General features: G+C 60.4%; 97 protein-coding genes, 2 tRNA genes and 5 pseudogenes (1 of these 104 cut by a window edge). 71 read left to right on the top strand and 33 right to left on the bottom strand.

The window, feature by feature from the left end; translation table 11 throughout:
• The first annotated feature begins 288 nt into the window (after window positions 1-288).
• From J3489_RS14245 to J3489_RS14175, 15 genes are all read left to right on the top strand, one after another.
• On the top strand, window positions 289-1,203 hold the full coding sequence (locus J3489_RS14245; protein ID WP_206999013.1) for an alpha/beta fold hydrolase: 915 nt from the start codon (window positions 289-291) through the stop codon (window positions 1,201-1,203).
• Between the two features lie 88 nt (window positions 1,204-1,291).
• The gene (locus tag J3489_RS14240) at window positions 1,292-1,645 is read left to right on the top strand and encodes a RidA family protein (RefSeq protein ID WP_206999011.1); all 354 of its coding nucleotides are present in this window, start codon (window positions 1,292-1,294) and stop codon (window positions 1,643-1,645) included.
• 41 nt (window positions 1,646-1,686) lie between these two features.
• Window positions 1,687-3,921 (top strand): RelA/SpoT family protein, encoded by a 2,235-nt coding sequence (locus J3489_RS14235; RefSeq protein ID WP_206999043.1) that lies wholly within the window; start codon window positions 1,687-1,689, stop codon window positions 3,919-3,921.
• A gap of 136 nt (window positions 3,922-4,057) precedes the next feature.
• A tRNA-Val gene (locus J3489_RS14230) sits at window positions 4,058-4,134 on the top strand.
• Between the two features lie 311 nt (window positions 4,135-4,445).
• Complete coding sequence (thrS, locus tag J3489_RS14225; RefSeq protein ID WP_206999009.1) at window positions 4,446-6,353, top strand: threonine--tRNA ligase; 1,908 nt, start codon at window positions 4,446-4,448, stop codon at window positions 6,351-6,353.
• A 49-nt stretch (window positions 6,354-6,402) separates the two neighbouring features.
• A complete protein-coding gene (infC, locus tag J3489_RS14220) occupies window positions 6,403-6,927 on the top strand; it encodes a translation initiation factor IF-3 (RefSeq protein WP_136898272.1) in 525 nt (174 codons plus the stop codon).
• Window positions 6,928-7,148: 221 nt separating this feature from the next.
• Window positions 7,149-7,346, top strand: a complete 198-nt coding sequence (gene rpmI / locus J3489_RS14215) for a 50S ribosomal protein L35 (protein WP_004191477.1) — start codon at window positions 7,149-7,151, stop codon at window positions 7,344-7,346.
• 29 nt (window positions 7,347-7,375) lie between these two features.
• Complete coding sequence (gene rplT / locus J3489_RS14210; RefSeq protein WP_206999007.1) at window positions 7,376-7,735, top strand: 50S ribosomal protein L20; 360 nt, start codon at window positions 7,376-7,378, stop codon at window positions 7,733-7,735.
• A 188-nt stretch (window positions 7,736-7,923) separates the two neighbouring features.
• The gene (pheS, locus tag J3489_RS14205) at window positions 7,924-8,937 is read left to right on the top strand and encodes a phenylalanine--tRNA ligase subunit alpha (RefSeq protein ID WP_206999041.1); all 1,014 of its coding nucleotides are present in this window, start codon (window positions 7,924-7,926) and stop codon (window positions 8,935-8,937) included.
• Between the two features lie 116 nt (window positions 8,938-9,053).
• A complete protein-coding gene (pheT, locus tag J3489_RS14200) occupies window positions 9,054-11,486 on the top strand; it encodes a phenylalanine--tRNA ligase subunit beta (RefSeq protein ID WP_206999005.1) in 2,433 nt (810 codons plus the stop codon).
• 66 nt (window positions 11,487-11,552) lie between these two features.
• Window positions 11,553-11,963, top strand: a complete 411-nt coding sequence (locus J3489_RS14195; RefSeq protein WP_206999003.1) for an integration host factor subunit alpha — start codon at window positions 11,553-11,555, stop codon at window positions 11,961-11,963.
• 48 nt (window positions 11,964-12,011) lie between these two features.
• Window positions 12,012-12,434: a MerR family transcriptional regulator gene (locus J3489_RS14190; RefSeq protein ID WP_206999001.1), complete on the top strand. Its 423-nt coding sequence runs from the start codon at window positions 12,012-12,014 to the stop codon at window positions 12,432-12,434.
• A 53-nt stretch (window positions 12,435-12,487) separates the two neighbouring features.
• Window positions 12,488-12,564 (top strand) — tRNA-Pro (locus J3489_RS14185).
• Window positions 12,565-12,877: 313 nt separating this feature from the next.
• On the top strand, window positions 12,878-13,078 hold the full coding sequence (locus J3489_RS14180) for a hypothetical protein (RefSeq protein ID WP_206999000.1): 201 nt from the start codon (window positions 12,878-12,880) through the stop codon (window positions 13,076-13,078).
• The gene (locus J3489_RS14175) at window positions 13,062-13,574 is read left to right on the top strand and encodes a DUF2335 domain-containing protein (RefSeq protein ID WP_242540009.1); all 513 of its coding nucleotides are present in this window, start codon (window positions 13,062-13,064) and stop codon (window positions 13,572-13,574) included. The genes J3489_RS14180 and J3489_RS14175 overlap by 17 nt, the downstream gene beginning before the upstream one ends.
• A gap of 56 nt (window positions 13,575-13,630) precedes the next feature.
• Here J3489_RS14175 and J3489_RS38825 read toward each other — a convergent pair whose 3' ends face one another.
• Window positions 13,631-13,810, bottom strand: a complete 180-nt coding sequence (locus tag J3489_RS38825) for a DUF2158 domain-containing protein (RefSeq protein ID WP_206998999.1) — start codon at window positions 13,808-13,810, stop codon at window positions 13,631-13,633.
• Between the two features lie 227 nt (window positions 13,811-14,037).
• Here J3489_RS38825 and J3489_RS14165 point away from each other — a divergent pair, with 227 nt between their 5' ends.
• Window positions 14,038-14,343: a hypothetical protein gene (locus J3489_RS14165; protein WP_206998998.1), complete on the top strand. Its 306-nt coding sequence runs from the start codon at window positions 14,038-14,040 to the stop codon at window positions 14,341-14,343.
• A 34-nt stretch (window positions 14,344-14,377) separates the two neighbouring features.
• On the opposite strand, the gene J3489_RS14160 is transcribed toward J3489_RS14165, so the two are convergent.
• Window positions 14,378-14,593 (bottom strand): hypothetical protein, encoded by a 216-nt coding sequence (locus J3489_RS14160; protein ID WP_206998997.1) that lies wholly within the window; start codon window positions 14,591-14,593, stop codon window positions 14,378-14,380.
• Window positions 14,594-14,731: 138 nt separating this feature from the next.
• On the opposite strand from J3489_RS14160, the gene J3489_RS14155 reads away from it, so the two are divergent.
• From J3489_RS14155 to J3489_RS14065, 19 genes are all read left to right on the top strand, one after another.
• A complete protein-coding gene (locus J3489_RS14155; RefSeq protein WP_206998996.1) occupies window positions 14,732-15,451 on the top strand; it encodes a hypothetical protein in 720 nt (239 codons plus the stop codon).
• Window positions 15,452-15,517: 66 nt separating this feature from the next.
• Window positions 15,518-16,774 (top strand): HEPN domain-containing protein, encoded by a 1,257-nt coding sequence (locus J3489_RS14150; protein WP_206998995.1) that lies wholly within the window; start codon window positions 15,518-15,520, stop codon window positions 16,772-16,774.
• Window positions 16,775-17,685: 911 nt separating this feature from the next.
• Entirely contained in the window at window positions 17,686-18,723 is a 1,038-nt protein-coding gene (locus J3489_RS14145) for a hypothetical protein (protein ID WP_206998994.1), read from the top strand.
• A gap of 649 nt (window positions 18,724-19,372) precedes the next feature.
• Window positions 19,373-19,525: a hypothetical protein gene (locus J3489_RS14140; protein ID WP_206998993.1), complete on the top strand. Its 153-nt coding sequence runs from the start codon at window positions 19,373-19,375 to the stop codon at window positions 19,523-19,525.
• Complete coding sequence (locus J3489_RS14135; RefSeq protein ID WP_206998992.1) at window positions 19,522-19,884, top strand: hypothetical protein; 363 nt, start codon at window positions 19,522-19,524, stop codon at window positions 19,882-19,884. The genes J3489_RS14140 and J3489_RS14135 overlap by 4 nt, the downstream gene beginning before the upstream one ends.
• Complete coding sequence (locus J3489_RS14130; protein ID WP_206998990.1) at window positions 19,881-20,345, top strand: hypothetical protein; 465 nt, start codon at window positions 19,881-19,883, stop codon at window positions 20,343-20,345. The genes J3489_RS14135 and J3489_RS14130 overlap by 4 nt, the downstream gene beginning before the upstream one ends.
• A 3-nt stretch (window positions 20,346-20,348) precedes the next feature.
• A complete protein-coding gene (locus tag J3489_RS14125) occupies window positions 20,349-20,570 on the top strand; it encodes a hypothetical protein (protein WP_206998988.1) in 222 nt (73 codons plus the stop codon).
• 3 nt (window positions 20,571-20,573) lie between these two features.
• The gene (locus J3489_RS14120) at window positions 20,574-20,996 is read left to right on the top strand and encodes a hypothetical protein (protein WP_206998986.1); all 423 of its coding nucleotides are present in this window, start codon (window positions 20,574-20,576) and stop codon (window positions 20,994-20,996) included.
• Window positions 20,986-21,381, top strand: a complete 396-nt coding sequence (locus J3489_RS14115; RefSeq protein WP_206998984.1) for a hypothetical protein — start codon at window positions 20,986-20,988, stop codon at window positions 21,379-21,381. Before J3489_RS14120 ends, J3489_RS14115 begins: the two co-directional genes overlap by 11 nt.
• A complete protein-coding gene (locus J3489_RS14110) occupies window positions 21,378-21,656 on the top strand; it encodes a hypothetical protein (RefSeq protein ID WP_206998982.1) in 279 nt (92 codons plus the stop codon). Before J3489_RS14115 ends, J3489_RS14110 begins: the two co-directional genes overlap by 4 nt.
• Window positions 21,646-21,921, top strand: a complete 276-nt coding sequence (locus tag J3489_RS14105; RefSeq protein ID WP_206998981.1) for a hypothetical protein — start codon at window positions 21,646-21,648, stop codon at window positions 21,919-21,921. The genes J3489_RS14110 and J3489_RS14105 overlap by 11 nt, the downstream gene beginning before the upstream one ends.
• 250 nt (window positions 21,922-22,171) lie before the next feature.
• On the top strand, window positions 22,172-22,618 hold the full coding sequence (locus J3489_RS14100) for a DUF2280 domain-containing protein (protein WP_206998979.1): 447 nt from the start codon (window positions 22,172-22,174) through the stop codon (window positions 22,616-22,618).
• Window positions 22,619-22,620: 2 nt separating this feature from the next.
• Entirely contained in the window at window positions 22,621-23,004 is a 384-nt protein-coding gene (locus tag J3489_RS14095) for a hypothetical protein (RefSeq protein ID WP_206998977.1), read from the top strand.
• 141 nt (window positions 23,005-23,145) lie between these two features.
• A complete protein-coding gene (locus J3489_RS14090) occupies window positions 23,146-23,442 on the top strand; it encodes a hypothetical protein (RefSeq protein WP_206998975.1) in 297 nt (98 codons plus the stop codon).
• Between the two features lie 3 nt (window positions 23,443-23,445).
• Window positions 23,446-24,048: a hypothetical protein gene (locus J3489_RS14085; protein WP_206998973.1), complete on the top strand. Its 603-nt coding sequence runs from the start codon at window positions 23,446-23,448 to the stop codon at window positions 24,046-24,048.
• Between the two features lie 227 nt (window positions 24,049-24,275).
• Window positions 24,276-24,578, top strand: coding sequence for a hypothetical protein (locus tag J3489_RS14080; protein WP_206998971.1), 303 nt, complete (start codon window positions 24,276-24,278; stop codon window positions 24,576-24,578).
• Between the two features lie 8 nt (window positions 24,579-24,586).
• Window positions 24,587-25,219, top strand: a complete 633-nt coding sequence (locus J3489_RS14075; RefSeq protein WP_206998969.1) for a recombinase family protein — start codon at window positions 24,587-24,589, stop codon at window positions 25,217-25,219.
• Window positions 25,220-25,654: 435 nt separating this feature from the next.
• Entirely contained in the window at window positions 25,655-26,161 is a 507-nt protein-coding gene (locus tag J3489_RS14070) for a zinc ribbon domain-containing protein (protein WP_206998967.1), read from the top strand.
• A 524-nt stretch (window positions 26,162-26,685) separates the two neighbouring features.
• Entirely contained in the window at window positions 26,686-26,985 is a 300-nt protein-coding gene (locus J3489_RS14065) for a hypothetical protein (RefSeq protein WP_206998965.1), read from the top strand.
• A gap of 94 nt (window positions 26,986-27,079) precedes the next feature.
• Here J3489_RS14065 and J3489_RS14060 read toward each other — a convergent pair whose 3' ends face one another.
• The 6 genes from J3489_RS14060 to bcsZ form a co-directional block, all read right to left on the bottom strand.
• The gene (locus J3489_RS14060; RefSeq protein WP_206998963.1) at window positions 27,080-27,370 is read right to left on the bottom strand and encodes a hypothetical protein; all 291 of its coding nucleotides are present in this window, start codon (window positions 27,368-27,370) and stop codon (window positions 27,080-27,082) included.
• Window positions 27,371-27,415: 45 nt separating this feature from the next.
• Window positions 27,416-27,622 carry a hypothetical protein gene (locus J3489_RS14055; RefSeq protein WP_206998961.1) on the bottom strand — a complete coding sequence of 69 codons (207 nt, stop codon included), beginning with the start codon at window positions 27,620-27,622 and terminating at the stop codon, window positions 27,416-27,418.
• Window positions 27,623-27,852: 230 nt separating this feature from the next.
• The gene (locus J3489_RS14050; protein WP_206998959.1) at window positions 27,853-29,199 is read right to left on the bottom strand and encodes a tyrosine-type recombinase/integrase; all 1,347 of its coding nucleotides are present in this window, start codon (window positions 29,197-29,199) and stop codon (window positions 27,853-27,855) included.
• Between the two features lie 349 nt (window positions 29,200-29,548).
• Entirely contained in the window at window positions 29,549-29,764 is a 216-nt protein-coding gene (locus J3489_RS14045; protein WP_206998957.1) for a site-specific integrase, read from the bottom strand.
• The gene (locus J3489_RS14040; RefSeq protein ID WP_206998955.1) at window positions 29,749-30,003 is read right to left on the bottom strand and encodes a hypothetical protein; all 255 of its coding nucleotides are present in this window, start codon (window positions 30,001-30,003) and stop codon (window positions 29,749-29,751) included. The genes J3489_RS14045 and J3489_RS14040 overlap by 16 nt, the downstream gene beginning before the upstream one ends.
• Before the next feature lie 152 nt (window positions 30,004-30,155).
• Window positions 30,156-31,376 (bottom strand): cellulose synthase complex periplasmic endoglucanase BcsZ, encoded by a 1,221-nt coding sequence (gene bcsZ / locus J3489_RS14035; RefSeq protein ID WP_206998952.1) that lies wholly within the window; start codon window positions 31,374-31,376, stop codon window positions 30,156-30,158.
• Between the two features lie 35 nt (window positions 31,377-31,411).
• On the opposite strand from bcsZ, the gene J3489_RS14030 reads away from it, so the two are divergent.
• From J3489_RS14030 to J3489_RS14000, 7 genes are all read left to right on the top strand, one after another.
• The gene (locus tag J3489_RS14030; protein ID WP_206998951.1) at window positions 31,412-31,594 is read left to right on the top strand and encodes a hypothetical protein; all 183 of its coding nucleotides are present in this window, start codon (window positions 31,412-31,414) and stop codon (window positions 31,592-31,594) included.
• A 105-nt stretch (window positions 31,595-31,699) separates the two neighbouring features.
• Complete coding sequence (gene bcsA, locus J3489_RS14025; RefSeq protein ID WP_206998949.1) at window positions 31,700-33,811, top strand: UDP-forming cellulose synthase catalytic subunit; 2,112 nt, start codon at window positions 31,700-31,702, stop codon at window positions 33,809-33,811.
• The gene (locus J3489_RS14020) at window positions 33,804-35,342 is read left to right on the top strand and encodes a hypothetical protein (RefSeq protein ID WP_206998947.1); all 1,539 of its coding nucleotides are present in this window, start codon (window positions 33,804-33,806) and stop codon (window positions 35,340-35,342) included. Before bcsA ends, J3489_RS14020 begins: the two co-directional genes overlap by 8 nt.
• A 2-nt stretch (window positions 35,343-35,344) precedes the next feature.
• A complete protein-coding gene (locus tag J3489_RS14015) occupies window positions 35,345-37,561 on the top strand; it encodes a tetratricopeptide repeat protein (RefSeq protein ID WP_206998945.1) in 2,217 nt (738 codons plus the stop codon).
• Between the two features lie 440 nt (window positions 37,562-38,001).
• Window positions 38,002-39,579 carry a sodium:solute symporter family transporter gene (locus J3489_RS14010; protein ID WP_206998943.1) on the top strand — a complete coding sequence of 526 codons (1,578 nt, stop codon included), beginning with the start codon at window positions 38,002-38,004 and terminating at the stop codon, window positions 39,577-39,579.
• Between the two features lie 46 nt (window positions 39,580-39,625).
• Window positions 39,626-39,937 carry a hypothetical protein gene (locus tag J3489_RS14005; protein ID WP_206998941.1) on the top strand — a complete coding sequence of 104 codons (312 nt, stop codon included), beginning with the start codon at window positions 39,626-39,628 and terminating at the stop codon, window positions 39,935-39,937.
• A 54-nt stretch (window positions 39,938-39,991) separates the two neighbouring features.
• Window positions 39,992-41,338, top strand: coding sequence for an LLM class flavin-dependent oxidoreductase (locus tag J3489_RS14000; RefSeq protein WP_206998939.1), 1,347 nt, complete (start codon window positions 39,992-39,994; stop codon window positions 41,336-41,338).
• A gap of 206 nt (window positions 41,339-41,544) precedes the next feature.
• Here the strand turns inward: J3489_RS14000 and J3489_RS13995 are convergent, their stop codons facing one another.
• Entirely contained in the window at window positions 41,545-41,988 is a 444-nt protein-coding gene (locus tag J3489_RS13995; RefSeq protein WP_206998937.1) for a cupin domain-containing protein, read from the bottom strand.
• A gap of 245 nt (window positions 41,989-42,233) precedes the next feature.
• Here J3489_RS13995 and J3489_RS13990 point away from each other — a divergent pair, with 245 nt between their 5' ends.
• From J3489_RS13990 to J3489_RS13975, 4 genes and pseudogenes are all read left to right on the top strand, one after another.
• Complete coding sequence (locus J3489_RS13990) at window positions 42,234-42,551, top strand: hypothetical protein (protein ID WP_206998936.1); 318 nt, start codon at window positions 42,234-42,236, stop codon at window positions 42,549-42,551.
• 355 nt (window positions 42,552-42,906) lie between these two features.
• Window positions 42,907-43,227: pseudogene (locus J3489_RS13985) on the top strand (carboxymuconolactone decarboxylase family protein); the annotation flags it as partial.
• A 22-nt stretch (window positions 43,228-43,249) separates the two neighbouring features.
• Window positions 43,250-43,936: a hydrolase gene (locus J3489_RS13980; protein WP_206998934.1), complete on the top strand. Its 687-nt coding sequence runs from the start codon at window positions 43,250-43,252 to the stop codon at window positions 43,934-43,936.
• 58 nt (window positions 43,937-43,994) lie between these two features.
• Window positions 43,995-44,252 (top strand): annotated as a pseudogene (locus J3489_RS13975) (alginate export family protein); the annotation flags it as partial.
• 145 nt (window positions 44,253-44,397) lie between these two features.
• On the opposite strand, the gene J3489_RS13970 reads toward J3489_RS13975, so the two are convergent.
• The 6 genes from J3489_RS13970 to J3489_RS13940 all read right to left on the bottom strand — a co-directional run bounded on the left by J3489_RS13970 (window position 44,398) and on the right by J3489_RS13940 (window position 52,584).
• Complete coding sequence (locus J3489_RS13970; protein WP_206998932.1) at window positions 44,398-46,161, bottom strand: FAD-dependent oxidoreductase; 1,764 nt, start codon at window positions 46,159-46,161, stop codon at window positions 44,398-44,400.
• 262 nt (window positions 46,162-46,423) lie between these two features.
• Window positions 46,424-48,067: a sialidase family protein gene (locus tag J3489_RS13965; RefSeq protein ID WP_206998930.1), complete on the bottom strand. Its 1,644-nt coding sequence runs from the start codon at window positions 48,065-48,067 to the stop codon at window positions 46,424-46,426.
• A gap of 675 nt (window positions 48,068-48,742) precedes the next feature.
• Window positions 48,743-49,933, bottom strand: coding sequence for an ammonium transporter (locus tag J3489_RS13955; RefSeq protein ID WP_255555069.1), 1,191 nt, complete (start codon window positions 49,931-49,933; stop codon window positions 48,743-48,745).
• A gap of 72 nt (window positions 49,934-50,005) precedes the next feature.
• Window positions 50,006-51,304, bottom strand: coding sequence for an MFS transporter (locus J3489_RS13950; protein ID WP_206998924.1), 1,299 nt, complete (start codon window positions 51,302-51,304; stop codon window positions 50,006-50,008).
• A gap of 116 nt (window positions 51,305-51,420) precedes the next feature.
• On the bottom strand, window positions 51,421-51,891 hold the full coding sequence (gene cynS, locus J3489_RS13945; RefSeq protein ID WP_206998922.1) for a cyanase: 471 nt from the start codon (window positions 51,889-51,891) through the stop codon (window positions 51,421-51,423).
• A 33-nt stretch (window positions 51,892-51,924) separates the two neighbouring features.
• Window positions 51,925-52,584, bottom strand: coding sequence for a carbonic anhydrase (locus tag J3489_RS13940; protein WP_206998920.1), 660 nt, complete (start codon window positions 52,582-52,584; stop codon window positions 51,925-51,927).
• A gap of 122 nt (window positions 52,585-52,706) precedes the next feature.
• Between J3489_RS13940 and cynR the strand changes: the two genes are divergently transcribed.
• The gene (gene cynR / locus J3489_RS13935; protein ID WP_206998918.1) at window positions 52,707-53,621 is read left to right on the top strand and encodes a transcriptional regulator CynR; all 915 of its coding nucleotides are present in this window, start codon (window positions 52,707-52,709) and stop codon (window positions 53,619-53,621) included.
• A gap of 212 nt (window positions 53,622-53,833) precedes the next feature.
• Window positions 53,834-54,574, top strand: coding sequence for a DUF3313 domain-containing protein (locus tag J3489_RS13930; protein WP_206998916.1), 741 nt, complete (start codon window positions 53,834-53,836; stop codon window positions 54,572-54,574).
• A 55-nt stretch (window positions 54,575-54,629) separates the two neighbouring features.
• Here the strand turns inward: J3489_RS13930 and J3489_RS13925 are convergent.
• A pseudogene (locus J3489_RS13925) lies at window positions 54,630-54,756 on the bottom strand (IS30 family transposase); the annotation flags it as partial.
• Window positions 54,757-55,096: 340 nt separating this feature from the next.
• Between J3489_RS13925 and J3489_RS13920 the strand changes: the two are divergent.
• The 5 genes from J3489_RS13920 to J3489_RS13900 all read left to right on the top strand — a co-directional run bounded on the left by J3489_RS13920 (window position 55,097) and on the right by J3489_RS13900 (window position 63,504).
• Entirely contained in the window at window positions 55,097-55,369 is a 273-nt protein-coding gene (locus J3489_RS13920; RefSeq protein ID WP_206998914.1) for a hypothetical protein, read from the top strand.
• 317 nt (window positions 55,370-55,686) lie between these two features.
• Window positions 55,687-56,823 (top strand): porin, encoded by a 1,137-nt coding sequence (locus tag J3489_RS13915; RefSeq protein ID WP_206998912.1) that lies wholly within the window; start codon window positions 55,687-55,689, stop codon window positions 56,821-56,823.
• A 595-nt stretch (window positions 56,824-57,418) separates the two neighbouring features.
• Window positions 57,419-61,003 carry a PAS domain S-box protein gene (locus J3489_RS13910; protein ID WP_206998911.1) on the top strand — a complete coding sequence of 1,195 codons (3,585 nt, stop codon included), beginning with the start codon at window positions 57,419-57,421 and terminating at the stop codon, window positions 61,001-61,003.
• A 3-nt stretch (window positions 61,004-61,006) separates the two neighbouring features.
• Window positions 61,007-62,275, top strand: a complete 1,269-nt coding sequence (locus J3489_RS13905) for a response regulator (RefSeq protein WP_206998910.1) — start codon at window positions 61,007-61,009, stop codon at window positions 62,273-62,275.
• The gene (locus J3489_RS13900; RefSeq protein ID WP_206998909.1) at window positions 62,272-63,504 is read left to right on the top strand and encodes an EAL domain-containing response regulator; all 1,233 of its coding nucleotides are present in this window, start codon (window positions 62,272-62,274) and stop codon (window positions 63,502-63,504) included. Before J3489_RS13905 ends, J3489_RS13900 begins: the two co-directional genes overlap by 4 nt.
• 242 nt (window positions 63,505-63,746) lie before the next feature.
• Here the strand turns inward: J3489_RS13900 and J3489_RS13895 are convergent, their stop codons facing one another.
• Window positions 63,747-64,694, bottom strand: a complete 948-nt coding sequence (locus J3489_RS13895) for a cupin domain-containing protein (protein ID WP_206998908.1) — start codon at window positions 64,692-64,694, stop codon at window positions 63,747-63,749.
• Between the two features lie 216 nt (window positions 64,695-64,910).
• Here J3489_RS13895 and J3489_RS13890 point away from each other — a divergent pair, with 216 nt between their 5' ends.
• The 6 genes from J3489_RS13890 to J3489_RS13865 all read left to right on the top strand — a co-directional run bounded on the left by J3489_RS13890 (window position 64,911) and on the right by J3489_RS13865 (window position 76,112).
• The gene (locus J3489_RS13890; protein ID WP_206999038.1) at window positions 64,911-65,849 is read left to right on the top strand and encodes a LysR family transcriptional regulator; all 939 of its coding nucleotides are present in this window, start codon (window positions 64,911-64,913) and stop codon (window positions 65,847-65,849) included.
• A 518-nt stretch (window positions 65,850-66,367) separates the two neighbouring features.
• Window positions 66,368-68,395, top strand: a complete 2,028-nt coding sequence (locus J3489_RS13885) for a sigma-54-dependent Fis family transcriptional regulator (RefSeq protein WP_242540007.1) — start codon at window positions 66,368-66,370, stop codon at window positions 68,393-68,395.
• A 301-nt stretch (window positions 68,396-68,696) separates the two neighbouring features.
• Window positions 68,697-70,844, top strand: coding sequence for a hydantoinase/oxoprolinase family protein (locus tag J3489_RS13880; protein ID WP_206998907.1), 2,148 nt, complete (start codon window positions 68,697-68,699; stop codon window positions 70,842-70,844).
• Between the two features lie 10 nt (window positions 70,845-70,854).
• Complete coding sequence (locus tag J3489_RS13875; protein ID WP_206998906.1) at window positions 70,855-73,179, top strand: hydantoinase B/oxoprolinase family protein; 2,325 nt, start codon at window positions 70,855-70,857, stop codon at window positions 73,177-73,179.
• A 43-nt stretch (window positions 73,180-73,222) separates the two neighbouring features.
• Entirely contained in the window at window positions 73,223-73,729 is a 507-nt protein-coding gene (locus J3489_RS13870) for an acetone carboxylase subunit gamma (RefSeq protein WP_206998905.1), read from the top strand.
• A 352-nt stretch (window positions 73,730-74,081) separates the two neighbouring features.
• Window positions 74,082-76,112 (top strand): sigma-54-dependent Fis family transcriptional regulator, encoded by a 2,031-nt coding sequence (locus J3489_RS13865; RefSeq protein ID WP_242540006.1) that lies wholly within the window; start codon window positions 74,082-74,084, stop codon window positions 76,110-76,112.
• A 13-nt stretch (window positions 76,113-76,125) separates the two neighbouring features.
• Here the strand turns inward: J3489_RS13865 and J3489_RS13860 are convergent, their stop codons facing one another.
• The gene (locus J3489_RS13860; protein WP_206998904.1) at window positions 76,126-76,749 is read right to left on the bottom strand and encodes an ATP-binding cassette domain-containing protein; all 624 of its coding nucleotides are present in this window, start codon (window positions 76,747-76,749) and stop codon (window positions 76,126-76,128) included.
• 327 nt (window positions 76,750-77,076) lie between these two features.
• Here J3489_RS13860 and J3489_RS13855 point away from each other — a divergent pair, with 327 nt between their 5' ends.
• On the top strand, window positions 77,077-78,297 hold the full coding sequence (locus J3489_RS13855) for an RtcB family protein (protein WP_206998902.1): 1,221 nt from the start codon (window positions 77,077-77,079) through the stop codon (window positions 78,295-78,297).
• Between the two features lie 30 nt (window positions 78,298-78,327).
• Here J3489_RS13855 and J3489_RS13850 read toward each other — a convergent pair whose 3' ends face one another.
• A complete protein-coding gene (locus J3489_RS13850) occupies window positions 78,328-79,059 on the bottom strand; it encodes a dienelactone hydrolase family protein (protein WP_206998900.1) in 732 nt (243 codons plus the stop codon).
• A gap of 38 nt (window positions 79,060-79,097) precedes the next feature.
• Window positions 79,098-79,652 carry a GNAT family N-acetyltransferase gene (locus J3489_RS13845; RefSeq protein WP_206998898.1) on the bottom strand — a complete coding sequence of 185 codons (555 nt, stop codon included), beginning with the start codon at window positions 79,650-79,652 and terminating at the stop codon, window positions 79,098-79,100.
• Window positions 79,653-80,253: 601 nt separating this feature from the next.
• Between J3489_RS13845 and J3489_RS13840 the strand changes: the two genes are divergently transcribed.
• On the top strand, window positions 80,254-81,633 hold the full coding sequence (locus J3489_RS13840; RefSeq protein WP_242540005.1) for an undecaprenyl-phosphate glucose phosphotransferase: 1,380 nt from the start codon (window positions 80,254-80,256) through the stop codon (window positions 81,631-81,633).
• A gap of 440 nt (window positions 81,634-82,073) precedes the next feature.
• Window positions 82,074-83,351, top strand: coding sequence for a lipopolysaccharide biosynthesis protein (locus tag J3489_RS13835; protein WP_206998896.1), 1,278 nt, complete (start codon window positions 82,074-82,076; stop codon window positions 83,349-83,351).
• A gap of 49 nt (window positions 83,352-83,400) precedes the next feature.
• Here J3489_RS13835 and J3489_RS13830 read toward each other — a convergent pair whose 3' ends face one another.
• The 4 genes and pseudogenes from J3489_RS13830 to J3489_RS13815 form a co-directional block, all read right to left on the bottom strand.
• Entirely contained in the window at window positions 83,401-84,144 is a 744-nt protein-coding gene (locus J3489_RS13830) for a hypothetical protein (protein WP_206998895.1), read from the bottom strand.
• A 115-nt stretch (window positions 84,145-84,259) separates the two neighbouring features.
• The gene (locus J3489_RS13825) at window positions 84,260-85,411 is read right to left on the bottom strand and encodes a DUF1972 domain-containing protein (RefSeq protein ID WP_206998893.1); all 1,152 of its coding nucleotides are present in this window, start codon (window positions 85,409-85,411) and stop codon (window positions 84,260-84,262) included.
• Between the two features lie 400 nt (window positions 85,412-85,811).
• Window positions 85,812-86,951, bottom strand: coding sequence for a polysaccharide biosynthesis/export family protein (locus J3489_RS13820; RefSeq protein WP_206998890.1), 1,140 nt, complete (start codon window positions 86,949-86,951; stop codon window positions 85,812-85,814).
• A gap of 431 nt (window positions 86,952-87,382) precedes the next feature.
• Window positions 87,383-87,610 (bottom strand): annotated as a pseudogene (locus J3489_RS13815) (transposase); the annotation flags it as partial.
• Window positions 87,611-87,670: 60 nt separating this feature from the next.
• Between J3489_RS13815 and J3489_RS13810 the strand changes: the two are divergent.
• The 5 genes from J3489_RS13810 to J3489_RS13790 all read left to right on the top strand — a co-directional run bounded on the left by J3489_RS13810 (window position 87,671) and on the right by J3489_RS13790 (window position 94,335).
• Window positions 87,671-88,897, top strand: a complete 1,227-nt coding sequence (locus J3489_RS13810) for a carboxylate--amine ligase (protein WP_206998889.1) — start codon at window positions 87,671-87,673, stop codon at window positions 88,895-88,897.
• A gap of 283 nt (window positions 88,898-89,180) precedes the next feature.
• Window positions 89,181-91,451: a polysaccharide biosynthesis tyrosine autokinase gene (locus J3489_RS13805; protein ID WP_206998887.1), complete on the top strand. Its 2,271-nt coding sequence runs from the start codon at window positions 89,181-89,183 to the stop codon at window positions 91,449-91,451.
• 16 nt (window positions 91,452-91,467) lie between these two features.
• Window positions 91,468-91,851, top strand: a complete 384-nt coding sequence (locus J3489_RS13800) for a glycosyltransferase (protein WP_206998885.1) — start codon at window positions 91,468-91,470, stop codon at window positions 91,849-91,851.
• Complete coding sequence (locus J3489_RS13795) at window positions 91,842-93,092, top strand: hypothetical protein (protein ID WP_206998884.1); 1,251 nt, start codon at window positions 91,842-91,844, stop codon at window positions 93,090-93,092. Before J3489_RS13800 ends, J3489_RS13795 begins: the two co-directional genes overlap by 10 nt.
• Entirely contained in the window at window positions 93,067-94,335 is a 1,269-nt protein-coding gene (locus J3489_RS13790; RefSeq protein WP_206998882.1) for a glycosyltransferase family 4 protein, read from the top strand. The genes J3489_RS13795 and J3489_RS13790 overlap by 26 nt, the downstream gene beginning before the upstream one ends.
• Window positions 94,336-94,344: 9 nt before the next feature.
• Here the strand turns inward: J3489_RS13790 and J3489_RS13785 are convergent.
• The 7 genes and pseudogenes from J3489_RS13785 to J3489_RS13755 all read right to left on the bottom strand — a co-directional run.
• A pseudogene (locus J3489_RS13785) lies at window positions 94,345-94,521 on the bottom strand (IS630 family transposase); the annotation flags it as partial.
• 15 nt (window positions 94,522-94,536) lie between these two features.
• Entirely contained in the window at window positions 94,537-95,421 is an 885-nt protein-coding gene (locus J3489_RS13780) for a polysaccharide deacetylase family protein (RefSeq protein ID WP_206998880.1), read from the bottom strand.
• Window positions 95,422-95,485: 64 nt separating this feature from the next.
• Window positions 95,486-96,754 (bottom strand): NAD(P)-binding domain-containing protein, encoded by a 1,269-nt coding sequence (locus J3489_RS13775; RefSeq protein ID WP_206998878.1) that lies wholly within the window; start codon window positions 96,752-96,754, stop codon window positions 95,486-95,488.
• A gap of 197 nt (window positions 96,755-96,951) precedes the next feature.
• Window positions 96,952-99,003, bottom strand: a complete 2,052-nt coding sequence (gene fusA / locus J3489_RS13770; RefSeq protein WP_206998876.1) for an elongation factor G — start codon at window positions 99,001-99,003, stop codon at window positions 96,952-96,954.
• A 115-nt stretch (window positions 99,004-99,118) separates the two neighbouring features.
• Window positions 99,119-99,604 carry a universal stress protein gene (locus J3489_RS13765; protein WP_206998874.1) on the bottom strand — a complete coding sequence of 162 codons (486 nt, stop codon included), beginning with the start codon at window positions 99,602-99,604 and terminating at the stop codon, window positions 99,119-99,121.
• A 93-nt stretch (window positions 99,605-99,697) separates the two neighbouring features.
• Window positions 99,698-100,990, bottom strand: coding sequence for a D-amino acid dehydrogenase (locus J3489_RS13760; RefSeq protein WP_206998872.1), 1,293 nt, complete (start codon window positions 100,988-100,990; stop codon window positions 99,698-99,700).
• Window positions 100,991-101,174: 184 nt separating this feature from the next.
• Window positions 101,175-101,858 carry a class I SAM-dependent methyltransferase gene (locus J3489_RS13755; RefSeq protein WP_206998870.1) on the bottom strand — a complete coding sequence of 228 codons (684 nt, stop codon included), beginning with the start codon at window positions 101,856-101,858 and terminating at the stop codon, window positions 101,175-101,177.
• A 260-nt stretch (window positions 101,859-102,118) separates the two neighbouring features.
• Between J3489_RS13755 and J3489_RS13750 the strand changes: the two genes are divergently transcribed.
• A complete protein-coding gene (locus J3489_RS13750; protein ID WP_206998868.1) occupies window positions 102,119-102,499 on the top strand; it encodes a phage protein NinX family protein in 381 nt (126 codons plus the stop codon).
• A gap of 315 nt (window positions 102,500-102,814) precedes the next feature.
• Here J3489_RS13750 and J3489_RS13745 read toward each other — a convergent pair whose 3' ends face one another.
• Window positions 102,815-103,054, bottom strand: a complete 240-nt coding sequence (locus J3489_RS13745) for a hypothetical protein (protein ID WP_206998867.1) — start codon at window positions 103,052-103,054, stop codon at window positions 102,815-102,817.
• Between the two features lie 215 nt (window positions 103,055-103,269).
• Window positions 103,270-103,695, bottom strand: coding sequence for a TIGR01841 family phasin (phaP, locus tag J3489_RS13740; protein ID WP_206998864.1), 426 nt, complete (start codon window positions 103,693-103,695; stop codon window positions 103,270-103,272).
• Window positions 103,696-103,837: 142 nt separating this feature from the next.
• Here phaP and J3489_RS13735 point away from each other — a divergent pair, with 142 nt between their 5' ends.
• The 3 genes from J3489_RS13735 to J3489_RS13725 form a co-directional block, all read left to right on the top strand.
• Window positions 103,838-104,803 carry a LysR family transcriptional regulator gene (locus J3489_RS13735; protein WP_206999033.1) on the top strand — a complete coding sequence of 322 codons (966 nt, stop codon included), beginning with the start codon at window positions 103,838-103,840 and terminating at the stop codon, window positions 104,801-104,803.
• Between the two features lie 157 nt (window positions 104,804-104,960).
• Complete coding sequence (locus J3489_RS13730; protein WP_206998863.1) at window positions 104,961-105,452, top strand: cupin domain-containing protein; 492 nt, start codon at window positions 104,961-104,963, stop codon at window positions 105,450-105,452.
• Between the two features lie 34 nt (window positions 105,453-105,486).
• Window positions 105,487-105,685, top strand: the beginning of a protein-coding gene (locus J3489_RS13725) for a hydroxyquinol 1,2-dioxygenase (protein WP_206998861.1). It continues 797 nt past the right edge of the window; only the first 199 of its 996 coding nucleotides appear in the window; it begins with the start codon at window positions 105,487-105,489; its stop codon lies off the right edge, out of view.

The raw sequence follows: 105,685 nt of genomic DNA, 5'->3' as shown, positions 1-105,685 counted from the left end.
AACCGCCCGGTGCGGACCCGCACGCCGGGTGGTATGGCAGGGGCGCAGTCATATATGACTGCCCCCTATGCCGATTGTCGACCCGAGTTAGTGCTTCAGCAGTTACTCCGGCCCCATGCAGAGCGGCCGAGCTCGTGTGGCGGGAGTTGAGCGTTAGCCGTTCGGCCAGGCGTTCCGTTATCGCAAAGCGTTTACAATTGACGCCATGTTCAACGTGCTGCCCCAAGCCCTGTGTGACGATGCCGCGCATCGCGTCGTTCGTCGGCTCTTCAAGCAAGGAAGGCCCAGATGACCATTACACCCGCCGCATCTCCTGCCGCTGCTCTTTCGTCTGTGCCGCGTCGACGTTACGTGCAATGTGTCAGCCCGAGCGGGCTGCATCGCGTTGCGTACGCCGAGTGGGGCGATCCGGCGAATCCGCGCGTGCTCGTGTGCGTCCACGGGCTGACGCGTTCGGGCCGCGACTTCGACCGGGTGGCCGCGGCGCTTTCCGACGTCTATCGGGTCGTGTGTCCCGACGTGGCCGGCCGCGGCTTGTCCGATTGGCTCGGCAACCCGAATCAATACGTGGTGCCGCAATATGTCGCCGACATGGTGACCCTCATCGGGCGGCTCGACGTCGAGTCGGTCGACTGGTTCGGCACGTCGATGGGCGGACTGATCGGCCTCGGTCTCGCCGGCTTGCCCAATTCGCCGATCAGGAAGCTGCTGCTCAACGACATCGGTCCGCATATCGAGCCGGCGTCGCTCGAGCGCATCGGCGAATACCTCGGCAAGCCGGCGCGTTTCGCCACGAAACAGGAGGGGATCGACCACGCAGCAGCGCTTGCCGAGTCGTTCGGGCCGCTGACGCCGCAGGAATGGAGCGAGATCAACACGCCGCTCCTGCGCGAACGGGAGGACGGCGCGTGGGAGTTTCGCTACGACCCGCGCATCGCGGTGCCGTTCGCCGCGACGACGCCCGAACTGAGCGCGGCCGGCGAAGCTGCCTTATGGGGTTCGCTCGCGGCGGTCGCCGGGCCGGTGCTCGTCGTGCGCGGGGCGGAGTCGGACTTGCTGTCGCGTGAGACGGTCGCGCAAATGGTCGAGCGCGGGCAGGCGGTATCGAGCATCGAAATCGACGGCGTCGGTCACGCGCCGGCGTTCCTCGACGACGCGCAAATCGCGATTGCGCGCCGCTTCTTCGTCGGCAGCGCGTCATAATCTGGGGTTGGGCCGGACGACATGGCGATGTCCCCGCAGCCACTTTCGGCAAACGCTCACTCACTCACTCATTCATTCAGGACACTCCATGGCAGTCATTCGTCATCACGTCGGCGCGCGTCTTTCGGAAATCGCGATTCACAATGGCACGGTCTATCTCGCCGGCCAGATCGCGGACGATACGGAGCAGGACATCAACGGCCAGACGCGCGAAGTGCTCGGCCATATCGACCGCCTGCTCGCCGAGGCGCACAGCGACAAGTCGCTTCTGCTGTCGGTGCAGATCTATCTTTCGGACATGGCGCACTTCATCGGCATGAACGCCGAGTGGGACGCCTGGGTCGCGGCCGGCGCGACGCCGCCGCGTGCGACCGTCGAGGCGAAGCTCGCGAATCCGAATTGCCTCGTCGAAATCGTGGTCGTGGCCGCGCAGCGGGATTGATGCACGTTGAGTCCGAGTTTTTGCCTGCGTAGTCCTGCATGATGATTGCCGACACCGTTACTACCGAACCGAACCCGACGCCGTCGTTCGACGACGCGTTGGCGTTCGTGCGCGAGCACGCAGGCGACGTGCGGCTCTCGACCGGCGAGTTGCTTGCCGATCATGCAGCAGGAACGGCGGCGATCATGCGCACGCTGAACGTCGATCCGCCAGCCGTGCTCGCGGCCGCGCTGTTCGTGCTTACGCCGCATCTCGGCGATCCCGAGCATGTCATCGCCGAGCGTTTCGGCGAGGAGGTGGCGCAGCTCGTCGGCGATGTGCGCAAGCTGCTGCGTCTCGGCACGGTCAGCCTGCGTGCAGCGCAAAGCGCAGTGCCGGAAGCTGGGCGCGATGCGCAGGCCGCGCGCCGTGCGCAGATCGAGGCGCTGCGCAAGATGCTGCTCGCGTTCGCGCAGGACATCCGCGTCGTGCTGATCCGCCTCGCGTCGCGCTTGCAAACGCTGCGCTATTACGCGGCGGCGAAGCTGTCGCCGGGCCCCGACGTTGCCCGCGAAACGCTCGAAATCTACGCGCCGCTCGCGAACCGGCTCGGCATCTGGCAGTTGAAGTGGGAACTCGAGGACCTCGCGTTTCGCTTTGAAGATCCGGATACGTACAAGCGCATCGCGAAGCTGCTCGACGAAAAGCGCGTGGAGCGCCAGACCTATGTCGAGAGCGCGATCGAGCGCCTGCAGCAGGAACTTGCGGCCGCGAACATTCGCGCCGAGGTGAGCGGACGGCCCAAGCACATCTACAGCATCTGGCGCAAGATGCGCGGCAAGAAGCTCGATTTCGCCGAGCTCTACGATGTGCGCGCATTCCGGGTGATCGTGCCGGACATCAAGGATTGCTACACCGTGCTCGGCATCGTCCACAACTTGTGGCAGCCGATCCCGAAGGAATTCGACGACTACATCTCGCGGCCGAAGCCGAACGGCTATAAGTCGCTGCATACGGTGGTGATCGGCGACGACGGCCGCGCGTTCGAAGTGCAGATCCGCACGCAGGAGATGCATCAGTTCGCCGAATACGGTGTCGCCGCGCACTGGCGCTATAAGGAAGCCGGTGCGCGCGGCTATGCCGGCCAGGTCACCGCAAGCGAAAAATACGACGAGAAGATCGCGTGGCTGCGTCAGTTGCTCGCGTGGAAGGACGACGTTGCAGAGGGCGAGCCGGGCGCGAGCAAGCCGTGGGAGCAATTGCGCCAGGCGACGCTCGACGACGATCACATCTACGTGCTGACGCCGCAGGCGCGCGTGATCGCGTTGCCGCAAGGCGCTACGCCGGTCGATTTCGCGTATCACCTGCATAGCGAACTGGGGCACCGATGCCGCGGCGCGCGCGTCGACGGTGCGATGGTGCCGCTCAACACGCCGCTGCAAAATGGTCAGACGGTCGAGATCGTCGCCGTGAAGGAAGGCGGACCGTCGCGCGACTGGCTCAATCCGCAGCTCGGCTATCTGCAAAGCCACCGGGCGCGGCAGAAGGTGCGTGCGTGGTTCAACGCGATCGAATTGCAGGAGAACATCGCTGCCGGACGCGCATTGGTCGAAAAGACGCTGCAGCGCGAAGGCAGGACGTCGGTCAATCTCGATCAGCTTGCCGCGAAGCTCGGCTTCAAGGCGCCGGACGACCTATTCAACGTCGTCGGCAAGGAAGAGTTCAGTCTGCGCAATATCGAGCAGGCGCTCTCCGATGCGCCGCCGCCCGAGCCCGAAGTGGAGGTGCCCGAGCAGTTCGAGAAGCGCAGCAGCGGGGCGAGCGTCGCGCATGGGGCATCGGCGGGGGTGCTCGTCGTCGGCGTCGACGCGCTCCTGACTCAGCTCGCGCGCTGCTGCCGGCCGGCGCCGCCCGATGCGATCAGCGGCTTCGTCACGCGTGGCAAAGGCATGTCGATACACCGCAGCGATTGTGCGACGTTCCAGCGGATGGCCGCACGCGCACCCGAGCGCGTATTGGAGACGGCCTGGTCCGCCGAAGTGCTCGGCGGTCGTGGCTCTACGGTCTACCCGATCGATCTTGCGATCGAAGCGGTTGATCGCCAAGGCCTCTTGCGCGACATCTCCGAAGTCTTTGCTCGCGAGAAGATGAATGTGATCGGCGTGAAGACGATGAGCCGACGCAACGCGGCGTTCATGCAGTTCACGGTTGAAGTGTCGAATGCGGCGCAAGTGCAGCGCGCATGCACGCTGCTGGGCGAAGTGAGCGGGGTCGTGCGCGCGTCGCGCAAGTCGTGAGTGATCGTGATGTGCGGCGACGCTGCCATAACGCTCATCGAAGCAAGCCGCGGACAGCACGCAATAACATTTTTAATGTCGATGCATAAAAGTGCTTGCCAAGTGTTGATGGGGTCCATATAATTTCAGCTTCTTCAGGCTCGTAGCTCAGCTGGTTAGAGCACCACCTTGACATGGTGGGGGTCGTTGGTTCGAGTCCAATCGAGCCTACCAACGAAATCGAAGCTTTGGTTTGCCAGGGTTTCAAAGAAACGCAGAAAGCGCCTCGGCGCAAAAGGCGAATACGGTTATGACACCGCGAACGTTTACCGAAGTGACTTCGGAGCGACGCTAGTCGAGGACCTCTTTTGCCCTGTAGTTTGCTGAAAAGTGAATGCGGCCCCTCGAAAGCGGGGCCGCATTTTTTTTCGCCGTCATTGGGTCGCCTATTCGCTGTGAGTCGGCTGTTTGCTTGCTGATAGCGATTTGCTGTTATCAACACGCTGTTTCATGTGCCGCCTTGTGCGGGCATTTCGGAGAACGCAATGGTTTCGATACGTCTGCCTGACGGTTCGGTTCGACAGTACGATCATCCGGTGACGGTTGCCGAAGTCGCGGCTTCCATTGGCCCCGGGCTCGCGAAGGTCGCGCTCGGCGGCAAGCTCGATGGTGAACTGGTCGACACGTCGGCGCTGATCGATCGCGATGCAGCGCTCGCGATCGTCACTGAAAAGGATGCAGACGGGCTCGATATCATTCGCCATTCGACCGCGCACTTGCTTGCGTATGCGGTGAAAGATCTCTACCCGGAAGCGCAAGTGACGATCGGGCCGGTGATCGACAACGGCTTCTACTACGATTTCTCCTATCAGCGTCCCTTCACGCCGGAAGATCTCGAAAAGATCGAAAAGCGCATGCAGGAGCTCGCGAAGAAGGACGAGCCGGTGTCGCGCCGCGTCGTGTCGCGCGACGAAGCCGTCGACTATTTCAAGAGCATCGGCGAGAAGTACAAGGCCGAGATCATCGAATCGATTCCGGCCAGCGACGAAATCAAGCTCTACTCGCATGGCGGCTTCACCGATTTGTGCCGCGGCCCGCACGTGCCGTCCACCGGCAAGCTGAAGGTCTTCAAGCTGATGAAGGTCGCGGGCGCCTACTGGCGCGGCGATTCGAAGAACGAGCAGTTACAGCGTATCTACGGCACGGCCTGGACGAAGAAGGAAGACCAGGACGCCTATCTTCACATGCTCGAAGAGGCGGAAAAACGCGATCACCGCAAGCTAGGCAAGCAACTCGACCTGTTCCACATGCAGGACGAGTCGCCGGGCATGGTGTTCTGGCATCCGAAAGGCTGGTCGCTGTGGCAGCAGGTCGAGCAATACATGCGTCGCCGCGTCAATCACGACGGTTACCTCGAGATCAAGACGCCGATGATCATGGACCGCTCTCTGTGGGAGGCGTCAGGCCACTGGCAGAACTATCGTGAAAACATGTTCACGACCGAATCGGAAAAGCGTGATTACGCAATCAAGCCGATGAACTGTCCGGGGCACGTGCAGGTGTTCAAGCACGGCCTGCGCTCGTATCGCGATCTGCCGCTGCGCTACGCCGAGTTCGGCTCGTGCCATCGCAACGAAGCGTCGGGCGCGCTGCATGGATTAATGCGTGTGCGCGGCTTCGTGCAGGATGACGCGCACATCTTCTGTACCGAAGAGCAATTCATCGCTGAGTCGATCAAGTTCAATACGCTCGCGATGAGCGTCTACAAGGACTTCGGCTTCGACAATATCGACATCAAGCTGTCGCTGCGTCCCGAGCAGCGCGCGGGTACCGACGAGATCTGGGACCGTGCGGAACAAGGCCTGCGCGACGCGCTGACCGCCTGCGGCCTCCAATGGGAAGAGCTCGAGGGCGAGGGTGCGTTCTACGGTCCGAAAATTGAGTACCACATCAAGGATGCGCTCGGCCGTTCGTGGCAGTGCGGCACATTGCAGCTCGACATGGTGTTGCCGGAGCGGCTTGGCGCCGAATATGTCGCGGAGGACAACAGCCGTCGCCGGCCTGTGATGCTGCACCGGGCAATCGTCGGATCGATGGAGCGCTTCCTCGGGATTCTGATCGAGCACCATGCCGGTGCAATGCCGGCTTGGCTCGCGCCCGTGCAGGCCGTCGTGATGAATATCGCCGAAAGTCAGGCCGAATATGCTCAAATGCTGACCCAATCGTTGCAAAAACAAGGGGTTAGAGTCGAGGTTGATTTGCGCAACGAGAAAATTAGCTATAAAATACGCGAGCACACGCTGGAAAAAGTGCCGTATCTGCTTGTGGTCGGCGACAAGGAGCGTGATGCACAGACGGTAGCCGTGCGTGCCCGTGGCGGTGTGGATCTGGGCGTCATGCCGATCAACACCTTCGTTGAGCGCCTCCGTGAAGACGTAGAGGCGTTCAAGTAAGCCATCCGGCAGCGCGGCTAGTTTTTTTAATTTTTAGAGGAAACGTAACATCGCTACTGATAAGTCGTCGCATCGCATCAACGGTGAAATCACTGCACCTGAGGTGCGTCTGGTCGGAGTCGAGAACGAACCGCTCGGCATCGTGAAATTGGCCGAAGCTTTCCGTTTGTCGGAACAGCAGGACGTGGATCTGGTTGAAATCGCCCCGCAGGCGGTGCCGCCCGTTTGCCGTTTGATGGACTACGGCAAGTTCAAGTACCAGGAAGCGAAAAAGCAGCACGAGGCGAAGCTCAAGCAGAAGGTCATCCAGGTCAAGGAAGTGAAATTCCGCCCCGGCACGGATGACGGCGACTACAACGTCAAGCTGCGTAACCTCGTTCGCTTCCTCGAAGACGGCGACAAGACGAAAATCACGTTGCGTTTCCGTGGTCGCGAAATGGCTCACCAGGAAATCGGCATGCGCATGCTCGAGCGCTTGCGCACGGACCTTGACGAAGTCGGTCAGGTCGAGCAAATGCCGAAGATGGAAGGGCGTCAGATGATCATGGTGCTGGCCCCGAAAAAGAAGAAGTGATATGGCAGCGCGCCGGGCGGTGTGCGCCATGAGTTGCACAGAAGTGAACAGTAACTGGCAGGTTTCGGTAAAGAGCCCGAATTTCGGGCTCTTTACCTGAAAGGGCGGCGGCCGGCACGATCGGCTTGCCGTACACAAGTGGACTGGGTTTCGAAGGGCGGGTCAGGGGCTTTTAGCCGACCGCACACCCATCGCCATCTAATAAACTGGAGTTGTTCGTCATGCCTAAGATGAAGACCAAGAAGAGCGCTGCAAAGCGCTTCGTGGTGCGTCCGGGCGGTACCGTCAAGCGCGGTCAAGCCTTCAAGCGCCACATTCTTACCAAGAAAACCACCAAGAACAAGCGTCACCTGCGCGGCGCCACGGCAGTTCACGATTCCGATCTGAATTCCGTACGCGCGATGCTGCCGTTCGCCTAACCCTTAACCGATACTCATAGGAGCGAATCATGCCTCGAGTTAAACGTGGGGTTACCGCACGGGCCCGCCACAAGAAGATCATCAACCTTGCGAAGGGCTATCGCGGCCGTCGCAATAACGTCTACCGTATCGCCAAGCAGGCGGTCATGCGCGCTGGCCAATACGCCTACCGCGATCGCCGCAACAAGAAGCGTGTGTTCCGCGCACTGTGGATCACGCGCATCAACGCGGCGGTGCGTCAGCACGACATGACCTACAGCGTGTTCATCAACGGCCTGAAGAAGGCGTCGATTGAACTTGACCGCAAGGTGCTGGCTGATATGGCGGTGTTCGACAAGGTTGCTTTTGCTGCGATCGTGAAGCAGGTGAAAGCCGCCGTTGCAGCCTAATTGCGAAATTAGCACTGCGTGGTTCGTTGCAGCGAAGATCCGGTAGTCTCGGTGCCGCTGCAACAAAAACGGGGCTCCTCACCGAGCCCCTTTTTTGTTGGTAGAAACGAATTCGCATGTATTCGCTGCTCGGGTTTGCTGCTCGAGCGCAAGTGTCACTTTTCAATGACGTTGAAATGATGGGATCAATGGATCTGGACCAGATTGTCGCCGACGCGCAAAAAGCTTTCGAACACGCCTCCGATGTCACTGCGCTCGAAAACGAGAAGGCACGGTTTCTCGGCAAGTCGGGTGTATTGACCGAGCTGTTGAAGGGCCTTGGCAAGCTCGATCCCGACACGCGCAAGACCGAAGGCGCACGCATCAACGTCGCGAAGCAGCAGGTCGAGGCAGCGCTGACCGCGCGCCGTCGAGCGCTCGCGGATGCGCTCTTGAATCAGCGTCTCGCCGCGGAGGCGATCGACGTCACGCTGCCCGGCCGCGGCGCCGGTGCAGGCAGCCTGCATCCGGTGATGCGCACGTGGGAGCGCGTCGAGCAGATCTTCCGCTCGATCGGCTTCGACGTGGCCGATGGCCCCGAGATCGAAACCGACTGGTACAACTTCACCGCATTGAACAGCCCGGAAAACCACCCGGCGCGCTCGATGCAGGACACCTTCTACGTCGACGGCAAAGATGCCGACGGCCGACAATTGCTGTTGCGCACGCATACGAGCCCGATGCAGGTCCGCTATGCGCGCATGAACCGGCCGCCCATCAAGGTGATCGTGCCGGGACGGACCTACCGCGTCGATAGCGACGCAACGCATTCGCCGATGTTCAACCAGGTGGAAGGGCTCTGGATCGAAGAGAACATCAGCTTCGCAGACCTGAAGGGCGTCTATACCGACTTCCTCAAGAAATTCTTTGAGCGTGACGACATTCTCGTGCGCTTCCGTCCGTCGTACTTTCCGTTCACGGAGCCGTCCGCCGAAATCGACATGATGTTCGAAGAGGGCAAGAACGCCGGCAAGTGGCTCGAAATTTCGGGCTCCGGACAAGTGCATCCGAACGTGATTCGCAACATGGGCTTGGACCCGGAACGCTATATCGGCTTCGCGTTTGGCAGCGGCCTGGAGCGGCTCGCGATGTTGCGTTACGGCGTGCAGGACCTGCGGCTCTTCTTCGAAAACGATCTGCGCTTTCTGCGGCAGTTCGCCTAGTACGCGAATCGAGCGTGGCGCGAAGCGGGAGCTTTCGAGTGCGCCGCGAGCTGTGTTCCGGCATGTCCCGGCATCGAGCCGGACGTGGACATCACCCATTTCGAACGTAGACATCCATGCAATTCCCTGAATCCTGGCTGAGAACCTTTGTCGACCCGCAACTGACGACGGACGAACTGTCGCATGCGCTGACGATGGCGGGCCTCGAAGTCGAAGGTCTGCGGCCGGCTGCGCCGCCAACGTCGAAGATCGTCGTGGGCCGCGTGCTGGAAGTGGTCAAGCACCCCGATGCGGACAAGCTCAACGTGTGTCAGGTCGATGCGGGCACCGGCGCAACGCTGAACATCGTGTGCGGCGCGCCCAATGTGACGCCCGGCATCAAAGTGCCGGTCGCGCTGGTCGGTGCGCAACTGCCGCCGGCCGAAGAGGGGGGGGCGCCGTTCGCGATCAAGCTGTCGAAGCTGCGCGGCGTGGAGAGCCAGGGCATGCTGTGCTCGGCGCGGGAACTGAAGCTGTCCGAAGATCATAGCGGCCTCCTGATCCTGCCGGAAGATACGCCGATCGGCCAGGATATCCGCGAGACGCTGAACCTCGACGACACGATTTTCGAAATCAAGCTGACGCCGAACAAGGCCGATTGCCTGTCCGTGTTTGGCGTCGCGCGCGAGACGTCGGCGATTACCGGTACGCCGCTCAAGACGCCTGAATTCAAGCCAGCTGAAGTCACGCTCGACGAAACCTTGCCGGTCACGATCGCCGCGCCCGATCTGTGCGGCCGCTTTTCGGGCCGCGTGATCCGCGGCGTCAATGCGCGCGCGAAGACCCCGCAATGGATGGTCGAGCGCCTCGAGCGTTCGGGCCAGCGCAGCATTTCGGCGCTCGTCGATATTTCGAACTACGTGATGCTCGAGCTTGGCCGTCCGTCGCACGTGTTCGATCTCGACAAGATTCATGGCGCGATCGAAGTGCGCTGGGGCCGTCGTGGTGAGTCGCTGAAGCTCCTGAACGGCAACACGGTCGAGCTCGACGAAACCGTCGGCGTGGTCGCCGACGACCGCCATGTCGAAAGCCTCGCCGGCATCATGGGCGGCGACAGCACGGCCGTCTCGCTCGACACGACGAACATCTATCTGGAAGCCGCATTCTGGTGGCCGGACAGCATCCGCGGCCGCGCGCGCAAGTACAACTTCTCGACCGATGCCGCGCATCGCTTCGAGCGTGGCGTCGACTACGCGACGACCGTCGAGCACATCGAGCGCATCACGCAGCTGATTCTCGGCATCTGCGGCGGCAAGGCCGGCCCGGTCGACGATCAGACCGTCAACGTGCCGCAGCGCACGCCGGTGAAGATGCGCGTCGCGCGTGCGAACCGCATCATCGGCGTGCAGATCGGCGCTGACGAGATCGCGCAGATTTTCACGCGCCTCGGTCTCCAATTCGAACGCGACGGCGATACGTTCGCCGTGACGCCGCCGCCGTATCGCTTCGATATCGAAATCGAGGAAGACCTGATCGAAGAAGTCGCTCGCATCTACGGCTTCGAGAAGATTCCGGCGCGTCCTCCGGTCGCCGCGAGCGAGATGCGCGCAACCAACGAAACCCAGCGCTCGATCCACACGATCCGTCATGAGCTTGCCGCACGCGATTACGCCGAGACGGTGAACTTCAGCTTCGTCGACGCCGAGTGGGAGCAGGACTTCGCGGGTAACGACAACCCGGTGCGTCTGTTGAACCCGATTGCGAGCCAGCTTTCGGTGATGCGCACGACGTTGTTCGGCAGTCTCATCAACGTGCTGCGCCACAACCTGAATCGGCGCGCGGAACGTATTCGCGTGTTCGAAGCGGGGCGTGTGTTCTTGCACGATCCGTCGCTGAAGGCGGGTGAGCTTGCTGTCGAAGGCTATGCGCAGCCGAAGCGCGTCGGTGCGCTCGCGTATGGTCCGCTGGTCGAAGAGCAGTGGGGCACGTCGTCGCGCGTAGCCGATTTCTTCGACGTTAAGGGCGATCTCGAAGCGTTGATCGCACCGCGCGTCGCGCGCTTCGTCAAAGCCGAACATCCGGCGTTGCACCCGGGACGCAGCGCGAGCATCGAGCTCGATGGCCGCGCGGTGGGCTGGCTCGGCGAAATGCATCCGCGCTGGATGCAGAAGTACGATTTGCCGAATGCGCCGATCCTGTTCGAGATCGACGCCGACGCGCTGATCGAGCGCTCGCTGCCGACGCCGTCTGAGGTGTCGAAATTCCCGCCGGTGCGGCGCGATATCGCGGTTGTCGTGGACCAAAAAATCGAGGTTCAGGCGCTGCTCGACGAGATGCAAAAGGCGCTTTCCGAGGAAGCTTGCAAGTCTGTTCAGAGGGTTGCGCTTTTCGATGAATTTCGTGCAAAATCAAATACTTCTGGTGGGCCAGGAGCTCATGAGAAAAGCCTTGCGTTCCGCGTAACCTTGCAAGATACTGCAGGAACCCTACAGGATGAAACGGTGGATCTGGCCGTCAAAACCCTCGTGGATCGCTTGGCTCGAGTCTATGGCGCACGGTTGCGTGGATAAGCGCGGACGACATCTTACGGTTGCTCCTGCATTGTCTGGTATTCGTGTGACGCGCCATCAATTGATATGAACGAAATGAACTCGAGTGATTTCGAAGCCCTTCTTACGGCGCAGCGTAGCGCCATGATTCGCGACATTCCGACATCACCCGCCGGCGCTTCGACGGAAACGCCGACGCTGACCAAAGCCGAGCTGGCCGAGTTGCTGTTCGACAATGTCGGGCTCAACAAACGTGAAGCGAAGGACATGGTCGAGGCGTTCTTCGAGGTGATTCGCGACGCGCTGGAAAGCGGCGACAGCGTGAAGCTGTCCGGCTTCGGCAACTTTCAGTTGCGCGACAAGCCGCAGCGTCCCGGCCGCAACCCGAAGACCGGCGAGGCGATTCCGATCGCCGCGCGTCGTGTCGTGACGTTCCATGCAAGTCAAAAGTTGAAGGCGCTAGTCGAAAACGGCGCTGAAGAAGACTTCGCGCGCTGATACACGTGGCGCGTTTCCCGCGCAATTCACCACGACGGTTAACTGACGATGACAACGACGGTCGAAAAAGTCGTCTTGCCTCCGATTCCGGCGAAGCGCTACTTCACGATCGGTGAAGTCAGTGAACTGTGTGGCGTCAAGCCACATGTGTTGAGGTACTGGGAGCAGGAATTTACGCAGTTGCGTCCGGTGAAGCGCCGGGGGAACCGGCGCTACTATCAGCATCACGAAGTGCTGCTGATTCGGCGGATTCGTGAGTTGCTCTACGAGCAGGGATTCACGATCAACGGCGCGCGCAACCGTCTCGATTCGCATGGGTCGGTGGTCGACGAGCCTGCTGCGGCGGCTGCGCCGAGCGAGGCGCAGGTTGCGGAGGCGAGTGCGGCCGCTTCGCCGCCTGCGGCTGGGCCGGTCAACGTCGAGCAGTTGCGCAAGGATCTGCTGAGTGTGATCGATCTGTTGCGTCGCTAGTTTCGAGGCAATGGTTCTAATCTGCGGAAGTGTCTGTTATACTTTTGTGCTTTCGGGGCGTAGCGCAGCCTGGTAGCGTACCTGCATGGGGTGCAGGTGGTCGGAGGTTCAAATCCTCTCGCCCCGACCAGACGTAGTAAGGGTTAGCCGGTTAGTAGCCGCTAACCCTTTTTCTTTTTCTGAGCCGCGACCCCCACAACGACCCCCACAGACGCCCGACCCCCACACGGGCAGGCCCGTTGCAATCAATTGCAATGGCAGTAGGCCAATCGCACCGTATCGTCGGGCATTGCGGGCGCAGACGCACGTAGGCGAGGCTTTACAGGGGTTTATTAGCCTTTACTAACATATGCAACTAATGCGTATAATTGGCTAAACACGTATCGCACGAACGGCATCTACTGCCGTAACGCCTACGTCACAGATACCACACCGAGGAAGACATGAAAACTCGACAAAGCGGCATCGCGGTGTTTGCCGACGCCTTGGCGACGACGTTTTCGTTGTTCCCGCACGGGGACTACCGTACGGCCTACCCGCATAAGTCCGCCGCCAAGCGGATGGATGAGGCGTGGTCTCGCACGGGAAAGGACATGCGCTCAGCCCTGAACGGAGTCGTCCGCAAGCATGGCAGTGCCCGCTGAAAACAACGATAAAGGCGCAGATAGCGCTCGGAGCGCCAACAAGGCACCCGACGACATAGTTGAGGTCATTGAACCTAAGCTCGATCAAATCGTTGAGCGTAAAGTCCAGATTGCGATGCGTATGGAGTCGTATCGCGGCCCAATGCCCTCCCCCGAGTACATGGCAGAGTATGACAAGATCGTGCCCGGCTGCGCGCGCATGATCGTGGACGAATTCCAGGCGAACAGCAGGCATTCACGAGCCATGGACCTGCTTGGCATAAACGGCATGATACGGCGCGACACCCGCGCCCAGTGGATGGCATTCGTGCTGGTGCTGTTTGGGTTTGGCCTTATCTGGGAGTTGGCCTCCATCGGGAAGGAAAAATCAGCCATTGCCGTTGCGGGCGCGTTGCTGGTAGGTATAGCGACCGCATTCCTGACTGGTCACGGACCTTGGGGCGGTAGCAAAAAAGACGAACCCGAAGAGGACGAAAACCCGAAGCCTTCGGAGTAAATCGTCCCAGCGGGCCGCCATCCTCCACACGGCGCGTGCCAGCATGCGGCGTGCAATCAATTGCACGGTACTAGCATGGCCTCACGGTAGGTTTGCTGTTGCGCCAACCCTCGCGCGTCTACCCACTGGCAGTGGTAGACATACCCAACGTCTGTCTCTATCACGTCTGCCACTGTCATGTTGGCTGACCCCGACATCAGGCCGACAACATCTCCGATCCTAAATTTCGCTTCCATGCCGTTCTCCGTTGGTGAAGCGGCCGCACAATCACGGGCCGCGATGGAGATGATCTAGACATGAGCGCCGCACAGCGAGCGGGGTTCCGCCCGAAAACCTACAAGTTTCACTCCGATACGCGACTTGCTGCTTGTAATTGATAAGCACAACTACTGCCATCCGTTCGAACGGAGAATCCCCGCTTGGGACTTATGATGACGTACTCCGCCCGCCACGGAATCGAGAAATGAAACTTCTTTTTATCGTTGGGACCATTGCGTTGTTCCCCGCCTTTACAGGCGTGTACGCGGCCCGCCTATGGCACCAAGCCAGCAAGATAGACGTGATTCCAACATATGCGCTGTACGGCCAGATAGAACCGGTGGGCGACGCCAGCAGCAGCGCAGCAGATTGGATAGACGGGCTTTTGCGCGCCAGCCAGGAGAGTTCGAACTTAAATCGGAAAGCTGCTCTGTGGACTGCGATTTCTGTAGGGTTGGGCGCGATAACAACCGTCATTAGCGCAGCGCTTCCCTTGTTCCTACACCTGTGAGCCCGATTCGCTGTGCCGTCAATTTCAGCGACCGTCAAAGCCAGCCCAGTTCAAGCATGGCGCTGTCGATCACTTGCTCATACTGGGGCGGGCAGGGCTTCTGCCGCTCGCCAACGCGGCGCGAATTCACGCGCAGGCCGTTTTTTTCCTTTCTGTCGGCTATCCAGCAAGACTGCATGACCCGCCCGGCCTTTGCCCGCACGTACTCCTGTAGCGCCTTGTAGGTCTTCTTGGTGGTTCTTGTCTTCATGGTGGTTCTCCTTGGGAAGTGAGGCAATCGTACCCAAGCGCATCGTGCAAACGCCAGCGGAAAGTAGTTGCTCGTAGTTGCTCGCCCGCTTGGCGGCCCGCGCCTGCTATGATCATCGCGGATTGCGCGAGCGACCACATGGCGACGAGAAAAGCAGAGCCAGCGGAATTCCAGTCCGTTGATATGGGGGCAAACATGCATAGCGCCGAAGAAGCAAAACGCATGATCTATTCCGAGATTACTGGCTCCGATCAGGACGCTGCCTCTGCTTTCTTGGCGCGGTACGGCAAGCAGTCTGAGCGGTTCGCCGAACTGATGGCGCAAGCAATGATCGACTGGGAAGCCCTTATCGCCAAGGCGGAGCACAACGAGAAAATCGGATTGGTTGCGAACCTCGTGTACTGCGCAATCACGCTTCATATCCAGTCAATGAAGCTGTTTCTGTCCGGGCATATCATCGCGGCTGGCAACCTTTCGAGGCAAGTAACCGAAGCCATAGCAACCGCACTACTCAGTTCCGGCAAAACGCTACCTGTTCTAGACAGATTTGTAGAAGATAAATATTCGACGCAGAAGGCCGTGGCGGAAGTTCAAAAACAGCGGAAGATACTTGGCCTTAAAAAAGACGGTGTAAATGCGCTTGCCCATTCAGAGAAGTTTTATCATCGCTATAGTCACCTCACTTTAATGACCATAGGCGCGATGACTTCCTTCAAAGAACCAGGATTCTACATTGGCGCATCATTCGATGAAGGAAAGACTGAACAGTACGATAAGGAAATAGCGAGCCGCATTGGCCTTGCCGAAGTGTTCCCGAACTTCGTTGCCGCTGTAGAGGCGAACATTGCGAAATGGTAGAGCGTATCCGCACAGAAGATGCGCGGAGAGCGGACAAATCCTCGTATAAATGCCACCGAGTCGGAAATGCACCCAAACGCCATCGACAGTGTCAGACGCCACGTAGCTGGCATCCTCCAAAACTGTGTCATCGAAGCCGGATGGCCCGAATTCCGGTCGTACTACGCGCACCTCGAATCGCTAGGCACTGAGCTAATAAAACACAAAAAAGAATGGATCGACATCGATGACGTTTACAACATTTTCTTTACGCTGACTTACGATAAGTTAGCGACCCAATTCAAATCCCCTAACGATCAAAGCGGGCTGCTAAAGGTTCTACTCGGTGAAGCTGGCATTGAGGCCCTCACGGAATATCTGACAGACTTCTACTGTCGGATTCCCTTCGCCTACGACATATACCTTAAGACCCCCGAGGGCAACATCATCTTCCCATCGCTACAACTGTCGCAAAGCTTCGCGCTCGCATCGTTCTCGAAAGACGACGATATCCCATGGGGTCCAGATCTTTACGGTGGCGGATTATTATTATCTGCAATGAGCGATCCCTCTCGCTTCCACAAGCCGAAGGCTTACTTCAAATCCTCGATATCAGGGTATTGTAGGAACAGCCATAGGAACCAAACCGTCCGTCGTGCCCTAACGAACTTCAAAATTGCAATCTTCCAGGCGTTGTACGCAGAAATAATTCATATATCTAATCGCCGACCTGCCACCCTCGGATTGCTAGGTGGTCTAACACATCATTCTGTCGAAAAGCACTATCTAGAGTGCATTGAAAAGCATCCGACCGCCCCCCGAATTATTCGCGTCGAACTTCCTTTTGACCTAAGTCTGTTTCTTGGCAGCCTTGAGCTCAACGAAACCAACAATTCCCCGCTTAATCAAATTAGCGCCGACCAGCACGCGCATGTCATCGGAGGAATTTTCAAAGCCGCATCCGCATTAATAGATAGCCGTAACGAAAACGCAGGCCGCATAAAATCCGCAATCGAGTGGTGTGTTGATTCCTACACAACAGAAAACAGTACGATATCATTCCTGCAAATCTGCATCGCATTGGAAGCGATTTTTGGTGATGAAAATGGTCGTGAGGGTTTAACAAAAACACTCGCCGATCGATGCGCCTACCTGATCGGTACGTCAATAGTAGATAGAAAGATGATACGGGAGAACTTTGAGGAACTGTACCGGGTACGATCAAAGCTCGTCCACGGAAGTGTCGCATCGCTCAGTCTCGATGAGCGAAAGTACCTGGAATGGGGACGAGGAATCGCAAAACAATCAATTCAAAAGGAGATTATGAACCTCAGGCTGATTTAGCGAGATATAAGCGGGTTTGCGCGAAAAAAGCTGTAGTTTTGAAAACTCAGTGAGATTCGCCTAGGCATCTCGCAAGTCTGAATGAGCATGACCTGACTGACAACGTCTAGCAGTAACCCGCGCCCGCCTCGGACGCGGTTTTTAGCCCGCCTTAGTTGCGGGCTTTTTTGTGCCCTCTGCAATTAATCGTACTGTGTCACAGTCCTGGCTAGTAACATCCAAGTTGCTTTCAATGCCGCTGCTAGATTGGCAATTGCACTCAATTGCAATTCAGGGTCAGATTTGACAATAAACGCGATTGCGCTATATCGCCCGTTTCTCTCGTCGGACTATTTGACGTTAATACGGTTGCGTTATAAAGATGTTGATCTTAATGGGCGGTAATCTATAATTGAATTGTCGGGGCGGCACCCCGTGACATGCGAATCAATGGCGACGACCCCGGGAGTAATCTGATAGGGGCTTGTCCAGGGTAAATCGGTTTGGGTCCACCATTCCCACGCAAAACCGGTTTATCTGGCCAGCCAGCCCGAGCCCCTATCCGATCACTCCCGGGGTTTTTTGTTGGGCAAAAAAAACCCCGGACCAAGGAGCCGGGGCTATATCACCGTTGGACCTACAACGGTTGGGGTTTCGCAAATCAATTATATGCGGACTCCCTCATAAGTTCAATTGAAATAATGCTTGGGGTTTTCGCATGAGCGATTTATCCACTGCTGCTGGCGCCACGACACAGGCGCACGCCGACCTGTTTACTTCTCCCGCGATTCCGAATTGGACGGCGGCAGAAAATCAAGCCGCAATAGCGCGGAAACCTAAAAAGCGGCCCATTCCCTTGCCTGTGCGCGATACGCGCCGGTTTTTGCGATGTTGATGACTTGGCGGCCTGTAATTTCAACGGTATAGCCGCCATGATGGTGAATACCATCCGTTTCCTGACGCTGGAAGCCGAGCACCCATCGAGGCAAAAGGACTACCACGGGAATCAGGTGACTTTCTTCAGCCGCGCCATGTGGGCGGCGCACTTCGGCATGCCGCCTGAAAAAATCCAGATTATCCGCACTGCCGTGCGTGACATGCTGGCAAGCGGCCTAGTCATCGAAAGCAGAGGATGGTTCAACGGTAACGAGTGCTGCGCCTACCGCATGGTCGCTACGTTGGTTAAATCTAACCAACCCCTGGTTAGTTCTAACCAACCGCTGGTTAAAACTAACCAGCCCATTACAGAGAGTTCTCTTAAGAGTTCAAGAGATGAGGATAGAACCTGCTCGCATGAACCAAGCGAGCAACACCTGACGGCTAACCCTAAGTCAAAACCCGCAGGGGAAGGGATAGTGAAGAAAACTAGAAACAGTAGAAGGGGTGTTAGAAAAGAATCCGAGAATGAGAATGCGTCGCATTCCTCACTATCCGAAGTCGTGTGCATCTTCGAATCCCTGACCGGCCAAGTCATCGAGGACGAGAAGCACCGCGAGAACCTCACCCGCGCCAATGGCCCGGTATTCGAGGAGTACGGTTTCAAATGGGCGCACGTGGAGCGCTGGATACTCGATGACCATTGGTCGGAGTTCGTGCTTTCCGTTGATCCTCTCGACTATGGATCGGACAGCCTAAAGCACCCCAACGCCGCCTATCTGGCGTCTCACGCGCTGGAGGCCGCGCGCCTGTATCAGAAGAAGCACGCGGCGCCCCCAGCACCCGCCAAGCCGACCAATCCTCAGACTACAGCCTGCAATCAATTGCAAACGGCACCCGCGCCGATCCTGGCCCCCGCCACCGCGCCCGAACCGAAGGCGCCCGCCGCCCCTGCGCTACCGGCCCATGAGGACAAGGAAGATCTACACGCATGGGCGTTGTCATTAGCGGGGGCCAACAAAGCCAAGCAACCGCCCGTGGCACCCGCACAGCAACCAGCGGGCGCGTGGCCTGAATACCAACCGAAGTTTTAGCCGAAGGAGCATTAGCGAGACCCGGAATCGCACCCCATTTATATGGTAGTCCTACGTAGTGATCCATCAAGGAGCTAAGCAAATGACCGTCTGTTTTCTGATCACTGGACGAACGAGCCACCGCCGCACCCAATGCAGGCCAACACAAGGAGTGAGACATGCGGACCATAGAAAGCCCGAAGGACGGCCCGGCTACAGCCGCCGATACGAACACCTTACCCGGCGCCCTCGAAGCCACCAGCGGGCCGCCTCGCTTGCCACCGGGGGTAATCTGCCGACTCGTTAGCGCAGCGGGAAGCCACGGCGGCTACTTGTATGCGGGAGACCCGGCCCCGCGCTTCGCCCCGATGGACCTTGATCGAATCCGCGAAGGCGCGCACCAATGGACGCGAGAGCAACGAGAACGACAAGAAAAGGCACGAAACGAGGCGAAAAAATAATAAATCGAAAATACGTGTATGGACCGGATCGAAATCGCACTCCTACCATTAACTAGGGGTGCGAATTTTTTTCGATATTTTGTGCGTTAGGTATTCCACAATCAAAAAGTTTTTGCGATGCTGTCTCTAACGTAAGCGCAAGGCGAGAGCAAGCCGTGTCATCAAATACTCCGCTCAATTCGATTGGCCGTGTAGTCCACAGCATTGCCGTGGAAATTGGCACGCTGCGCCAGAACGCAGACCCGCAGGCTCGCGCTGTGCTGTTGGAATTGATCGACGCTGAGCAACGGCTTATCGGCTCGCTCTCGATGCTCCAACGCGCGCAAACGAATCGCCAACTTCTCGATGAGGATGACGCATGACCAGCGATGAATTTAGGGCAATCCAGCGCCGCGCTGGCGTGTGGGTGGGCCACGAAGATAAGCCAGTTGTTATGGCGCGGGCGGATGGCATGAAGGTGATTGAGCGCGGCGCGGGATTCGATAAGTACGGCTTGCGCAAGGTCACGATGGAAGATATCAGCGGGCGCCGGTTTGTCGAATTCGAGGCAGCACCGAGCGCGGGTATGCGTTGGCTCAGCGAGTGGAAGGCGCCCGGCAAACGGATGTTGGCTATTGGCTCCGACCCTGAGCAAGTCCGCAAGAACGCAGCTTGGAAACTGCAAGCCGAAGCCGACATTGCCGAGGCACTGATCGAAGCGCACCGCAAGGGGCAGATATGAGCAAGCCGGATTATTCAGACCTCAATCGCAGAATGAACGAAGGGCTTCGGCTGTTGCAATACTCTAAGCCCGAGCATGCGGCTATCGCCAGCGAGTACCGGGACGCCTATGAGGCTATGAGCGGACGACTGCCGCGCGGCCCGTTCGATGAGGAAAGCCCGGCGCAGTATCGGCTATCGCTGATTGATGCCTTGAAACCGTTGACCCCCTACGCGCGGATGGACTTTAGCCCAGTCGCCTATGCCCCGAAGGAATTGGCAAAGTTCGGCCAGAGGGTCATTAGCGAGGCAATGAAGGAGATGGGTAAGGGGCCGTTGCGCCAGATCACGCGATACGACCAGGTAGGCCGCGAGAGTCATGAATTTGTTGGCTCGATGAATTCATGGCTGGGTCAATTCAAGGCGCAACCCATGGGGTATGGCCTTCTTGATCCTACGACGGGGCGCCCGCACCGGATTTAAGACATGGACGCTACCGACGATCTTTCAGGTGTAGTTGTCGTCACCGTGGACGTGCCCGCGTTGCGCCGCGCCGTGGGGGACGGATTGGTATCGGTAGACGATGCCGAAAAGTTTCTCGCAACGCACGCCGCGAAGATCACGAAGGTCCTTAGCGATGGCCGGGTTCCGTTCAAAATCGTCACTGTTTGCTTGCGCGGTGACGTGCCAGAGCCCGACTTGGGGTAAGCCATGGGCACCGAGCACGTTACCGAAGGGTGTAAGCGCTGCGCGCGATGCGGGGAAGTGTTGCCATTCGCTGCATTCGCGAAGCTTTCGGCAGCGCTCGATGGCCGCCAAGGTTGGTGCAAGCAGTGTTTCGTCGCTTATCGAAGCGAGCACCGGGCCGAACTGACGGCAAAAGCGAAGCGCCATAGCCAAACCCCGGAACGAGTCGAGTATCGGCGGGCCTATTGCCGCGCCCGCGCCGCTATCGACCGTGCAAAAGCGGAAGCCGATCCGCAGTTTGCCGAGCAACGGCGCGCAAAGTGGCGCGAGCATGCGCGGCGCCGGGCAGAGCGCATCCGGCTCAGGCGAGCCGCCGAGAAGGCAGCAGCAGCGCTGCAATCAATTGCAATTCCTAATCATTTGACGAGCGCCGAAAATGAGTCCTGAAGCCTTCGATGGCCTGCCGAATAGCCTCTCGATGAATTTGAATTGCCCCGCGCCAAAACTGCCGTTGAAGCAGGCGGGCCGTGATTGGGCTTCGAGCTTGCGGGACCAGCATATTAGCGACGTAAGCGAAGGTCTCGCGCACCTTAGCTCCATGTTTTCTGCTATCGCTGAAGTGCGGGCGAGCGGCGAAGGGTTGGACCAGTTGAACGCCGAGCATGCCTTGTGGACGCGGGCCGAGAAGATGATTGCTCGCGTGATCGAGCTTGCGCCCCGCAATCCAGAGTTCATACATATGCAACGGCAGATTGCGGCAGCACGTGATGAAGTCATGGCCCGCGTGACCCTCATCGTTGGTGCGGTGCTGAAACAGATGGGGAAGCTATGAACCATCAAATTGGCGAGATGGCCGAGGCTCGCGCCCTGCTTGCGGAGATCTTCAAACTGAGGGAAGGCCCCCGCGACCTGGATCAACTTCGCGCCGAGCTTGCTAAGTGCGAAAAACTCGATGATTTGTTTCGGTCCATGCATCGACTCTATGGGCACCCCGAGATTTTGCAGCACTCAGTTTCTTTGTTTCAGCACATGGAAGACCTACGCGGGAAGATCGAGCACGCCGAATACGTCGAATCGCTTAAAGAGGAGGAGGGGAATGCAGATTAACCGAGATGAAGGTATGCGCGACGTTACCGCCTTGCTCAAGGGCCTTCGGGTTGATCTTCCGATCACACTTGAAAAGCTGGCCTTTGTGGCAGGGCGCATGCACGAAGCAGGTTTGATCTTGGAAGGGTTGGCGGAAGCCTTCCCCGATGACCGCGAGATTATGCAGTGGCTTGATGACGTGGCATCGTGCCAAGTCGGAACATTTGAAGCCGCGAAAGTAGTCGCAGCACAGGAACTAGCCGCCGCTGGCGGGGTTTTGCACTGAAGATCGGGGCGGGGGCGGGAGCCAGCAAGGGAGCAGAGAAGGGTAGACACCGTCCGAAAAATACACCTCGAAACTAGGCCCAAACTAGCCCGAATCGAGCCAAAAATTGCGGGCCGCGAAGCGGTGCAAAGAGAATTTGAGCGCAAAGCTAGATAGAAGCAGGACCAAGAAAGTAGGATTGTGGATCGAATAACAGGATAGACACCCCACACCAAGGAACCCTTGTTGAACATCATTGAAAGGTGGGGAGATGGAAACGCAGGAAAAGCCTAAGAAGAAGCGCCTGAACATAGAGGCGAAGATTTACGTGACGAAGGCACTAGCCCGGTTTGAAAAACCGACCGCCCTTTCGCGCGCCGTCCAAAAAATTTTCGGCATCGAGGTGAGCCCTTCGGCCATCGCTGGGTATGACCCAACGGTATCGAACGGCAACGCCAAGTTGGGTCATCGCCTGCGCGATATGTTCTTTGCCGAGCGCAAGCGCTTTCTCAACGAGATTGAAGCCTTGCCGATGGCACACAAGGCCGTGCGCTTGCAACGCCTCGATGACCAGTACACAGCAGCGGTAGAAGCCAACCGCATCAAGGATGCTATCAACGCCGTCAACGTGGCGAGCAACGAAATGCAGCACGTGGAAGTGGTGGAGTTGATGAAGCGTCAGCAGATGCCCGGCCCCGGAAACGGCGGGAGCAAGTAACCATGGCGATACGCTCGATGCCTGTCAGGGAGTTTCTACGGCTTCAGCAGGAATACATGGACACCTTTGGTCCGATGGTGATCGAGGTTGTAGGAGGATGGCCGCCCGAAAATCAGCCCGACCCCCCGCCCACGCATACCTACAAGCTTCCGAGTGGACGGGAATGGACTGTGATCGGTGGTCTACCCGATTGGCCGCTCGCCGAACCCGTACCCGATGGCTATGACGTGAATGCAGGCGGGTTGATTCATGCGCGTGGCGCCCCTGACGATGGCCCCGCCTACGATCTCGATAACCCTTTCGCGCCCGCATCGGTGGCCGCGATTCTACAAAATGTTCAGGGGTCTCCCGATGACCCTTTACAGGATGTTGAGTCCGAGGACTGACGCACCCGCCGAGGCACCCCCAAATCTCCCACAGGGATAGTGTTCTCCAGAGCAAAGTCGCCTTTACGTAGGTTTTGCTCCGAGCAAATTGGAAAAAATCCGCTTTTAGATAGGTTTCACCTCTATACATAGGAGTCCTTTATGAGCACCGCATTTATCACCGGCAACCCGCCGACCCTGCAACAGATCAAGACCGGCGCCGGAACCCTGCAAGGCATCACGGTTCCCCAACCCGTTGGATCGGTGGGCGGCGCCGCCGCACTCGATGTTTCGTTCTATGACTCGGCGACTAATGCACCTTTGGTGTTGACCGGCAACCCGATAGCATCGGTGAAGACAGCCAACGGCTTCGCCAACTTTCCGTTGAACGCCAGCTTTACCAATGGCTTGGTGGCCGTGCTGCGCTCTACCAGTACCGTTCAAGTCACCTACGCGTGACCCATGGCCGAGCGCATGCACTACCTGCAACAGCGTCCCTTTCTGTTTGAGGGGGCGCCCGTCGCGCCTTGGGTTCAAGGGTTCGGCCAATCCCTTCCACCGAAGGACGCACCCGCCGAGGACGCGCCCCAACGCCTGAAGACCTGCAACACGTGCGGGCAGTTGCTACCGCTCGATAGCTTCCAAAAGACTCCATATAGCGGCGGGGACGGCCATCTAAATCAGTGCAAGGCGTGCCTCAAGATGGGAAAGCGTGTGCGCGGGGCCACGAAACGAGCCCTCAAGCGCGACAGCAAGGCGCCACAGCAAACCCCGCCCCCCGCCGTGCGGCCTATCGTTGCCGCTACGCTGGCCGCCGTCCAAACCATTGCCACCACGTGGCGCGCCTCGCTTGAACCTGTCAGGGAATCCCATGTGCTCGATTGGGCGGCCCGCATGGGTAAGTGGGAATTCTCGCCCATGCCGGATAGCTGCAAGCCGAAGAAGAAGCGGCGGGGCCACGCCAAGGGCTTGTTGGGTAGCCAATGGAACAACCGCATACACCTGTTCGGCCAGCTTAACCGCGCGTCAGTCATCAACCCCAAGCGGGACACTCCCGCCGCCTGATTGCAATCAATTGCAATCCTTGTCTGATGAATGAGGGCGCCCGCCCCGATGTCCTGTCTTTACGTAGGTGCGAAATCGTTCGATTGCGTACGCATGCACAAACAGCCCCAAAATACGTACAAAAATAGGCCTTGCGCTTTTTTGAACGTGTACTAAACTACAGATACCGTATTCGTACGTACGGCCAGCCGCCCAGCGGCCAGCACCTAACCTCAACGGAGTGAGTCATGAGCAAGAACAGCAAGGTATCAGCCCTACACGGCCACAAACCCGCCAGCGTTTCGGTCCGCCAGCTTGCGCAGGAATACGCGGCGATGCCGACTGCGGATTTAATGGCCGAGTTGGTCGAGTTGGTCGAACGCGAAAAGGCGCGAGAGATCGAACAGGGGCGGATTCTCACTCAAATCCGTGACGAACGGATATACGAAAGAAAAGGTTACAAGTCCGTCTATGCGCTTGCATCGGCTGAACTGGGCGTGTCCACTGCCGAAGTAAAGCGCCTCATGACGCGCTACGCCAACAGCCTGTGAGGTCTGCCATGAGCCGTGTATTCGTGTACAGCCGCGTATCCACTGCCGACCAGCACACGGCTAACCAATTGCGTGAGATTGAGGGCGCGGGCTTTGCCGTGGACAAGCGCCGCGTGGTGGAGGAACACATTAGCGGCAGCACCGCCGCCAGCCAGAGACCGGGCTTTGCCAAGCTGTTGGAGCGCATCGAGAGCGGAGACACGCTGGTGGTGACCAAGCTCGACCGGCTGGGCCGCGATGCAATCGACGTGCAGCAAACCGTACAGACGCTGGCAGAGCAGGGCGTACGCGTCCACTGCTTGGCGCTTGGGGGCGTGGACCTCACCAGCCCAGCGGGCCGGATGACCATGGGCGTGATTACCGCCGTGGCACAGTTTGAACGGGATTTGATTATCGAACGTACACAGGCCGGTCTCCAACGCGCCAAGGCCGAGGGTAAGAAGCTGGGCAGGCCGCGCGCACTAACCGAACCCCAGCAACGCCGGGTGCTGCAACGCCTTGCCAAGGGCGAAACCATCTACGCGATTGCGAAGGACATGGGCGTGGCGCGTCAGGTGATCATGCGCGTACGTGACTGGTACAACGAACTACCGAACGATGCTCAGTCAGTCAGGCGCCTCCTTGAGGATGAGCAGCAGTAAAAGCAATTGCAATCAATTGCAAAGTATCCGCCGTGTGCGTGACAACGCCGAAGGCACGACCGAGGGCGCGCAGGCCGCCGAGTGAAGGCGCGCAGGCCAGCCCGGGGAAGGGGCCGAGGGAGGGCGCGCCGGGTATCCTTTTAGGGGTTTTCCCTAGCGGCCAAAAAACCGGCCCTGCCAAAAACGTGAAGGGGCGGGGGCCTATTTTGGTGGAGTAGTGAAAATCAACTCCGTGATTGTCAAACACTCCTGCCGATTGCAATCAATTGCAACGTGGCCGGGGGGCGTCGCTCACACCTCGCTCGCGCGGCTCACAGCCCTCGCCACCGATCAGCCTGACACGCCGTCCGACAAACCGTTTACACCGCTTGGCAATCCTTAGACTAACGTTCCCCGCCTGCTATGATCAATCGTGCAAACTAACGGGGGTTAGATATGCAATGCTCAAGCTGTCAAGCCGACTTGCCGATTACGGCGCGGTTTTGCCCTTCATGCGCCGCGCCGGTCCTGAACGAGATCGATATCAAGGCGCCGCATCAGGTGTCAATCGAATGGGTGACCACGACGCTCAAGGCGCAGCGTTACGAGATCGAACCGCTAAACAGTAATCCGAACGCCATCATTACCCGGCGTGATGGCGGCACACTCGTGCTGACACTGATGAAAGACGCCCAGATTATCGCCGTGCAGTCACTTTGGAATATGAAGCCACCAAGCTGGGGGCAGAAAGCCGACCTATTGGCGGCTGTCAACAAGGCCAATGCGCTCAACTGGCTTTGTACGTGCTATGTATCCGAAGCCTTCGACAATCTCACGGTCTCAAGCTTCGTTTACCTTACCGAACGACTATCGAGTCGTGATTTGTGCGTGTTTCTGGAAAACTTTCAGGCAGGGGTTGCCGGGGTCATACAGAACAGTGGGATTCTTAAGTTCGCTAAATAAAGTACCAGTTGATATTTACACGAGTTGGCGGAACCGCACTGATAATTGAGCGCCCGCCACTGGCGATGAAGTCGGAAAAGGTAGAAGAAAATTTAAATTCATGGGGTAGAAAAAATGCGACTTACTCACACTGGTTTTGCCGCATGCCTCTATATTTCGGCTTTGCTCATTAGTGGGTGTACTACTGATCGCTTGAAACCCAATTCGGAACAGGCATCGAGCGCTAGTCTGGACCAAACCTCCTGCCTGCAAAACGATAATGCGAGTTGTTCAAATACCGCGAATTCCGCCGCTCAACCTCGCCCATCCAAGAACTGTACCCTGCTCCCGGAGGGATACGATCCTTTACAAAAGGACGGTAGACTTTGTCCTGAAGAAAAGACATGGGCCGTATCTGCACCAGGACCGCTGAGATTCATGTGTTGTGTGCGTCCGCCTCAGTAATAAAAAAAATACGGACCCGGAGCAAATTGAATTGATGCTGCTATCGTTAAAACCCCGCCCCACAAAAGGAGATTTACCGCATGCGCCGCGATAAGAAATTAGCAGAAGAAATTCTGCGGACCTTAGTGCTTGATGATGAGCATTGGAATATGGAATTGAGACTGCTTGTCCAAAAGTTGAAGGACATAGCCCCGGAGAACGTCGTTCGTTATCACGTTCGCCTGCTTGAAGACATCGGCTTAGTGATCGTGTCGGATGTCTCAATTAGTTCATCGGGCGTGCCGAACCTGTCGGTGCGGGTCACGTCAGCAGGGCAGGACCGTGCCGAAAACTCGGATAAGCCCGATGCTATGGAGACGTGGGCCATATTGGGCAGTTGATAACCACTCGTTGCAATCAATTGCAATTGGGGGCCGCATCGCGCGGCCCTCTCTTATTTCAGTCAGTACAACCGGCCCCGTTACTGCCTCGCCTTCATGCTGCGTCATCTTCGTCTTCATTGCACCATTCGATAACGTCTTGTGCATCCAACTCATAGTAATAGCCGTAGACAGGAAATCCAGTCAGTCCATCTAGAACGGTGAATCCGCCGTGATTGTTCAGTCCGTCGATGCCAGAACGGGATTTATGTGCAATAAACCCTAGTTTTTTAGCCGCACGACGTGCGCGAGAATCGAGCGCCTTTTGGGCAAGGTGCATCTGCTGGTAGGGCAGCTTATGATCCGATGCTTGTTTAACTAGATCTTCAACGGTTACGGTACTCATGATCGACTCCAACGGATAGGTTAAGGACGAACAATATCGGCAGACTTACTGCCCGCTTTGTAGGAATTCACTTATAGTCTGGGTACGCCAGAAAGGGCGCTTCAAGTCATGCCCGTCTGGTTTGGGATAGCGTCCGCTCGCTAGACCCTTGTATAAGGTTGGGCGAGCAATACGCAAGATCATCAGCAAATCGCCGACATACAGCCGTCCTGGCTGATCCAGATTGATCGGTGGACGTTTTACCGTCGCCATACAGCACTCCTGGTCTCATGACGCACTCCATTGCGATTAAAGGATGGATCGCGATCAGGTGAGCTTTTGCGGGAGCGGCAGACAAAACAAAATGGAGTGCCGTCCAAGCCCATAAAGGCCCGACTGATCGCACTCCATTGCGGTTCAAACGAATAAGGTTGTTTGCCTTATCTGTCTATAAGTGTATATGTCTATTTATAGTTGTCAAGCGATTAAAGGAAGAAATAAATTTAGCCTGACTTCTTGAAATCGCCGACGATGACATTAGATGAGAAAATTGCTTGTAAATGCAGACCTAGTGCCTGCCATGCCTCTTGTTTTTCTTTGGCGTAGTCGTATCTCTGATAGGTGCGCCGGATGCGGTTTTCGTCGCGGTGGTTGAGACACTTATCGACTACGACCGGGAGCACGCCGAGGGACTGCATTAACGTGGCGCTGGTTCGCCTGAGATCGTGAGGCGTCCATTTATCGTCGCCCAATACTAAAGCGTTCTCCTGCTTGCTGCGCTTGGCATGCGCGGGTCGATCATAAAACTTAACCTGCCTGTCCGAGACCTGCTTAGTAATGGACTTCGTATCGATATAGGTCTCGCTACCGTCTTTCGACCGTCCCGGCATCAGGAACATTTCGGAGTTGGAAATCTCCATGAGCTTGTGCATGTGAAATGCCGCGAAGTCCGAGAGGTAGATAACGTGAGGGTCGGTGTTTTTGCTGTCACTCGGCGGAATGCGCCAGATACGGTTTTCCAGATCGATGTTAGCTTTACGGGCCTGGATCAATTCGCCGATACGCACAGACGTTGCCAGCACGACATACACCGCGTGGATTGAGCTATCCAACAAGTCAGCGGATTCAAGCGCGGCGGGCAGGGCCTTTAACTCTGCATCGCTCAACGTGCGTTCGCGTTCGTTCTCTTTGCCGCCCACATCCTTCTTCGTGATACCGGCTGTGCAATCAATTGCAACGAGTTCGCGGACCAGACCGTAGCCCCACATTTGGCGTAGCTCCGCCAACAAGCGGTTGGCGAGCCGGTTAGCGCCGCGTGCAACCACGGCATCCAGAATCGCCATAACATCGGCCTTGCGTATTTCGTCGGCGAACCGGTTGCCTATCGCCGGTAGCACGTCTTTATTGAATCCCCTGGCAGTTTCCGCCCCCTTGTCTTTCCGCTTGGCTAACTCGGATTGCGACCAGCGATCAAACAGGCCACGCACCAATAGACGACTAGCCGCCGCTTCTGCATCAGCCTTGGCTTTGTCGTTGGCAGTTTTTTTATCGGCTTTCTCGGCTTTGGCCTTGTCGATAGGGTCTATCCCATCGGCAACCAACTTGCGGGCCGCGTTACGTGCCGTGCGTATGTCCTTGAGGGAGAGGGCGGGCCACGTGCCGCAGGTGAGGTCTCGCGACTTCTGACCCATGCGGTAGCGGTAATAGAAGGTGACGCTAACCGCGTCATCCGTCGCACCCTTGCGGACCATGCCCCACAGGTTGCCGCCGTCCTGTCGCTTCTGCCCGATATCGGCGGGAGTCAGTGCCTTTAGCTCGATAGCCGTCAGTCTGTTTTCAACGCTTGCCATTTCCCCGACCCCCACACACGACCCCCACAAAAACGGGAGATAGTTAGAGACAGATGGAGACGGATAGAGACATAGTAAACCCGCCCGAGCCTTTATTTTAAAGGGTTTGCGGGCGATTGTGGAAACAACCTTAGACAAGCGGAAACAGGCCAAAACCTAGATGGGGTGCAGGTGGTCGGAGGTTCAAATCCTCTCGCCCCGACCAGTTCAAAACCCGCACGGCGTAAGGCTGTGCGGGTTTTTCATTGGAGCCTTGAAACTGAGCGCGCCGGGCCGAATATTAGAACTTTCTAATATTCAATCGGACTTCTCGGTCGGCGGATGCAACACGACCGTTGAGACCGGTACCTCACGCGGCTTGATGTAGTCCTCTGTCGTCGAGCAGTCGGTATGCGCGCCCGCCACCTGCAGCGCGAATCGCAACGAAGTGCTCGTCCGGAATGTAGACGTTTCGCTTCTTTGGCTTTTTGACCTTCATCTCGCGTGTCGGGTTGACCGTCACATATTTCTTGCGTACGGCCCAACTGAAGAACGTCGACAGCCACGCCTTCATTGCCTTTTGCATCGGCGGTTGGTCGGCCAGTTATTGAGCAGGAAATCCTCCACCACCGACGCGTCGATGCGTTCGATGTTCCAGTCGCCAAAATACCCTTCATACGCCTTCTCCGCGCCGGAGCCATTCGGGCCGGTACGTATTGCATCCACCGGTTGAATCCTCCAGGTACAGCGGCCATTCATGCGGTCATCTGTACGGGCGGGGACCTCAGCCATACCAGCCGTCCATACGTTTGAAGTAGTGGCCATTGGACAATGTCCTTGTCCAGGCACCGCTCTTCCACCTGTCGCATTCGACCGACGCCTGCTACAGCCCTACCAACTTCCCGATATAGCTCCAAAAGTGGCCCCGGCCTTCCCGGACCTCCCCACAAGACCTGACCGGCGCGTTCAGGAGCAGCTCAATACGTCGACCAGCGAGGAACGAGCCGGCCGTCTTCGTCGAAACGGTACCGACCGTCTGCCCAGCCCTCGCCGAAGAGCAGCAGGACCCGGTCGTAATACGGCTCGGTTTTCTTATCCGCCTGAGCTGCATCGAGCATCGAAGCAATTCGCTGGCGCTGTCCGTCCGCAACCACCGTGTCGCCTGTTGCCGCCAGGTAGGGCAGGAGCGCGCCCGAGAAACCCACCGACCCGACGCCTTCAGTTACACCCGTTGCCGTCGCAATGCGCTCCGGCGGAACCTGACCGGACAGCGCGCTGCGCATGCCGCCGAGTGCCGCCAGCAGCGATGCGGCCAGCGGATCATGCGGCGACGTCATGCCTGCCCATAGATACACACGGATCGCGTCGTAGCTGCCGACATCGCCCTTTACTGGATCAACGATAGTGCCATGTTCGTTGTGCCACGCGAGCCAGTCAGGGGCGAAGCCGTGTGGCGATGCGCTGGCGACGATCTGCGCCGCGTTTTCGGCAATACACGCCCACGGACCCTGCGGATCCTCGAGCGCGAAACGTCGCAATACCGGCAGCGGCAGGTAGCTGGGGTTCAGGCGCCAGGTTCCGCTGCCTGATGCAAAGCCGTATTCGCCCGGTAGCAGCATGGGCCCGAGGCCCGGCAGATTGGCCACTTCCCGGCGTTTGATCTGATCCAGTAGCGCATGGCCGCCTTGCGTGTATCGGGTGGCCTTCCACAAACGGCCTGCCTCGAGCAGGGCATACGCGATCCACGCGTCGGCGTCCGACGCGGAGTTCGGGTCCAGCACGCCATAGCTGCCATCGGTTTTGCGGCCCCATTGCCACGCGGGCAACTGCGTATCGAGATGGCCAGCGGCGAGGTTCGCGTCAGTCCAGCCGAACACCCTGTCGAACGTGGCGCGATCGTTCCCGACGAGCGCGAAGAACAGCGCGTACGATTGCCCTTCGGACGTGCTCTGCTGCGTGGGCGTCGTGAAATCGATCACGCGTCCGTCGGCCTGCATCTGCGAATCGACGAATGCGTTCCAGGCCGGCCACTCGCTGTCAGGGGATCCAGCCCCGAACGCAGTGGACGGCAGCGTGCCGCTCAGGCAGAGCAGCGCGCCGGCGCCAAGAAAGAAGCGCCGCCGCTTTCGCACAGGCACCGGTGCGGCCCCCGCACCAATGCCTGCGATCACGTCAACGATACGAGCAAGTGTCGGCATCCTGGTTATGCTTATCGTCGAGCTGCAGGTAGAAATTGCGCGATTTGCGCTGCACGTCGCGGCTGGATACCGCAGCGCGCAACCGGAAGAAGAAACGCACGAACGCGAGCGCGGTGATCTGTCTGCCGCGGCCCGGCGACACGTTCGTGCCCGCAAGCGCGCCCGGCTACCATCGCGACGAGAGTTTTACCACAGCCCGCCGGCTGTGCGTGCTGTAGCCCGTTTGGGATGTCATCGGTGAAAACTATTCGAATGGCGCAATCCGCAATTAGGCACTAATCTCATACAAAATACCGCAGTGCCAACCGCACGGATATCCGGGCATGCAGCAGAAAATCCATGGGATTATCGCTCTCGTACTGCTGGCGGGGCTCGCCGTACTGGCTGTTCTATCAGTCGGCTTGCCTCACTCCGTAGCCAATGCATTACTCTTCATTGCGCTGTTCGGGTTGCTCGCCCTTGTGCAGACGCCCGCCACGCGACCGTTACTGCTTGCCGTCAGTGGCTTCGTCATCATCCGGTACATCGCGTGGCGCTTCGAATCGTTCCCGGTCCATGGTGGCCTGCCCACGAAGATCGCCGCCACAGCACTGCTGGCGGCCGAACTCTATTGCATGGGTGTGGTGCTGCTCGGCTATTTCGTCAGTGTCCGGCCGATTGAGCGTCAGCCCCTGCCGCTGCCCACCAATCCCGACGTGCTTCCATTGGTCGATGTCTACATTCCGACCTACTCGGAGCCGCTTTCGGTCGTTGCCCCAACGGTGTGCGGCGCAGTCGAAATCGACTATCCGAAAGACCGCTTCCGCGTCCACGTGCTCGACGATGGCTTCCCTCGATCCAAAACCGCGAAAAGCCTCGCGCAGCGGCAGGCACTCGCCGAACGTGCCACACAGTTGAAGGCATTATGCGAAAGGCATGGCGCCATCTATCTGACTCGTGAATCGAACGAGCACGCAAAGAGCGGCAATCTGAACGCGGCATTGCAAAACACGTCGGGAGAGCTAATTGTCATTCTCGATGCGGATCACGTGCCGACGCGCGATTTTTTGCGCTCGACCGTCGGCTTTTTCATGCAGGATCCGAAAGCCGCATTAGTACAGACGCCGCATTTCTTTACCAACCCGGACCCCCTCGAGAAGAACCTCGGTCTGTTCAACCAGATGCCGGCTGAGAACGACTTGTTCTACCGTGTCGTTCAGCCGGGCCTGGATACCTGGAACGCGTCGTTTTTCTGCGGCTCCGGCGCTGTCGTCCGGCGTGCCGCCATCATGGAAGTCGGCGGATTCTCGACGGACTCCATTACCGAAGACGCATCGACTTCCGTCAAGTTGCATCAGCGAGGCTGGCGTTCGGTGTATTTCGGCCGGCCGATGGTTGCAGGTCTGCAGCCTGAAACGATTTCGGGCTTCCTCGTTCAGCGCATCCGCTGGGGCGTCGGCATGATGCAGATTCTCATGAAACAGAATCCCTGGCTCGTTCGGGGGCTGACGCCGGTTCAGCGGTTCTGCTATTTTTCGGTCGGTCTTTTTTGGTTCTTTCCGTTCGCCCGCCTCGTCACTTTCCTCGTGCCGATCATCGGCATCGTGTTCAAGCTGCAGATGTACCCGGGCGGGACGGACAACCTCCTCAGCTACACGCTTCCGTTTCTCACCGTCGCGCTTTTAACGGCCGAGCGGCTGAACGGACGCTTCCGGCGCATCTTTTCCTCCGAGCTCTACGAAACGCTCCAGGCGTTTTACATGCTGCCGGCCCTCGCATCGGCTCTCGCGCGCCCGAACGCCCCGACGTTCAGCGTCACGCCAAAGGGAGAGCAGAGCGAAGCAGACTTCATCAGCGAGTTTCGTCTGCCGTTCTATGGAATGTTTGTCTGCTGTGCGATCGGCCTCGTTTGGGGCATTGTCCGGATGGTCCACGAACCGGAGTCGCGCCCGATCCTCGCGGCGGCCGTGCTTTGGATCGCCTTCAATCTTTTTCTGAGCTTCGGCGCGCTCGGCGCGCTATTCGAGAAAGCACAGCGCCGCGCGCGGCCCCGCATCGACATCAACGAACCGATCACCGTCTCCGGTGAATTCGGCGAACAGGAAGTGCTGCTCCTCGATGCCAATGAACTGGGCTTGCGGGTACGCGTTCCCGACGGCTTGGTACTGGATCGATTCGAAGTCAGGTTCCAGCATCACCTGCTGGCCGCGTATGTCATTCCCCCCTTCAATGCGGCGGGTAACGATTATGTCGCGCTTTACGCACCCCGGTCGCCGGAAGAAGAACGGGCCGCTGTCATTCTCGCTTACGGCAATAGCGACCGTTGGGTGCGACAGTGGAAGCGGCGAGAGGCGTCGGTAAACTTCATCAAGTCCCTGTTGGGCATGCTCGCCATCTCGCTCAGAGGCGCCCATGCCCATGCGCGCCACGTCGTCCGCAAAGGTTTTCATGGCTAAGTGGCTCGTTCGCGCCCTTGCCGCGTGCCTGCTCAGCCTAGCCACACTGTCCGCAACTGCGCAGACGGTGACACGGCCGTTTTCCTCGCTCCGCGCAACAGGCGGCGCAGCCGCTGCCGCGCATGCGCTCATCGTCGAACTCTCGCCACGCGAAGCACTGAGCGGGGTGCATCTCCGTGTTGCATCAACTGCTGCGCCACCGGCCGGAGCCCGGTACGTGGTCTGGGTGAACGGCGTACAGGCGGCCGAGGTCGACGCGAACGAAGCTGAGCAGACCCTCGCGCTTTCGCCGGGCGCTTTTATGCCCGGCACCAACAGCATCCAGTTGGCGCTCGTACCGCGCTCGGCCGCAATCGGCGCCGCGACCGCGCTCGCCAACGTTGCGCCCGTGGACGACGCGCGCTCCTCGGTGTCGCTGGACTTCGCCGGGCTGCGTCCCAATAAGGCCCCGACATTGGCACAGCTTCCCGTGGCATTTGACGGGAGGGCATGGATGCCGCGCACCGTGACGATCGAGTTGGGACGGGATCCAGCATCGCCGGAGCAACTGCGGGCGGCGACGCTCGCAGTGCAAGGTATCGCTTCGCGTATGCGGCAGGTAGAGGTGAATGCCGCCTATGAGAATGAAAGCTCGATCGTCGCGGGGGATCATGATCTGGCTTCGTGGGCTATCGCGCCGGGAGCCGCGCGCGTCGGCGACGTCCTGCTTGTCGGCACACGTGCAGCGCTCGCGGACGCATTGCCAGTTGCGGTGGCGAGCGCGATTACCGGCCCGTTTCTCGGCGTCTATTCCGCCTACGAGGGCAAGTCCGTCATTGTCGTGCTCTCGGGCGTCACCGATGCCGATTGCGTGCATGCTGCGCAGGCGTTCGCAGACACGGCCATGGTGTTCCCGGCTCGCAGCGCGATCACGCTCGGTGACGCGACGGCCGTTCACGCACCGCAAACGCATCTCGCCGTTGCGCTGGGACAGGAGCACTCCGCGCTCGTGCGCGCCGCGCTGAATTTCGCTGCGATCCGGGTTCGGGCGACGGGCGCGCTCGCCGACTTTACGTTCACGTTCTCCGGCGACAGCGCACATACCGATCTCTTCTTTGGTCGAGATGCCGCGCTTGCCACGCAGTTGCGTCGGCAACTGCCGGTCTATCCGCCCTTGCAACCGGGACAAGCAGTGTCCCTGCCGGGCAGTGTCGGCGCGCAACGGGTCATCGCCGTGCTCGGCAGCGGCGATGCGTCGGTGGCCCGTGCCGTCGACATGTTGCGCCAGCCGGCCACGTGGTCGCTCTTTACCCGGGGGGCGACGCTGTTCGACACCGCGGCGGAGTCGGCCGTACCGCTTGCGGTCGCGAGGCGCTCGCCCGTCGCCGAACTCCGGCTGCTGCTGGCCGACCCCAAGGTGTTCTGGTCCGTTCTTGTCGCATTGCTGATCCTTTTATTCATCTTCCTGAACGTCGCCTTGAAGGCGCAGGTGGCGAAACGGCTTGACGCCGGCAACCATGCGTCCTCGTCGCGCACGCCTCTAAAACGATAATCATGAATCGCACGCTCATTGCAGCAGCCGTCGGCGTTCTTTTCTCGTGGCAGGGCCTCGCATTTGCGGCAGAGCTTGCCCCTTTACCGGGCGCAAGCCCGGTTTCCGCAACGCCGGCCTCTGCACCGGGCGGCTGGGGCGATTCGCCCGCCGCGCAAGGCTCCGTCAAGCTGGCCGAGCCGCCCGCTCCGCAAGGCCCCGCCAAGCTCGGGCAGCCGGCCGTACCCAAGGCCGTCGCCCGCCGACGCGCGCAGCAAGCGCCGAAGGCATTCGACACTGCGCATCCGGCAAGCGCACTGCGAGACAAGGCGTCCGCCTGCACGAGCCTTCCGGCGAAATGGGACCACGCGCAAGCGCTCGCCGACGCGGGCCGCACGACGCAAGCCTATACGCTCTATCTCGAACTGCTTCGCGCGTGTTCGGATTCCGGCGAACTCTCAGGTACGGCCTGGAAGGCCGCGAAAGCGCTGCCCCCAGCAGAGATCGACCGCCTCCTCGCGGATCCTGTGTTCGACGAGCTGTCGTTACGCAAGGTCCGCGCCGACCTGCGGCTGCAGCGCATGTACGCGGAGAATACGGCAGGCGACTACAGCGGTGCGCTCGCCTACTCGCGCGAACTGCGCGCGGATTCGTCCGTCCAGCTCGATGCATCGGCGCTGGAAGTATCGGGCTGGCTCGAAGACCGCGCCCATGACGACAAGGCCGCAGAGCGTCTGTTTCGCGAAGCCTTGACGAGCGCGAAAGATCCGGCGTCGGCTCGGCTTGGGCTGACGCTGTCGCTCATGCATCAGCAGCGGCTCGCGGAAGCGGAAGTCGAATCGCGCGATTTGGCGACACCAGACGGCAAGCGTCTACACGCTGCCATCGAGCTTGCCCTTGCCAAAGAGTCGGGCGACCCGGCTCAGGTCGACGCCGCGCTCAAGCTCGTCGGTGAGACGGGCGACGCGACCGCTCCGGCGACGCGTGCCCTCGCGGGATGGGCATGGCTCAACAGCCGGCGCCCGCAGCGAGCTGAACAGATCTTTGCGAAGCTCCATCAGGAAGCGCCCGACAACGAAGAATATCTGCAGGGCCTGGCGTTTTCTTCCGCCGCCAACCGCGACTACCAGACGCTCAGTACGCTCGTGGGCAACAATGCCCCGGGCACTCCGCCACTCGCCCGCCAGATGCTGGCGGAGCACGATGAACGTCTTGGCCTGTACGATCATGCGCGAGCCTTGACGGGACATCCGTCCGAGGGACAGGAGCCGGCGTTGCAATCGCTGTTTACCGTAGACAGGAAATCCGGTACAGCCGGGCAGGACAAGCTGACGGTCTGGACCATCCCGCAGCTGTCGGTCACATTGCTGCCGACTCCGTCGTTGTCCTTGCGTATCGACGGGACGGTGCTACGCCTCGACAATGGCCAGCAACATGCCTGGGGCAAGCTGCTGGGCGGCACAGTCAGGACCGATCTCGGACAAGGGGTGCTGATCGCGGGCGCGGCAGTCGAAGCGCCGGGTGAAGGTTCGACGCAGGCGTTCGGCAAAATCCAATACCAGCAAATCGCCGAAAACGAGGACGAGTTCGTACGGATCGCCGCCAGCCGCGACGGCATCTACGATTCGCTTCGTTCCTACGAGGGCGTGCCTTCGGAAACGGGGCCGGCCGTATCGTCCTCGCTCGAGATCGCTGCGCGTCAGGCAATCGGGCGCAGCGCATTTCATGTCGGTGAAACGCTATCCGGCGGCGCGGTCACGGCGAGCGGAACGGCCGTCAACCCGTTCTATGCCGCGAGCCTCTCGCTCACGCGAGACTTCCACGTCAAGGGCTGGAGCTGGCTCAATGCCGGACCGGAGGTACGCATCAGTTCATACCGCTACGACGCGAATCGGTATACCGGCCCCTACGCGGGCTACTGGAGCCCCAAATCGAACCGTGAGGCGGGACTCGTCTTCTACGCCCAGTCGAACGAGGGCGGCCGGTTCCTCTTCAAGACCGGCGGCCGCGTCGGGTATGCGACACGCGAACTCTATACCGGCCGCGCATCAGGGGCGTTCGGAGAGGACACCTCGACCATCGCCGCACTCGTTTCGCGAAATGTGATCGTCGGCGGGGGCGTTGGCTACCGCGCTTCGCCCGGCTATCAGGACATGAGCATCTTTGCCTGGGTGAAAATTCCGTTCGAACCACGCGGCCACCTTCGCGCCGCCGATCTTGTAACCCCGCGCGGCTTCTAGCGTGCCGGGCGGGCAGCAAGCGAGATGCCAGGTTACGACAAGGGCCTTGGCATCCTACAGACCTCAACAGTTTACGCAGACAATGAATTTCTGAAATCCTTTCCAGAATTGATTGGTTTGCACGGTGCTTGAGTCGTGTAAAGCTTGCGATTGACGACATCGGCTAGACGCAACGCATCAACCATCATCGCGGCGCCCGAATAATACTTGGATCGCCATCACGCACTGGCTCGGCTTTCTCTTCGAGTATCTCGCGTTATCGCGGCTCACACCGATCGCGCAAACCCGAAACATTCACGCTATTCCCCTTCATCGATAGCGGATCGATCGAGCACATCGGATCATGAGTGAACGTGACGTCCAACCTGCGTCTTTGCTCAAGTTCGTCACAAAGAGCATCACCTCGCTCATCAGTCTCTGAGGACAAAATGGATCGATCAATGCTTTCTTCCACCGCGGCATACCTCACGCCGGTGATGGGCTTTGCCTTGATGGCCGGCTTAGGCATTTTCATGCTCGTAATCGCGCTGATCGTCAAGAGAAGCTTGGTCAGCAATACGCGCGACTTCGTAGCATCCGGCCAGCGGATCGGACTCGCCTTCGGCACCGGCAGCCTCATCTCCGTATGGACTTGGGCGATGGCGGTCATGATGAGCTCCGCTATGACATATCGATGGGGCCTGTCAGGGCTATTCTGGTTCGTCGTTCCGAATGGGCTCGCGATCATGATCGTTATTCCATTCGCGCGTTATTTGCGGAAGAACATGCCGCAGGGATACACGATCTCCAAGTTCATCGATCACAGATTCAAGTCGAACGTATCGTCCACTATCGTGACGGTGACTATGGTGTTCGGAATTCTGCTGGAGATCATGATCAATCTGAAGGGAACGTCGGTGGTGATGAGCACGGTCTTCAACATCGACTGGCGCACCGCCACTTTATTCGCGATTGTCATCATCCTGGTCTATTCGTTCTTCGGCGGCTTGTGGACGAGCGTTATGACGGGGACGTTCAACACGCTGATGATTACCGCGGTCGCCGCGGCCATAGTCAGTATTGTTTATGCCAAGGTCGGCGGCGCGCAAGCAGTATTCGACGCAGTCGCGCAGGTGGCTGCCACCCCGGGAACACAGTTAGCGCCAGGCATGGAATGGGCCGGTCATGAGCTGCTCGGCGTGACCCGTTGGGACACCGCTGCGGGATTCGGCATCACACTCGCGTTCGGCTTGTTCGCCGCTACGGTCGCGGACCAGATCTTCTGGCAGAAGGTCTGGTCGATCAAGAGCCAGTACGTCGGAAGATCTTTCTTCCTTGCAGGCCTTCTCTTCTATCCGATTCCCATCACATTGGGACTGCTCGGCCTGATCGGCATCGGCTATCAGATTCCACTCGCTGCATTGGGCGGCGACCTTGCGGCAGTGGGGCCCTATATCGTGTCTCACATTGGGCTTCCCACGGCAATCGTTGTTTTATACGTCCTGGTCATTCTGGCTGCCTGCTATTCCACCATCGACGGCGGCGCAGCAGCGATGGCTTCAGTCGTCACGGTCGACATCGTCAAGAAAATCTGGCCGGCCATCGGCGACCAAGTCCTGTTCGTATATGCCAAGCTGGCGATGCTCGTTGGCGGCGTCGTTGCCGCCGCTATCATCCTGTCCGGTGTCGACTTCACGTCGTTGGTGCTGACGACGTATGCGCTCAAGACCGCGATCCTGCTTCCCTTGACGCTCGCTATCATGTGGCCGCGTACCAATTCTCTCGGCTTTGTCGGCGGAATCGTTCTATCCATCCTGATCGGGATGCCGGTTCGTCACGTATATGGAGAGCTCACTGGCACGCTCACCATCCTCGCGATTAGCGGTCTGACTGTCTGGATCGGGGCGAAGCTCAAGCCCCAGCGCTTTGACATCTCGAATTTGAGGTCGGTGCAGGACACGCTCGCCGGCAACGATTCGACTGCGGATTCCGCATCGCCGGCGCGCAGTGAGCCGACAAGGGCGAAAGCTTCGATCTAAGCGGGCGCTGCCCATCCAATCACAAGACATTCAGGAAGGTTCAATCATGTCTTCGGCAATCCCAGCCGTCACGATCGTGACGACGGTGGCCGCGATCATCGCTATCGCGCTATTTCTTGCGGGTTATATCAAGGGATTTACAGCTTCGGTCGACGAGCACGCGCTGCCGCAATCGGAGGTGCAGGACCGTACGTCGCAGCATCTTATCTGGCCAATCTGTCTCGCAGTCGTCGCGGCGGGCGTCGTGATTGCACTGCTCGGTGTGAGTCCGCTGTTCATTGTGCTCGCGCCATTTCTGTCTATAGCGTCAGCCGCGGTCATTGGCTTTCTGTTCTTCATAGAACCGCACCTCGGCTAGTGAAGTCAGCGGCCTCTGACGATCGCGCAACAATTACCAAGTAGGGAACTCATCATGACCGAATTAAAGGAGGCGCATTTGCTCGGCTTCGTCCAGCATGGCGTCAACAGCCACGCAACAGGCATGTGGCGCAACAAAACGGACAAGGTCGGCTATCATTTTTCTCGACCGGACTATTGGCAGCATATGGCGAGAACAATGGAGCGCGGGCTGTTCGACGCAATGTTCATCGCGGACGAACTGGCACCCTATACCACTCATGAGGGCAGTTCCGACGCAACGGTCAAATACGCCGTCCAGTGTCCGACGCATGAACCGTCGACTATCGTGCCCATCATCGCGGCCGCGACCAAGCATCTCGGTATCGGTGTGACGCTCTCTACCATGTTCGTGCATCCATACCCCATGTCTCGCTTGTTGTCGAGCCTCGATCATTTGTCCGAGGGGCGGCTCGCCTGGAATATTGTGAGTTCGTACTCCAAGAGCGAGTGGGAAGCGTACGGCTATGAGGACATGATGCCCAGGGAGGAGCGCTACGACCGGATGGAAGAGTACGTCGACGTGTGTTACCAGCTTTGGGATTCCTGGGATCCCGATGCGGTCATCGCTAATAAAGAAAGTGGCGTCTACGCCGACCCGTCGAAGGTCAAGCTCGTCGATCACAATGGCAAATACTTCAAGTGCAGAGGGCGCCACTTCTGCGAGCCGTCCCCGCAAGGCCGCCCGGTGTTGTGGCAGGCGGGTTCGTCAGGGCGCGGCCGCGACTTTGCGGCGAAACATGCTGAGGCGATCTTTGCTGTTCACCCGAGTGTCGAACGGATGCGAGAGTACACGACCGATCTCAACGAGCGGATCGTTCACGAGTTCCGCCGACCTTCGGGAAGCGTCAAGTTTATCTATGGCATTCAAACCGTCGTCGCGGAGACACGGAGCGAAGCGCAGGACAAGTACGAGCGCATCAAGGCATGTATTCCGCTTGAAGGCGCGCTTGCGTGGATGTCCGGTCACTTCGGTCTCGACTTCTCGAAGATGGACCTTGACGCACACGTACAGAACCTCGAAGTGCCGGGAATTCAGGGTTTATTTGATTCGGTCATTTACGCGAAGGACCCGCTCGGAAAAATTCCTGTGACGGTAAAAGAAGCTGCACTCATCTACGCACAGGGAATGGGTATGCCGGTACTGGTGGGGACGGCTGAAGATATCGCCGATCAGATGGAGCTGTTCATGGATGAGGGCGGAGCAGACGGGTTTATGCTGGCCGCCACGTACACCCCTGGATGCTTCGAGGAGTTCGTCGATCTGGTCGTGCCCGAACTGCAGCGTCGCAAACGCTATCGAACTGCGTACAAAGGCAAAACCCTGAGGGAGAACCTGCTTTCCGGGACGGTCAGTCGCTAGAGTTTGCGATTCACAGGCATTGCTTCACTTTTCTGGACAGCGATTTGCCCGCGTGTTGGTGCTCGTGGCTGCGGGGCCCGCGAGCACCAACACGCGCTTGTGAAGATCAGCGCGAGTCTTGTCGATCTTCCGGTCGCGATGCCGGGTCTACTCCTTCAGTTCATCGTAGACGTCGGCTATTTCGTCCGACGTTGGGTGACTGCTGTTCATTGTGGCGGCAACGGCACCAGCCCGTACCTGGACATGACACCGATAAGCTTCTCGCGGTCCGGCGGCCCACCTGCATTTACGATCGTTCCGACATCACGAAAATATTGAGCACCGATATCGGGCGTAAGGACGATAAGTGCGCGGGCCGTGGCATTGTGCGGGTTGCTAAAGTGATGGACCGACCCTCGTGGGGTAAACATCCATTCTCCTGGTGTTAGGTCTCGGACTAGCCCATCGACCGAGTACCGAAGTACGCCCTCCAGCACATAGACGCACTCTTCGTTACGCGTGTGGCTGTGTGGCGGCGGAACTTGCGAGCTGGGGGGCACAGTCAACTCAAAAACACCCATCCCACCTGTGGCGGTTCCGTCTATCAAGTACTGAATGCTCAGTTGACCGACGTTGATTGGTTTGCTTGGCACCGCGCCGCTGGGAATCATTCTCAAACTCCTTCAGATTAAGGATTCTCGTCAGTCCGCCAACGTTATAGGTAAGGGGGGCGCAACTCAATCAAGATTATGCGCGTCTCAGGGACGTATTTTGTCCGAGAGCGGCGACAGGCCGCCAGTTGCCTGTCGTTGCCGCAGCATCCGGTCCCTTTCAATAGCGGACGCAAGAGCCCTGCATTACGGCTCTCGTGGTTGCAATGGGGCTACACTGAAAGCATTCGAAGCAGGAGAAAGCCATGACAAACTCTGACCCTAAAAGCACCTTCCGAGGGCTTCCGCTTACCGCGGAGCAGGACGCGGAAGTGAGGCACTACATAAAGGTCCGAACACAGCGTGGCCTGCCGTGGGATACGTCGGAACTGAGGGCGATGCTCAAAGACATGCTGCAGCCCCCAGGTGACGGCAACGACGAATTCGATGCCCTAGCAGACGAAACGAAAGCGGCCGCCGAGCGCGCAACGGCGTCGGTTGACGAAGCGATGGAAGCCATAGAGGCGAGCGAGGAACGGAATGCGGCCATGGAGTCAGAAAATATGAAAGGGCCCAAGAGATAGAACCGCGAGCAATCATGCTTGCTTCCTGATAGCCCCGCATACGAAGCACGCCGGTGTTCATGCGGGTTCTCCGTCGAGCCAGAACTCCGTGAAACCGTAACTCGTGAGAGACATGCGCCCTCATTCGTCAAATTGCTATTGCGCCAGTACGGCCGCCAAGAGCGGCTGCACCGCCATTTGGAGGCATCGGACACACTGGTACGCGGGCGCCGGACGTCCGAATAGCATTCGTCTCAGTCAATTCGTTGACGCGCGGAGTCGATGAACCACATTGACCCGAAGCTGGCGAGCAGCGGACCGGCTGAGCGGCCGGTTCGCGCGCGTACATCCTACGTATTCCTATTGGAGTTATCTCATGATTGATTGGAAAGAGACGATTCAGGACATCAATTCTCGCCTCAAAGACCTGTCCACTCGCACGCCGGACACCCTTCGCGGTTTTGCCCTCGTCGCTGGAGCGGGCGCCAATACCAACCATCTCGGTGCGAAGACGCGTGAACTCATCGCGCTGGCCGTCGCAGTCACCACGCGCTGCGACGGCTGCATCGCCTTTCATGCAGCCGAGGCCGTCAAGCTCGGCGTGTCAGACGAAGAGATCGCAGAAGCGCTGGGCGTTGCCATCAATCTGAACGCCGGCGCTGCCATCACGTACAGCACGCACGTGCTCGACGCCATCGAAACGCTGAAGCAAGCCTGTCATGACCAACCCCAAGCTCGAAGTACTGACCCCGCAAAACTCCCAGCTGCTTTTCATTGACCATCAGCCGCAGATGGCATTCGGTGTCCAATCCATTGACCGGCAGGTGCTGAAGAACAATGTGATGGGTCTGGCGAAGGCAGGGAAGATCTTCGACATTCCGACCACCATCACGACGGTCGAAACGCAAAGCTTCTCGGGCTTCACTTACCCCGAACTGCTCGACGTATTTCCCGGTCAGCCGGTGCTCGAACGCACATCGATGAACTCCTGGGATGACCAGAAGGTTCGTGACGCGCTGGCTGCGAACGGACGCAAGAAGATCGTGGTTTCCGGCCTGTGGACGGAGGTTTGCAACAACTCCTTTGCACTCAGCGCGATGCTGGAAGGCGGCTACCAGATCTACATGGTCGAAGACGCCTCAGGCGGCACGTCGAAGGACGCGCATGACTACGCCATGCAACGCATGATCCAGGCTGGCGTCGTGCCTGTGACGTGGCAACAGGTGATGCTCGAATGGCAGCGCGACTGGGCGCGTCGAGAGTCCTACGACGCTGTCATGAAGGTAGTCCGGGAACATTCCGGTGCGTACGGGATGGGCGTGGACTACGCCTACACCATGGTGCACAAAGCGCCACAGCGCGCGGTTGGTCACCACGAGATCGTGCTCGCAGTTCCGGCCAGGTAATCGGCCGCCCTCCATCTCATTTGATGTCCCGACGCTGGCCGTGCGGCGTGACGCCGCCCTCGCGCTGCTCGGCGCGCTCGGGTTCTAGTGGCGTCAGACGACAGCGGACGCCTTGTATCAGCAGGGCAATGCCGTGGTGCCCGGAACAGCCGGACACGGCAGCCGGTGGACGGGCATGTATGTGCAAGTGCGTGCCGATTGGACCATTGCCGCGAACCTCGTCGGTTCCGTCGAAGCCGTGCACTTCCAGCTGGGCGACTCGATTCGCAACGCAGGCGGCAGTAACGCGGACTACCTCGGTGTCCAACTGAAATAGGGTTGGTAGCCACATCGGAAGCGCGCCGCGGCCAAGTTCCTGGTTTGAGCGGTCCGTGCCTTTTCCAATACGGGTGTAACGCCATCAAAATTTAAAAGAGGTCCGCGCAGCATATCCAGCCTTGCAACCCATCGCGACAGGCGGCTTACCCATGCATGGAAGGCGCGGGTGTTTCGGCGCGCTTCATGGCTAAAAAGCGGTGAATCTGCGCGACCACGGCTGCCCCTTCGCCCACGGCCCCTGCAACGCGCTTGGTGGAACCCGATCGAACATCGCCGATTGCAAACACGCCGTTGATACTTGTATGCAGCGGGAGAGTGGGCCCGCTGGCTCGTGTACCCAGGTCGGTATCGGTCAACACAAATCCTTTCGGATCCAGCGACACTCCGCACGTGCGCAGCCAGTTCGTGTTTGGGTCGGCACCGATAAAAAGGAACAAGTGATGCGTCTTCAGACTTTCTATACCCCCATCGCGTCGCCGATAGTGGACGGACTCCAGCCGTTCGTCACCTTCGAGGGCCGTTATTTCGGAACCCATATGGATCGTCACGTTCGGCAACGAGGCAATTCGCTCGATCAGATAGCGCGACATGCTGTGTTCGAGATCCTGGCCCCTGACGAGGACATGAACATGGGCAGCATGCGAAGCAAGAAACACAATGGCCTGTCCTGCTGAATTTCCGCCGCCGACCAGCAGCACGGTTTCGCTGCGGCAAAGCCGGGCCTCGATCGACGTCGCCCAGTAATAGACGCCGTGACCTTCGAAGCGCGCAAGCTCGCTCACTGCCGGACGCCGATATTCCGCGCCGCTCGCGACGACTACCGTCCGTGCCGCAATGCGCCGGGAACCGGCAAGCTCCACCTCGAGCGGGTATACGCTGCAATGCAAGCCCTTCACCTCGACGGGAATCGCGATGTGGGCGCCGAATTTCTGCGCCTGGTTGAATGCCCTGCCGGCTAGCGCTTGCCCCGAAATGCCGGTCGGAAAGCCCAGATAATTTTCGATGCGGGCACTCGTGCCTGCCTGGCCGCCCGGCGCGCGGCAATCGAAGACTGCCACTGACAGACCTTCGGATGCCGCATAGACGGCTGCCGCCAGGCCAGCAGGCCCGGCGCCGACGATCGCGGCGTCGTAAACATGCCTGGGATCGAATTCCGGCACGAGTCCCAGGCACGAGGCGAGCTGCCCGTCGTCCGGATTGCGCAGCACGGTGCCATCCGGGCAGACAACGAGCGGCATGTCATCGCGCCGAGGCGTCATGCGCTCGAGCAACGCGATGGCATCGGCACCGCTTTCGTCAAGCGTCATATGCGGGTAAGCATTGCGTTGCAGGAAATGTTGCAGCGCGAGGAGCCGCTCGTTGTCGGGCGGGCCGACGAGCACCGCCCCTTGTCCGCGCTCGATCGCGGCGACGCGCCTCAGGATCAGCGCGCGCATGATCCTTTCACCGAGCTCCGCCTCGCCGATCATCAGGGCACGCAGCCTTTCCGGCGAAATCACGAGCGCCACGACATCCTCGATAACCTCAGCATCGACAAGGCCGGGCTTGCCTGAAAGCATGCCGACGTCGGAGGTGAATTCGCCCCGTTTCGCCTGAGAGCGCAGCAAACGTCGATGGCCCAGTCCGTCGCGTGCCGTGTATCGAATCGTGCCCGACAACAGGACGAACATGCCTGGACTCATGCCACCCGCGCGATATAGGAATTCGCCGGCGGCGTAGCTGCGTATCGCACCAAAGCGATTGACCCGATCAATCTCGGCGTCAGTCAGTACCGGAAATATCTGATGCCAGCGCGGGGTGCTATCTGGAGTCTGCGCATCCGCCACGGCAGAACGATCGGCGCCGTTCGTGCCGACTTCCGTCTGGTTTTCCGGCCCGCCCGGTGGCGAAGCTGCCTCGCTGTTCATCGTGAACCTCTCACTGCGCGCGTTGGAACCGGCCGGCGGGGAGTCGCGCCCCTGGCCTTTTGGATCACCCACGGGGTCAATGCCGTCCAGTGATTCAAGATAGGTTAGCCGTCAACATGCCGCAATTAGGTAACACCAATCTTGCTCGTGTCCGAGCCCTCGTGGTACTCGCGACCGGCACAAGCGGACTTCTTGGCGCGCTCAGTTGCCTTTGCGCGTTCCGGAAGACTTGGCGGCGACCTCCAGTCGCCGCCGATTGTCCTCACGGCAATGAGATTTGGCGGGTCAACTCGGCCGTCACGTTGGGACCCGTGGCTATGCCGAATACCGGGTACACGGTCGTGGACCCGCTAGCAGCCAAGCCCATGTAATCGCCGAGGAAGTGGCCACGTACCACCGGAGCGTCAAGTATGTTGAACGAAGCTGTGGTCAGTTGCTGCTCATGGCCCCAGTTAACGGCGTTCGTGCACGCAGTGGAGGTAGAGCAGAAGAGCGCGAAATAGTCCGTGCCCTCGAACCCGGCAGGTGTGTTCGTGTCGTTACGAAAATCGTAGTAGGTCACCACGATAGTCTTGCCGTCGCCCGACGCCACCACCGCGGGGATGAACGCCTGCTGTCGGCACGGGTTCGCGGCATTCGCCGGCGTCTTGTTGATCATCACCGGCGTCGACCAGGTGGCCCCGCCGTCGTCAGACTGGCTGAACGCGATCCCGTCGATCTTTGACTCAGGGGCCGTGTTGCACTTGGCCGTCAAAAAGCGATCGTCCTGCCAGGCGAGATAGATTGCCCCCGTGACTGGGTTGACAGCGACACTGTAGAGGATGGAGGCATCGCGTATCGGCTGGCCGGTGTCCGGCGTGACCACTCCGACCACCGCTATATCGCTGGCGAACGCCGGCCCGCTCCAGCTCACTCCCTTATCCGTGGACTTGATATAGCCGATGCTGAGACCGGATGGCGTGACATTGATCGCGGTGAAGAGATCGAGCAGGGTCCCGTCAGGCAACACCCGCACGATGTTGTCGATCGTCTGCGCGTTCGTGCCCGGCTGGTAGATCGGGGCGGCCGTGCTCCAGGTCACGCCGTTGTCGGTAGATCGTGAGAAGAAGCTCGGGCCGGTGAAATTGAACTTGAAGACCGGGGCACCGCCCGCCGTAGCGTTGCGCAATTCGCGCGCGATCGCGACGCCATCGTTTTCTGCGAGCAACTGGGCGCCGTCCTTGGTTGGCGGGAAAACGCTCAGTTGATCCCACACCGCATACACGTAGCCGTTCGCGGTCGGATCGGCAGTGAGCGAGTCCTTGTCGTTCAGCACGTGTGGCGAGTTACTGCGGATCAGCGTAACCGGAGGTTGCCACGTCGCGCCGTGGTCGGCGGAGCGGCTGACCAGCATTCCGCTGTTTCGTGCACCAAATGGAGTCGTCGGCTTCATGGGGTCCACGACCAGCGACAGGAAGAAGGCCGTTCCGTTTTGCGCAAAGTCGACCCAGGGATCGGAGGCGCGAGCAAATTTGCCCCCCGTGCAGTCTGTAACGCCGCTCGGGATCGAATTGGTCCAGGTGGTGCCCGCGTCGTTGGAGACGACGCCGACGTTTCCGCGTGAGCCACCGTCGTCCCAGCGGTCCTGCTGGTGACCAACGAGGAGGCGAGAGGGGCTGGTCGGATCGGCCGCCACCCATGGCTCGATCGACGTGGCTGGAAAGAGGATGCTCCCGAATGCGGTCTCCTGCGCGTGCACCTGGTCGGCGGTGCATCCGCTGAATGGATCGCCCGCGGCCACCTGGGCGAGCGGGCCGAGCGTCTGCGCCTGCGCGCCTGGGCAGAACGCGCACGTGAGCGCGATGACGCCGCCGCCAGCGAGACCCCGGGAGACAAAACGGGATAGGCGTCTGAAAGTTGATTTCATGCTGTGCCTCGCGAAAAAGGGTAAAACGCCTTTTCACTGCCGGCTCTACGTCACCGGCACCATGACTCTCGCACTGTGATCGGCCGATCCACGTGCGAAAACGACTTGCCCAACCGCAAAACCACCGCTTGCTGCCACCCACCGAGACAATCGACTGAAGAAATGCACCTGCAGAAACACACTAGGTCGCGGCGGCACCATTTGTGTGAAAAATTCATTACGGATGCCGGTCAGGCACGTGGCGTCCCCATCTAGATTGACGTGGCATGAGGCATGCGGAAGAGCGGTCAAAGCATGTATGCGCTTGCAGAAGCACAGTGCGCCGGAATTGCGGCCTCAGCGATGTCAAGTCGCCGTGCATCGATGTGTGCGCCTTGGACGGCAGAACCGGGCTCCGCCTCGGCGGCTTTCGTACCCGCGACAAGGTTGAGAGCCAACGGCCGTACTAAAGCACCCGTCCCGCAGTGTCCGATCGACTCCTCATTGGGGGCATTGGCGAGGCGAACTTGGGAGTGGCAGCAACGAAGAGCGAGTGCACCGAAGAGCAGATTGCGTTCGCGCTAAAGCAGGCAGAGCCGGACACGCCGTTCCGGCGGTGTCCAGCTAAGCAGTCAGCGACATTCCGCGTCCATCTTCGATTCCTCAAGACGCGCGCAGCTTCGTAATGCGTCAACGCTAGAGATACGCTTGCTCACCGTGCAACTCGGCATCGAGTCCATGCCGTTCAGCCAAGGCATCGACCTTCACTGGCGTCACATGGTCGATGAGCCACAACATCGCGCCTGTAAAGATGAATGCCCAGGCACCGGACGCGATCACCGCAATGCACTCTTTGACAAAGAACGCGCTGCCGCCGAGCAACAGTCCGTCGGCACCCGCCGGATTCCAGGCTTTCGACGCAAATGCACCAAGCAGGATCGTGCCAGTCAACCCACCCACCCCGTGCACGCCCCACACATCGAGTGCGTCGTCGAGTTCGAGCTTGTTTTTTAGCGCGACTGCACCATAGCAGACTACCGCAGCGACAATCCCGATGATGGCGGCCATGCGCAGCGATACGTAACCGGCTGCGGGTGTGATTGTTGCGAGGCCCGCCACCGATCCAGTCAGCAAGCCAAGGAACTTCGGACACCCCACATCGAGCCATTCCATCAGCAACCAGCTGACCGCGGCGAATGAGGCTGCGACGTCGGTATTGAGGAACGCCGATGCGGTCACCGCATCGATGCGCAGTTCGGAGCCGGCATTGAAGCCATACCAGCCAAACCAGAGCAGCCCCGTCCCGAGCGCGATCGACGGCACGTTATGAGGCTTGTGCGTCATCTCCTGGCGGCGGCCTACGTAGAGCACCGACGCGAGCGCCGCAAACCCGGCCGTGTTATGCACCACGATGCCGCCGGCAAAGTCAAGAACACCCCATTTCGCCAAAATTCCATTCGGATTCCACACCATGTGAACGAACGGGAAGTACACGAAGATGAGCCAGCCGGTGAGGAATAGAAAATAGGCCTTAAAGGTTACGCGATTGGCGAATGCACCCGTGATCAGCGCCGGCGTGATGATCGCGAACATCATCTGATACGCGATATGCACAAAGAGAGGAAGACCGGCATTGTTGCCCGTATACATCGTATGCAGGTTGACGCCGCGCAGGAACGCGTAGTATGCCGGGTTGCCGATGACGCCGTGCCAAGTCGGGCCAAAGCACATCGAATAGCCAAACGCAAACCAAAGCACTGTCGTCCACGCGAGAGAGACGAAGCTTTGCATCATGATAGAAAGCACGTTCTTGCGCTCAACCAGACCGCCGTAGAAGAATGCAAGTCCAGGCGTCATCAGCATGACGAGACTCGCGCAGAGCAGCATAAATGCCGTATTACCTGTGTCAATGGCCATCAGCGGGATTGGCATAGCAGCACCCGTAATCAGTCAACTCAATTAATTGGAAAATTGTTTAGGTGCGAGGAACGGCGTCAACACGAGCATTCCGAGCGCAACGATAAACAGAAGCCAAACTGGAGCCTGAAAGGCGCCGGTGGCATCTCGCAGTGCCCCGACAAGCCAAGGCCCGGCGGCGGCAAGCAGGTAACCCACGGTCATGACGAATGCATTCCACGTGTTGGCTTCGTCCGCGCTATGTACGCTGTCGAGTGGCAAGGTCATCCCGAGTGTGAAGCCGCCGCCCAAACCAAACGCAGCAATGCCAATCCAAACGTGGGGCATGAGTAGCGGCGCCAATGCCAGCCCCAGAGTCCCCGCTCCCGCGAGCAACGCACTAGCCGCGAGCCACCCGCGACGGTCATGCGCCCGGCTCAACAACCCGAACACCGGAATCGCAATCGTGAACGCCACCGTGTACGTTGCAAGCACGAGGCCTGCCGATGCTGCGGATAGGCCATGCTCCCGATACATCGGTGAAGTCCAGGCCAACAACGCAAAGAACAAGAGATTGTCGCAAGCGAAAAACAATGCGGCCAGCCACGCTGTCCGGTTCGTCAGCGGTAATCGTGCAGCCCTTAGGGTCTTGGCTGTAGCGGTTGCGAGCTCCCGCCTTTCCCACACGAGGATTGCAAGCGCCGCGAAAATCGCAATCAGCGCCACGGGACTCCAAATACCTGTTCCAACGCGCCATCCGTTTGATCCGTTTGCGCGCGCAAGCGCGGCAATCGGGCCAGTCGCCGCAGCGGAGACCGTGGTGCTGCCCGCGAGCGAGGTCGCATAGATGCTCATCATCATCGCGACCTTCGTTGGGAACCTGGCCTTGATAATTCCGGCGAACAGCGTTCCTGATATCGCGATTCCGGCTCCCACGCCTGCTGTAGTCACCAGCAGCATCGCGACGTTCGATACGAATGAGCGCGCCACCATGGAAACAAACAGCAGCACGAGAGACGCAAGCAACACCCCATTTCTTCCGAATCGCCGCGCCAGCCACGGGGTCGGCAGCGCCAACAGACCCATCAGCAGAGTCGGGATGGTCGTCAGCAACGACGCCGTTGCATGCGAAAGTGAAAACGCTTGGCTGATGCGCGGCAGGACCGGGCCAATCGACGCGATGCCGGGTCGAAGCGCCATCGCGATGACGACCATCGCCACGACGAGCCATGCTGCTTTTCTCGCATCAGCCGATTTTTCGTGAGTCGTTTTGACATCGCGAATCTCTGCCACAGAACCATTCGTCACGATGGCGTCGTAGCCGTCGCCGCGACGGTCTGGCATCGCTCCGGTATCTTTCATTGGAATTCTCGTTCGAAGCCGTTAAATCTCGGGGAACACGGCTCTCCGCATCACAATGTGCGATCCGAAGAAATACCGCGGGAGTCATTCACCCAAGAATGACTCCCGCAGTTTCTTCAGAACGGCTTGGTCGGCAGATATTTACCGTTCAGCGTGATGACGGCACGCTTGCCGCCTTCCGGATCGTCGATGGCCTGGATGTCCATCTTGAAGTTGATCGCGCTGATGACACCGTCGCCGAGCTTTTCGTGAATCAGCGCTTTCAGCGTCGAACCGTAGACCTGCACCATTTCGTAGAAACGGTACATCGTCGGATCGGTCGGCACGCCGTTCGGAATGCTGCCGCGCAGCGGGATGGCCTGCAGCAGACGGATCGCGTCCTCGCCGAGATCGAGCTTCTTGGCGACCACCTTCGCGGCATCGGCCGGCAGCGGGTGCTGGCCGAGCAGCGCGGCGGTGACGAACGCGACGTTGAGGCCGGTGCCTTCGTTGATCTGTTCGAACGTCAGGTTCTTGCGGATCTTCGCCTCCATGATCACGTCGGTCAGCGCTTGACGGGGCGCCTGGCTATGTAGGGATTGCGGCATAACGATGCTCCTTGAGTTGAAAAGCAGTTGAGATCAGGCAACGAGGTTGAGTCGAGCCGGGGTTGCACACGCAAGCGGATGTTCCGCGAGCGAAACGAAATGGCCCGTCGTGCCATCGAGCGTGTCGATCGAGCCGGTTTCGATGTCGTAGACCCAGCCGTGCAGCGCGAGACTGTCGCGGTCGAGCGCGAGCCGCACGGAAGGATGGGTCTTGATGTTGGCGAGCTGGGCGATCACGTTTTCGCGGACCATCGAGTCGACCCGGTCGCGTTCGCTCTTGTGCTCCCGCACCTCGCTGACGACCTTCGCGGAATCCGCGTAATGCAGCCAGTTGCGCACGGCCGGCATATGGTCCATGCACTTGCAGGTGGCGATCGCCGTCATTGCGCCACAATCGGAGTGACCGCAGATCACGACGTCGGTGACGCCGAGCCCGGCGACCGCGTATTCGACCGTGGCGGTCACGCCGCCCGGTTCCGGGCCGTACGACGGCACGATGTTGCCGGCGTTGCGGATCACGAACAGGTCGCCCGGCTCGCGCTGCGTGACGAGTTCCGGTACGAGCCGGCTGTCCGAGCATGAAATGAACAAGGTGCGCGGGTGCTGGCTCGTGGCCAGCTGCTTGAAAAGCTCGGAGCGCTGCGGAAACGCGTCGCGCTGGAACTTCAGGAAGCCATCGATGATGTCTTGCATGTTTCGCTCCATCTGGGTCTTGGTCGAGAACCGATGGACGAAGAATGCGTCGCTCAAACTATAGTGTCCAAGACCGGTTTATTATTCTGTCTATAGGCAATGCCAATAGTTTGGAGGGTTTCATGCTGCTCCGGCACATTCGGTACTTTCTGGCAGTCGCGGAACACCGTAATTTCACGCGTGCGGCCGAGGCGCTGCACGTGTCGCAGCCAACGCTGTCGCAGCAGATCAGGCAGCTCGAGGACGCGCTGCGCGTGCAATTGCTCGACCGGTCCGGCCGTACGATCCAGCTGACCGACGCCGGCACGGCGTATGCGCGCTATGCGCAGCGCGCGTTGCAAGACCTCAAGGCGGGCGAGCGGGCGATCCACGACGTGCAGGAATTGAGCCGCGGCTCGCTGCGCCTCGCGATGACCCCGACGTTCACCGCTTACCTGATCGGTCCGCTGCTGGAGAAGTACAACCGCCGCTATCCGAACATCACGCTGAACATCGCCGAAATGCCGCAGGACCGGATGGAAGCGTTGTTGAACGAAGATGTGCTCGATGTCGGCATCGCATTCGACAATACGCGTTCTCTAGACATCGAGACCGAGGTGCTGTTCGTCGAAGCTCTGGCGATGGTCGTCGGCAAGTCGCATCCCTACGCGAAGAAGCGCGCGGCGTTGACGCTTCGCGAGTTCGAGAGCGAAACGCTGGTGCTGCTTAACGAAGAGTTTGCAACCCGCCACTACATCGATCGATATTGCAGGCAGCACGGCGTCGCGCCGCACATTGCCATGGAAGTCAATTCGATCAGCGCGGTGATCGAGATCGTGCTCCGGAGCACGATTGCAACGCTGCTGCCAGCCGCGATTGCACGCGCGCACAGCGAACTGCGTCTGGTGGCCCTGGAGCCGGCGCTGCCGCAGCGAACCGCCGCGTTGCTGCTGCGCAAAGGTGCGTATCGAAGCGCGGCAACACGGGCATTCATTGCGCTTGCGCTTGAGGAAAGCGCAACTGAACTGGGCGTCCGACGGGCAAACGCGGCGTCGTAAAGCGAAAACGTGTGTCTTGCCGCGGGGCGATCCATGCTGCCGACGTACGAACTCGTGCTGAACGCCGGTCACACATTCAACGTACTCGATGCGCGCGAACTCCGCGAAAGAGTAAAGGACCGGTATAAGACCAAAGTCCAATGGCCTTCGACTGACGTGACTGCCAATATTGACATGAGTAAAAGAGGGGCTGCTGCCGCGTGCCAAGGCGCATGCGGATCGGCGAATATGTGCTCGCGCGGGCGGGCGGAACGGAGAGTGAGGCGATGATGAAGAGCATATGTCCTCTGCTGGCCATGATCGCATTGGCCGCCTGCGCTGTCACAACCCAACAACCGCTTTCAGACATCGAAAAGGCGCCGAAATCAGGGTTTCTGAGCGATTATTCCCTGCTGCAGCCGGGCAAGGAAGGCCAGGTGCGGCTTCGCTACGTCAATCCGAATACAAATTGGAATTCCTACACCGGAATCTTCATCGAACCGGTGGCGTTCATCACGGATGCCGACGCACATGTCGACCCGAAGGATGAGCAGGTATTGTCGACGTATTACTACAACACGTTGAAGACGCACCTATCGGAAGTGCTGCCGATCGTCGAACAGCCAGGCCCGCAAGTCCTGGTCGTCCGCGCCGCCCTGACTAAAGTGACAACCGCGACGCCGGGACTGCGCACCTTCTCCGTGGTCATCCCGCAGGCCCGGTTGCTAAATGCGGCGCAGAGCGTCGCGACGGACAGCTATGCCTTCGTCGGGTCGGCGCAGAGCGAAGGCGAGATCAAGGACGGTGGAACCGGGCAGATTCTCGCCGAAGCGGTGGACGGCCGCGCCGGCGGAATGAGCATCAAGAATGCAGGTGTCTGGAAATGGGGCGACGCAGAGAATGTGATGGACTATTGGGCGGAACTGACGGCCAAACGCCTGAAGGAATTCAGGTCAGGCACCCCGGCCTCGTAATGCGTCGTTAGTTTGCCGACTGACATCCGCGAACGTCTGCTCCACGCCTGCGGATTCAACCGGTGGATGCAATGGTTTGCTGAAATCGTTCGGCTGGCGCTTCGTAGTTCAGGGTCTTCCTCGGACGCTCATTCAATCGCCTGGCAACAGCATTGTGTTGCCTGTGAATACACGGACAGATCAGCGACACTTGAACGCCGGTTCGGGACGAGCTTCAGGCAACCATGTACGTTCTTGAGAGCGGCCTCCCGATAGCCCACTTCGGCTCTGGAGCGCTGTGAATGGATCGGTAAATCTACACGCTACGCGCGGCTGTAAGTGATCCTAAGGAATAAAGTCAGTCACGGCCCGTTTCGAAATGCGGGCTGTAGGATGTTGGCCTGCGACTGAAGCGCTTGCAGAATAAGCAGGGGTGAGGCCATCGGCAGGGCGCGGGCGCAAATTCATTTTGGTGGCAGAGCCTGACACTCGCGCTGGACGGGTCCGCGCCGCGCGGGTGGCGCCGTCCTGACCGAGCAGGACATGGTCCTGAGAGATCAGCTGGGCAAGGGTGTCCCCCTCAGCGGCCGTTTCTGTGTGCCGGCCGGATCTATCGGCACGTGGCGACGCCTCGGCATGCATCGAGCCGCGCCAGGCTTCGGTGGGGGCGTGGGGACTTTCGATGTCGTCGGGGAAAGACTACCGGTGCTCGTGGGCGCCGGTGGCCCGGACACGCGCGAAGTGCTGCGCAAGATCGAGTATTACGGCCGCTGGAATTGCGCCGGGTACCTGGTCTCTCCGCCGTCATATGCTTGAGCGCCGGCGGAGCGGGGCGGGATCCTGGCGAGCACTCACGTTTGCGCGGACGTGCTCGCAGAGGTCCTCATCCCTGATGAACGCGGACCGTGAAGCGGACGCTCGGACGCAGTTCTCGCGCATGAGCGCGATCTCGCGGCTGTTGTTTTCCGCGCCGAACCCTGTCCTCTCGAACCTATTTTTTACGCGAATTTTGCGGGAAGAGTGAAACTTTTTCGGTGAATCTCGGTGGGACTCTCCATAAAATTGTCGAGTTCCATGGAGGGGCGAAGCGCGCCCCTATTCAATCGTTTAGGGCAATTCGGGAGTAACAGTAAGTGAAAAATAAGATTATCGTCGGCGTGGCAGCTTTGTCCGTGTTTGCTACGACGGCTCATGCGCAGAGCAGCGTCACCCTTTATGGCTTGATCGACTCGGGTATCGTCTATACGAATAACCAAGGTGGCAGCAGCACCTGGCAGGAACAAAGCAGCATGCTGTCGAACGAGGTATGGGGCCTGAAGGGCAGCGAAGACCTCGGCGGCAGTCTGCATGCGATCTTCCGACTCGAAAACGGCTTTAACATCCAAAACGGCCGGACCACCTACTCGGGCACAATGTTCGGCCGCCAGGCTTACGTCGGTCTGCAGAGCGACAAATATGGAACGCTGACGCTCGGTCGGCAGTACGACGCGGTGGTCGATGATCTTGGGGCGATCGCACTAGCGAACTACGGGGATGGAAACAACTTGGCCGCGCATCCGTTCGATAACGACAACGTCGACGATTCGTTCTATATCAACAACTCCGCCAAGTACGTGAGCCCGACGTACAACGGACTGCAGGGTGAGGCGCAGTACGGCTTCAGCAATGCAGCCGGCGCGTTTTCGAACAATCGGGCCTATAGCGCTGGTGTGACTTACAGCAACGGTCCGATCAATTTAGCGGCCGCCTACCTCCAGCTCAATAACGGGGGCTTGACCGCGAGCGGGGCGCTGACGAGCAACGACTTCGTAAGCTTCCCCGCCGCGCGGCAGCGGGTAATGGGAGTAGGTGGCAACTACGCGTTCGGTCCGACAATTGTCGGCCTGCTCTGGACGCATACGTTGCTCGACAATACGCAGCCCGGTGCGAACTCCGTGATCCTGCAGCCGTTCAACACCCTGCACTTCGATAACTATGAAGTCAACGTACGCTATACGATGACCCCTTCGATCTCGTTCGCTGGCGCATACACCTTCACCCAAGGTGCCTTCGACAGTGACACCGGTTCGGCAAACCCGAAGTGGCATCAGGTGACGCTGATGGCGGACTATTCGTTCAGCAAGCGCACGGATGTCTATCTCGAGGGTGTCTATCAACATGCGTACGGTGCTGGCGGTACCGCGTTCGAGGGTGCGTATATCAACGGCTTATCGCAGTCCTCGACAGGCAATCAAGTTGCAGCGACTGTGGGCATTCGGACGCGCTTCTAGAGGTCGCTGATTTCTTTGAGGCTAGACACTCGAGAAGACGCTGAAGAAAGTCGGGGCACTCCAGCATTCGCTGCCCCGACATTCGGCGAGCTGATGGCGCACCTGCTTCAGGGCGACCGGACCATTGAGCCGTCGGAGTGCTTGCCTTCCATAGACGGCGGCAAGGGTCATCACTCCATACGCGACCATCCCGCTGCGTGAGTGACGGCAGCAGCCGACAAGCTGCGTTGCCCGCGACGTCGCTGCCGCTGTCCCCGGAGGCATTGAGATCACAGCAACGGGCGTTCCACGCCGCCTGCTTATCCAGGGTTCTGCTTTCGGCTCCTCAAGCGTAGGGCCGCCATCAAGCAACAAATCGGCCACCGACAGCTTCGCGCCAGTCGGGATAAATACGTACGAAGAACTGGCGGGCGGCGCCGTTAATCCAGCCACGGCACCCACTCCTGCGTGATGTGCCGGCCGTTCGTTTCACGGCCTGTCGGCTGGGAGCATGCCTATGGACGTAACGCCAATACCGTTGGCGCCCGCTCGGCGCCCGGGCGGGTCGCTTGCGATTTTGTGGTGCCGCTTCGCCCCTATGCAGCTGGCAAGCCTGATGGTAATCGCGGCCCTGTGGATAGCGTTGGGCGCGCTGACGGTTTGGGATGCCCGCTCCGAACTCCGAACCGCGCGTGCCGGCACAACCGCCCTGGCCGATGTGCTGTCCGCCCATACCGCCCGAGTGCTGCGCGAGGCCGAGCAGGTGGCTGCGTTCGTCGCGCTGCAGGTGCGCAACGATGGGGCGGCGGTCCCGCTCGCTCAATATGCCGACAAGGGCATCCTGAAGCTCGACGTGTTCGCGCAAGTCGCGGTGATCGACGCGCATGGCATCCTTCGGGCCTCGACGTTTCCCGGGTTCAAGGCGATCGACCTCTCCGACCGGGAGCACTTCCGAATCCACGTGCACGACCCGAGCACCGCGCTGATGGTCGGCAAGCCGCTGATCGGCCGCAGTACCGGGAAAGCCTCGATCCATCTGTCGCAGCGCATCGACGGCCGCGATGGCAGCTTTCTCGGCGTGGTCGTCGTTTCGGTCGAACCGGCCTACTTCACCGAGCTTTATAACGAACTGCGCCTCGGCAGCAACGGGATCGTGTTCGTGGTCGGCACAAACGATTACGGGGTCCGCGCACTGCACGCCGGCCGGGACAACTCGTTCGGCGGGACGCTCGCACCGGACGACGCCCTGCGCCGTGCGCTTCAGCATTCGCGGTCGGGCACGCTGCGCATGCCGTCATGCGTCGACGGCACCGACACGGTCATCAGCTATCAAACGCTCAAAGACTACCCCCTCGCGGTGGCGGTGGGCTATTCGACCGCTGAGTACCTGTCGGCGTGGCGCACGCGAAGCGCTTCCCTGCTGGCCGCGGCCGTTCTTCTGACTGCGCTGATCCTGGTAACCGACCGCCGGACCACACGGCGAGCCGCAGCGCTCAGGGACAGCGAGCGACGCTATCGCCAGTTGATCGAGCGCGCGCCATACGCCGTGCTCGTGCAGCGCGCCGAAACCATTGCGTTTGCCAATCCGAAGGCCCTGTCCACGTTGGGCGCGAGGTCCGAAGCCGAATTGCTCGGCCGGCCGATCACCCATTTCGTGCATGTCGATCAGCGCCCGGGCGTCGGCGACCGGACCAAGGGCCGGATTCACGACGGCGTCGTGGCCGAACCGGCCGAGCAAACGTGGGTTCGCCTGGACGGGTCGAAGATCTTCGTGGAAGTGACGGCGGTCCCCTACGAAGAGGACGGCGAGGACGGCGAGCCCGGCGCGATCGTGCTGCTGCACGACATGACCGGGCGCAAGGAGGCGGAAGCTCAGCGCGACCGGCTCTTCGAGCTTTCCCTGGATCTCATCTGCATTGCCTCGTCGGACGGTTACTTCAGGCGCGTCAATCCGGCGTTCTCGGAGGTGCTGGGGTGGGCCGAGGACGAGCTGTTGTCGCGCCCGTTCATCGAGTTCGTCGTGCCGGTCGATCGGCAAGCCACGAGCCAGGCGATTCAGGAGCACCGCTCGGGAGCGCCGATCGAGCACCTGGAAGTCCGCTTCGTATGCAAGGACGGCTCCGTCCGATGGCTGGCCTGGAATGCCGTGGTCTTGCCCGACGGCACCGCGTATGCGACCGCGCGCGACGTGACGGAAAGCCGCAACGCCCAACGGCTGCTCGAGCAAGCGCGCTCGGACGCCGAAGCCGCTTCGCGCGCCAAGAGCGCGTTCCTCGCCATGATGAGCCACGAGATCCGCACGCCGATGAACGGCGTGATCGGCATGATCGAAGTGCTGACCCGCTCCGAGCTGTCGGGCGATCAGAAAGACATGGTCCGCACGATTCGCGATTCCGCTACGGCGCTGCTCAAGCTCATCGACGACATTCTCGACTTCTCCAAGATCGAGGCAGGCAAGCTGCAGGTCGAGTCCGCACCGGTGTGCGTGGAAGACCTGATCGATGGCGTATGCATGTCGCTTGCCACGGTCGCCGAGCAGCGCGCCGTCGCGCTGCGCACGTTCGTCTCGCCGGACCTGCCGGCTCTCGTGCTTTCGGACGACACGCGGCTCCGGCAGATCCTGTTCAACCTCGTCGGCAACGCGATCAAGTTTTGCGGCGACCGCGCGAGCGACCGCGGCCAAGTCTGGGTTCAGGCCCGGCTCGCCGCCGCCGCGCCGCTCGAAGTGCATTTCGAAGTGCGCGACAACGGCATCGGCATGTCGCCTGAAACGCTCGCGAAATTGTTCCGCCCTTTCAGCCAGGCCGAAGCGTCGACCACGCGCCGCTTCGGCGGCACTGGCCTGGGCCTGGCAATCTGCCACCGGCTCGTGGATTTGATGAACGGCGACATTTCGGTGACGAGCGAACCCGGTGCGGGTTCGACCTTCAGGGTGCGCTTGCCGTTGAAGCCGGCGCCGGGGCAGCCGGAGCGCAATGTGCCTGACCTGAGCGAGGTCACGTGCTGGGTGGCCGCGTCGCCGGACTACGAAAGCGCCGAAATCGTGAGCTATCTGCACAGCGCGGGCGCAACGGCCGGCGTGCTGCGCGATCTCGACCTCGCGAGGCGCGCGCTGCCGGCCACGCGCGGGCCAGCGGTGCTCCTGCACGATGGCCGCAGCGGCAGCGTCGAGCCGGATTCGAGCGGGGCCGGCATCGCGCCCCGGCAGTTCAGCCAGGTTCTGATCACGGCTGGGTACACGCTCGCGCCTGCCGCTCATGCCGAGAACGTCATTGCCATCGGCAGGCAGGCATTGCGCCGCCGCACGCTGCTCGATGCCGTGGCGATGGCGAGCGGCGCGATGCTCTGGCACGCGGCCGGCAGCATGCCGGCCGAGCGTGGGCGCAGCGCCATGCCGGAGCCTGCGCAACGGTCTGCGCATGCCGCCGGCTCGATCATCCTCGTCGCGGAAGATGACGCGATCAACCGGAAGGTGATCTCGAGACAACTGGCGCTGCTCGGCTATGCCGCCGAGATCGCGTCCCACGGCAAGGAAGCGCTGCGCATGTGGCAGCCGGGGCGCCACGCGCTGTTGCTGACCGACCTTCATATGCCGCATATGGACGGCTACCAGCTTGCCCAGGCCATCCGCGGCGAGGAGCAGCAGCACCAGCATCGGCGCATGCCGATCGTCGCGCTCACCGCCAACGCCATTCAGGGAGAAGCCAACCGGGCCAGGCAACTGGGCTTCGACGATTACCTGACGAAGCCGCTGAAGCTGAATCTGCTGCAGCAGGCGCTCGAACGCTGGATCGCACCGCCCGACACGTTGCCGTCGCCGAGCGCCGCATCGCCCTTGGCGCCGCCCGCCGCCTCGACGGTGGACATCGGCGTTCTGAAGGGCATCGTGGGCGACGACGCCGAGATCGTCAGCGAGCTCCTGACGGAGTATCTGGACTCCGCCGGCGGCCTCGCGGACGATCTCCGCCGGCACGCGCAGGAAGCCCTGCCTCGTGAAGTCGCCGCGGTCGCGCACAAGCTGAAATCGTCGTCGCGCTCGATCGGCGCGCTCGGTCTCGGGGACCTTTGTGCCCGGCTCGAGAACGTCGCGCGACAAGGCGATGCCGAACCCCTTTCCGAGCTGGTCGCTCAGTTCGATACCGCCTTCAGCGGCGTGAGCGACGAAGTGCATCGGCTATTGCAAACCATGACAGGAGCGTGACGAATGAAACGCAGTCCCTCGATCCTGGTAGCCACCCATGCGAGCGCGGACGCCGAGCTGGTCGCGCGTCTGCTCGCCGACGAATTCGACAACGTCCGCTTGTCGACGAAACCGGAATTCGCGGTGTCGGACTTCGAGAAGCATCTGCCGTCGATCCTGATTCTCAGCTTCGATACGCTCGAAGAAGCCGAGCGCTATTACCTCGGCCTGTACCGGCTCAGCAAAGTCATCCATACCGTCCCGCACAAGACGATCATCTTGTGCAACAAGGACGATCTCTGGCGCGTCTACGACCTTTGCAAGAAGCAGCAATTCGACGACTACGTGCTGTTCTGGCCGGTGACGAACGACGCGCCGCGGCTGAGAATGGCCGTGCATCACGCCGTGCGCTTGCTGGAGCCTCTGTCGCCCGATGCCGTGATGCCCGGACAACTCGCTGCCCATGCACGGCGCATGGCGACGCTCGAGCCGAAATTGGCCGAATTCACGCGGCAGTTCGCGCAGGAAATCGACAACACCACGGCCGCGGCCATTGCCGCCGAGCGCGCGGTGGACTTCGCGTTCGGTCTGGCGCCGGATGCCAAGGCCGGACCGGCCCGCGGGGCCGGGACGTCCGATGCGAACAGCGAGCCCGCCCCGGCCTCGGCCGACTTGCGGCAGCAGCTCCGATCGGTGGGGGCTTCGGTCGAAGCGCTGCGCCGGGTGATCGGGAACCTGACCGGCGCCATCGCCCCGCAACTCGAGGCGGCGCGAACGATGCGCGGCCTCGCCGAGCGCATGCGCCCCGTGGTCCTCGCCGTGGACGACGACGATTTCCAGCGCAAGCTGCTGCACAAGCTGCTTTCCGGCGCAGAGGTCGATCTGGCTTTTGCGGCCAGCGGCGCGGAAGCGCTCGCCATGATGTGGAAGCGGCGCCCCGATCTCGTGTTCATGGACGTGGAGCTGCCCGATCTCAACGGCGTCGAAGTCACGCGCCGGCTCAAGGCGGTCGAACAATTCGCCGAGATCCCCGTGATCATTACGACGGGACACAGCCAGAAGGCGATCGTGATGGAAAGCTTGACGGCCGGCGCAGCGGATTTTCTCGTCAAACCCTTCGATCGGGCGATCCTGCTCGATAAGCTCAAGACGTTCCTGCCGGGCAGCGTCGATGGATCGACTCAGCCCGAGGGCGGCATTGCCGCGTCTCCGAGCGTATCGGCGATGCCGTTGCCGAGCCACGCCGATGCGAAGCCGGCCGACCACAGGAACGCCGGCCGGCCGACATCATGAACACTCCCGCGCGCGCCACCAAGGTCCTCATCGTCGACGACGAGCCGTTCGCATTGAAGCTGCTGTCGCGGCAACTGAATCAGCTGGGCTTCGAAGAGGTGTTTTCATGCCAGCGCGCGCAGGAAGCGCTCGCGATGCTCGAAGATGGCGGCGAATCGATCGACCTGGTCTGCAGCGACCTGCAAATGCCGGAAATGGACGGCGTCGAATTCGTACGGCTGCTTGCGAGAGCGCGCTATGAAGGCAATCTCATGCTGGTGAGCGGCGAGAACCCACAGCTCTTGAAAAGCGCCGAGCGGCTCGCATCGGCCCAAGGGCTGCGCGTGCTGGGTTCGCTGACGAAGCCGCTGACCCAGGAACAGTTGCGGGAGTGCCTGAGCGGCGTGCCTCAGAGCGCGGGCAAGCCCGCGGAACATAGCGGTGCGTTTGACTTCGCGCCGGAAGACCTGAAGGCGGCCATTTCAAACGGCGAGATCGTCAACTACTACCAGCCCAAGGTCGCAACGGCGACGGGTGCCATCGTCGGGGCCGAGGCGCTCGTCCGGTGGCGGCACCCCCGGCTGGGCCTGATCGCACCGGCTTGCTTCATCGGCGTTGCCGAGGAGCATCGGTTCATCGACGAGCTGACGCACGGACTTCTCAAAGCGGCGCTAGCCTGCGCGCAGGAGTGGAAGAAGCTGTTCTCGCCGCACTTCAAGATCGCCATCAATTGCTCGATGGACAGCCTGAAGACACTGCAATTTCCGGAGGCGGTCGCGCGAATCGCGGAGGACGCCGGCGCCGAGCTGTCCGACCTGGTGGTCGAAGTGACCGAAACGCGGCTCACGGGCGACCGCGTGGCGTCGCTCGACGTCTTGACGAGACTGCGCCTGAAGGGTGCGAGCGTTTCGATGGACGAGTTCGGCACTCGCCAGTCCTCACTGTCGCAGCTTCGCGACGTGCCGTTCGACGAATTGAAGATCGACAGGAGTTTCGTGCAAGGCGCGCTGCGCGATGCGTCGCAGCGAGCGATCGTCGAGGCGAGCGTCACGCTCGCCAATCGGCTCGGCATCCGAACCGTCGCAACGGGCGTTGAGAATGTCGAGGATTGGACGTTCGTTCGGACCACCCGATGCGAAGTAGCGCAGGGATTCTTCATCGCCCGGCCGATGCCTGCGGACGACCTGCCGCGCTGGGCCGCGGACTGGCGGACTCGATTGCCGGATCTCTTGGCGGAAGCTTCTATTTGAATTCATCACAGCCGCATAACTTCCTATTGGAGTTCGACTGTTTGAAGGCGAAGCGCGAGCGATCGACTGGCTCGTCAAAGCGTTCTCGGCATGCGCGAGCGCGCCGCACGGCTCGGGGGCGAGATCCGCATCGGCACGGCGCCCGGGCAGGGATTTGGATTGACGGTCACATCGCCGCTCGCGGCGGTCGAAGCGAAGGAAATAGGGTGATACGTCGCGCGTCGCCTGCCTTGGGTTGGCGACTAGCGCGCGAACCGGATGTCGAGCGCGCGCAGGTAGGTTTGCAGGCCTGCGTCCTGCAACGGAATGACGTAGGCCACGTCGTCCGACTCGTTAAAGTGAGCGTGCCAGTAGCCCGGCGGCGTCACGAATGCCATGCCCGGCGTCCAGTCCACACGTACCGGATCGACGATGTTGCCTTCGGCGTCCAGCTCGGTGCCGACCAGCGTGTAAACACCGGGCTTGCAGGCAGGGATGAAGTCGAGTGCGATCGACTGGTGGCGGTGCGGCTTCTGCGTGCTGTTCGGGGCGACCATTCCGAACATCGCCCACATCGAGTGGGTCACGGTACGGGTCTGCGGAAAGTGCGTGTTGCCGAGCAATACGCTTACCCGGTTACGCCGCTGGGCGCCCGGTGCGCTCGCGACCTTGTCGAGCTCGGCCTTCGCCCTTGCGCCAGGATAGAGCGTTGGCGCGAAGCGGGCGCGCGCGACCTCGGCGCCCAGATAATTCAGCAGCGGACCATCGTTCACGTAGTAGATTCGTGCGGTCGTATCGGCAGCCAGCACCGTCTCGCCGCCGCCGGGCAGCGAGAAGAAGTCTCCCTTGCCGAACTGGAAGGCCACGTCCTGCTGCGTGACCGTGCCGGTGCCTTCCAGCACGTAGAACACTTGCGAGGTCGCATTCGGATTGACCGAGAACTTTTCGCCCGCGACGATGCGCAGGAAATTGGCCATCAGGCCAGGACCCGTTGCCGGGTAGCCGCAACCCAGCTCGGCGGACAGGTCCAACGGCACGATGCGCGTCGGACCGTCGTTATACAGCGACGCATGGAAGGACCGATACGGCACACGTGAGATCAGCTTCGCGCCAATGGGGTTTGCCGACGAGGTGTATTCAAAATATTCCGCATCTCGCGTGACCGCTTCGCCATTCGGCTGAAGGGTCGACGGTATCGTTTTGTCTAACATGATTGGGCTCCTGGAAATGATTCCTGCTCTGCACAGCAAACTGCGCCGGTGCAAACGACCGCATGTCGATGCATACCGGCGTTGGCTGGACTTTAGGAGCAATCCCGGCGCGCCAGAATCGCGCTACCCGGAAATCAGCTTTGCAGAAAGGGGATAACTGAAGCTGCCGTGTTGCTCTACACTGCGCAGGTCGCCGCCACGCCAGACTTTCTGCACATGGATTACTTCGCTGCAATACGCGCATTCCTTAGCGCCGCAGAGCTGGGGAGCTTCAGCAAGGCGGCGGTGAGGATCGAGGTGAAGACGTCGACAGTCTCCCGGCACATCAGCGAGCTCGAAAGCGACCTGGGCATTGCGCTGTTCAACCGATCCACCCGGGGGCTCGTCCTCACCGAAGGTGGACGCGTGTTTCGCGAGCAGGCGCTCGTGGTCGTCAAGAGCCTCGATGAGGCGCGCGAAGTCACCTCGTCACTCAATCGCTCGCCGCGCGGACTCTTGCGCGTGACGATGCCTTGTTCGTTTGGCCGCCGGCACGTGATCCGGCACCTGCCCGACTTCATGGACCGCTATCCGAAGATCGACGTCGATGTCGTCATGACTGACGAGGTGCTCAACATCATCGAGTCGCGCATCGATCTCGCGATCCGCATCGGCACTTTGCCCGACTCGCAACTGATGGCGCGGCAACTGGCGGCGCATCGACGCATCGTCTGCGCAAGTCCCGCCTATGTCGCGCATCGCGACGCGCCTGCCTCGCCCGCGGAACTGGAGGCGCATGACGTGCTGCGTTTTCCGCTCACGACGGACGACCGCTGGCTGCTCGTCAATCGCGTGCGCGGGACGAAGCCGGAAGAAGCGTCGGTGGTTCTGCATGGGCGGCTGCGCGTCGATGATACGGAGGCTGTGCTGGAGCTCGCGATGGCAGGGCGCGGCATTGCGTTGCTTCCGACATGGGCGGCCGGCGACGCATTGCGCGACGGCAAGCTGGTTCGGCTGTTGCCCGAATGGGAGGCGCAGCCGACGAAGGCGGTACCTGCCATATGGGCGGTTTATCCGCCGAAGAAGACGGTGTCGTCGAAAGTGCGGGCTTTCATCGATTTCTATGCGGAAGTCTTCAACCGCAAAGGTTACTGGGGCACGACACTCAGTGATTAAAGCGGATCACACTCTCAAGGTCGGCCTTTCAGTGCCGGGGGGGAATACACACCACGACCCGTCATCGTGCCTGAAGAAAAAAAACGCAAGCAAGCCGGTCGGATGCAACACTTCGACGCGCACATAGCGTCCTTGATTCGCACCAGTGCGACTAAACCGCGTGACGTGAGCCGGGATCGCCGGCGTGGGCGCCAGCCACTTTTCGACCAGCAAACGCAGAGACCTCTGACCGGCGTTCATCGTCTTCTCCTTCGACTTCTTTCCCCTCGCGCAATGGCGAGCGCATTTCTGCTACGAAACCGAGCGCGGAAACTCGCTCGCGGCTCGCTTTCGCCCAGCTAAACGCAGGGGTCATGCCAGTCTCGCGGCTGTGATATCAAGGCATTGATTTCATGGATATTTCTGTCAGTTGGCCGGCGCTTGAACGGGTGCCGGCTGCGCAAAGCGTTCGATTTTCGGACGGTGCTGTATTTCGCGCATAGAATCTAGACGCAGGTCCGCGCTCACACGGAGACAGCATGAAAGAGACAGGCACGCCAATGGACTGGTTTTCAAGTCCGGATCGGGACGCCAGCGTCATGCAGGCGTGGGAGCGTTTGATTCAAGGTGACAACCCGCCCTCCGGCGTCATACGTGGGGTCGTTGACGATTCCTGGCATCGCTGCCTCGACGGCCGGGTGGCTCCCGATTCGGCAGGCGCCCCGGCGCCGCTGGAGGAAGGGGCGCTGTTCGACTTGCGCGTGAGGAACGACCGCCTGATGCATGCCAGCGTGCCGCTTATCCAGCAGACACGCGAGTTCCTTTCGCAGACGGGGACCATTCTGCTGCTCGCGGATCCGGACGGCATGATCCTCGAACTGGCCGGCGACACGCGCATCGTCGAACCCGCAGGCGAGGTCCGGTTGATACCGGGTTGCAACTGGACCGAGCTCAGTTGCGGCACCAACGCGATCGGTACCGCCCTCGCTTTGCAGCAGCCGGTGCAGATCCATGGTTCCGAGCATTTCTGCGCGGGCATCAAGCAGTGGACGTGCTCTGCTACGGTGATCCGCGATCCGCTCGACGGCACCGTGCTCGGCGTACTCGATGCTTCTGGGCTTGCGCAAGCCTACAGCCAGCATAGCCTGGCGTTCATCGTCTCGATGGCCGGACGCATCGAGGGCCGGCTCGGCAAGTTCGCAATGGAGCGCCGCCTGCGTCTGATGGAGCGTTGCATGGCTTATTGCTCCGGTCGTACGGACGGCGTCGTCGTGGTGGACGAGTGCGGACGTCTCGTCAGAGCCAACCCGCAGGCGTCAGCCGCCTTTGCGCGGCTTGGCGCATCAGGCGCACTGGACAACGCTTTTCCGATCCCGGACATCGCCAGGATTGCCGGTGGCGCCATGTCGCCGCAATCACCGGCGTGGCTGCGCCTTGCAAGCATCGAACGAGTCACTGAAGGCGCGGATACGCTCGGCTTCATGTTGATTGCGCCGGCTGCCAGCCGGCGCCCCGCTGCGTTGTCCGACGCGATGCCGGCCGCCGACTCCACGTCTCGCGCGGCGTTCTCTCGCATTGTCGGCACGAGCCCTGCACTGCGGGCGGCTGTCCAGAAGGCGCAGCAACTGGCCAAAGCCTCGGTCCCGGTACTGCTGCTGGGCGAAACCGGCGTTGGCAAGGAGTTGTTCGCGCAAGGCATTCATCAAGCCAGCTCGAGGGCGGACGGCCCGTTCGTCGCGCTGAACTGCGGCGGCCTGTCCCGCGATTTGTTGAGCAGCGAGTTGTTTGGTTATGCAGAAGGCGCATTCACTGGCGCACGCAGGTCAGGCATGACAGGGAAGATCGAAGCGGCGAATCACGGCACGCTGTTCCTCGACGAGATCGGCGAAATGCCGCTAGACATCCAGCCGCATTTGCTGCGTGTGCTGGAAGAAGGGGAGATATACCGGTTGGGCGAAAACACGGCTCGCAAGGTCAGCTTCCGTCTGATCGCCGCAACGCATCGCGACCTGCGTGCAGACGTCGCCGACGGGAAATTCCGCATGGATCTGTATTACCGGCTGGCGGTCACGAACATCTCGATACCGCCGTTGCGCGAACGCAAGACGGATTTGCCCGAGATCATCGAGCACTGGTTGAGTGTCTCGCGCGAACGGTACGGCGTAACCCATGCCGTCTTCGACGACGCGGCGTATGAATGCCTGCTGAACTACGCCTGGCCCGGCAACGTCCGCGAAATGCGAAATGCGATCGAAGGCGCGGTGCTCATGGCCCGCGACGGAATCATGACAGTCGCCGAGCTGCCGCCGGAAATCGGCGCTTCGGCCATTTCTCCTGGAGGCGTTCGAGATGCGGCGTCCTCCGGGCTGGCTGCGCTTGCGCGCCAAAAGGTCCGCTCGCTGGAAACGGCAGAAGCAGAGTCGATTCGCCTTGCGATCCAGCAAAGTCAGGGCAACCTGACTCTGGCGGCCGCGCAGCTCGGCATAGCAAAAAGCACGCTGTATCAGAAGATCCGGAAGTACGCCTTGGCGCGCGACCTTAGCGTCACCCGGCGCGTCAGCCGATGACGTTGAATACGGTCTACGGCTTCTCGCGCGTCACACTCACCGTCATGCCGGCGTTCGAATTCCGCTCTCGAGACGGCCGACCGTTCAGGAACCGGCCGTTGCGCGAACGTCCCGTCCGCCGCGAGCGCGCCGGCTGCCCTCCGAAAAGCTAATCCATTCAGTCGTTTGCCGATCGGACGCCGATTCGGCAGTCTGTGGCATAGCCCTTGCCTTTAGCTCCCCCGAAGCGAATCGCAACACGCGCTTCGAATCGCGCCTCCGCGTTGAGGCGATGTTCAATCAAGGAGAGCTGGAGACACTAATGGAACAGCAACTTTCACACGTCCAGGTACTGGGCATCGATGCCGGCGGCACGATGACCGATACCTTCTTCGTGCGTTCGGATGGCCGCTTCGTCGTTGGAAAAGCTCAAAGCAATCCCGCTGACGAGTCGTTGGCGATCCTGGAGTCGTCCAAAGACGCACTGACCCAGTGGGCGCGCGAAGTGGACGAGGTTTATCCCGAACTGGTGACCTGCGTCTATTCCGGTACGGCGATGCTCAATCGCGTAGTTCAGCGCAAGGGGCTGGACGTCGGGCTCATTTGCAATCGAGGCTTCGAGCAGATTCATTCCATGGGGCGGGCCATCCAGAGTTATCTCGGATACGCGCTGGAAGAACGGATCCACCTCAACACGCACCGCTACGACGAACCGCTGGTCCCGCTTTCGCGTACCCGGGGCGTCACGGAGCGCACCGATGTTCAGGGCGAAATTGTGATTCCCCTGCGCGAAGAGGAAGTGCGCAAGGCGACACGGGAACTCGTGACCGCCGGATCGAAGGCGATCGCCATTTGTCTCCTGCAGTCCCACAAGAACGAGTCGAGCGAAAAACGCGCTCGCGATATCTGTCGTGACGAACTGACGAAGATCGGCTCGGACATCCCGGTCTTTGCATCAGTCGACTACTACCCGTCGCGCAAGGAAAGCCATCGCACGAATACGACCATTCTCGAAGCGTACGCGGCTGAACCGTCACGGCAGACGCTGCAGAAGGTCAGCGACCGCTTCAGGAAGCACGGTGCCAAGTTCGATCTGCGGGTGATGGCCACGCACGGGGGGACGATCAGCTGGAAGGCCAAGGAACTCGCACGCACGATCGTCTCCGGTCCGATCGGGGGGGTCATCGGCTCGCGGCTGCTCGGCGAAAGACTGGGCTACGAGAACATCGCATGCAGCGATATCGGCGGCACCAGTTTCGACATGGCGCTGATCACCAAGGGCAACTTTGCGATCGCATCCGATCCGGACATGGCCCGCCTCGTGCTGTCGCTGCCACTGGTGGCGATGGATTCGGTGGGCGCGGGTGCCGGCAGCTTCGTGCGGCTCGATCCCTATAGCGGCTCCATCAAGCTCGGGCCGGACAGTGCGGGCTATCGCGTCGGCACGTGCTGGCCGGAAAGCGGGCTGGATACGGTGTCGGTATCCGACTGCCATGTGGTGCTCGGTTATCTCAACCCTCACAACTTCCTCGGCGGCGCCATCAAGCTCGACGTCGAACGCGCACGGCAACACATCAAAGCCCAGATCGCCGATCCGCTTGGCCTCTCCGTGGAAGATGCCGCGGCGGGCGTGATCGAACTGCTCGATCTCAGCCTGCACGAGTACCTGCGCGCCAACATCAGCGCGAAGGGCTACAACCCGACGGATTTTGTGTGCTTCTCGTACGGCGGCGCGGGGCCGGTGCATACCTACGGATATACGGAAGGCCTGGGCTTCAAGGACGTGATCGTCCCCGCATGGGCAGCCGGATTTTCTGCGTTCGGTTGCGCTTGCGCCGACTTCGAGTACCGCTACGACAAGAGCGTGGATATCGCGGTCGCGCCGGACGCGCCCGACGAACAGAAAGCGGCGGCCTGCTCGGTCATCCAGGAAGCGTGGAAGGAATTGGCCGACAAGGTCGTCGAGGAGTTCGTCATCAACGGCTTCAAGCTGGAAGACATCACCCTGTTGCCCGGCTACCGGATGCAGTACATGGGACAACTGAACGATCTGGAGATCACTTCGCCCATCAGCGGCGCTGCCACTGCCGCGGACTGGAAGAAGATCACCGACGCGTTCGAGGAAACCTACTCAAGGGTGTACGCGAGTTCTGCACGGTCGCCGGAACTGGGCTTCAGCGCCACCGGCGCGATCATGCGCGGCCTTGTCGCCACACAGAAGCCCGTGCTGCCGGAGGACCCCGAGGCGGGCGTCGTACCGCCCAAGTCGGCGTATCTGGGCAAGCGCCCGTTCTATCGCCACAAGAAGTGGGTCGAAGCCGAACTCTGGCAGATGGAGTCGCTCCTGGCGGGTAACCACATCGTGGGGCCGGCCATCATCGAGTCCGCATCCACCACCTTCGTCGTGCCCGACGGTTTCGAAACCACGCTCGACAAGCATCGTCTGTTCCATCTGCAAGAAGCGAAGTAAGGAGACCGCAATGAACCTCATGTCACCCAAGGAAGTCGGCCAGGCCGATCTGCTGGCCAACGGCAAGACGCTGAAAGCGTTCCGCGCCGAGATCATGGAGCGCACCGCCAAAACGGGCCATTACAACGGGCTCGCCCGGCTCGAGTTGCGCGAGAAGGACCCGATCGGCTACGAGAAGCTGTTCTCCAAGATACGCGGCGGTCTCGTGCACGCTCGCGAAACCGCAAAGAAGATCGCGGCGTCGCCGATCGTGGAGCAGGAAGGGGAACTGTGCTTCACGCTGTATAACGCGGTCGGCGACTGCGTGCTGACCTCCACCGGCATCATCATTCACGTCGGCACGATGGGCGCCGCGATCAAATACATGATCGAGAACAATTGGGAGGACAACCCGGGCATCAATCCGGGGGATATGTTCACCAACAACGACTGCTCGATCGGCAACGTGCACCCTTGCGACATTGCGACGATCGTGCCGATCTTCTGGGCCGGCAAGCTCATCGGCTGGGTGGGCGGGGTGACGCACGTGATCGACACCGGTGCCGTGACGCCGGGCTCCATGTCGACGGGCCAGGTCCAACGCTTCGGCGACGGCTACCAGATCACTTGCCGGAAGACGGGCGTGAACGACAAGCCGCTGCGCGACTGGCTTCACGAAAGCCAGCGCTCGGTGCGCACGCCGAAGTACTGGATCCTCGACGAGCGCACCCGGATCGCGGGTTGCCACATGATCCGCGACATGGTGGAAGAGATCATCGCCACCGAAGGATTTGAAGCCTACGAGAAGTTCAGCTACGAGGTCATCGAAGAGGGCCGTCGCGGGTTGCAAAGCCGCATCAAGGCGATGACGCTGCCCGGCAAATATCGCAAGGTCTCCTTTGTGGATGTGCCGTACGCCCACGACGATATCCAGACGCCGTCGGCCTTCGCCAAGATCGACACCATCATGCACTCGCCGGTGGAAATGACGATCCGGCCCGATGCCACGTGGCGGCTCGATTTCGAAGGGGCGAGCCGCTGGGGGTGGCACACGTATAACGCCCACCATGTGGCGTTCACGAGCGGCATCTGGGTGATGATGACGCAGACCCTGGTGCCGACCCAGCGGATCAACGACGGCGCCTACTTCGGCACCGAGTTCCGCTTGCCCAAGGGCACCTGGATGAATCCCGACGATCGCCGCACCGGCCACGCCTATGCATGGCACTTCCTGGTATCGGGGTGGAGCGCCCTGTGGCGGGGGCTCGGCCAGGCGTACTTCAGCCGCGGCTATCTGGAAGAAGTCAATGCCGGCAACGCCAATACGTCGAACTGGCTGCAAGGCGGCGGCATCAACCAGGACGGCGAGGTGCACGCGGTCAACAGCTTCGAGGCCTCGTCGTGCGGCACGGGCGCCGGCGCGATCAAGGACGGCCTCAATCACGCCGCGGCGATCTGGAACCCGGAAGGCGACATGGGCGACATCGAGATCTGGGAGATGGCCGAGCCGTTGCTCTATCTCGGGCGCAACGTCAAAGCCAATTCCGGCGGCTATGGCAAATACCGCGGCGGGTGTGGTTTCGAAACGCTGCGCATGGTCTGGAAGGCCCAGGACTGGACCATGTTCTTCATGGGCAATGGCTACATGAACAGCGACTGGGGGTTCATGGGCGGCTATCCGTCTGCCACCGGCTACCGCTTCGAAGCGCACCAGACCGGCCTGAAAGAGCGCATCGCGCAGGGACTTTCGCTGCCGCTCGGCGGCGACACGAATCCCGACGCACCGGATTACGAGCGGCACATCGATGCGACTTCCAGGGTCAAGCGCGACAAGCAATGCATGACGACGGAGGATTGCTACGAAAACCACGACCTGTACCTCAATTACCTGCGCGGAGGTCCGGGCTTCGGCGATCCGCTCGACCGCGAAATAGAGGCCATCGCGAAGGATCTCAACAACGGTTTCCTGCTCCCCGAATTTGCCGAGAAGGTGTACGGCGCAGCGCTATCGCAGGACGCAACGGGAATCTGGACAGTCGATGCGAAAAAGACCGTGAAGCGCCGCGGCGAACTCCGCAAGGAGCGGCTTGCCCGCTCGTTGCCGACGCGGGAATGGATGAAGGAAGAGCGCGAGCGCGTCCTCACCAAACATGCGTCGCGCCCGGTGCGTCACATGTTCGCGACCAGCTTCGGGTTGTCGCAAAAATTCCTCAACGACTTCAGGAAGTTCTGGGACCTGCCTGCCGACTGGAACATGACCGAGGCGGAACTGGACGTGCCGTCCTACGGCTCGAAGTACCGTATGGATCTCTCGTTGCTGCCCGACGTGACCACGGTCGTTCAGGTTGAAGAGTAATCCGCCCAGGTATCGATATCGAAGGCAATCAAGGAGTAGCGAAATGTCTGCTTACACGAAAGAACAGGTCGGCAATCTGGTCGATGGACGACTCGACTGGGATACGACCGTACGCATGTTGTCCATGCCGAAGGATCATGAGCGATTTAGTCAGTATCTCGAAGTGTTGCAGGGGAAAGTCGCGTGGCCCGACAAGATCGTCTTGCCGCTCGGACCGCACCTGCATATCGTGCAGGCCGCGAAAAGCAAACACTGGCTCGTCAAGTGCGACTGCGGCCACGAGTTCTGCGACTACCGCGAAAACTGGAAACTGCACGCCAACGTGTATGTGCGCGACACCGAGGAGGCGATGCTCGAGGTCTATCCGAAGCTCATGGCGCCGGACACCCAGTGGCAGGTCTACCGCGAGTATTACTGCCCGAGTTGCGGGACCATGCACGATGTCGAAGCACCGACGCCGTGGTATCCGGTGATTCACGATTTCGAGCCTGACATCGAAGCGTTCTACAAGAATTGGCTGCAGTTGCCGGTTCCCGAGCACGCTGACTAGTGCACGGCGCAGGGCGCGATCGTCTCACGCCCGCGTCTCCCCGCAGGCGACGCCAATCGATCGATCGGCGTCGCCGCAGTGCGGCTCTGTCGCGGCGTGCACTTCGTTTGATGCGCCGCAGCGGGCGGACTGTCCGCACCGTTGAACGGCTCATCAGGGCCGTTCGGAAATCGAACGGAACCCGTGCGGCCATCGTCCGGAAATCAAACGTTCGGCCGTGTTCCGAGCGCGCGCCCACGGCATTCTCGCGGTGGCATCGATCTTGCCCTTTTCCTTGCCCTAGCCGAGTGCGTCCGCCATGTTGCGAAGCGGCGAGACTGCGTCTCAGGCGGCATAGAGAAGGAGACAAGTAATGGATATGCCGGATGCCTCTCAGATGTTCTCGAACCCTGGCGACGAAGCGGTCGTCATGGCTGCATGGGAACGCTTCCTGAGCGGCGGAGAAGCGCCTCACAGTGTGGTGCGGCACCTCGTTGACACCTCATGGCAGCGCTGCCTCGATTGGCGGGTGGATCCCACGCTGGGCCATGCGCCGCCGCCGCTGGACGAGCATCTTCTGTATTCCTTGAAACGCGGTCACCGCGATCTGGTCGAGGCGAGTGCTCCGGTGATGGCGCACGCACGCGACTTTCTTGCGCAAACCGAAACTGTCATGGCGCTTGCCGAGCCGGCCGGCACCATCCTGAACCTCGAGGGCGACCCCGCCGCCATTGCTTCGGCGCACGGGATTCAGCTCCTGCCCGGCGCGTCCTGGAACGAGATGATCTGCGGCACCAACGCGATCGGCACGGCGATCGAGGTCGGCCAGCCCGTGCAGATCCATTCCGCCGAACACTTCTGCGCCGGCATCAAGCGCTGGACCTGCTCGGCCAATGCGATCCGCGACCCGCGCGACGGTACGATTATCGGCGTCATCGATGTGTCCGGCCTGTCCGAATCCTACAATCGCCACAGCCTGGCGCTGGTCGTCACGGCTGCCAGCCGGATCGAGAGCCGTCTTGCTGCGCGGACCATGGAGCTTCGCTATCGGCTCCTGGATCGCTGCATGAGGCGCCTCGCGATGCTTGCGTCCGACGGCGCCGTGGTGTTCGACCACGGCGGCTATCCGATCAAGGTGAATGAGCACGCCGAAGCAGCGATTGCGGCAGCCGGCGGCGACTTTTCGCTCGCACGGCCTGGACGGATCCTGGCGCTCGCCGCGGACGCTGCCGTCACCCGTGTCACATCCACGGATCTCCCCCACTGGATCCAGCCCGACTGGATCGAGCCGGTGATCGAAGATGGCAGGCGCATCGGCAGCTTGCTGATCGTGCCGTTCGCGCCACGCTGCAGCGCTACGCGCAAGGTCGGCCGCGCATCCGGTTGCGGCACCCAAGGCCAAGGGGGATCGACGGCCGGCTTCGAGCGCATCCAGGGCGAAGCGCCGGCATTGCTCGAGGCCGTGGACAGGGCCCGGCAGATCGCGCGTTCACATGCGCCGGTTGTGCTGCTCGGCGAGACTGGCGTGGGTAAGGAATTGTTCGCCATGGGAATCCACCACGCGAGCCAAGCGAAGGAGGGGCCTTTTATCGCGCTTAACTGCGGCGGCCTTTCACGCGAACTGCTTGCCAGCGAACTATTCGGGTATGGCGATGGCGCCTTCACGGGTGCACGCCGAGGGGGCGCGCTCGGCAAGATTGAAGCCGCCAATGGCGGGACCTTGTTTCTCGACGAGATCGGCGAAATGCCGGTCGATCTACAGCCGCATTTCCTGCGCGTGCTGGAACAGGGGGAGATCTATCGGCTTGGCGAGAACGTCCCAAGGACGGTGACCTTTCGTCTCATCGCCGCGACCAATCGCGACTTGAGAAAGGAGGTCTCGGAAGGGCGGTTTCGAATGGACTTTTTCTATCGCGTCGCGGTGACCAGCATCCGCATTCCGCCGCTGCGCGACCGGCCGGGGGACGTTCGCCGCCTCACGGAATACCTGGTCCGGAAATTTGCGGCGGAGCTTGGCAGGGCAAGCCCGGCGGTGGACGACGAAGTGGTTGCGGCGCTCTGCGCGTATTCATGGCCGGGGAACGTCCGGGAGCTTCGTAACGTAGTGGAAAGCATGCTTCTCACGGCAGGCCCGGAGGTCCTTACGCTCGCGGATCTGCCACCGGATGTGCGTGCGAGCGACGAGCCGATCCACGCCGGATGCGAAGAGCCTTTTCCCCGCGACGGCCGGGGCACGATGGAAGCGTCGGAGCAGGGGGCGATTCGCAGCGCGATCGCCATCTCTCGCGGAAACCTGACCTCCGCGGCAAGGCATTTGGGTATTGCGAAGAGCACGCTGTACCAGAAGCTCAGGAAATATGGCTTGGATCGAACGCTAGTTGAAATCCGGGACCAGGGCCGTTAGGAGGCGGTGTGTGTCATGCACGGGGCGCCAGATCGGCAAAGCTGATCGTCTTTGCGCTGCAGGCTTGCACGAACGCGGCATCGTGACTGCAGAAAAACACCGTGCGATCCCGCGCGAGGGTGGTGAACAGCTCGACCAGCACCGAGCGTGCAGCAGCGTCGAGCCCGCCGGTCGGCTCGTCCGCGATGACCGCCGCCGGCTTGCCCAGGAGGGTTGCGCTCAGGAAGATCTTCTTGCGCGTGCCGAACGACATCTGCTCGAAGCGCTTCTCCAAATGCGCGGCAAGTCCGAAGCGGCTCGCAAGTTCGAGTACGCCGCTATCGAGCGCGGTCTGCCGCGCGGACGCGATCTCTTCCAGAAACGCGCGCCCGCTCAACAGCGGATACGCGATGCAATCGTCCGGCACGTACGCGAGCATCGACTTCGCCTTGAGCGGCTCGGTGCGCAGCGAATGGCCGGCAAGCCACACGTCGCCCGCATCGGGCTCGATTTCGCCGGCCAGCACACCGAGCAAGGTCGTTTTGCCGCTGCCCATTTCGTCGTTCAACGCGACGCATCCCGTGCCGTTGTCATAACGCAGTCCCTGAAAAACGATGTGATCGCCGTAGCGTTTGCTGAGATTTTCGAATCGAAGCATGAATGGAAACGGTAGTCTGAGGAATTGATGCCTCGTCACGGCGACTTGAATCGCGGCCAGCTGAACCGTACAACCGCCGGCCTTCGAAGTGTGTGAGGCGTCAGTGATGTGGGCATGCGCGCATTTTACGTTGAGGCCGACACTTCTGATATTTTCCATCGGTCAGTCTTCGTGAACTGTTTAGCGGTAACCGAACCGCCGTGGAGGCTCGACTAAGACGCTCATGGCGTCCCGGTTGTCGAACCGGAAAAAACGGCTCACGCTAGTGCCATACGCCGCGCACCGGTATCGGCGCCGATTGGCGAAGCATGACGACCGGACCGAGACATGACTCTGCTCGATTACCAACTGATGAACGTGGCAAGCGGCAAGCCCGTGAAGATGTGGACGCAGGGCGTCGCGATCGAGGATGAGGCTCGTCGGCAGCTGAGAAACACGGCCAGCATGCCGTTCGTGTTCCGCCACGTTGCCGTCATGCCGGACGCGCACGTGGGCAAAGGGTCGACGATCGGCAGCGTGATTCCGACGCAAGGCGCCATCATTCCGGCAGCGGTGGGCGTGGATATCGGCTGCGGAATGATGGCGGTCCGCACGACGCTGACGGCCGCGGACCTGCCGGACTCCCTTGCACGCGTGCGCGGCGCGATCGAGCGCGCGGTGCCGCATGGCAGCTCGCGCGGGCGACGCGATCCGGGCGCATGGTCGCGTCCGCCGCCGGCCGTCGACGACGCGTGGAAACGGCTCGCCCCCGGTTTTCAGTGCATCGTCGACAAGTATCCTTCCCTCGCGCGCACGAATCACTACGTGCACGTCGGCACGCTCGGCAGCGGCAATCACTTCATCGAGGTATGCGTCGACGAACGTGACCGCGTCTGGCTCATGCTGCACAGCGGATCGCGGGGCGTGGGCAGTGCGATCGGGAGTCTCTTCATCGAACTGGCTCAGGCCGACATGCGTCGGCACCTCGCGAATCTGCCCGACAAGGACCTCGCGTACTTCAAGGAAGGCAGCCGGCACTTCGACGACTATATGGAGGCGGTCGGCTGGGCGCAGGACTACGCGCGCTGCAACCGCGAGGTCATGATGAGCGCCGTGATCGGCGCGGTGCGCGCGACGATCGGCACGCCCTTTGGCATCGACGCGCAGGCGGTGAACTGTCACCACAATTACGTGCAGAAGGAACGGCATTTCGGCGCCGACGTGTTCGTGACGCGCAAAGGGGCGGTGTCGGCGAGGGCAGGCGAGCTCGGCATCATTCCGGGCTCGATGGGCGCAAAAAGCTTCATCGTGCGCGGTCTCGGCAACGAAGAAAGCTTCTGCTCATGCAGTCACGGCGCCGGGCGCGCGATGAGCCGAACGGAGGCAAAACGGCGCTTTACGGTCGAAGATCAAATCAGGGCGACGGCGCACGTCGAGTGCCGAAAGGATGCAGGGGTCGTCGATGAAATACCGATGGCCTACAAGGACATCGACGCCGTGATGGCCGCGCAGCGGAGCCTGGTCGAGGTGCTGCATACGCTGCGGCAGGTGGTTTGCGTGAAGGGTTAGGCCCTGTGTGGCTTGCGGTCGCCATGGTGCTTAGTTGCCCCCGGCATTCGCACGCTGCGGCCACATCGTGCGGCCCAAAAAGGTCAGCGTGCGGTCCCAGGCCAACTGCGACCAGACCGGATCGAATTGGGTCCTCGGGATGCGGCCGGGCCCAACCGCGGTCTCGTTGGCAAACGCGTGATGCGCGAGGTAGCGATGAAATTCGAAGTCGACTTTCGCGTCGGATAACTTTGCTTCCAGCACATCGACCGTCTCGGCTGCAAAGAACGCGTCCTGCGTCGCCCAATGACCGAGTATCGGCGCCTTGATTCGGGACGCGTCGAGGTACTCGAGCGGAGGGAAGCCGTACCACACCACGCCGGCCGATACCTCAGGCACCTGGCATAGCGACAGCAGCGTGAGCGCGCCGCCCATGCAATAGCCCAGCACGGCGACGCGCTCGCAGCGCTCCTTCAAATACTGCACGGCACCGGGAATGTCCTGGCTCGCCGCTTCGCCGAAGTTGAGCCCGTTCATCAAGTGATGCGCCTCTTCCTCTTCGACGGTCGATTTGCCGCGGAAGAGATCGGGTACCAATGCGAGGTAGCCGGACTGCGCAAGCCGGTCTGCCACGCCGCGAATCTGGTCGTTCAAGCCCCACCACTCTTGAATCACGACGATCGCGGGCGCACCCTCCGGCGTCCGCGGGGGGGCCAAATAACCCTGGAGTTCTTGGCCGTCAGGTCGGCGAAAGGAAATTATGGATCCTGGCGTCGCTTTCATCGGATGCTCCTCGATTGAACGGAATCGTGCTGTCGTCCCTAGCCGATCGTGGTCGCGATCGATCTCGGTAATCGTCCCGGCGGCGAAATCCACTGCACCGCAGGTAAGCTCAGAGCAGGGAGATGATGCCCGACCAAGGACATACGATATGCCATGTTGATGTACGGCATGCCGTGCTCCAGAAACGGGCCCACGGCTTTTCTGAACCCGAAGCGCTCGTAGACGGCTGCCTGGTCGGCGGGAACGTTGGTGTGGATCGGCCGTCCAGGCCAGGCGGTGCGGGCAGCGATAAGCGCATGTGCGACGAGCTGATCATGGGTCTCGTCGTCGCGCCGGTTCGTATAGGTGACGATCCTGTCGATCGTGATCTCCGGGTCGTACTCGTCACCAGGCAACAGGCGTGCATAAGCGGCGACCAACTGCAATCCCTGCTCCCGCTCGAGTGCGAAGACGTGGAGTGCGCGGTCGTCCTTGCAGTCGAGGTCGAGGTGAGGGTGCGCGTATTCGACGACGAACACGGTGCTGCGAATGCGCAGGATTGAGTAAAGCTCTCGCGTAGACAATTGTTCGAATTCGGTGCATTTCCAGTCCATGGCCGTTCTCTCTTCCTTCGTTCATCGTCGCGCCGTGCCGCCGATCGCGACCTGTGTCTGCTCGCAGCGCACCGCCTCCAAAAGTCACGGTATGCCTTCGGCATTCGGTGCTCTGTTCGCAACCGTACGGCTGATTGAAATCCGACGGCCGCCCGCGTCTCACGTCTCTTCGATCGCGCTCTTTTCGTTGCAGTGGAATCGGAAATGAAACATCTTTGATGCAGTCGAGGCCGGCGAATGGCGATCGGCTTCAAATGGAAGCCGCGCCGCACCGGCCCCGTCATCGACCATTACGATTCGCCGGCGCAAATTGCGGTTCTATGAGGTGCCCTTACCTTGCACCGCGATTCAAATCTGCAACATCTCGTTGAACGTGCCGCGGGAAGAAACGGCCACGACCCGGGGAGATCGCGTTGTATCAAGCCATCGTATGCGGTGGTGCGATTCTCGCTTTGGTCACCGATGGGGAGCAGGATGGCGCTCGCTTCGCCGGGAGCGCGGACAACGACACTTCGTTTGCGCCAATGGCGTAGGCAGCGCAACGCTTTCCATCCGACCACGGGACTTGTGGCTAACGCGGGCAATGACAGGGAGATGAGCGATGTCTGTCTGGGCTACCGCGATGGAGGTGGTCGATATTTTTCTGGTCGTGTCGGGAGCCATCCTCGCGCACATGCTGACGCACCAGGGCTCCCTCGATCTTGCCGACATCGAACGATTCATCATCGCGTTCAACTGCATCCTCGTCCTTCTACTGTTTCCGGGATTTGGCCTGTACCGCTCCTGGCGCGGACAACCCCTTTCTCGATTGGCATGGAGAGTGCTCGCCGCGTGGTGCACGGTGACACTGATGGAGGTTGTCCTGATATTCGTCGCGCACCGGGCGGACGTGGTGTCACGCCTCTGGCTCGGCTTGTCCACCATTCTCACGGGCGGCGCGCTCACGTCAGAAAAAATTCTCGCGCACCTGATGCTTCGGCGGCTGCGCAGCCGGGGCATGAATCAGAAAACCGTTGCGATCGTGGGGCCGGAAAGTCACAGTCGCGAAATCGTCGCACAGATTCTCCGCGCCACGTATGCCGGATTTAAACCGGTATTGCTCTTCGACGAGCGCGCAAGCGAAGCCAGTCCGGTATGCGGTGTCGAGGTCATGACGCGCTTTGGCGAATTCGCCGATCGCGTGAGATGCGAAAGCGTCGACGAAATATGGTTGGCGCTGCCTTTGTCGGAAGAGCACGTCATTCATCGCTTCGTGCGGGAATTCCGCCACGACTTCATCAATCTTCGTTTCTTGCCGGATGTGAGAAGCGTATCGCTTTTCAGCCATTCTGTTTCCGAAGTCATCGGCATGACGTCGATCAACGTCACCGTATGCGCGACCCAGCAGTTCCAGCTGTTGCCGAAGTACGTCTTCGACCGGCTATTCTCCGCGATTGTGCTCATTGTGTTACTGCCGCTACTTGTCTTTCTGGCGATGCTCGTCATGCTGTCCTCGCCGGGGCCGGCATTGTTCAGGCAAAAACGCATGGGCGTCGACGGCCGCCCGTTCGAAATTTTGAAATTCCGGACCATGAGAATCCACGCCGGTGAGTCCGGCCGCGTCGTCCAGGCAACGCGCAACGATTCAAGGCTCACGTCGATCGGCGCGTTCTTGCGGCGTACGAGTCTCGACGAACTGCCGCAATTCATCAACGTTTTGATGGGCCACATGTCCGTGGTAGGGCCACGGCCTCATGCAATAGAGCATGACGACTTGTACAAGGACCTGGTCGATGGCTATATGTACCGCTATCGGATCAAACCGGGTATCACGGGCTGGGCGCAAGTGAACGGATATCGCGGCGAGACGCGAAAGCTCGAAAAGATGGAGACGCGCGTCAAGTTCGATCTGTTCTACATGCAGCATTGGAGCTTCTGGTTCGACATGAAAATCCTCCTCCTCACTGTGGCAAAAGGATTCGTAGGGCGAAACGCGTTTTGAGCGCCTGCGCGGCATGACGGCTCGCCTATCCGGGCGCATTTCACGTAGCGACATAGCGCCTCCTCCCTGGCTCGATGCAATCTTCACGAACGCCCGAAAGGGCGGGCGCACCGCGCAAACCGCAGCGTGAAAAACCGGGTATGCGTGCGATCCCGCACGGATCAACGATCATCCAATCGTGTACGTTGGCGTGCAAGAGTCTAAAAACATGCCGCATAGCCTGAACCTGCACCGCCCACCTATTAGGTAGGCGACGCGAGAATTGCGCAGCTCGGAAATGAAGTGAATTCCGACCGTTGCGAACGCGTAAGTCGCATTCGATCTTGTGCATCCGAAGCGCCGAGTTTTTGCTTGAACACGCGCACATTCACCGGGCCCCGATTGAAACAAGAAATGCGCGCGCCATACATCTTCGCCCCCCGACAACTGAAGAGACGATTTTGAAATCATTCGGTCGACTTTTGCTTTCTTCGGTTGCCGGGCTTGTCTGCGAAAAGCTAGTGGGTGCGATCGCATCCGTCGCCAGCAACCACCTCTTTACGAGCGTCTACGGGGCACGACTGTTCGGCGAGCTGCAATTTGCGCTGTCGCTCGCGTACGTAGTCGGAGGCGTCGCGATGGTGTTTAGCTCGGACGCGGTCGCCCCCATTCTCGGAAAGCATCCGCGTCTGCGTCATCTCGTGCTTTACAGGGCCTTCCGCCTGCGGCTCGTTTCGACGCTTGTGGTGATGCTCGTTTTCGTTTCCCTAGCATGGGCCTTGATGACGCAAGCGAGCGCGGATTTTACGCTCGTTGCGGCAATGCTGCTTATCGCAGAACCTTTATCGCTCGGCGGCCTGATGGCTTATTCGGAGAAACGGCCATGGGTCGTGACTCGCGCAAAAACGTTGGCGAGCAGCGCCAGAGTGCTCTGGCTTCTGGCGACGGCGCATCTGTCGGCCGGAGCCGTCATCGCTTCATTTGCATGGCCGATCGAAGGCTTCATTGCGACAGCCGGCCCGCTCAGTCGCTATTTCAAACTCGCTTTTCGTGCACCGAAATCGTTCCTCGGCGACGAAACGTTGACGCGAGCAATTGTCACGCGCGGAGTCAAGTTTTGGCCGGCGATGGCCGTAAGCATGCTGACCGTAAAGCTGGACCGCATTCTGCTCGCCGCGCTGATGTCGAAGACCGATCTGGGAATATATTCAGCGGCGGCGGCGTTGGTTGAGCAATGGAACTGGGTTGGCGTGGCCCTGGCGTTGGCGCTCGCCCCCAGCATGGTATTCGGTGCGAGAAACGAGACAGAGTTGCGCGCGAAGGCGCTTAAGCTTAGCTTCTCTTTGGGGTTACTCGCGACTTTCGGGTTCATCGGCAGCGTCGCAATAGGTCGCGAGGCATTCTTGAAGATCTACGGAGCGAGCTTCGAGGCTGGAGCGCCCGTCATGATCTTCGCGACGGGCTGCTCCATCGTCACGTTCGCGGATGCCGGGCTTTCCACCTGGCTCATTGCGGGTCGCCGGTATCTGCTGATCCTCATTAAACAGGGCCTGACTGTAGCCGCGATCGCTGCTTCGCCGTTCCTCGTGCCGCAAGAGGCAATCATGTTCGCGCCACCTGCCGCGACGGCGTTGGCGATAGTGCTTTTCTGGTGTGGCGTTTATGGCTGGCCATTGACTCGAGCGAGCAAGCTTCCCAGCTTGCCCACGCCGAATTCGCGTCCCGAGTCGAACGGCTGAAACGTGAAGCGAGGCAAGCCGTAGGGCCCGTTATCAGCGTGATCAGGCCTTAGCACAAAAGCTGAGTGGAGAGAATCGACGCCTCGTGATCGGTGATCGTCGTCATCGTGAAGCATTTCCATTCGGTTCCGAGGTACTCGAAGCGCCCCATGGCCACGCCGATGTTGGTGGTGTAGTTGTCCCACCGCGAATCCGGTGCAACCCAATAGTCCGCGCCTACCGACAGAATCAGCCTGTGATTCACGTCCGCAACCGGTTGTCCGCTCTTCGTATTGATCTTCGCTTCTACTGCCACGACGACTCCACGCACCGTTCCTGGTTCGAACGTCGCCCTGCCGGAAGAGGGCCAAAAGTGAAAAACGGCGAACGGATTCGTCGAAACCGATGTATCCCCGTCCGCGTCGCTGCGGATGTCGGCCGGGGTGTTGGCGTTATTCCGATAGTCGGGATTGAATTGGGCGCCGTCCAGCGAACTCGAGGACTGAATGAGCTCGAGTTTCCCGGAGGGCAGAAGAATGTATGTTCTGAGGTTTCTGATCGATACGTCGAGGCTGACCGGGTCTGTGCCGCTCGCCCGGAAAATTTGCCCCCATCCGGTAATCGCCCGAAAGCCGGCGGGCGGGTGGCTTCCCGCCTCAACGAACGGCCGTGCCTGCCAACGATACGAAGTCGGCACTCCGTAGGGCTTGGCCTCGTGCGGGCCCTTCATTGCCAGTGCTGCTTCTCCGATGGAGAACCGCAATGGCGCTTGCTCGCCGTTAGCCGATGCGGCGCTGCCGACTACGAGCATCAAGCCTGCTGCTCCTGCAATGACGAAGCCGCCGCGGATTTTTCCAATGTTCTTCGTCTGAATGTGCCAAGAAAACATGCGCGGTCACCACGTTACGTTGCGCCAGGGAACTTGCCGCTCAGAACCGCCCTTGCAGCACGGATTTTCTATCGCGCTCAGCTTCACAGTACTTCTCCAGCAAAACCTCATACCGATCCAGTATGCTTCCCCACTGAAAGGCGCTCGCAAACCGCTGGACGCTGCTCGCACGCATCTTCAAGACGGTGTCATCGTCGCCCAGGACGTGGGTAATATGACTTTCGCATTCCGACTGCGACGAAAAGTAGCGTCCGCCGATGCCGGCCACCCATCTATTAAAGACGTTGTCGTGCGCGATGATCGCATTGCCTGCGCCCAGTGCTTCTACGAGCGACGGATTCGTCCCGCCGACCTTGTGTCCGTGAAGATAGAACCGCGCATGATATCTCAACGATCGCACGGTTCCGGCATCGTAGATTGCTCCCGGAAAGATGACTTCTTCGCTTGCCGAGTCCATCACGTCGCGATGATAGGTGCGCTTCGGGTCGAAGTTTCCAAGCACGACGAGTTTGGCATGGCGCGTTCGTTGTGAGAACGCTTGCACGACCTCCAATATCGAATTCTCCGGCTCGGGTCGGCCGATGACAATTCCGTAGTGGTCCGGAGCCAATCCGAAATGGGTCAATGGTTCATCTTGAGCGTTTGAAACGGCCTCTGCCCCGTACGCGATCATCGAGATTTTCTCGCGTGACACGCGCGTTGCAAGATGGTCGGCGATTGCCGGATGATCCGCTATGAGATGCTCGCCGATCCAGCAGCCAATTCGTTCATTAAGCCATAACCAGGCTCGCTCGTGTGTGCGCCACTTATCGCGCCGCCATTCGAGGCCATCCATGTTGATCAGGTTCGGCACGCCGAGCAGTCTCACCCAAACGCAAAAGATTGCCGTGTTGTAGCCGAGCGTCAACGCAACCCCTGGGCGCATCTTGACGACATCCCTTACGCAGGCCCAGTCGAACTCGAGCGTGGCAGGTGCGCCCTCCCGTTTCACCGGCAAGATGATTCGATCGACACCATGCCACGTATCATCGATTCGATGTCGCACTGTCTTGTCGCCTTGGCAATATACGACGACTTTCCAGCCCCGCTGCGTGAGATGAATGGCTAGCCGCTCGGCAAACGTCTCGAAGCCGCCGTGTCGAGCAGGGATCCCACGTGTACCAAGAATCGCGAGAAACTTCTTCTTGTTCATCCCGTTCCCCTCTCGTCTTTAAATATTATGTTTATTTGGATACCTAACTATTATTATGATTAAGATCGAACCCGCGAATCGATATCTCATGCGATAGATCTAACCAATCAAAATGCCAACGACGTGATTGGATGCAGCACTTTTCCGCAGACAATTCCGCGGAACTTCTCAAGACGGGACCCCGTTAGATGCGCTTGCGTTTTATATTCCGCCTAGACGCTGAATGAAATCGGTGTTCGTGGAAAACGCCATCGTGTCATCGTAAGAGCGTCAAAGTACTTTTTGTGTTCGCTATAGAACATTCGTAGCGACTCGCGCGATATCGTCTGTTTTTATAGCCCATCGTAGGATTCGTTGCATAAATCGGGTTGAAGACAAAGGGGCTCGACAATGCGCTTGATCATTTCGTCACTATGGCCGCAGTAAGTCCCGCATTGATGGCGGGCAGGAACAGGTTCAGCACGCGATTGAACTTGACCAGAGCGCCGTTATCGACGTAGACGATGTCCTTCGGCTGCAGGTCGAATTGATTGGCGAGGATCATCGATACAGGCGATGTTGCGTCGAGGTGATAGATCTGCGGATTGCTGCCCGTCGAATCGCGGATGACGAACAGCTGCTTGGCCTCGGCCGTATTCGGATTCAGGCTGCCCGCTTGCGACAAGGCCTCGGCGAGCGTGAGCTTGCCGTTCCTCATCGGCATGGCGGTGGCCGGCTTGTTCACCTCGCCCATCACGTAGACGCCGTTCTCGTCTCGCGAGCCCACGCGCACCATGTCGCCCGGCTTCAGCAGAATGTCGTTCGGGCTATGCCCCGACTTCACGAGCGCGTTGAAGTTGATCGGGTAGCTGACGCCGCCGCGCACGAGTGTCACCTGGCTCTGATCCGCGTTGCCCGTGAAGCCGCCGGCGCGGCCGATCGCCTGCGTGAGCGTCATCGGAATGTCGTTGATCTGCTGCGCGCCCGGCTTGCCGACCTCCCCATCGAGGTAGACCTGCGATGAACGGAACGACGCCACGCGCACGGTCACCTCGGGATTCCTGTATACCTTGCCGATGCGCGAGACGACCTTGCGCTGGACCTGCTCGACCGTGTCGCCGGCAACGTGCATCGTGCCCGCATAGGGAAATTGCAGGTTGCCCGCTTCGTCAACGAGAAAACCGGGCGGGGCATCGGCATCGCGCGTCGTCTGCGCGGGCTGGCCGAGTGCCGCCGCGAGCTCCGGGTGATCCCAGACGGTGATCTGCAGGACGTCGCCCGGGGCAACCCTATAAGGAGCGGGGCTGCCGAAAAGGCCCTGCAATAGCGGCGCAAGCGGCTCCCGGATCGCCTGCCCGTTCATCTGGCGAATCAACGCGAGATTGATGTCGGTGATCGGTATCTGCACCTTCTGCTGCGTTTCGGTGCTGTACTCGCCTCCCGTTTCATCGAGCGTGGGCGGCGTCACCATGCGCTGGCCCGGCACAATCGAACAGGCCGAAAGCCAGCCCGTCAGCGTAATGAGCAAAAGCGCGCGAGTGCCGAGATGTGAGAAGCCCATGATGTAATCCCCTGTGTTGTTCCCGCAAAGCTCGTCGTTTCCTCGCGCATTCCGCACTGCCAGCGCATCTCGCCTTGGCTCGCGGCACCCATGACAGCTCCCCAGGTTCCACGATCTATTGCTTCAACGAATGCCCGACTGGCAACGACAACTTCGCGGCGCTTCGACTTTTTCCGTTCGCACTTGCGGCTTAAATAAGCAATTCCAATGTTAATTACGCGGCCACATACGTAACGTACGCTTGCACACCCGAGCAACCATTAACTGGCCCGTCGGCAAAGCGCTTTACTAAACTGATGGCAGCGTTCCGTAAATCGATCGATGCACTCGCTTCCGAGGCGCCGGCGTTGATTGGCTCGTTTTGGATTGTTGCCCAACGTACAGATGACACATAAGCTGCAGCCTAGACTCGCTTGCACAAAGAGACGGTTTCATAAAGACGCTTGAGCTCGCTGAAGGGTGTTCCAGCAGATCGAACAACAGCCGAGTTTGAGAAGGGCTTCGTGAATGTCGGCGCGACGCTCGAAGCGAATACGTAGACGGCGGAAATGATGCAGCCAAGCATGCGTACGTTCGACGACCCAACGGACTTTTCCAAGGCCATTGCCGTGCGGGTGACCACGCCGCGCAACGCTGGCGGGGATATTGCGTTCGTGAAGGATGCGCCCGTATTTGCCTTGGCGTTCTACCGGTGAAGTAACGAACAAGGAATCAAACTTATGGCAAGCGCGCACCATGCCGACGAAAAAGTGGCAGCGGTTGTCATCGGCAGCGAGCTCAACGGGCTTGGTGTCGTCCGGTCCATGGCTCGGGAGCGGGTTCCGATCATCGCGGTCGACACCGCAAGCAGCAGGGCGGCGCTTTGGTCACGTCACGCAAAAAGCCGTTTGTTCAGAAGTTTTATCGGACGGGAATTCGTCGACGACATGATCCGGCTCGGCAAGGAATTCGAGCATCCCCCGGTGCTCTTGCTGACCGCCGAGGAGGCCGTTCGCTCGGTTTCGGAAAATCGCGACGAGCTCTCGAAATGGTTCCGCTTTCGTCTGCCCACTGACGAAAAGGTGAAGCTCTTGAGCAGCAAGGCGCAATTTCACGATTTCGCCTTGCGGCACGACTTCCCGGTTCCGCGCACCGCCATCCTGGAGAGCCGATCCGACATCGGTCTCTTGGATCAACTGCGCTTTCCGTGCGTGCTGAAGCCGGACGACAAACGTAACGTGTTGAGCGGGCAAAAGGAGCGAGCCGTGCGCGTCGGCTCGTTGCGCGATGCGCGAGCGCACGCGAGCGCGATGCTTGGAACGCCGGGGGGCATCGTGGCGCAAGAATGGATCGAAGGCCCCGAAAGCAATATCTACTTCACGCTCTTTTACCGCGGAGCCGACGGGCATATCGCAGGTGTCTTCACGGGGCGCAAGATCGCATGCTACCCCCGCGATGTGGGCAGCACGGCGGTTTGCATCGCTGCGCCGGAGGCCCGTGAAGCGCTCGAGCCGTTGACATTGGCCTTTGCCGAACGGGCGGGCTTCGACGGCATGGGCAGCATGGAATACAAATGGGATGAAAATCGCAAGGCGTTTTTCATGGTTGAGCCGACAGTCGGAAGAACGGATTGGCAGGAGGAAATCGCCACGTTGTGCGGAGTCAACCTTCCTGTTGCGGCATACAGGTACGAACTGGGTCTGCCCGTCGTTCACGACGGATCGGGGCGCGTACCCGCCGCGTGGCGCGCGACCTTTATCGACAGGGCCCCGCGTGCGCTGCTGACGGCGCATACGAAGGTGGTCGATGGCTACTTTCGTTGGAACGATCCGCTACCCGCCTTGAAGTTCTATTGTCTGGATCATCCGCTACGTCGCATCATCCGGCGCTGGCATAAAAGAAATCAGGAGCGCGATGGCAACGCAAGTCTCAACGAGGCCGCTGAATGCGAAGGGTCCACGCAGTAGCGAACGGTGAACGCGCGAACGGCGGATGCCTCTTGAATCGATAGCACGATCGAGCGGATCGCCAATTCGTAGGCGCCGGGATCCGGCCGTGGGACGAACGTTCGACTATCTGCGATTAACGTGCCCTTTCGCGCATAGGTTCGCCGCTGCGGGGGATAGAGTACATGAATGAGAGCTGAGTTCATCAGTTGATTTCACGTGACATCGTGAACCCGCGTCAGCGGCTCTTGAATCGTGGTTCGCCAAGCCGTCAATCAGAACCAGACGGCGGATGGCGCCATCGATGTCATCTCCTGATGAGTTTCACATTATGGGATCAAAAGACGACATGCATTCAAGACCCCGTCCGCTCGCCGAGGGTGGTGACCTGGTCACGGTCATCGATTCGCTACTCGATCACAAAAAGCTGATTGCGGCGACGACGGCGATCGCCCTGCTGATCGGCTGCGGATATGCTTTTCTCAGTCCGCCGATGTACAAAGCGGACGCGCTCATCAAGGTCGCCGATGCAACCGATATGACTCCGCCAATCGCGGCAGATGCATTGAGCTACTACGTGGCGCCTGCGCTCAACGAAAGATCGTCGGCTGAAAGCGAAATCCAGATTATCGGCTCGCGCAATATCGTTTCAGAAGCGGTTTCGGATAAAAAGCTTTATATCGAGGCCCGGCCCCTCTACTTTCCGCTCATTGGCGCCTTTATCGCTCGTCATAGCGACGGCCTTTCCTCGCCTGGCGTCTTCGGGCTCGGCGGTTACGTCTGGGGTCGCGAAAAAATCGAGGTCGATAGCTTCGAAGTTCCAGAGAAGCTCCTGCGCGAGCCGTTTGTCCTGCGCTTCGCCGGCAATGGTCGCTATGAGCTAAGCGGTAGCGGACTGAAGTCGGCTAACGGCCGGATCGGCGTGCAGGAGCGCTTCGAGTCGACAGATGGCCCACTGAGCCTTCTGGTCACCTCCATCGATAGCAACCCCGGGGGCGAATTCACGATCACTCGGGAATCGGAGCAACGGTTGGTCGACGAGTTGCGGCGTGACCTCAAGGTCGTCGAGCAAGGCACGAGATCGAATGTCATCAAAGCGTCACTTCGCGGGTACGATCCTGCCGTACTGGCCGAGACGGTCAAAGCGATCGTAGATCGATACATTGCCTGGAATAAGGATCGCAAGGCCAAGCTCGCGGAAGATTCGCTGTCGTACCTCAGCAAAGCCATACCCGAGATGGAAAACAAGGTCCAGGCAGCAGAGTCGGCCTATAACAGCTATCGGGATCAGAAAGGACTGCTCGACATCAATCAGGAGGAGCAGCTATTAGTCCAACAGATAGCCGACAACAGTAGCGACCTTCTCGCGCTCCAGCGCAAGCGCCGCGAGTTTTCGGCAACGCTTTCGGAAACGAACCCGAACGTCGTAGCCGTGGACCAACAGATCGAGGCCACCGAGCGAGAGATCGACAAGCTGAAAAGCCGTGTGCGGGCCATGCCTAAGGACGAGCAGGGAGCGCTCGAATTGCTGCGCAAGGTAAAAGGCAATACCGATCTGTATCTGGCCATGCGCAAGTACGAGGAAGAAATGCGGCTCGTCAGCGCCGGCAAGGCAGGCACAGCGGAAATCATCGACCCGGTCGAGGTGCCCAAGCGGCCCGTCTGGCCTGTGAAGTGGATGGTGATGTTGGCCTCGCTCGCAATCGGCCTCGCTCTTGGAGGAGGCTGGGCCGTGGTTCGGGACAGGTTGCTTCGCGGGGTGACCGACACCGACGATATCGAGTCGTCGACAGGACTCAATGTCTACGCGACGATTCCGTTGAGCAAGAAGCAAACAGAAATTATGCGCAGAGCCGATAGCGGCCTGCCTCAGCAACTTCCGCTGGCAGTCGCTTGTCCGAGGGACCCGGCGGTGGAGAGCTTGCGCATGTTCCGCCCCGCGCTTCAATTGCTCATGGCCGCATCTCCGAATAACGTCGTCATGCTGGCAGGGCCTCTGCCCGGAATCGGCAAATCCTTTTTGTCGGCAAACCTGGCGACCGTGCTCGCGTCGGGCGGCAAGCGAGTCCTTCTGATCGACGGGGATCTGCGCAAGGGGGAGCTCTACCGGCATTTCGGCGCGACTCGGGCGGCAGGCTTCAGTGACGTGTTGTCGAACGTCATGCCGTTAGACGAGGCGATAACGAAAGGCGTGGCGTCCAATCTCGACCTGCTTCAGACAGGCGTCTACCCGCCCGACGCAGCGGACCTGTTGATGAGCGAACGCTTCAAGGAGATCGTCGCACAGGCATCGCGCGCGTATGACGTCGTCTTGATCGACGCGCCCGCGGTGCTCGCGATTTCCGATGCCGGCGTAATGGCGCCCGTCGCGGGTTCCATCTTCCTCGTGGCGCATTTTGCCGAGACGCTTGTCGGCGAGCTCGACGCATCGGTCAAGCGGCTCACTCGCTCGGGCGCGCGCATCAGCGGCATTTTGCTCAACGGCGTGAGGGTGCACAACAGCAATTACGCGCTTGCGCGGCGCTACGGCACACAGGCATATGTCGCATATCGGTACGATTCGGATCAGCGTTAATCCGCGCGCGAGTTCGATGGCGCCCATTGCGCGACTGACGAGACCCGAAGGGGAGAACGAAAGCGATGAGCCGCTCAACCGACGAGTCGCCGTATTGAACTTCGGCCTGGAGAACGCGCGCGGTGAGTTCATCGCCCGAATGGACGCGGACGACATCGCGTATCCGGATCGTTTTCGAATCCAGCTCGCCGCGTTGCGGCGCGACCCGGCCCTGATCGCCTGCGGCGGCGTGTCGGTCAAGTTCGGAGCGGTGTCCGTACCGGCGCGCCGGTGCGTACGTTTTCCTTGCAGCGATCTCATGTGCAAGGCGTGCCGGCTGTTCGGAACATGTTTCGGGCATCCGACCGCGATGCATCGGCGTAGCGGCCGGCCGACATCGCGGGGTGTCGAATGGATGTAAGAATCGCGGAGGTCGATCAGGCGCAGAGCCGCTTTTCCTATCGGGCTTTCCTGCGATGGGAGGCCGGATATGTTCTGATTCTCTTGCTCTGGGCACATACAGGCGAAGGCGACGCGCTGAAGCAACTGTCGAACGGCTTTGCCTTGCTGTTCATCCTGAGAATCGGCATGTACCTGCTTGCGAGGATGCGCCGGCTCGACGGTCGATCGCGCGTTCTGCTCTTTTTCGTAGCGGTTTTTGCAGCCGCAAACGCGATAGTCAATGTCGGGCAGGAGCAATTCAGCGAAAACGTCAAGATCGTTTCCATCTTCCTCTTCTACCTTGCGGGCGAGACGACGGACGAAAGCTTTTTTGAACGCATGCCGGGTTTCCTGCTCGCGAGCCTTTTCGTCGCCTTGCCCGTGCTGAGTGCGCTCGTCGCTCTCTATGGTGGCCGGGACATCGGCGAATTCGATCAGGCCGCGCTTTCGTTCTTCGCCAACCGTAACAACGCCGTCGCATTCACGGTGGTCACATCGTGGGCGTTGATGCTGATCGACGCACGACGCTGGCTGATCGCGGGCTACCTGGTCGTCTGCGTGCTCGCGTTCAAGACGGTGGGCGCCCTGGTGGCGCTGGCGGCGGCCATCTATCTTGCGTATTTCGGCTTCAACCTGGTCGGCACCGTGGTAGTGGGCGCACTCGCAGCCGGGCTGTATTACTGGTTGGGGGACGATCTGGAGATCCTGTCGCGCGCTGCCACGTCCTGGCACACGCTCGGCAAAGTGCTGGCCGAGTCGGGCGGCATCTGGGGCCTCGGCAAGATGGATTACGCGCAGATCTACGAAGCGACGGGAACGAGCGACATTTCTCTGATCTTCCGCCTAAAGCACTGGATAAACCTGTTGGGGTTATACGCCGACGGCTCGCCGATCCACCAATTGTTCGGCTTCGGCGTTACCGCGAGCTTGCAGATGACCGACGAGGGATTGCTTCCGCACAACGACTACATCCGCTTCCTTTTCGAGCTTGGGCCAGGCCTGCTCTGCTGCTTCGTGGCGATGAACGTGATGATTCTCAAAAGAACCGTTGCGAGGTTCATCTCCGTTCCAGTCATCTTTTTGTGCATCTACTTTTTTTCCGACAACCTCATCAACAACTTCCTTGTGATGTCGTTCTTCTATTTCACGGCCGGGGCGCTAGTCAGCGCCCAAAGACGTCTGAATCATGGCCAGGTTGTCGACCCGGCGCAATTCAGTTGAGCTTCCTGCAAAAAAGGACGGAGCAATTGCGAACATGGAAAGCCGATTGAGCATCCTGAACGTTTCGCAAAATCACTTCGTCAGAGGCGGCTCCGACAGCTACTTTCTGTCGCTGGGCGAACTGCTGGCCCAGCACGGGAATTCGGTCGTCCCGTTCTGCGCGCGCAGTGAAAGGGACTTGCCCTCCGATTGGACATCTTTTTTCCCCATCGGCGCGAATTTCGAATCGCCGTCCGCGTTGGACGTCGTGCGATATCACTACTCCAGCGCAGCGAGGAAGAATCTCAAAGAGCTTGTGTCGAGAAACAGGTTCGACGTTGCACATCTGCATATCTATTACGGAAAGCTGACCTCATCGATTCTTCCCGTTCTCAAGGACGCGAGGATTCCGATTGTGCAAACGGTGCATGATTACAAGCTGATCTGCCCGGTCTATACATGCAGTCGCGGCGGGGAGCCTTGCGAAGCATGTCACGGCAAGGAATATTGGCGGGCGCTGGTTCATCGATGCAATCGAGGCTCCTACCTGCGTAGTGCGATATCCATGTCCGAATCCTACGTCTCCAGATGGCTCGGAAGTGTCGACGCGATCGACAGGTTCGTAGCGGTCAGTCGTTTCTTTGCGGAAAAGATGAAGGAGAATGGCATCGATTCGCAAAAGATTTCGGTCGTGCCCAACTTCATCGATGTGACGCGGTTCGCCCGCCAGGAGGAAGCAGGCCGCTACTTCGTCTACTTCGGACGGATCGAGCAATCAAAGGGAATCGGCACGTTGCTCGAGGCCTTCAGGCGGTTGCCCGACATTCCGCTCATTGTCGTCGGCGAAGGCGGATTCCTCGCGCAGGCGCGAACCTTGGCAACGGACAGCGCGAACATCCGGTTCGTCGGGTTCAAACGGGGAAGCGAGCTTTACGCCCTCGTGGCAGGCGCTGTCGCGTCGATTTTGCCGGCAGAGGCGTATGAAAATTGCCCGATGTCGATCCTGGAGACCTTCGCGTTGGGTCGGCCGGTGATCGGCGCGCGGATCGGCGGCGTCCCGGAGCTGATCGAGCATGGCCAAGACGGCTATATCTTCGAGCCGAAAGACGCGGATTCGCTTAGCCTATTTGTCAGGATGGTCTGGGCGCAACGCGCGAAGAGCGAGATGGGGAACGCGGCTCGCAGCAAGGTCGAACGGCAGTTCTCGGCCGACGTTCACTATCGCCGCATTCGGGCTCTCTATGATTCGCTTTCTGCGTACTAGGGGTCCGCGTCAAAGGTATTGCATCTTATTCAGCTTGATCCTGGCACGCGTGACTTTGGTCAGGATGTCGGAAGCTTTTGCAGTCCAAATGAATGGTTTTGGATGACGAGTGTGCTTCTCCACGTACGGTTCGATCGTGCGGACTAACTCAGGGATCGAGCGGAAGACCGCACGTCGCAACGGGTTCGCCGGCCGGGACAGTCAGAACTGCGGGAACCGGCCCGCCCACCCGCCGCCTTGGCGCAGGTAGCGAAAGAACAATGGAATGCCCGTTAATTGCGCGGCGAACCACCGGGTCGACCCACTGTCATCGATGATGATCGTCCTCAGGCGGAACGGGTCGCTCGAGCGATCGTTCCAGCCGATGTCGCACGTGCGTGCACTCTTGTAACCCGCGGCTTTCACGAGTTCGACTTCCCGGTCGCCGTAATTGCCGTTGGGATAGGCGAAGTGCGTGCAAGGGTTGCGCACCAGCGCCTCGATTTCATGGTTGCTGGTGGCGATCTCATCTTCACATTCGGTATCGGTGCAGCGGGTCAGCACAGGATGAAAGCGCGAATGTGCCTGAAAGTCTACATATGGGCGCATCGCTTCCAGTTGCTCGATGCTCAGGCCGGTCGCACGATCGTCCTCATCCTGGCGATAGCCGTACGCCTCCAGCTCGGCGAGGCGCTGCCCGTTCGTCAGCCGCTTCAGGCGCTCGATGCCTGCCTCCATCGCGCCCGGGTGCAACCACCAATGGGTGCGCGGACGGCCGACGATGCCGCTGCACAGGAAAATCGTAGGGCGCACCTGGTGCTTGACGAAAACCGGCAACAGCTTTGCGTTGCCCTCGTGTCCGTCATCGAGCGTAATGACTGCGCGGGGCCGTCCCGCACCGGGCAAAGTGATGTCCTCGAGCGGCACAAGGTCGCAGATGCCGCGGAGATACCCGAGATGCCGGTCCAGCGTCGTGGGGTCGGGATCGTGGTAGAGAAGGATTGCGACGCGATCGCGCCATAGCCATGCGCGCGCTGCGCGGGCAATGCCCGTCGCGATGACCAATGCGGCAACGGCCTCTTGGATTATCTCCTTAGGCGATACCATGTCGTCCCCCAACTCGTCGCAGTGCCGAGAGGCAAATGCAAATCGTCTCGACCACGGAGATCTCCTACAACGTGCCGCTTTGCTGATTCGTTACCTCGGCAATGGGAGATTCGGCGGCGGACCGAACGCCGTCCCTGCTATCCGCGCTCACCGAACTGCCGATGTGCCGCGCCACGCGCGGGGCGGCATGCTTCGCGCCATAGACGAACCGCATGACAGGACCGAACCTGTGCGCCGTAGCCGGTCCGATCACGTACAGGCCGCGAACGTTCGTCTCGAAATTTTGCGTCAGATCCGGCAAGCCGTCTTTGCGCGAGATCGCCTCCACGATTTCTTTCGACAGGAAGCGGTGTAGCCTCATATCGGTCTTGAAGCCCGTGGCGGCAATGACATGATCGGCCGTGACATAGGATTCGTCATGCCCGCTCCTCACGCGCAAGACGACTCGATCGTCGTTGATCGCGGCATGGCGAACCTCGGTGCGAAACGAAATCCTGACCTTATCGACCACCCGATCGCGTAGCCACCAGGCGCCAGACGGACCGAACGACTTTTCGATGATTCGCCTGCGGCGCCGATCGTCCAACAAGTGGAAAATCTGCGGAAATTCCGACAGGACGTGGCACGCCCAACCGCGACCAAGACCCGCATCGGGACTCAGCAACCTCGATATCAGCCCGCGCGACGCGTCCGGCCTCTCGAGCCAGCGCACGCTCGCATCGCGCACTAGCACGTGAACGCGCGCCCCCAGTTCGTTCAGCAACGCAGCCAGCCCCAGCGCCGACTGACCGCCACCCACAATTGCGATATCTCGATCTTGCGCCCATGTCAGGTTGCCGTACGCGACGGAATGAGACACATAGCGTCCAGGCAGGCCCTGCAGGACAGGAGGTGTTTGCTCGAAGCCTTTGAGACCCAAGGCGATTACCACTGTGCGGGCCGTCAAGGCGCCGCCGTCGCTCAGCTTCAGGTGAAAGAGCCCCTTTGTGCGCTGCATGTCGACGACATCGACCGCGCGGACATCGCCAATCAGGTTCGACTGAAACCAAAGCGCGTAATCCACGAAGGTTTCAAGCGGAAGCGCCATACCCACCCGCTGAAACGGAATACCCTTGAGACGGCAATAGTCCTCGACCGTATAGCCACGTTGCGGTGCATAGAGGCTCGAAGCAAACGCCTCCGACCGCATGATCATTCCAGGCGGCATGAAATCCCTCCAGGCGTGCATTGGGTGCCCGAAGATCTGATGGGGTATGCCTGACGCTTTCAGATGTGTTGCAAGGGACAAGCCATAGGGTCCAGCGCCAATGATCGCGGTGTCGGTCAAGGACATTGATTTCTCCGCTCAGTGGATAAAAGATTGGGCCGCTCGCTGCATAACCGAGTCTATGCACCCATTGGAGCGCCATCGGTACGTAGGCGCACAATGCGGTTCGAAATAGAAAGACGGCCCGTCGTCTATCACCGGCGCGGATCGTGGCAAATCGCGCCTATCCGGTTGCAGGACGCGCGGCCCGTACTACAGGCCGCTCATTGCGCCGCAGCATCCCCCTGTTTCTTGTGCTGCGACGCCAGCTTCTCCTGCTGGGATGGCGGCACCGGATCGTAATGACTGAGCTGAATGCTGTAGTTGCCATGCCCCCCGGCGATCGCGTTCAGCCGCGACTGATAGTCGTTGAGTTCCGAGAGCGGCACTTGGCCTGCCACGACCACTGCGTTGCCGGCGACGTTACGCGTGCCATGCACTTGCCCGCGCTTTGACGACAAATCGCCGATGATGTCGCCCATGGCCGAGTCCGGGGTCATCACTTCGATATCGACGATCGGCTCGAGCACGATGGGTTGAGCCTTCAGCACCGCATCGATGAAGGCCTTGCGCCCAGCGGTGACGAAGGCGACTTCCTTGGAATCGACGGAATGGCTCTTGCCGTCGAACACGGTGACGCGCACGTCTTGCATCGGAAAGCCCGCGAGCGGTCCGCTCTCGATCACCTGAAGAATGCCCTTTTCGACAGCAGGAATGAATTGGCCGGGAATGGCGCCGCCCTTGACGGCATCGACGAACTCGAAGCCGGCGCCGCGCGGCAGCGGCTCGACGCGCAGCATCACTTCGCCGAATTGCCCGGCGCCGCCCGTTTGCTTCTTGTGGCGGTGATGGCCCTCGGCTTTGCCGCCGATGGTCTCGCGATAGGCGATCTTCGGCGGCCGCGTCACGACGTCGACCTTGTACTGATCGGCGAGGCGCTCCAGCATGTGACGCAGATGCAGCTCGCCCAAGCCCCGCACGACGGTCTCGTTCGTGCCGACCGGGTGCTCGATGCGCAGGCACGGATCTTCCGCGCCGAGCTTTTGCAGAATCTCCCATAGACGCTGCTCGTTGCCGCGGCGCGCCGGCTCGATCGCGAGGCCGTAGATGGGCGTGGGGAAGTCGAGCGGGGTCAGGTGGATATCGCCGTCCTCGGGCGCATCGTGCAGCACAGCATCGAAGCCGATTTCGTCGACCTTCGCTGTGGCGCAGATATCGCCGGGGCCGGCCTCCGGGACATCCACGTGATCCTTGCCCTGCAGCAGCATCAAATGCGCGACGCGGAACGGCTGCCGTCCGAGCCCGATGTAGAGCTGGCTGTCGCGCTTGATCGTGCCTTGATGAATGCGAAACACGGCCATCTTGCCGATATACGGGTCGACGACGATCTTGAAGACGTGGGCAAGCACATGCTTGCCGGCGTCCGGTTCGGCGCGAACGACTTCCTGGCGGCCGTCCGCATCGCGGTAGAAGAGGGGCGGATTGCCTTCCATCGGATTGGGCAAGAGCCTCACGAACACGTCGAGCAATTCCGCGATTCCCGTGCCGTTGGCCGCCGACGTGAAGCAGATCGGTATCAAGTGACCTTCTCGCAGCGCCCGCTCGAAAGGCTCGTGCAACTGCTCGGGGCTGATCGCCTCGCCTTGTTCCAGGTAAAGCTCCATCAGTTCCGGATCGATCTCGATCACCTGGTCGATCAGTTGATCGTGCGCGGTCGCGACAGACAGGAAATCAGCCTCGCCGGCAGGATTGAAGAAGCAATCGACGACTTGGCGCCCATGCTGCGCCGGCAGGTTGATCGGCAGGCATGACTTGCCGAACGCCTCCTGGATTTGCGCGAGCAGGCCGGGGAGATCGACCTTTTCGCCGTCGATGCCGTTCACGACGATCATTCTGCAAAGCTTGCGTTTCTCTGCCCACGCCATCATGCGCCGCGTGGTCATTTCGATGCCGGTCTGCGCGTTGATGACAATGGCAGCAGTCTCGACGGCGGAAAGCGTGCTGATCGACAGCCCTGAAAAGTCGGGATAACCGGGGGTATCGAGGAGGTAGATGCGGGTGTCGCGGTAGTGCAGGTGGGTGACGGCGGAGTTCAGCGAGTGGTGGTATTTGCGCTCGAGCGGGTCGAAATCGCAGACCGTGGTGCCGCGCTCCACGCTGCCGGGCGCGTGCAGCGAACCGCCCTGGTGGAGCAGCGCTTCGGCAAGCGATGTCTTGCCGCAGCCGCCATGCCCCACCAGGGCGATGGTACGGATGGCAGCGGGGCTGTAATCCATGGTTGCCCTCGTCCGGTAACGGATGTTGGGCCATTATTGGCGAAAACAGGCCGTCTGCCAAATAGGGGGGCTGCGCGAATCGTATCGAATCCGTGCATTCGCCGACGCCCGGCGCTCAAATCAGAGGCGTTTCGGTTTCGGCGCGATGGCCGGCTTTTGCCTGCATGCCTTTGTCGGCGGAGCGGTCGCGCACGATCGTGACGGCGCACGGTGCGTAGGCAATGACCTGCCGCGCGACGGAGCCGATCAGCCAGCGGTCGAAGAGCGTGTGTCCGCGATGGCCGACGACCAGATGATCCATGCCGTGCTTCTCGGCATACAGGACGATCTCCTTGGCGGGCTGGCCGACCACGAGATCGAATTGGACCGGCAGCGTCAGGTCGCCGAGCCTCGACTTGACCTCGGCCAGGATCTCCTCGCAGTGCCGCACCTCGTGTTCGACCACGTCGATCCGTTCGTACTCGAGCGCGCCCCAATCCGGCGTTCGCGCCACGACCAGGACATAGAGACTCGCTCCGTACCGCTTCGCGAGATCCACCGAGAAACTCACGGCGTGACGGGCGGACTCCGACCCGTCATAACCGACCAATACCTTGTTCATGGCGGCTCCTGCTATGACATAGGCAGTATTGACCATCATACCCCTCGGCTCGCTGGCGATCACGCCCGCTGCGACGCGGCCCGGCAGCCGGCGTCAGGCCAATTCGAAATCCGGAGGGGGCGCGGGTTCGTCCGAATAGCGGAACACATTGAGGTCGTCGAAGCGGATCGCCGGCTGGTTGCCGGAGATGAGGTCCGCGAGCAATTGTGCGGAGCCGCAGGACATCGTCCAGCCGAGCGTGCCGTGTCCCGTGTTCAGGAACAGGTTCGGCACGGCCGTGCGGCCGACGATCGGCGTGCCGTCCGGCGTCATCGGCCGCAGACCGGTCCAGAACGTCGCATTCGCGGTATCGCCGCCGCCCGGGAACAGGTCGTTTACGCACATTTCGAGCGTCTCGCGGCGCGCCTCGCGCAGCGCTTTGTCGAAGCCGACGATCTCGGCCATGCCGCCCACGCGAATCCGCTGCTCGAAGCGTGTGATCGCGATCTTGTAGGTCTCGTCGAGGACGGTCGAAACCGGCGCCTTGGAGGCATCCGCGATCGGCGCGGTGATCGAATAGCCCTTCAGCGGGTACACCGGAATCTTGACGATGCCGGCCAGAAATTTCGTCGAATAGGAACCGAACGCGACGACGAACGCGTCGCCGTGCACGAGCTTGCTGCCGTGCCGCACGCCGGCAATGCGCCCGCCTTCCATCGCGAGCGCGTCGACGAGCGTGTCGTAGCGGAACGTCACGCCAAGCTGCTCGGCGAGCGCGACGAGCCGTGTCGTGAACAGCTGGCAGTCGCCGGTTTCGTCGCCGGGCAAGCGCAGGCCGCCGGTCAGCTTGTGCGCGCTCGCCGCAAGCGCCGGTTCGGCACGGGACAGTTCGGCAGGCATCAGCAGTTCATATGCCACGCCCGCTTCCTTGAGCACCGCAATGTCTTTCGCCGCGCCGTCGAGCTGCTGCTGCGTGCGAAACACCTGCAGCGTGCCGCCGGTGCGGCCTTCGTACTCGATCCCGGCGCCGGCGCGCAGCGCTTGCAGGCAGTCGCGGCTGTATTCGGCGAGGCGCACCATGCGCGCCTTGTTGACCGCATAGCGCTCGGCCGTGCAGTTCTGCAGCATTTGCCACATCCACTGCAACTGGAATTGCTTGTCGGCATCGTCCGGCCGGATGGCGAGCGGCGAGTGCTTTTGAAACATCCATTTGACGGCCTTGAGCGGCACGCCGGGCGCCGCCCACGGCGCGGCGTAGCCAGGGGAGATCTGGCCGGCATTGGCAAAGCTGGTTTCCAGCGCCGGCCCGGCCGCGCGGTCGATGACGGTCACTTCGTGCCCGGCGCGCGCAAGATAATAGGCGCTCGTCACGCCGACGACGCCGCTACCCAAGACGACAACTCGCATTGCTGCTCCGCAAAAGTGGGTGAACTGATAGCGCTCGATGGTTCGAAATGCGTTGAGTTAAGCGCTTAGCGATCGAACGTCGGCCCGAGACGGGCGCGATCATCGTCGTCGCTATCGTATTACCTTAATGGCCGGCAGGCCAGCATGAGGGGCAGCGGAGCCGCGCGAGGAGACGTCGGCGAGGCTATGAAGATTTTCTGCAGATAATGAAGTACTGCGAACTAAGCCACCAGGGCAGCCAGGAAGCGGGGCTGTGGCGCACCCGCTCGATGCTGAGCTGCGTCGCGATGGTGTCGCGCAGCTCGCGGAAGTCGAATCCCTTGTGCGTGATGCGCGGGTTCTCGGGGCGCGTCACCGGCACACCCGCCACAGACATCAGGATCTCGCCGAGGCTGTATTCGGTGCGCAGCGTGCGCTGGCGCATCATCCAGTTCATCACTTTCGGGATCGTCGCGAGGCCGTACATGATCGGCACAGAGACGATGAACGGCGCGCCGGGCTTCAGGATGCGCAGCGCGTCGGCGAGCAATTGGTCGACTTCATGCGCGTACAGGTGTTCGCAGACCTCGAACGCAGTCAGAACGTCGACGGATGCCTCATCGATCATATGCATCGAATCGGCGTAGCGGACTTCCGGATGCACGGGCGACATGTAGGGATCGTAGCCAATGAGCACGATGTCCCGGCGCAACTCGCCGAGCACGTGCAGAAGCAGGCCGGGCCCGGAGCCGAAGTCGACGACGGTTCCGTATTGGGGGCAATGCTGGCTCACGAGCTCCAGCGCGACGGCCATCCGGGTCCGATGGGCGTAGCGCGCCAGCGGATTCGACGACATGACGGTTTGTTCTTCATACGAGATGTCGCGCATTATCTAAAGACCCCGAAAGTTTGGCCAGCGATGCGAGTTCCCATGTCCGGGTGATCTTGCCTCTGCGCGAGGTAGCGGGCAACGAGGCATCCTAGCTTTCTTGGGCCAAAAGCCAGTGCCTGTAAGCCACGAATTCGCGCTCGCCGGTGCAGGGCATGGCGAGCGCGCGGGCGCGGCAGGCCGCGGATGCCGCATGCAGTCGTTGACATATTCGCCACACCGAGCAGGGGTACACTGCAGACAATTGCAAAGGAGCAACGATGCGGATATCAGAACTGGAAGGTGCGTGGCTCGATTACTGGGTCGCTCGCGCGGCCGAGCTTCCCAAGCCGCGCGTCGACGACGGACTTTGCTGGGTCGAGGAGCCGCCCTGCGACGGCGATCCCGAGAGCGCGGTGGACGCGGCTTTTGCGCCGTCGACGGACTGGAACGAAGGGGGTCCGATCATTGATCGCGAAGGGATCAGCATCGTCAAGCTCGACGATTGCTGGGGCGCTGAGAAGGGCGCGGGGAACCGGATCGAGACTGCCAGGATGAATATCGGACACACCGGCGCAACGGCGTTGATTGCCGCGATGCGGTGCTATGTGGGCGTGCGGTTCGGCGACGAAGTGCCGGACGAAGAGATGTCCGACGGGTAGACGCGCGTTTTTCGCGGCGCCGGCGCTACAGGTCGCGATCGGCGGCTCCAGTCCGCGCGTCGGCGAACTTCGCGAACACAAACAGCGCGGCTATTGCGAACGGACTGGCAACGAAAAAGGCGGTCAACATGGTCATGGTCCCCGAGGCTCTGTTTTGGATTTAGTTTAGCGATTAGAGCGCTGCCGATAATTGGCCTGAAACGCAAAACAGTATTCGCGTTTGACTAACTCTCGGAACACTACGCATCGCCTATCAACCGGCGTCCAGCACCCGCCGCCTCGTCCCGCAACGTACTTGTCACACAGACGATCGATCTAAAGCCCGACGTCGCCGGTTTGCGCGCGCTCGGTCGCGTAGGCGACTGCGGCGCGCATCGCCTCGTCGCGGCTTTCGAATTTCTTGGGGATCTTATGCCGCATCGCGTTCACGAATGTGTGCGAGAGATCACTCTTGCGCTCGAATAAAACGGACGCTTCCCACACGCCCGGCGCCGACTCGGACGCCGTGCAGTGCCCGATATAGCCGCCTTCTTCGATAACGGTGCAATGCGTCATAGCAACCTCCGTCGACGCTTGGTGGGTATCGGTGGTTGTCGAGGCTGGGAGGGGCGCCGCGGTTCACGCGATTGCGGGGCGCCGATGTCAGGCATCGCTGCCTCCCTTGGGGCGGCCCGGCGGGGGCAGCGAACGAATGTGAGCGTGGGGGTCGTTCATTCGCTCCCGCCTTGCTTCATGGGGTGCCACCGAGCCGTGGGGCCGACGTCCGATGTTCAGGGCTTCTTCGCCTGCATGAGCGCCTTCAGTTCCTCGACGTGCTCCTGCACGCGCTTGCTGACCACCGCGAAGCTATCGGACTGCGTCTTGTAAGCCGTGTCGGCGAGCTCCTGCATGTCGGCGAGCGCCTTATGCAACGCTTGTTGCACCAGTTCGCCTGCGCCGGAAGAAGGCGCGGCGCCCGAAGTGCTGAGCTGGGTGACGAGCGACTGTACTTGGGTCATCGTCGTTTGCAGGATTTCCGCCTGCTTCTGGCCCAGCGTCTGCATGCCCGCGATCGCCGTTGCGTTCGCCGCGGCCAGTGCCTCGATGTCCTTGCGCTGCGATTCCAGAACGGCGGAGAGGTCGATGCCGGGGAGCTTGAATTTCTCGATCATCTTGGCGTATTCGGCGAAAAGGCTGTTGGGATTGGTGGTTTCCATAATCGCTGCTCCGAAGGACTGCGTTGAGAAAGCTGAGGAAAGGTGAGGCAGACACACCGTACATGGTACCGCGCCTCGTGCGCCGAAGGCCGCTAGAATGAGCGGAACGGATGTGGCACTCAACCCATGCGCGGGGCACACAGTGGACCTTTTCATGTCGATGGAAGCGTTCGTGCGGGCGGCCGAGGCGCAAAGCTTCGCGAAGGCGGCACGGCAGCTGGACGTGTCCAAATCGGTCGTGACGTTGCGCATCAAGCAGCTCGAAGACCATTTCGGCGTGGCGCTCTTTCATCGCTCGACGCGCGCCGTGAGGCTGTCGGAATGCGGCGAGACGTATTACCGCGAGTGCGCGGAGCTCGTGAACAAGGTCCACGATCTGTCGGGACGCGCGCGCGAAGCGCCGCGATCGCTCTCCGGCACGCTCAACATTCATGTGCTGCCCGGGTTTGCGCTCGGGCACTTTTCGCAAACACTGATCGAATTCCGCAACACGTACCCGCGCGTCGAGTTCGTCGTGACGGTCAACGACCGCGTGATCGATCCCGTCCAGGAAGGCTTCGATCTCGCTTTGCAGATCTATCCGCCCGCCTCGAACCTGCTCGTCGAGCGGCGTCTCTTTCCGGTGCGCGGCGTGCTGTGCGCGGCGCCCGGCTATCTGAAGGAAGAGCCCGTGATCGAGACGCCGCTCGATCTCCTGCGGCACGACTTCGCCCGCTACTCGTACTACCCGTGGGGCGACAAGTGGCCGCTCATGAAGGGCAACGAGTGCTTCGAAATCGCACTGAATCCGGTGCTGAAGACCAACAGCGTGCATTTGCTGCTCGAATTCGCGCGCGCCGGCGCCGGTGTCGTCTACCTGCCGACCATGGTCGCTGCCGCCGATCTGCTCGAGCGGCGTCTCGAGCGCGTGCTGCCGGACTATGCGGCGCCGCCGCTTTGGCTCTCGGCGGTCTATCCCGCTTCGCACCGGACGACCGCCAAAGTGAAGGCCTTCGTCGATTTCCTGCGCGCGCGGTATCTGCGCGAGCCGCAGTGGGACAAGGCGCTCGGCATCGTCCCGGCGGACGATGAAGCAAAGAGCGTCGACGAGGAGCTCGCCGAAGAGTGAGCGTTCGTCCGGGTTCTCCTTTAGGTATTTCCCCTGGCGGGTTTTTGATGCACTCATGGTTCGCGAATCGCGAACCTCAGACCATTGCCGCCGCTCGCATCGCCTCCTAATCTTGGGTCCAACGAAGCAACCCATTTGCGGATCCACGGAGGAAGACATGCAAGACACTTGGTTCGGCAGCCTCGATCACTATCGGAAAGGCTCCATCGAAATCATCAAGGGCAAACCCGAGCACTACGCGATGTCGAACGTGTTCGAAGTGGCGAGCCGTTCGGCGCCATTCGAAAAAGTGGTCGTCGGCAAGAACCTCAAGTACGTCATCGAAGCGCTGCGCGCCGAAGGTTCGTCGCCTTGGTTTGCTGCATCGCACGACGAGTTTGCCGTGGTGCTCGACGGCGAGGTCGACGTGCACTTCGTCAAGCCGTCCGACGGTCCGCTCGTCGACGCCAGGACGGAAGGCACGGTGCGTCTCGAAGGCAAGCCGCCGGGCCGGCCGATGGGATACGTGCGGCTGCGCCGCGGCCATCAGGCGCTGCTGCCCGCGGGCGCCGCGTACCGCTTCGAAGCCGTGAGGAAGGGCGTGCTGCTCGTGCAGACGATTCTCGGGACGTGCTCGGTCGAGAAGTGGGCCGAGATTTGCATCCACTGAGCGCAAGACGCGATTCGATCACCAGGAGTCAATCATGGACAAAGCAACCGGCCTGCAAAACGTGACCGCGTCCACGCCCGATCCGGTCACGGGCTACCGCGTATTCAAGCTCGGCGATTTCGAGTTCAGCCGCGACGCGTATTTCGTGACTGTCAGATGGCCGTCGAACGGCCAGACCCGCTCGCACCAGATGCACGCAGACGATTTCCTGCGCGCGATGATGCGCGACGTCG

The sequence above is a fragment of the Trinickia mobilis genome (genome assembly GCF_017315705.1).
Classification (GTDB): domain Bacteria; phylum Pseudomonadota; class Gammaproteobacteria; order Burkholderiales; family Burkholderiaceae; genus Trinickia_A; species Trinickia_A mobilis.
Note: the sequence above shows the minus strand (reverse complement) of the source record. Positions and strands in the feature narration are given on the sequence as shown.

What these genes read in the sequence shown, in the direction of transcription:
- J3489_RS14245 (WP_206999013.1), top strand. Translation starts at nt 289, where the DNA reads ATGACCATTACACCCGCCGCATCTCCTGCCGCTGCTCTTTCGTCTGTG.
- J3489_RS14240 (WP_206999011.1), top strand. Translation starts at nt 1,292, where the DNA reads ATGGCAGTCATTCGTCATCACGTCGGCGCGCGTCTTTCGGAAATCGCG.
- J3489_RS14235 (WP_206999043.1), top strand. Translation starts at nt 1,687, where the DNA reads ATGATTGCCGACACCGTTACTACCGAACCGAACCCGACGCCGTCGTTC.
- thrS (WP_206999009.1), top strand. Translation starts at nt 4,446, where the DNA reads ATGGTTTCGATACGTCTGCCTGACGGTTCGGTTCGACAGTACGATCAT.
- rpmI (WP_004191477.1), top strand. Translation starts at nt 7,149, where the DNA reads ATGCCTAAGATGAAGACCAAGAAGAGCGCTGCAAAGCGCTTCGTGGTG.
- rplT (WP_206999007.1), top strand. Translation starts at nt 7,376, where the DNA reads ATGCCTCGAGTTAAACGTGGGGTTACCGCACGGGCCCGCCACAAGAAG.
- pheS (WP_206999041.1), top strand. Translation starts at nt 7,924, where the DNA reads ATGGATCTGGACCAGATTGTCGCCGACGCGCAAAAAGCTTTCGAACAC.
- pheT (WP_206999005.1), top strand. Translation starts at nt 9,054, where the DNA reads ATGCAATTCCCTGAATCCTGGCTGAGAACCTTTGTCGACCCGCAACTG.
- J3489_RS14195 (WP_206999003.1), top strand. Translation starts at nt 11,553, where the DNA reads ATGAACGAAATGAACTCGAGTGATTTCGAAGCCCTTCTTACGGCGCAG.
- J3489_RS14190 (WP_206999001.1), top strand. Translation starts at nt 12,012, where the DNA reads ATGACAACGACGGTCGAAAAAGTCGTCTTGCCTCCGATTCCGGCGAAG.
- J3489_RS14180 (WP_206999000.1), top strand. Translation starts at nt 12,878, where the DNA reads ATGAAAACTCGACAAAGCGGCATCGCGGTGTTTGCCGACGCCTTGGCG.
- J3489_RS14175 (WP_242540009.1), top strand. Translation starts at nt 13,062, where the DNA reads ATGGCAGTGCCCGCTGAAAACAACGATAAAGGCGCAGATAGCGCTCGG.
- J3489_RS38825 (WP_206998999.1), bottom strand. Translation starts at nt 13,810, where the DNA reads ATGGAAGCGAAATTTAGGATCGGAGATGTTGTCGGCCTGATGTCGGGG.
- J3489_RS14165 (WP_206998998.1), top strand. Translation starts at nt 14,038, where the DNA reads ATGAAACTTCTTTTTATCGTTGGGACCATTGCGTTGTTCCCCGCCTTT.
- J3489_RS14160 (WP_206998997.1), bottom strand. Translation starts at nt 14,593, where the DNA reads ATGAAGACAAGAACCACCAAGAAGACCTACAAGGCGCTACAGGAGTAC.
- J3489_RS14155 (WP_206998996.1), top strand. Translation starts at nt 14,732, where the DNA reads ATGGCGACGAGAAAAGCAGAGCCAGCGGAATTCCAGTCCGTTGATATG.
- J3489_RS14150 (WP_206998995.1), top strand. Translation starts at nt 15,518, where the DNA reads ATGCACCCAAACGCCATCGACAGTGTCAGACGCCACGTAGCTGGCATC.
- J3489_RS14145 (WP_206998994.1), top strand. Translation starts at nt 17,686, where the DNA reads ATGATGGTGAATACCATCCGTTTCCTGACGCTGGAAGCCGAGCACCCA.
- J3489_RS14135 (WP_206998992.1), top strand. Translation starts at nt 19,522, where the DNA reads ATGACCAGCGATGAATTTAGGGCAATCCAGCGCCGCGCTGGCGTGTGG.
- J3489_RS14130 (WP_206998990.1), top strand. Translation starts at nt 19,881, where the DNA reads ATGAGCAAGCCGGATTATTCAGACCTCAATCGCAGAATGAACGAAGGG.
- J3489_RS14125 (WP_206998988.1), top strand. Translation starts at nt 20,349, where the DNA reads ATGGACGCTACCGACGATCTTTCAGGTGTAGTTGTCGTCACCGTGGAC.
- J3489_RS14120 (WP_206998986.1), top strand. Translation starts at nt 20,574, where the DNA reads ATGGGCACCGAGCACGTTACCGAAGGGTGTAAGCGCTGCGCGCGATGC.
- J3489_RS14115 (WP_206998984.1), top strand. Translation starts at nt 20,986, where the DNA reads ATGAGTCCTGAAGCCTTCGATGGCCTGCCGAATAGCCTCTCGATGAAT.
- J3489_RS14110 (WP_206998982.1), top strand. Translation starts at nt 21,378, where the DNA reads ATGAACCATCAAATTGGCGAGATGGCCGAGGCTCGCGCCCTGCTTGCG.
- J3489_RS14105 (WP_206998981.1), top strand. Translation starts at nt 21,646, where the DNA reads ATGCAGATTAACCGAGATGAAGGTATGCGCGACGTTACCGCCTTGCTC.
- J3489_RS14100 (WP_206998979.1), top strand. Translation starts at nt 22,172, where the DNA reads ATGGAAACGCAGGAAAAGCCTAAGAAGAAGCGCCTGAACATAGAGGCG.
- J3489_RS14095 (WP_206998977.1), top strand. Translation starts at nt 22,621, where the DNA reads ATGGCGATACGCTCGATGCCTGTCAGGGAGTTTCTACGGCTTCAGCAG.
- J3489_RS14090 (WP_206998975.1), top strand. Translation starts at nt 23,146, where the DNA reads ATGAGCACCGCATTTATCACCGGCAACCCGCCGACCCTGCAACAGATC.
- J3489_RS14085 (WP_206998973.1), top strand. Translation starts at nt 23,446, where the DNA reads ATGGCCGAGCGCATGCACTACCTGCAACAGCGTCCCTTTCTGTTTGAG.
- J3489_RS14080 (WP_206998971.1), top strand. Translation starts at nt 24,276, where the DNA reads ATGAGCAAGAACAGCAAGGTATCAGCCCTACACGGCCACAAACCCGCC.
- J3489_RS14075 (WP_206998969.1), top strand. Translation starts at nt 24,587, where the DNA reads ATGAGCCGTGTATTCGTGTACAGCCGCGTATCCACTGCCGACCAGCAC.
- J3489_RS14070 (WP_206998967.1), top strand. Translation starts at nt 25,655, where the DNA reads ATGCAATGCTCAAGCTGTCAAGCCGACTTGCCGATTACGGCGCGGTTT.
- J3489_RS14065 (WP_206998965.1), top strand. Translation starts at nt 26,686, where the DNA reads ATGCGCCGCGATAAGAAATTAGCAGAAGAAATTCTGCGGACCTTAGTG.
- J3489_RS14060 (WP_206998963.1), bottom strand. Translation starts at nt 27,370, where the DNA reads ATGAGTACCGTAACCGTTGAAGATCTAGTTAAACAAGCATCGGATCAT.
- J3489_RS14055 (WP_206998961.1), bottom strand. Translation starts at nt 27,622, where the DNA reads ATGGCGACGGTAAAACGTCCACCGATCAATCTGGATCAGCCAGGACGG.
- J3489_RS14050 (WP_206998959.1), bottom strand. Translation starts at nt 29,199, where the DNA reads ATGGCAAGCGTTGAAAACAGACTGACGGCTATCGAGCTAAAGGCACTG.
- J3489_RS14045 (WP_206998957.1), bottom strand. Translation starts at nt 29,764, where the DNA reads ATGCAAAAGGCAATGAAGGCGTGGCTGTCGACGTTCTTCAGTTGGGCC.
- J3489_RS14040 (WP_206998955.1), bottom strand. Translation starts at nt 30,003, where the DNA reads ATGGCCACTACTTCAAACGTATGGACGGCTGGTATGGCTGAGGTCCCC.
- bcsZ (WP_206998952.1), bottom strand. Translation starts at nt 31,376, where the DNA reads ATGCCGACACTTGCTCGTATCGTTGACGTGATCGCAGGCATTGGTGCG.
- bcsA (WP_206998949.1), top strand. Translation starts at nt 31,700, where the DNA reads ATGCAGCAGAAAATCCATGGGATTATCGCTCTCGTACTGCTGGCGGGG.
- J3489_RS14020 (WP_206998947.1), top strand. Translation starts at nt 33,804, where the DNA reads ATGGCTAAGTGGCTCGTTCGCGCCCTTGCCGCGTGCCTGCTCAGCCTA.
- J3489_RS14015 (WP_206998945.1), top strand. Translation starts at nt 35,345, where the DNA reads ATGAATCGCACGCTCATTGCAGCAGCCGTCGGCGTTCTTTTCTCGTGG.
- J3489_RS14010 (WP_206998943.1), top strand. Translation starts at nt 38,002, where the DNA reads ATGCTTTCTTCCACCGCGGCATACCTCACGCCGGTGATGGGCTTTGCC.
- J3489_RS14005 (WP_206998941.1), top strand. Translation starts at nt 39,626, where the DNA reads ATGTCTTCGGCAATCCCAGCCGTCACGATCGTGACGACGGTGGCCGCG.
- J3489_RS14000 (WP_206998939.1), top strand. Translation starts at nt 39,992, where the DNA reads ATGACCGAATTAAAGGAGGCGCATTTGCTCGGCTTCGTCCAGCATGGC.
- J3489_RS13995 (WP_206998937.1), bottom strand. Translation starts at nt 41,988, where the DNA reads ATGATTCCCAGCGGCGCGGTGCCAAGCAAACCAATCAACGTCGGTCAA.
- J3489_RS13990 (WP_206998936.1), top strand. Translation starts at nt 42,234, where the DNA reads ATGACAAACTCTGACCCTAAAAGCACCTTCCGAGGGCTTCCGCTTACC.
- J3489_RS13980 (WP_206998934.1), top strand. Translation starts at nt 43,250, where the DNA reads ATGACCAACCCCAAGCTCGAAGTACTGACCCCGCAAAACTCCCAGCTG.
- J3489_RS13970 (WP_206998932.1), bottom strand. Translation starts at nt 46,161, where the DNA reads ATGAACAGCGAGGCAGCTTCGCCACCGGGCGGGCCGGAAAACCAGACG.
- J3489_RS13965 (WP_206998930.1), bottom strand. Translation starts at nt 48,067, where the DNA reads ATGAAATCAACTTTCAGACGCCTATCCCGTTTTGTCTCCCGGGGTCTC.
- J3489_RS13955 (WP_255555069.1), bottom strand. Translation starts at nt 49,933, where the DNA reads ATGCTGCTCTGCGCGAGTCTCGTCATGCTGATGACGCCTGGACTTGCA.
- J3489_RS13950 (WP_206998924.1), bottom strand. Translation starts at nt 51,304, where the DNA reads ATGAAAGATACCGGAGCGATGCCAGACCGTCGCGGCGACGGCTACGAC.
- cynS (WP_206998922.1), bottom strand. Translation starts at nt 51,891, where the DNA reads ATGCCGCAATCCCTACATAGCCAGGCGCCCCGTCAAGCGCTGACCGAC.
- J3489_RS13940 (WP_206998920.1), bottom strand. Translation starts at nt 52,584, where the DNA reads ATGCAAGACATCATCGATGGCTTCCTGAAGTTCCAGCGCGACGCGTTT.
- cynR (WP_206998918.1), top strand. Translation starts at nt 52,707, where the DNA reads ATGCTGCTCCGGCACATTCGGTACTTTCTGGCAGTCGCGGAACACCGT.
- J3489_RS13930 (WP_206998916.1), top strand. Translation starts at nt 53,834, where the DNA reads ATGCGGATCGGCGAATATGTGCTCGCGCGGGCGGGCGGAACGGAGAGT.
- J3489_RS13920 (WP_206998914.1), top strand. Translation starts at nt 55,097, where the DNA reads ATGGTCCTGAGAGATCAGCTGGGCAAGGGTGTCCCCCTCAGCGGCCGT.
- J3489_RS13910 (WP_206998911.1), top strand. Translation starts at nt 57,419, where the DNA reads ATGGTAATCGCGGCCCTGTGGATAGCGTTGGGCGCGCTGACGGTTTGG.
- J3489_RS13905 (WP_206998910.1), top strand. Translation starts at nt 61,007, where the DNA reads ATGAAACGCAGTCCCTCGATCCTGGTAGCCACCCATGCGAGCGCGGAC.
- J3489_RS13900 (WP_206998909.1), top strand. Translation starts at nt 62,272, where the DNA reads ATGAACACTCCCGCGCGCGCCACCAAGGTCCTCATCGTCGACGACGAG.
- J3489_RS13895 (WP_206998908.1), bottom strand. Translation starts at nt 64,694, where the DNA reads ATGTTAGACAAAACGATACCGTCGACCCTTCAGCCGAATGGCGAAGCG.
- J3489_RS13890 (WP_206999038.1), top strand. Translation starts at nt 64,911, where the DNA reads ATGGATTACTTCGCTGCAATACGCGCATTCCTTAGCGCCGCAGAGCTG.
- J3489_RS13885 (WP_242540007.1), top strand. Translation starts at nt 66,368, where the DNA reads ATGAAAGAGACAGGCACGCCAATGGACTGGTTTTCAAGTCCGGATCGG.
- J3489_RS13880 (WP_206998907.1), top strand. Translation starts at nt 68,697, where the DNA reads ATGGAACAGCAACTTTCACACGTCCAGGTACTGGGCATCGATGCCGGC.
- J3489_RS13875 (WP_206998906.1), top strand. Translation starts at nt 70,855, where the DNA reads ATGAACCTCATGTCACCCAAGGAAGTCGGCCAGGCCGATCTGCTGGCC.
- J3489_RS13870 (WP_206998905.1), top strand. Translation starts at nt 73,223, where the DNA reads ATGTCTGCTTACACGAAAGAACAGGTCGGCAATCTGGTCGATGGACGA.
- J3489_RS13865 (WP_242540006.1), top strand. Translation starts at nt 74,082, where the DNA reads ATGGATATGCCGGATGCCTCTCAGATGTTCTCGAACCCTGGCGACGAA.
- J3489_RS13860 (WP_206998904.1), bottom strand. Translation starts at nt 76,749, where the DNA reads ATGCTTCGATTCGAAAATCTCAGCAAACGCTACGGCGATCACATCGTT.
- J3489_RS13855 (WP_206998902.1), top strand. Translation starts at nt 77,077, where the DNA reads ATGACTCTGCTCGATTACCAACTGATGAACGTGGCAAGCGGCAAGCCC.
- J3489_RS13850 (WP_206998900.1), bottom strand. Translation starts at nt 79,059, where the DNA reads ATGAAAGCGACGCCAGGATCCATAATTTCCTTTCGCCGACCTGACGGC.
- J3489_RS13845 (WP_206998898.1), bottom strand. Translation starts at nt 79,652, where the DNA reads ATGGACTGGAAATGCACCGAATTCGAACAATTGTCTACGCGAGAGCTT.
- J3489_RS13840 (WP_242540005.1), top strand. Translation starts at nt 80,254, where the DNA reads ATGTCTGTCTGGGCTACCGCGATGGAGGTGGTCGATATTTTTCTGGTC.
- J3489_RS13825 (WP_206998893.1), bottom strand. Translation starts at nt 85,411, where the DNA reads ATGAACAAGAAGAAGTTTCTCGCGATTCTTGGTACACGTGGGATCCCT.
- J3489_RS13820 (WP_206998890.1), bottom strand. Translation starts at nt 86,951, where the DNA reads ATGGGCTTCTCACATCTCGGCACTCGCGCGCTTTTGCTCATTACGCTG.
- J3489_RS13810 (WP_206998889.1), top strand. Translation starts at nt 87,671, where the DNA reads ATGGCAAGCGCGCACCATGCCGACGAAAAAGTGGCAGCGGTTGTCATC.
- J3489_RS13805 (WP_206998887.1), top strand. Translation starts at nt 89,181, where the DNA reads ATGTCATCTCCTGATGAGTTTCACATTATGGGATCAAAAGACGACATG.
- J3489_RS13800 (WP_206998885.1), top strand. Translation starts at nt 91,468, where the DNA reads ATGGCGCCCATTGCGCGACTGACGAGACCCGAAGGGGAGAACGAAAGC.
- J3489_RS13795 (WP_206998884.1), top strand. Translation starts at nt 91,842, where the DNA reads ATGGATGTAAGAATCGCGGAGGTCGATCAGGCGCAGAGCCGCTTTTCC.
- J3489_RS13780 (WP_206998880.1), bottom strand. Translation starts at nt 95,421, where the DNA reads ATGGTATCGCCTAAGGAGATAATCCAAGAGGCCGTTGCCGCATTGGTC.
- J3489_RS13775 (WP_206998878.1), bottom strand. Translation starts at nt 96,754, where the DNA reads ATGTCCTTGACCGACACCGCGATCATTGGCGCTGGACCCTATGGCTTG.
- fusA (WP_206998876.1), bottom strand. Translation starts at nt 99,003, where the DNA reads ATGGATTACAGCCCCGCTGCCATCCGTACCATCGCCCTGGTGGGGCAT.
- J3489_RS13765 (WP_206998874.1), bottom strand. Translation starts at nt 99,604, where the DNA reads ATGAACAAGGTATTGGTCGGTTATGACGGGTCGGAGTCCGCCCGTCAC.
- J3489_RS13760 (WP_206998872.1), bottom strand. Translation starts at nt 100,990, where the DNA reads ATGCGAGTTGTCGTCTTGGGTAGCGGCGTCGTCGGCGTGACGAGCGCC.
- J3489_RS13755 (WP_206998870.1), bottom strand. Translation starts at nt 101,858, where the DNA reads ATGCGCGACATCTCGTATGAAGAACAAACCGTCATGTCGTCGAATCCG.
- J3489_RS13750 (WP_206998868.1), top strand. Translation starts at nt 102,119, where the DNA reads ATGCGGATATCAGAACTGGAAGGTGCGTGGCTCGATTACTGGGTCGCT.
- J3489_RS13745 (WP_206998867.1), bottom strand. Translation starts at nt 103,054, where the DNA reads ATGACGCATTGCACCGTTATCGAAGAAGGCGGCTATATCGGGCACTGC.
- phaP (WP_206998864.1), bottom strand. Translation starts at nt 103,695, where the DNA reads ATGGAAACCACCAATCCCAACAGCCTTTTCGCCGAATACGCCAAGATG.
- J3489_RS13730 (WP_206998863.1), top strand. Translation starts at nt 104,961, where the DNA reads ATGCAAGACACTTGGTTCGGCAGCCTCGATCACTATCGGAAAGGCTCC.